This is a genomic window from Shimia sp. (assembly GCF_039969785.1).
Classification (GTDB): domain Bacteria; phylum Pseudomonadota; class Alphaproteobacteria; order Rhodobacterales; family Rhodobacteraceae; genus Shimia.
Genome location: NZ_JBDVNC010000016.1, coordinates 113,433 through 226,087, shown reverse-complemented (window position 1 = coordinate 226,087; position 112,655 = coordinate 113,433). Strand labels below are relative to the sequence as shown.

109 protein-coding genes and 6 pseudogenes (2 of these 115 cut by a window edge) are annotated in these 112,655 nt (G+C 56.1%); 71 read left to right on the top strand and 44 right to left on the bottom strand.

Annotated features, from left to right (window positions below):
- From ABJI08_RS07755 to ABJI08_RS07710, 10 genes and pseudogenes are all read left to right on the top strand, one after another.
- Positions 1-891, top strand: the 3' portion of a protein-coding gene (locus ABJI08_RS07755; RefSeq protein ID WP_348401241.1) for an ROK family transcriptional regulator. The gene continues 294 nt to the left of window position 1, outside the view; only the last 891 of its 1,185 coding nucleotides appear in the window; its start codon lies beyond the left edge, outside the window; the stop codon is at positions 889-891.
- Positions 891-3,251 carry a PIG-L family deacetylase gene (locus tag ABJI08_RS07750; protein ID WP_348401240.1) on the top strand — a complete coding sequence of 787 codons (2,361 nt, stop codon included), beginning with the start codon at positions 891-893 and terminating at the stop codon, positions 3,249-3,251. Before ABJI08_RS07755 ends, ABJI08_RS07750 begins: the two co-directional genes overlap by 1 nt.
- 114 nt (positions 3,252-3,365) lie before the next feature.
- The gene (locus tag ABJI08_RS07745; RefSeq protein WP_348401239.1) at positions 3,366-4,397 is read left to right on the top strand and encodes a LacI family DNA-binding transcriptional regulator; all 1,032 of its coding nucleotides are present in this window, start codon (positions 3,366-3,368) and stop codon (positions 4,395-4,397) included.
- A gap of 118 nt (positions 4,398-4,515) precedes the next feature.
- Positions 4,516-4,791, top strand: a pseudogene (locus tag ABJI08_RS07740) (sugar ABC transporter substrate-binding protein); the annotation flags it as partial.
- Positions 4,792-4,856: 65 nt separating this feature from the next.
- Positions 4,857-5,101: pseudogene (locus tag ABJI08_RS07735) on the top strand (transposase); the annotation flags it as partial.
- Between the two features lie 228 nt (positions 5,102-5,329).
- Positions 5,330-5,653 carry a transposase gene (locus ABJI08_RS07730; protein ID WP_348401238.1) on the top strand — a complete coding sequence of 108 codons (324 nt, stop codon included), beginning with the start codon at positions 5,330-5,332 and terminating at the stop codon, positions 5,651-5,653.
- Between the two features lie 142 nt (positions 5,654-5,795).
- Positions 5,796-6,209, top strand: a complete 414-nt coding sequence (locus ABJI08_RS07725; RefSeq protein ID WP_348401237.1) for a hypothetical protein — start codon at positions 5,796-5,798, stop codon at positions 6,207-6,209.
- A 46-nt stretch (positions 6,210-6,255) separates the two neighbouring features.
- Positions 6,256-6,687 (top strand): transposase, encoded by a 432-nt coding sequence (locus tag ABJI08_RS07720; RefSeq protein WP_348401323.1) that lies wholly within the window; start codon positions 6,256-6,258, stop codon positions 6,685-6,687.
- Positions 6,688-7,577: pseudogene (locus ABJI08_RS07715) on the top strand (IS3 family transposase); the annotation flags it as partial. It lies immediately after the preceding gene.
- A gap of 65 nt (positions 7,578-7,642) precedes the next feature.
- Positions 7,643-7,887, top strand: a pseudogene (locus ABJI08_RS07710) (integrase core domain-containing protein); the annotation flags it as partial.
- 178 nt (positions 7,888-8,065) lie between these two features.
- On the opposite strand, the gene ABJI08_RS07705 reads toward ABJI08_RS07710, so the two are convergent.
- The 9 genes and pseudogenes from ABJI08_RS07705 to ABJI08_RS07665 form a co-directional block, all read right to left on the bottom strand.
- Positions 8,066-9,547, bottom strand: coding sequence for a mannitol dehydrogenase family protein (locus tag ABJI08_RS07705; RefSeq protein ID WP_348401236.1), 1,482 nt, complete (start codon positions 9,545-9,547; stop codon positions 8,066-8,068).
- Positions 9,535-10,308 carry an L-iditol 2-dehydrogenase gene (locus ABJI08_RS07700; protein ID WP_348401322.1) on the bottom strand — a complete coding sequence of 258 codons (774 nt, stop codon included), beginning with the start codon at positions 10,306-10,308 and terminating at the stop codon, positions 9,535-9,537. The genes ABJI08_RS07705 and ABJI08_RS07700 overlap by 13 nt, the downstream gene beginning before the upstream one ends.
- Positions 10,305-11,309, bottom strand: coding sequence for an ABC transporter ATP-binding protein (locus ABJI08_RS07695; protein WP_348401235.1), 1,005 nt, complete (start codon positions 11,307-11,309; stop codon positions 10,305-10,307). Before ABJI08_RS07695 ends, ABJI08_RS07700 begins: the two co-directional genes overlap by 4 nt.
- A 21-nt stretch (positions 11,310-11,330) precedes the next feature.
- The gene (locus tag ABJI08_RS07690) at positions 11,331-12,164 is read right to left on the bottom strand and encodes a carbohydrate ABC transporter permease (RefSeq protein ID WP_348401234.1); all 834 of its coding nucleotides are present in this window, start codon (positions 12,162-12,164) and stop codon (positions 11,331-11,333) included.
- Between the two features lie 11 nt (positions 12,165-12,175).
- Positions 12,176-13,114: a sugar ABC transporter permease gene (locus ABJI08_RS07685; RefSeq protein WP_348401233.1), complete on the bottom strand. Its 939-nt coding sequence runs from the start codon at positions 13,112-13,114 to the stop codon at positions 12,176-12,178.
- Positions 13,115-13,274: 160 nt separating this feature from the next.
- On the bottom strand, positions 13,275-14,567 hold the full coding sequence (locus tag ABJI08_RS07680) for a sugar ABC transporter substrate-binding protein (protein WP_348401232.1): 1,293 nt from the start codon (positions 14,565-14,567) through the stop codon (positions 13,275-13,277).
- Between the two features lie 115 nt (positions 14,568-14,682).
- Positions 14,683-15,714, bottom strand: a complete 1,032-nt coding sequence (locus ABJI08_RS07675) for a LacI family DNA-binding transcriptional regulator (RefSeq protein WP_348401231.1) — start codon at positions 15,712-15,714, stop codon at positions 14,683-14,685.
- A gap of 1,027 nt (positions 15,715-16,741) precedes the next feature.
- Positions 16,742-17,179 (bottom strand): annotated as a pseudogene (locus ABJI08_RS07670) (transposase); the annotation flags it as partial.
- A 118-nt stretch (positions 17,180-17,297) separates the two neighbouring features.
- The gene (locus tag ABJI08_RS07665) at positions 17,298-17,453 is read right to left on the bottom strand and encodes a hypothetical protein (RefSeq protein ID WP_348401230.1); all 156 of its coding nucleotides are present in this window, start codon (positions 17,451-17,453) and stop codon (positions 17,298-17,300) included.
- Between the two features lie 266 nt (positions 17,454-17,719).
- Here ABJI08_RS07665 and ABJI08_RS07660 point away from each other — a divergent pair.
- The 7 genes and pseudogenes from ABJI08_RS07660 to dctP form a co-directional block, all read left to right on the top strand.
- Positions 17,720-17,938: pseudogene (locus tag ABJI08_RS07660) on the top strand (hypothetical protein); the annotation flags it as partial.
- 472 nt (positions 17,939-18,410) lie between these two features.
- A complete protein-coding gene (locus ABJI08_RS07655) occupies positions 18,411-19,337 on the top strand; it encodes a carbohydrate kinase (protein ID WP_348401229.1) in 927 nt (308 codons plus the stop codon).
- A 184-nt stretch (positions 19,338-19,521) separates the two neighbouring features.
- Complete coding sequence (locus ABJI08_RS07650; RefSeq protein WP_348401228.1) at positions 19,522-20,730, top strand: aminopeptidase P family protein; 1,209 nt, start codon at positions 19,522-19,524, stop codon at positions 20,728-20,730.
- Between the two features lie 311 nt (positions 20,731-21,041).
- The gene (locus tag ABJI08_RS07645) at positions 21,042-21,812 is read left to right on the top strand and encodes a DeoR/GlpR family DNA-binding transcription regulator (RefSeq protein WP_348401227.1); all 771 of its coding nucleotides are present in this window, start codon (positions 21,042-21,044) and stop codon (positions 21,810-21,812) included.
- A gap of 125 nt (positions 21,813-21,937) precedes the next feature.
- The gene (locus ABJI08_RS07640) at positions 21,938-22,519 is read left to right on the top strand and encodes a TRAP transporter small permease subunit (protein WP_348401226.1); all 582 of its coding nucleotides are present in this window, start codon (positions 21,938-21,940) and stop codon (positions 22,517-22,519) included.
- Positions 22,519-24,015: a TRAP transporter large permease gene (locus ABJI08_RS07635; protein WP_348401225.1), complete on the top strand. Its 1,497-nt coding sequence runs from the start codon at positions 22,519-22,521 to the stop codon at positions 24,013-24,015. Before ABJI08_RS07640 ends, ABJI08_RS07635 begins: the two co-directional genes overlap by 1 nt.
- Positions 24,016-24,044: 29 nt before the next feature.
- Positions 24,045-25,103, top strand: coding sequence for a TRAP transporter substrate-binding protein DctP (dctP, locus tag ABJI08_RS07630; RefSeq protein ID WP_348401224.1), 1,059 nt, complete (start codon positions 24,045-24,047; stop codon positions 25,101-25,103).
- A 51-nt stretch (positions 25,104-25,154) separates the two neighbouring features.
- Here dctP and ABJI08_RS07625 read toward each other — a convergent pair whose 3' ends face one another.
- Positions 25,155-25,625: a tetratricopeptide repeat protein gene (locus ABJI08_RS07625; protein WP_348401223.1), complete on the bottom strand. Its 471-nt coding sequence runs from the start codon at positions 25,623-25,625 to the stop codon at positions 25,155-25,157.
- A 75-nt stretch (positions 25,626-25,700) separates the two neighbouring features.
- Here ABJI08_RS07625 and ABJI08_RS07620 point away from each other — a divergent pair, with 75 nt between their 5' ends.
- The 10 genes from ABJI08_RS07620 to comE are packed head-to-tail and all read left to right on the top strand — an operon-like array spanning position 25,701 to position 35,767.
- Positions 25,701-26,945 (top strand): cytochrome c peroxidase, encoded by a 1,245-nt coding sequence (locus tag ABJI08_RS07620; RefSeq protein WP_348401222.1) that lies wholly within the window; start codon positions 25,701-25,703, stop codon positions 26,943-26,945.
- Positions 26,945-27,832, top strand: coding sequence for a PfkB family carbohydrate kinase (locus ABJI08_RS07615; protein WP_348401221.1), 888 nt, complete (start codon positions 26,945-26,947; stop codon positions 27,830-27,832). Before ABJI08_RS07620 ends, ABJI08_RS07615 begins: the two co-directional genes overlap by 1 nt.
- Complete coding sequence (locus ABJI08_RS07610) at positions 27,829-28,863, top strand: tagatose 1,6-diphosphate aldolase (protein ID WP_348401220.1); 1,035 nt, start codon at positions 27,829-27,831, stop codon at positions 28,861-28,863. Before ABJI08_RS07615 ends, ABJI08_RS07610 begins: the two co-directional genes overlap by 4 nt.
- Entirely contained in the window at positions 28,864-30,249 is a 1,386-nt protein-coding gene (locus ABJI08_RS07605; RefSeq protein ID WP_348401219.1) for a hypothetical protein, read from the top strand. It begins immediately after the preceding gene.
- Position 30,250: 1 nt separating this feature from the next.
- Complete coding sequence (locus tag ABJI08_RS07600) at positions 30,251-31,339, top strand: Gfo/Idh/MocA family oxidoreductase (protein ID WP_348401218.1); 1,089 nt, start codon at positions 30,251-30,253, stop codon at positions 31,337-31,339.
- A complete protein-coding gene (locus tag ABJI08_RS07595) occupies positions 31,336-32,334 on the top strand; it encodes an aldose epimerase family protein (protein ID WP_348401217.1) in 999 nt (332 codons plus the stop codon). Before ABJI08_RS07600 ends, ABJI08_RS07595 begins: the two co-directional genes overlap by 4 nt.
- Complete coding sequence (locus ABJI08_RS07590; RefSeq protein WP_348401216.1) at positions 32,331-33,785, top strand: NAD-dependent succinate-semialdehyde dehydrogenase; 1,455 nt, start codon at positions 32,331-32,333, stop codon at positions 33,783-33,785. The genes ABJI08_RS07595 and ABJI08_RS07590 overlap by 4 nt, the downstream gene beginning before the upstream one ends.
- Complete coding sequence (locus ABJI08_RS07585) at positions 33,782-34,705, top strand: hydroxyacid dehydrogenase (RefSeq protein ID WP_348401215.1); 924 nt, start codon at positions 33,782-33,784, stop codon at positions 34,703-34,705. Before ABJI08_RS07590 ends, ABJI08_RS07585 begins: the two co-directional genes overlap by 4 nt.
- Before the next feature lie 2 nt (positions 34,706-34,707).
- Complete coding sequence (comD, locus tag ABJI08_RS07580; RefSeq protein ID WP_348401214.1) at positions 34,708-35,211, top strand: sulfopyruvate decarboxylase subunit alpha; 504 nt, start codon at positions 34,708-34,710, stop codon at positions 35,209-35,211.
- 1 nt (position 35,212) lies between these two features.
- Entirely contained in the window at positions 35,213-35,767 is a 555-nt protein-coding gene (gene comE, locus ABJI08_RS07575; RefSeq protein ID WP_348401213.1) for a sulfopyruvate decarboxylase subunit beta, read from the top strand.
- Positions 35,768-35,810: 43 nt separating this feature from the next.
- Here comE and ABJI08_RS07570 read toward each other — a convergent pair whose 3' ends face one another.
- Entirely contained in the window at positions 35,811-37,706 is a 1,896-nt protein-coding gene (locus ABJI08_RS07570; RefSeq protein ID WP_348401212.1) for an FAD-binding monooxygenase, read from the bottom strand.
- Between the two features lie 128 nt (positions 37,707-37,834).
- Between ABJI08_RS07570 and ABJI08_RS07565 the strand changes: the two genes are divergently transcribed.
- Positions 37,835-38,287, top strand: coding sequence for a MarR family winged helix-turn-helix transcriptional regulator (locus tag ABJI08_RS07565; protein ID WP_348401211.1), 453 nt, complete (start codon positions 37,835-37,837; stop codon positions 38,285-38,287).
- Between the two features lie 73 nt (positions 38,288-38,360).
- Here the strand turns inward: ABJI08_RS07565 and iolG are convergent, their stop codons facing one another.
- The 6 genes from iolG to ABJI08_RS07535 all read right to left on the bottom strand — a co-directional run bounded on the left by iolG (position 38,361) and on the right by ABJI08_RS07535 (position 46,748).
- A complete protein-coding gene (iolG, locus tag ABJI08_RS07560) occupies positions 38,361-39,350 on the bottom strand; it encodes an inositol 2-dehydrogenase (protein WP_348401210.1) in 990 nt (329 codons plus the stop codon).
- A 1-nt stretch (position 39,351) separates the two neighbouring features.
- Positions 39,352-40,182 (bottom strand): class II fructose-bisphosphate aldolase, encoded by an 831-nt coding sequence (locus ABJI08_RS07555; protein WP_348401209.1) that lies wholly within the window; start codon positions 40,180-40,182, stop codon positions 39,352-39,354.
- Positions 40,179-41,021 (bottom strand): 5-deoxy-glucuronate isomerase, encoded by an 843-nt coding sequence (locus ABJI08_RS07550; RefSeq protein WP_348401208.1) that lies wholly within the window; start codon positions 41,019-41,021, stop codon positions 40,179-40,181. The genes ABJI08_RS07555 and ABJI08_RS07550 overlap by 4 nt, the downstream gene beginning before the upstream one ends.
- Before the next feature lie 15 nt (positions 41,022-41,036).
- Positions 41,037-42,020, bottom strand: coding sequence for a 5-dehydro-2-deoxygluconokinase (iolC, locus tag ABJI08_RS07545; protein ID WP_348401207.1), 984 nt, complete (start codon positions 42,018-42,020; stop codon positions 41,037-41,039).
- Entirely contained in the window at positions 42,020-43,888 is a 1,869-nt protein-coding gene (gene iolD, locus ABJI08_RS07540) for a 3D-(3,5/4)-trihydroxycyclohexane-1,2-dione acylhydrolase (decyclizing) (RefSeq protein ID WP_348401206.1), read from the bottom strand. The genes iolC and iolD overlap by 1 nt, the downstream gene beginning before the upstream one ends.
- Before the next feature lie 1,834 nt (positions 43,889-45,722).
- Positions 45,723-46,748 carry a LacI family DNA-binding transcriptional regulator gene (locus tag ABJI08_RS07535; RefSeq protein ID WP_348401205.1) on the bottom strand — a complete coding sequence of 342 codons (1,026 nt, stop codon included), beginning with the start codon at positions 46,746-46,748 and terminating at the stop codon, positions 45,723-45,725.
- Between the two features lie 890 nt (positions 46,749-47,638).
- Here ABJI08_RS07535 and ABJI08_RS07530 point away from each other — a divergent pair.
- On the top strand, positions 47,639-47,818 hold the full coding sequence (locus ABJI08_RS07530; RefSeq protein ID WP_348401204.1) for a hypothetical protein: 180 nt from the start codon (positions 47,639-47,641) through the stop codon (positions 47,816-47,818).
- Between the two features lie 151 nt (positions 47,819-47,969).
- Here ABJI08_RS07530 and ABJI08_RS07525 read toward each other — a convergent pair whose 3' ends face one another.
- Positions 47,970-48,536 carry a UbiX family flavin prenyltransferase gene (locus ABJI08_RS07525; RefSeq protein WP_348401203.1) on the bottom strand — a complete coding sequence of 189 codons (567 nt, stop codon included), beginning with the start codon at positions 48,534-48,536 and terminating at the stop codon, positions 47,970-47,972.
- Positions 48,533-50,083 carry a UbiD family decarboxylase gene (locus ABJI08_RS07520; protein WP_348401202.1) on the bottom strand — a complete coding sequence of 517 codons (1,551 nt, stop codon included), beginning with the start codon at positions 50,081-50,083 and terminating at the stop codon, positions 48,533-48,535. Before ABJI08_RS07520 ends, ABJI08_RS07525 begins: the two co-directional genes overlap by 4 nt.
- Positions 50,084-50,177: 94 nt before the next feature.
- Here ABJI08_RS07520 and ABJI08_RS07515 point away from each other — a divergent pair, with 94 nt between their 5' ends.
- The 4 genes from ABJI08_RS07515 to ABJI08_RS07500 are packed head-to-tail and all read left to right on the top strand — an operon-like array spanning position 50,178 to position 53,131.
- Complete coding sequence (locus tag ABJI08_RS07515) at positions 50,178-50,720, top strand: SCP2 sterol-binding domain-containing protein (RefSeq protein ID WP_348401201.1); 543 nt, start codon at positions 50,178-50,180, stop codon at positions 50,718-50,720.
- Entirely contained in the window at positions 50,720-51,697 is a 978-nt protein-coding gene (locus tag ABJI08_RS07510; RefSeq protein ID WP_348401321.1) for a peptidase U32 family protein, read from the top strand. The genes ABJI08_RS07515 and ABJI08_RS07510 overlap by 1 nt, the downstream gene beginning before the upstream one ends.
- A 3-nt stretch (positions 51,698-51,700) precedes the next feature.
- Positions 51,701-52,606 (top strand): U32 family peptidase, encoded by a 906-nt coding sequence (locus ABJI08_RS07505; protein ID WP_348401200.1) that lies wholly within the window; start codon positions 51,701-51,703, stop codon positions 52,604-52,606.
- A gap of 12 nt (positions 52,607-52,618) precedes the next feature.
- Entirely contained in the window at positions 52,619-53,131 is a 513-nt protein-coding gene (locus ABJI08_RS07500) for a DUF2478 domain-containing protein (protein WP_348401199.1), read from the top strand.
- Positions 53,132-53,257: 126 nt separating this feature from the next.
- On the opposite strand, the gene ugpC is transcribed toward ABJI08_RS07500, so the two are convergent.
- Positions 53,258-54,316: a sn-glycerol-3-phosphate ABC transporter ATP-binding protein UgpC gene (gene ugpC / locus ABJI08_RS07495; protein ID WP_348401198.1), complete on the bottom strand. Its 1,059-nt coding sequence runs from the start codon at positions 54,314-54,316 to the stop codon at positions 53,258-53,260.
- Positions 54,313-55,107 (bottom strand): IclR family transcriptional regulator, encoded by a 795-nt coding sequence (locus ABJI08_RS07490; protein WP_348401197.1) that lies wholly within the window; start codon positions 55,105-55,107, stop codon positions 54,313-54,315. Before ABJI08_RS07490 ends, ugpC begins: the two co-directional genes overlap by 4 nt.
- 142 nt (positions 55,108-55,249) lie before the next feature.
- Between ABJI08_RS07490 and ABJI08_RS07485 the strand changes: the two genes are divergently transcribed.
- The 12 genes from ABJI08_RS07485 (at position 55,250) to ABJI08_RS07430 (ending at position 69,827) form a co-directional block, all read left to right on the top strand.
- Complete coding sequence (locus ABJI08_RS07485) at positions 55,250-56,506, top strand: ABC transporter substrate-binding protein (RefSeq protein ID WP_348401196.1); 1,257 nt, start codon at positions 55,250-55,252, stop codon at positions 56,504-56,506.
- 92 nt (positions 56,507-56,598) lie between these two features.
- Positions 56,599-57,525 (top strand): sugar ABC transporter permease, encoded by a 927-nt coding sequence (locus ABJI08_RS07480; protein ID WP_348401195.1) that lies wholly within the window; start codon positions 56,599-56,601, stop codon positions 57,523-57,525.
- A gap of 1 nt (position 57,526) precedes the next feature.
- On the top strand, positions 57,527-58,375 hold the full coding sequence (locus ABJI08_RS07475) for a carbohydrate ABC transporter permease (protein WP_348401194.1): 849 nt from the start codon (positions 57,527-57,529) through the stop codon (positions 58,373-58,375).
- Positions 58,376-58,397: 22 nt separating this feature from the next.
- Positions 58,398-59,738 carry an alpha-glucosidase/alpha-galactosidase gene (locus ABJI08_RS07470; RefSeq protein ID WP_348401193.1) on the top strand — a complete coding sequence of 447 codons (1,341 nt, stop codon included), beginning with the start codon at positions 58,398-58,400 and terminating at the stop codon, positions 59,736-59,738.
- A 98-nt stretch (positions 59,739-59,836) separates the two neighbouring features.
- Positions 59,837-60,601 (top strand): SDR family oxidoreductase, encoded by a 765-nt coding sequence (locus ABJI08_RS07465; protein ID WP_348401192.1) that lies wholly within the window; start codon positions 59,837-59,839, stop codon positions 60,599-60,601.
- Positions 60,602-60,604: 3 nt separating this feature from the next.
- Positions 60,605-61,504, top strand: coding sequence for a 2-dehydro-3-deoxygalactonokinase (locus ABJI08_RS07460; RefSeq protein WP_348401191.1), 900 nt, complete (start codon positions 60,605-60,607; stop codon positions 61,502-61,504).
- Positions 61,501-62,106, top strand: a complete 606-nt coding sequence (locus tag ABJI08_RS07455) for a 2-dehydro-3-deoxy-6-phosphogalactonate aldolase (protein ID WP_348401190.1) — start codon at positions 61,501-61,503, stop codon at positions 62,104-62,106. The genes ABJI08_RS07460 and ABJI08_RS07455 overlap by 4 nt, the downstream gene beginning before the upstream one ends.
- Positions 62,103-62,963: an SMP-30/gluconolactonase/LRE family protein gene (locus tag ABJI08_RS07450; RefSeq protein WP_348401189.1), complete on the top strand. Its 861-nt coding sequence runs from the start codon at positions 62,103-62,105 to the stop codon at positions 62,961-62,963. The genes ABJI08_RS07455 and ABJI08_RS07450 overlap by 4 nt, the downstream gene beginning before the upstream one ends.
- Positions 62,960-64,891, top strand: coding sequence for a beta-galactosidase (locus tag ABJI08_RS07445; protein WP_348401188.1), 1,932 nt, complete (start codon positions 62,960-62,962; stop codon positions 64,889-64,891). The genes ABJI08_RS07450 and ABJI08_RS07445 overlap by 4 nt, the downstream gene beginning before the upstream one ends.
- 198 nt (positions 64,892-65,089) lie before the next feature.
- The gene (locus ABJI08_RS07440; RefSeq protein ID WP_348401187.1) at positions 65,090-66,901 is read left to right on the top strand and encodes an FAD-dependent oxidoreductase; all 1,812 of its coding nucleotides are present in this window, start codon (positions 65,090-65,092) and stop codon (positions 66,899-66,901) included.
- Positions 66,898-68,778, top strand: a complete 1,881-nt coding sequence (locus ABJI08_RS07435; protein ID WP_348401186.1) for a 2-oxoacid:acceptor oxidoreductase subunit alpha — start codon at positions 66,898-66,900, stop codon at positions 68,776-68,778. Before ABJI08_RS07440 ends, ABJI08_RS07435 begins: the two co-directional genes overlap by 4 nt.
- A complete protein-coding gene (locus ABJI08_RS07430) occupies positions 68,778-69,827 on the top strand; it encodes a 2-oxoacid:ferredoxin oxidoreductase subunit beta (protein ID WP_348401185.1) in 1,050 nt (349 codons plus the stop codon). Before ABJI08_RS07435 ends, ABJI08_RS07430 begins: the two co-directional genes overlap by 1 nt.
- Before the next feature lie 4 nt (positions 69,828-69,831).
- Here the strand turns inward: ABJI08_RS07430 and ABJI08_RS07425 are convergent, their stop codons facing one another.
- A complete protein-coding gene (locus tag ABJI08_RS07425; RefSeq protein ID WP_348401184.1) occupies positions 69,832-70,197 on the bottom strand; it encodes a hypothetical protein in 366 nt (121 codons plus the stop codon).
- A gap of 189 nt (positions 70,198-70,386) precedes the next feature.
- Between ABJI08_RS07425 and ABJI08_RS07420 the strand changes: the two genes are divergently transcribed.
- On the top strand, positions 70,387-71,373 hold the full coding sequence (locus ABJI08_RS07420) for a lipid-binding SYLF domain-containing protein (protein ID WP_348401183.1): 987 nt from the start codon (positions 70,387-70,389) through the stop codon (positions 71,371-71,373).
- A gap of 126 nt (positions 71,374-71,499) precedes the next feature.
- Positions 71,500-71,676: a hypothetical protein gene (locus ABJI08_RS07415; protein WP_348401182.1), complete on the top strand. Its 177-nt coding sequence runs from the start codon at positions 71,500-71,502 to the stop codon at positions 71,674-71,676.
- A 62-nt stretch (positions 71,677-71,738) separates the two neighbouring features.
- Here ABJI08_RS07415 and ABJI08_RS07410 read toward each other — a convergent pair whose 3' ends face one another.
- The 7 genes from ABJI08_RS07410 to ABJI08_RS07380 form a co-directional block, all read right to left on the bottom strand.
- Positions 71,739-72,182: a hypothetical protein gene (locus tag ABJI08_RS07410; RefSeq protein WP_348401181.1), complete on the bottom strand. Its 444-nt coding sequence runs from the start codon at positions 72,180-72,182 to the stop codon at positions 71,739-71,741.
- A gap of 284 nt (positions 72,183-72,466) precedes the next feature.
- Positions 72,467-73,123 (bottom strand): hypothetical protein, encoded by a 657-nt coding sequence (locus ABJI08_RS07405; protein WP_348401180.1) that lies wholly within the window; start codon positions 73,121-73,123, stop codon positions 72,467-72,469.
- 508 nt (positions 73,124-73,631) lie between these two features.
- The gene (locus ABJI08_RS07400; RefSeq protein ID WP_348401179.1) at positions 73,632-73,847 is read right to left on the bottom strand and encodes a hypothetical protein; all 216 of its coding nucleotides are present in this window, start codon (positions 73,845-73,847) and stop codon (positions 73,632-73,634) included.
- A 36-nt stretch (positions 73,848-73,883) separates the two neighbouring features.
- The gene (gene ettA, locus ABJI08_RS07395; RefSeq protein ID WP_348401178.1) at positions 73,884-75,539 is read right to left on the bottom strand and encodes an energy-dependent translational throttle protein EttA; all 1,656 of its coding nucleotides are present in this window, start codon (positions 75,537-75,539) and stop codon (positions 73,884-73,886) included.
- 147 nt (positions 75,540-75,686) lie between these two features.
- Positions 75,687-76,217, bottom strand: coding sequence for a DUF1775 domain-containing protein (locus ABJI08_RS07390; protein ID WP_348401177.1), 531 nt, complete (start codon positions 76,215-76,217; stop codon positions 75,687-75,689).
- A gap of 54 nt (positions 76,218-76,271) precedes the next feature.
- Complete coding sequence (locus ABJI08_RS07385; protein ID WP_348401176.1) at positions 76,272-76,628, bottom strand: hypothetical protein; 357 nt, start codon at positions 76,626-76,628, stop codon at positions 76,272-76,274.
- Between the two features lie 127 nt (positions 76,629-76,755).
- Positions 76,756-77,631: a helix-turn-helix domain-containing GNAT family N-acetyltransferase gene (locus ABJI08_RS07380; RefSeq protein ID WP_348401175.1), complete on the bottom strand. Its 876-nt coding sequence runs from the start codon at positions 77,629-77,631 to the stop codon at positions 76,756-76,758.
- Between the two features lie 106 nt (positions 77,632-77,737).
- Between ABJI08_RS07380 and ABJI08_RS07375 the strand changes: the two genes are divergently transcribed.
- Complete coding sequence (locus ABJI08_RS07375; RefSeq protein WP_348401174.1) at positions 77,738-78,337, top strand: nicotinate-nucleotide adenylyltransferase; 600 nt, start codon at positions 77,738-77,740, stop codon at positions 78,335-78,337.
- Here ABJI08_RS07375 and ABJI08_RS07370 read toward each other — a convergent pair.
- A complete protein-coding gene (locus tag ABJI08_RS07370; protein WP_348401173.1) occupies positions 78,334-79,173 on the bottom strand; it encodes a DMT family transporter in 840 nt (279 codons plus the stop codon). The two genes, ABJI08_RS07375 and ABJI08_RS07370, sit on opposite strands and share 4 nt — an antisense overlap.
- Before the next feature lie 124 nt (positions 79,174-79,297).
- Here ABJI08_RS07370 and dacB point away from each other — a divergent pair, with 124 nt between their 5' ends.
- Both dacB and ABJI08_RS07360 read left to right on the top strand, forming a co-directional pair.
- Positions 79,298-80,749, top strand: coding sequence for a D-alanyl-D-alanine carboxypeptidase/D-alanyl-D-alanine-endopeptidase (gene dacB, locus ABJI08_RS07365; RefSeq protein ID WP_348401172.1), 1,452 nt, complete (start codon positions 79,298-79,300; stop codon positions 80,747-80,749).
- Entirely contained in the window at positions 80,739-81,785 is a 1,047-nt protein-coding gene (locus tag ABJI08_RS07360) for a hypothetical protein (protein ID WP_348401171.1), read from the top strand. Before dacB ends, ABJI08_RS07360 begins: the two co-directional genes overlap by 11 nt.
- Before the next feature lie 49 nt (positions 81,786-81,834).
- On the opposite strand, the gene ABJI08_RS07355 is transcribed toward ABJI08_RS07360, so the two are convergent.
- Positions 81,835-82,203 carry a tellurite resistance TerB family protein gene (locus ABJI08_RS07355; RefSeq protein ID WP_348401320.1) on the bottom strand — a complete coding sequence of 123 codons (369 nt, stop codon included), beginning with the start codon at positions 82,201-82,203 and terminating at the stop codon, positions 81,835-81,837.
- 185 nt (positions 82,204-82,388) lie between these two features.
- Between ABJI08_RS07355 and ABJI08_RS07350 the strand changes: the two genes are divergently transcribed.
- Together ABJI08_RS07350 and ABJI08_RS07345 are read left to right on the top strand one after the other, a co-directional pair.
- A complete protein-coding gene (locus ABJI08_RS07350) occupies positions 82,389-83,963 on the top strand; it encodes a lysine--tRNA ligase (RefSeq protein WP_348401170.1) in 1,575 nt (524 codons plus the stop codon).
- A gap of 381 nt (positions 83,964-84,344) precedes the next feature.
- Positions 84,345-86,627 (top strand): glycosyl hydrolase family 28-related protein, encoded by a 2,283-nt coding sequence (locus ABJI08_RS07345; protein WP_348401169.1) that lies wholly within the window; start codon positions 84,345-84,347, stop codon positions 86,625-86,627.
- A gap of 60 nt (positions 86,628-86,687) precedes the next feature.
- Here ABJI08_RS07345 and ABJI08_RS07340 read toward each other — a convergent pair whose 3' ends face one another.
- Complete coding sequence (locus ABJI08_RS07340; protein WP_348401168.1) at positions 86,688-87,593, bottom strand: DMT family transporter; 906 nt, start codon at positions 87,591-87,593, stop codon at positions 86,688-86,690.
- Positions 87,594-87,856: 263 nt separating this feature from the next.
- Here ABJI08_RS07340 and ABJI08_RS07335 point away from each other — a divergent pair, with 263 nt between their 5' ends.
- The 3 genes from ABJI08_RS07335 to ABJI08_RS07325 all read left to right on the top strand — a co-directional run bounded on the left by ABJI08_RS07335 (position 87,857) and on the right by ABJI08_RS07325 (position 91,157).
- Positions 87,857-89,041, top strand: a complete 1,185-nt coding sequence (locus ABJI08_RS07335) for an aspartate aminotransferase family protein (protein WP_348401167.1) — start codon at positions 87,857-87,859, stop codon at positions 89,039-89,041.
- A 4-nt stretch (positions 89,042-89,045) separates the two neighbouring features.
- Positions 89,046-89,972: an ornithine carbamoyltransferase gene (argF, locus tag ABJI08_RS07330; protein WP_348401166.1), complete on the top strand. Its 927-nt coding sequence runs from the start codon at positions 89,046-89,048 to the stop codon at positions 89,970-89,972.
- A 153-nt stretch (positions 89,973-90,125) separates the two neighbouring features.
- The gene (locus ABJI08_RS07325; RefSeq protein WP_348401165.1) at positions 90,126-91,157 is read left to right on the top strand and encodes a 2-dehydropantoate 2-reductase; all 1,032 of its coding nucleotides are present in this window, start codon (positions 90,126-90,128) and stop codon (positions 91,155-91,157) included.
- A 16-nt stretch (positions 91,158-91,173) separates the two neighbouring features.
- Here the strand turns inward: ABJI08_RS07325 and ABJI08_RS07320 are convergent, their stop codons facing one another.
- From ABJI08_RS07320 to ABJI08_RS07305, 4 genes are all read right to left on the bottom strand, one after another.
- Entirely contained in the window at positions 91,174-92,655 is a 1,482-nt protein-coding gene (locus tag ABJI08_RS07320; protein WP_348401164.1) for an inorganic phosphate transporter, read from the bottom strand.
- 85 nt (positions 92,656-92,740) lie between these two features.
- Positions 92,741-93,199 carry an NUDIX hydrolase gene (locus ABJI08_RS07315; protein ID WP_348401163.1) on the bottom strand — a complete coding sequence of 153 codons (459 nt, stop codon included), beginning with the start codon at positions 93,197-93,199 and terminating at the stop codon, positions 92,741-92,743.
- Positions 93,200-93,311: 112 nt separating this feature from the next.
- Positions 93,312-95,756, bottom strand: coding sequence for an ATP-dependent helicase HrpB (gene hrpB, locus ABJI08_RS07310; RefSeq protein ID WP_348401162.1), 2,445 nt, complete (start codon positions 95,754-95,756; stop codon positions 93,312-93,314).
- Positions 95,757-95,792: 36 nt separating this feature from the next.
- Positions 95,793-96,542 carry a DUF3108 domain-containing protein gene (locus ABJI08_RS07305; protein WP_348401161.1) on the bottom strand — a complete coding sequence of 250 codons (750 nt, stop codon included), beginning with the start codon at positions 96,540-96,542 and terminating at the stop codon, positions 95,793-95,795.
- Positions 96,543-96,577: 35 nt separating this feature from the next.
- Between ABJI08_RS07305 and meaB the strand changes: the two genes are divergently transcribed.
- The 4 genes from meaB (at position 96,578) to ABJI08_RS07285 (ending at position 99,016) form a co-directional block, all read left to right on the top strand.
- A complete protein-coding gene (meaB, locus tag ABJI08_RS07300) occupies positions 96,578-97,561 on the top strand; it encodes a methylmalonyl Co-A mutase-associated GTPase MeaB (protein WP_348401160.1) in 984 nt (327 codons plus the stop codon).
- Positions 97,562-97,738: 177 nt separating this feature from the next.
- Entirely contained in the window at positions 97,739-98,029 is a 291-nt protein-coding gene (rpmB, locus tag ABJI08_RS07295) for a 50S ribosomal protein L28 (protein WP_348401159.1), read from the top strand.
- A gap of 96 nt (positions 98,030-98,125) precedes the next feature.
- Positions 98,126-98,482: a hypothetical protein gene (locus tag ABJI08_RS07290; protein WP_348401158.1), complete on the top strand. Its 357-nt coding sequence runs from the start codon at positions 98,126-98,128 to the stop codon at positions 98,480-98,482.
- A gap of 48 nt (positions 98,483-98,530) precedes the next feature.
- A complete protein-coding gene (locus ABJI08_RS07285; RefSeq protein ID WP_348401157.1) occupies positions 98,531-99,016 on the top strand; it encodes a copper chaperone PCu(A)C in 486 nt (161 codons plus the stop codon).
- Between the two features lie 135 nt (positions 99,017-99,151).
- Here the strand turns inward: ABJI08_RS07285 and ABJI08_RS07280 are convergent, their stop codons facing one another.
- The gene (locus ABJI08_RS07280) at positions 99,152-99,853 is read right to left on the bottom strand and encodes an NAD-dependent deacylase (protein WP_348401156.1); all 702 of its coding nucleotides are present in this window, start codon (positions 99,851-99,853) and stop codon (positions 99,152-99,154) included.
- Positions 99,854-99,970: 117 nt separating this feature from the next.
- Between ABJI08_RS07280 and ABJI08_RS07275 the strand changes: the two genes are divergently transcribed.
- Entirely contained in the window at positions 99,971-100,414 is a 444-nt protein-coding gene (locus ABJI08_RS07275; RefSeq protein ID WP_348401155.1) for a low molecular weight protein-tyrosine-phosphatase, read from the top strand.
- A 16-nt stretch (positions 100,415-100,430) separates the two neighbouring features.
- On the opposite strand, the gene ABJI08_RS07270 is transcribed toward ABJI08_RS07275, so the two are convergent.
- From ABJI08_RS07270 to ABJI08_RS07260, 3 genes are all read right to left on the bottom strand, one after another.
- Entirely contained in the window at positions 100,431-101,402 is a 972-nt protein-coding gene (locus tag ABJI08_RS07270; protein ID WP_348401154.1) for a LysR family transcriptional regulator, read from the bottom strand.
- Between the two features lie 82 nt (positions 101,403-101,484).
- Positions 101,485-101,805 carry a hypothetical protein gene (locus tag ABJI08_RS07265; protein WP_348401153.1) on the bottom strand — a complete coding sequence of 107 codons (321 nt, stop codon included), beginning with the start codon at positions 101,803-101,805 and terminating at the stop codon, positions 101,485-101,487.
- A 103-nt stretch (positions 101,806-101,908) separates the two neighbouring features.
- Positions 101,909-102,283 carry a hypothetical protein gene (locus ABJI08_RS07260; protein ID WP_348401152.1) on the bottom strand — a complete coding sequence of 125 codons (375 nt, stop codon included), beginning with the start codon at positions 102,281-102,283 and terminating at the stop codon, positions 101,909-101,911.
- A 417-nt stretch (positions 102,284-102,700) separates the two neighbouring features.
- Between ABJI08_RS07260 and ABJI08_RS07255 the strand changes: the two genes are divergently transcribed.
- The 7 genes from ABJI08_RS07255 to ABJI08_RS07225 all read left to right on the top strand — a co-directional run bounded on the left by ABJI08_RS07255 (position 102,701) and on the right by ABJI08_RS07225 (position 105,804).
- Positions 102,701-103,021, top strand: a complete 321-nt coding sequence (locus ABJI08_RS07255) for an antibiotic biosynthesis monooxygenase family protein (RefSeq protein ID WP_348401151.1) — start codon at positions 102,701-102,703, stop codon at positions 103,019-103,021.
- A gap of 79 nt (positions 103,022-103,100) precedes the next feature.
- Positions 103,101-103,508, top strand: a complete 408-nt coding sequence (locus tag ABJI08_RS07250) for a universal stress protein (RefSeq protein WP_348401150.1) — start codon at positions 103,101-103,103, stop codon at positions 103,506-103,508.
- 30 nt (positions 103,509-103,538) lie between these two features.
- Positions 103,539-103,946: a universal stress protein gene (locus tag ABJI08_RS07245; RefSeq protein ID WP_348401149.1), complete on the top strand. Its 408-nt coding sequence runs from the start codon at positions 103,539-103,541 to the stop codon at positions 103,944-103,946.
- A gap of 15 nt (positions 103,947-103,961) precedes the next feature.
- Positions 103,962-104,459, top strand: coding sequence for a hypothetical protein (locus tag ABJI08_RS07240; RefSeq protein ID WP_348401148.1), 498 nt, complete (start codon positions 103,962-103,964; stop codon positions 104,457-104,459).
- A gap of 27 nt (positions 104,460-104,486) precedes the next feature.
- On the top strand, positions 104,487-105,302 hold the full coding sequence (locus tag ABJI08_RS07235; RefSeq protein ID WP_348401147.1) for a sugar phosphate isomerase/epimerase family protein: 816 nt from the start codon (positions 104,487-104,489) through the stop codon (positions 105,300-105,302).
- 11 nt (positions 105,303-105,313) lie between these two features.
- On the top strand, positions 105,314-105,475 hold the full coding sequence (locus ABJI08_RS07230; RefSeq protein ID WP_348401146.1) for a hypothetical protein: 162 nt from the start codon (positions 105,314-105,316) through the stop codon (positions 105,473-105,475).
- Positions 105,476-105,516: 41 nt separating this feature from the next.
- The gene (locus ABJI08_RS07225) at positions 105,517-105,804 is read left to right on the top strand and encodes a hypothetical protein (protein ID WP_348401145.1); all 288 of its coding nucleotides are present in this window, start codon (positions 105,517-105,519) and stop codon (positions 105,802-105,804) included.
- A gap of 125 nt (positions 105,805-105,929) precedes the next feature.
- Here ABJI08_RS07225 and ABJI08_RS07220 read toward each other — a convergent pair whose 3' ends face one another.
- From ABJI08_RS07220 to uvrB, 4 genes are all read right to left on the bottom strand, one after another.
- Positions 105,930-106,358 (bottom strand): hypothetical protein, encoded by a 429-nt coding sequence (locus tag ABJI08_RS07220; RefSeq protein WP_348401144.1) that lies wholly within the window; start codon positions 106,356-106,358, stop codon positions 105,930-105,932.
- Complete coding sequence (locus ABJI08_RS07215) at positions 106,358-106,621, bottom strand: hypothetical protein (RefSeq protein WP_348401143.1); 264 nt, start codon at positions 106,619-106,621, stop codon at positions 106,358-106,360. The genes ABJI08_RS07220 and ABJI08_RS07215 overlap by 1 nt, the downstream gene beginning before the upstream one ends.
- Positions 106,622-106,767: 146 nt before the next feature.
- The gene (locus ABJI08_RS07210) at positions 106,768-107,463 is read right to left on the bottom strand and encodes a hypothetical protein (RefSeq protein WP_348401142.1); all 696 of its coding nucleotides are present in this window, start codon (positions 107,461-107,463) and stop codon (positions 106,768-106,770) included.
- A gap of 127 nt (positions 107,464-107,590) precedes the next feature.
- Complete coding sequence (uvrB, locus tag ABJI08_RS07205) at positions 107,591-109,777, bottom strand: excinuclease ABC subunit UvrB (protein ID WP_348401319.1); 2,187 nt, start codon at positions 109,775-109,777, stop codon at positions 107,591-107,593.
- Between the two features lie 605 nt (positions 109,778-110,382).
- Here uvrB and ABJI08_RS07200 point away from each other — a divergent pair.
- From ABJI08_RS07200 to hpaE, 4 genes are all read left to right on the top strand, one after another.
- Positions 110,383-110,694 (top strand): ETC complex I subunit, encoded by a 312-nt coding sequence (locus tag ABJI08_RS07200; RefSeq protein WP_348401141.1) that lies wholly within the window; start codon positions 110,383-110,385, stop codon positions 110,692-110,694.
- Between the two features lie 130 nt (positions 110,695-110,824).
- Positions 110,825-111,325: a toxin-activating lysine-acyltransferase gene (locus ABJI08_RS07195; RefSeq protein ID WP_348401140.1), complete on the top strand. Its 501-nt coding sequence runs from the start codon at positions 110,825-110,827 to the stop codon at positions 111,323-111,325.
- Entirely contained in the window at positions 111,325-112,278 is a 954-nt protein-coding gene (locus ABJI08_RS07190; protein WP_348401139.1) for a Hint domain-containing protein, read from the top strand. The genes ABJI08_RS07195 and ABJI08_RS07190 overlap by 1 nt, the downstream gene beginning before the upstream one ends.
- A gap of 191 nt (positions 112,279-112,469) precedes the next feature.
- Positions 112,470-112,655, top strand: partial view of a 5-carboxymethyl-2-hydroxymuconate semialdehyde dehydrogenase gene (gene hpaE / locus ABJI08_RS07185; RefSeq protein ID WP_348401138.1) — the beginning only. It continues 1,323 nt past the right edge of the window; 186 of the gene's 1,509 nt are visible here — the first part of the coding sequence; the start codon lies at positions 112,470-112,472; its stop codon lies beyond the right edge, outside the window.

Sequence of the window (112,655 nt, the reverse complement as noted above, 5' to 3'; positions counted from 1 at the left end):
ATCTCTGCCGCGTTGCTTAATCTGTGTGGCGAGCCGGTTGCGCTGAAGCGCAAGAAGATGGCGATCCGAAATCGTGCTGATGTGGCGCGGGCTGTCGGGGACATGAAAACGGCTGTGGTGGAAAGCGCAGGTGTGTCTGAAAGCGCGTTGTTGGGTGTGGGTGTCGTGATGCCCGGACCCTTTGGAAAAACCGGGTTGCGCGGCGGTGCCACTGAGCTGGCGATCTGGGACGACACGTCGCCGCAATCCTGGTTGTCAGATGTGCTGGAGCTGCCGGTGGTTGTCGAAAATGATGCCAATGCGGCGGCCATATCGGAAAAAGTTTCCGGGGTCGCGCAAGGTCTGGAAAGCTATGCCTATATCTATTTCGGAGCCGGGCTTGGGCTGGGTGTTGTTCACAAGGGGCGGCTGATGGCCGGTGCCTTTGGCAACGCGGGTGAGATTGGACATCTTAGGGTGCCGTCGGACAATGGGCTGGTTGCGTTGCAGGATGCGGTCAGTCGGTTGTCGCTGACCCGGGCGCTTAGGGCGGATGGGTTTGAGGCCACAAGTGTCGAAGATTTGTCGCAGCTGTTCCGGCGCGAAAACCCGTCTTTGGTTTCATGGCTTGAACGTGCGGTTGAACCTTTGTCGGCGGCGGTGTCCACGGTGGAATGCCTTTTCGATCCGCAGACAATTATTCTGGGCGGCGCGATGCCGGATAATATTCTGGACCATCTGGTGTGCACCACGCCGTTGTTGGACAGTTCTGTTTCGAACCGACCCGACCGCAGCTTTCCGCGCCTGAGTCGGGGCACATCGGGGCGCATGACTGCGACCCTTGGGGCTGCGGCACTTGTGGTTAATCAGGCGTTCACTCCCAAAATTGTGCAACAGCCGCAGGAGGTTTGATGCCGACGCCCGATCAGATGAGACTTGAGCAATTGCGTGCGCGTCCCCGCATTATGGAGTTGTGGTGGGCCTTGCGACCGCTGACATCGGTGGTGCGCTTTATGCAAACCGGCGCACATCCGGATGATGAGATTACCGGCATGTTGGCGGCGCTGGCGTTTCGTGATGGGGTCAACCTGTCTTATGCCTGTTCGACCCGGGGCGAGGGCGGGCAGAATGACATCGGAACCGAGTCTGGTGCGGCGCTGGGGGCGTTGCGCACGCGCGAGATGGAGCGAGCCTGCGATGTGTTGGGCATGCGGATGTACTGGCATTCCGAGACTGCGCGGGACACGATCACGGATTTCGGGTTCTCCAAGAGCGGTACCGAGACTTTGGGGCGATGGGGGCATGAACGCACCTTGGCGCGGTTTGTCGACATTGTCCGTGTTGAACGGCCAGACATTATCTGCCCGACCTTTCTGGACGTGCCGGGGCAGCATGGGCACCACCGTGCCATGACCGAGGTCGCACATGAGGTGATGGCAGCTGCGGCTGATCCTGAGTTTCCGTCCAACCGCCCGCTCTGGCAGGTGAAAAAAATGTATCTGCCCGCGTGGTCCGGGGCGGGGCAATCTTATGATGATGACTTGCCCCCGCCGCCTGCGACCCTCACGATTGACGGTTCGGGGTGCGATGAGGTCAGCGGATGGAGCTGGGAGCGTATCGGGCAACAGTCGCGCGGCTTTCATCGCACGCAAGGCATGGGGCGCTGGCAAAGCGCCACGCATTCGCGGGATTGGCCGCTGCATCTGGCGCAAAGCCATGTTGATGGACCGGATCACGATCTGTCTTCTGGGCTTTGTGTGACGGTCGGAGATTTGGCAGCGCTGCCCGGGGCCGAGGTCGTGGCGAATGATTTGCGCGCTGCGCAGGGCCAGATCGATATCGCCGTGGCAGCCTATCCGAACTTTGAAGCGGTGGCCGAGGCGGCGATTGCCGCACTTTCGCTGATCGGCAGGGTTCGGTTGGCGTGCCCTGCAGCGGTTAGGGACGAGGTCGATCACAGACTGGATGCCAAAGAGGTGCAGCTTGCTCGCGTTGTGCAACTGGCGCTGGGCGTGGATGTGACGTGTTTTGCCGAGGATGCATTTGTCTCACCGGGATCAGAAACCGCGATCACATTGGACGTGGGCAAAGGGTTGGCCGAGGATGTGCGCGCCTCGCTTGAGTTGCCGGATGGCTGGTCAGAAGCCAGTGGCGTGCTGCGCATCTCTGAAAATGCGTTTGAAAGCGACGGGTGTCGCGCAATTTATGATCCGATGGTTCCGGATGCGCCGGCGTGTCGGGTCTGGATTACGTGGCGTGGCGCGAACGTGTCTTTGCGCATGCCAATGGACAATCCGCCCGTTGTGCTGCCTGCGTGCCGTGCGCATGTCAGCCCCGCAGCGCGGTTGGTCAATTTAAGCCAGCCCGGCCAGACGCTCACCACTCGGGTTGATGGCGTCTATCCCAAACCGGCCGATGCCACAATTTTGACGCCGGAGGGCTGGCGTGTCGCTGGAGCGGACGGGGATTTCTCGATCGACTTCCCAAAGCAATTATCAGCCGGGCTTTATGAATTGCCGGTGCTGTCAGGGGGAGTCCCTGCGCAAACTGTCGATACGGTTGCGTATGCGCATGTTGCGCCGACGGCGGTGTCATCGGCAGCTCAATTGAGGGTTCTGGCGCTTGAGGCGCAATTGCCGGATGTGCGGGTTGGGTATGTCGGGGCGGGAAATGACCGCGTCGATTATTGGCTGAGCGCGCTGGGCATGGATGTGACAGGCGTGACTGATGAGATGTTGACAAGTGACGCCGCACTGAGCGCGTTTGACACCATTGTCATTGGGATTTTTGCCCTGCGGTTCCGGCCCGGCCTGTCCGAAGCGATGCCCGCACTACATCGCTGGGTCGAGACGGGAGGTACGCTTGTGACTTTGTATCACCGCCCGTGGGACAACTGGGATCCCGTCACGACCCCACCACGACATATCGAGATCGGACAGCCGTCTTTGCGCTGGCGGGTCACGGACGAGACGGCAGAGGTGCGCCATCTTGCCGAACATTCGATTTTTCAGACGCCCAATCAGATCGGACCTCAGGACTGGGCCGGGTGGGTTAAGGAGAGAGGTTTGTATTTTGCTAAGAGCTGGGACGCGGCATACATACCGTTGATTGAAATGGCCGACCCTGAGGAGGCATCGCAGCGCGGCGCGTTGTTGGTGGGAGACGTCGGGCGGGGACGTCATGTGCACACTTCGCTTATCCTGCATCACCAGATGGAAAATCTGGTACCAGGCGCTTTTCGATTGATGGCCAACTTGTTAAGTAAACGGTAACTTGTTCCGCAGCGTCTGCATTTGAAATTACACTGGAAAAGTTTGCGCGCGTAAACTATTGATAGATGAGACGACTGCATTTTCGGCTCACCAATCCTGAAAGACCCCCAGTTTATGGACGATCAGAAGATTAAGAATATGGAAGAGTTCGCAGCCGTCAGCGGACTGTCCCGTCCGACGATATCAAAATTTTTCAACGATCCGAGCAGCGTGCGCAAAACCACACGCAGGCGTATAGAAGAGGCGCTGGAGCGGTTTGATTATCGCCCGAACATGTATGCGATTAACCAGAACCGCAGGCTGACCAAGAATATTGGTATTGTCGTGCCTTATCTGGCTGACCCTTTCTTTGCCGAAATCGCCCGTGTTATCGAGACGTTGGTTTTAGAGGCTGGGTTTCGCCCGGTGTTGCTGGGTTCGCATGGTGACCCTGAGCAGGAAATCGACAATCTTGAAAACTTGCGGTTGATCAAACCAGCGGGTGTGTTGCTGGCGCCACTGGGGCGTTTGTCAGACGCGGACAGGATCGCAGCGTTTTGCGAAGAGGTGCCGACAGTTCTGTTTGACTCCAGCATTGATGGCGTGGGCGAAGCGTTTGTCGGATTGGATAGCTTTCAGGGCATTGGACTGATCGTTGATTATCTGTGCCGCACGGGCGAGCCGCCTGCATTTTTTGAAATGGAGAAACCGACCAACCCAAACGCATATAAACGCCGGTCGGCCTATTTGGCGGCGATGGATGAACTGGGACATACACCGCAATTGATTCAGGCGCCTGGCGAAGGGTGGGAGTTCGAGGAAATCGGCTTTCGCGAAGGGTCGCGGATCATTCGGGACGGCAACCTGACAACCGATACCATCCTTTGCAGTAATGACCGGCTTGCAATCGGGTTTTTATCGGCTGCGTATCAGGCGGGCAAAAAAGTTGGCATCGGGGCAGGGTGCGCATTGCGGGTTGCCGGACATGATGACCACCCGTTTTCGCGATATACCTGCCCGACTTTGACCACGGTGGCACAGGATTATTCCGCCATCGCCACAAAAAGCGCAGAGACGCTTTTTGGTGTGATTGAGGCCGGAACAAGGCTTGATTCGCGTGAGGTTACGTTCTTTGACGGCAAGTTGATCATGAGAGGGTCAGCTTAATAGTTTGTTTTTGAACGATTAAAAAACAAAACTTTACACGCGTAAAAGAAATTGTTGACGGCAAGCAAGGCTGGACGCTATCGTTATCTTGCAACATCCAAATACAGGGAGGTAACGGATGCTTATTAAGAACGCACTTCGTGCGGCAACAGCCATATCGGTTGTTATGGCCGGAACGGCTTATGCAGAAACACTCACTATTGCGACAGTGAACAACGGCGACATGGTCCGCATGCAGGGTCTGACTGACGATTTCACTGCAAAAACCGGTCACGACGTTGACTGGGTAGTTTTGGAAGAGAATGTGTTGCGCCAGCGCGTAACAACAGACATCTCGACCAAAGGTGGTGCTTTCGACATCATGACCATTGGTATGTATGAGACCCCAATCTGGGCTGGACCTGTCGCGGTTTGATGCCGCTCCTTTGATAGCATTTACTGCAACAAGGGAGACATACTATGGGACTGAAACGTATGGACGAATTCCGCCAAGATGCGGTGCGCATAGCGCTGATCTGACAAGCGGGCTAACGCGTAAGCAGGTGGCCGGTGACCTTGGCGTTGGGATGTCGACGCTGAACAAATGGGACGCGGCGCACAGAGACACAGACGTGGTGTCGAAGGAGGATTTAAGCCTCGCCCAAGAGAAGGATCAGCTTCGACGTGAGAACCGCATTCTCAAGGAGGAGAGGGAAGTGTTAAAAAACCGTTCCGGGCCGTTGCCCGCCTTTGCGCGGCATAAACAGCTTATGCTATGTTGGATGCGAAGGGCAGTTGCCGATGGCTTATTGGTGGTTCTGACCCTGTTAAAAAACGTGGCACATGGGCTGATGCGCACTTCAGAGTGGTGACGCTGCCATTGCGGTGATCCCGGTTAGGAAGATGACGAACTTGCATGGCCCACGCCGTTCGATCAAAGCGGAGGAGACGCCATGACAAAGCGTAAGACCGGCGGCCACCCGGATTCGAAGTTGGTCAATCCAACTGCGGCAGCCGTCGATATTTGCTCCACAATGCATATGGCAGCGGTGATCGCTGATGTCGCTGCGACAACTGTACGCGCGTTCGGGACATTTACCCAAGACCTGCATGATCTTGCCGACTGGTTCCAGTCTTGCGGTGTCACGACAGTAGCTATGGAATCGACAGGTGTTTACTGGATCCCGGCTTTTGATATTTTGGAAGCGCATGGATTTGAGGTCATCCTTGTGAACACCGGTATCCCAAAAATGAACCGGGGCGCAAAATCAATGTGAGCGATGCGAGTTGGCTACGACAGTTGCATTCCTATGGCCTGTTGCACGGAAGCTTCCGCCCTGAGGCAGAGATTGCCACCTTACGTGCGTACATGCGCCAACGCGAAGGCCTGACCGAGTATTCGGCTGCCACATTCAGCACATGCAGAAGGCACTGATGGAGATGAACTTGCAATTGCATCATGTTGTCTCCGACATTACTGGCGCTACAGGGATGAAGATCATCCGTGCCATCGTTGCAGGGGAACGTGACGCTGAAGTCTTGGCCACGTACCGCGATATCCGATGCAAAACCTCAGTCAAGACGATCAAGACCGCCCTGGTCGGCAACGACCGTGACGAACATGTTTTCACGCTGACACAGTCCCTTGAACTCTACGATTTTTACAAAGCCCAGATTGCGGCCGGCGACAGCAAGCTTGAAGCGGCGGTCAACACTTTGACAGTAAGGGGGACGGAAAGCAGGATCCCCTCCCCAAAGCGCGGATCAAGGGCAGGCAGCACAACGCTCCGGCATTTGATGTTCGAGCTGCTCTCTACGGCGTACTTGGGTTAGATTGACGCAAATCCATGGCATTGGTCCGTCACTGGCATTGAAGTTGATGGCCGAATACGGTACGAACCTGCGAGCATGGAAGAGCGCTAAGCACTTCACATCATGGCTTTGCCTCGCGCCGGGCAATAAAATCTCCGGAGGCAAGTTGTTGTCCTCAAAGACACGCCGATCTTCAAGCCGTGCCGCACCCCTTTTGCGATTGGCAGCCGTGACGATTGGCCGAAGTGGCACGGCCTTGGGTGCGTTCTATCGGCGCCTCTCAGCACGGATCGGTAAACAGAAAGCGGTGACGGCAACGGCCCGCAAGATCGCAGTCCTCTTCTACAACGCAATCCGCGAAGGCATGACCTATCAAGATCAAGGCGCAGCTGCATACGATGAACGACACAGACGGCGTGTTTTGAGCAATTTACAACGTCGGGCCAAATCGTTGGGATTTGCGTTGGAACCTGTCCCATCCGAAGTGGCTGATTCTTAGGAAGGCCACGGTGTTCTTCGCGAGCCAAAAGCCGTGAGGTTTAAGTTCATCGAGGAGCACCAATCTACGTTTTCCATTGGCCGGATGTGTCGTGTCATGAACGTCAGTTCTCGTAGCTTGCGAGCATTCCGCAGCCGTCCTGCCAGTCGCCGACAACGATCTGATTTGGTCACATTAGCGCATATCAAAGAACAGTAGCGTCTCAGCCTGGGCAGTTATGGTCTGCCTCGGATGACAGAAGAGTTGAAGGAGATCGGCCTGAACGTTGGTCACCGCCGTTTGGGGCGTTTGATGCGCCAGAACGGCATATCGGTCGTCAGAACGCGCAAACATAAGGCTACGACGGATAGCGGCCACAAGTTTAACATCGCGCTAAACCTTTTGGATCGGAACTTCACAGCGGATCAGCCAAATCAGAAGTGGGCTGGTGACATTACCTACATCTGGACGCGTGGAGGCTGGCTATATCTTGCCGACATTCTCGACCTGCATTCTCGGCGCGTGATCGGTTGGGCCGTCAGCAACCGCATGAAGCGCGACCTCGCGATCCGGGCGTTGAAGATGGCTATCGCTTTCCGGCAACCGCCCAAAGGCTGCATTCATCACACGGAACGTGGGTCACAATATTGTTCGCACGACTATCAGAAAATCTTACGCCAGCCCGATTCAACATATCGAGGTCTGGGAAGGGTAATTGTTATGACAACGCCGCTGTCGAAACGTTCTTCAAGACGATCAAGGCTGAACTGATCTGGCGCGAAACTTGGGAAACCCGCAGGCAAGCTGAGATGGCGATCTTTGAGTACATCAATGGGTTCTACAATCCGCGACGCCGCCACTCAGCACTGAGCTGGAAAAACCCTGTCGCCTTCGAAAGGAAGGTGGCTTAAACGAGCGCTTGGGCCGGCGCGAAGCCGTGTCAGATCCACAGTTCACCATCTGGGGCTGAATCGACGTGCTGACCGACGCAAATATCAAGATCACCATGGATGGGAAAGGCGCGTGGCGTGACAACCGCATAATAGAGCGGCTCTGGCGGTCTCTGAAGTATGAATGCGTCTATCTGCATGCCTTTAAAAGGGCTCAGAAGAGAAAGTGGGCATCGGAATATGGCTGACTTATTACGACGCCGAACGTTCGCACTCGACCCAAGGAATCTTGACCCCTGACGAAGCATATGCGAGCAAAAAGAACCAATGAGATTAGCAGCCTGGTGTGAAATCCTGATCCATCTTAACAAAGCTGCAAACTGGTCGAAAATGTTGGACCACCTATTACCACTTCAAAAGCGGGAGGCTCACCTCTATTGCCTATCAAATCGGAAATTTTGCGACACAGCCGTCGATAGTATTCAGCTAAAAGTAATTCAGAAGGACGCTTATACTCGCGAAGACACGATGTACTCAGACAAACAAGCTTCGCAACCTTGACTCCAGATTAACGGAAGCCATTTGCAAAATGCGTCTGAGAAAGATTGAGAATCGCACAGATCGCCATAGATCTTGCTCTGCTCCAGCCACGCAGCCGGTCGGGCCTTCGCATCTTGCGCAATTCTAGTCAAATCCTCCCAGATTGGATCGTTCGCTTCAATCACGCTGCCATTTTCTCGGTTGCCAGCACACATGCGTGCCCATAGTGCTTCCACAAGAGCAAGACCCTCCACGGAGCGCCCGGCTGAAAGCCGATCGCGCACAATAGGTAGGACAAAGCCCGTGTGACGCGCGGAACCGTCGAATGCTACCCGCTTTGTCGTATCGACAATCCGTGGGTTCGAGAACCGTTCTTCGATAAGGTTCACATAGTCTACTGATGTCTTGCCGGGGACTGAGGAGACCGTTGGTGCGATTTCGGTTCTTTGAACTTTGCCGAAGAAAGCCAAAATGCCGGGGTTTTCCATGCATTCGGCAATGGTTTCGATACCGAGGATCTCGCCTACATTGGCTATAATCTGGTGACCAGCATTGAGGATTCGGATCTTCATGGTCTCGTAAGCATGGACATCGTTCGAGAAGGTTGCGCCCACCCGATCCCATTCTGGGCGTCCGCTACAGAATTTGTCTTCGATGACCCATTGGCGGTAGGCTTCGTGGGTTACCACTGCGGCGTCTTTGATCCCGAAATTCGCAGCCAAGTCTAGTTCGTTTGGGCCAGTCGCTGGGGCGATGCAATCGACCATTGAGTTTGGGAAGGTTGCATTGGTGTCGATCCATTCAGCAAGTTCGGGATCAGACATCCGTGCAAGAGACACGACGGTCTGACGCATGATATCACCGTTGCCCTGCAGGTTGTCACAACTGAGGCCGGTAAACGGCAAATAACCAGCGTCGCGGCGCAGGCGCATGGCTGCAACGATCGCACCGAAAGCGGTACGGGGCGTATCCGGGTGGGCTGCGTCAAAGACCAGATCAGGATGAGCAACGTCAAAGCTTTTCTTGACGGGGTCAACGTAATAACCGCTTTCGGTAACGGTCATGGCGACTATGCGTATGGCCGGGTCTGTCATCTGGCGGATTAGTGGAGCGTTGCCTTCCTCAATGGGCAGGTAGTTGATCATCGACCCTACCACTTCGGCTGACACGTTCTTCGGATCAAGTTCGATCAGCGTGGTCAGGCAGTCTTGCACCAGCAGTTTTTCCCGCATCGCGGCGTCGTAGGGGCGCACGCCTGCGCCGATAATCGCCCAATCCTGTGCTTGGCCTGCCTGCATCAGGCGATGCAGGTACCATGCTTGATGGGCGCGGTGGAAATTTCCAACTCCGATATGCACGATACCGGGGGTGAGCAAAGCACGGTCGTAGCGGGGACGCTCGACGGTCAATTGCTCAAGTGTCGAGTTCGATAGAGAGATCAGCTCATCCATTGTCCACCATCCACATTGTAGGTTTGCGCAACGATGTAGTTCGCCGCGTCGCTTGCAAGAAAGACGGCCATGCCCGTCAGGTCATCCGGTGTGCCCATGCGCCCAAAGGGCACGGCGGCACCAACTTCTTGTTTCTTTTGGCCTGGCGCCTTGTCTTCATATTTGGCAAAGAACGCATCGACGCCGTCCCAATGTTCTCCGTCCACCACACCTGGTGAGATCGCATTGACGTTGATGCCGTGTTTGATCAGGTCCAACCCCGCAGATTGCGTGAGGCTGATCACCGCGGCCTTGGTCGCACAGTAAACCGCCACCAGTGGTTCGCCGCGCCGTCCAGCCTGAGAGGCCATATTGATGATTTTGCCACCCTGACCGCGTTCTATCATGTGACGAGCGACGGCCTGCATGGTAAAGAGGGTGCCTGAGACGTTGATGTCAAAAACGCGGTCAAAATCTGCGCGCTCGATCTCAACAACAGGTGCGGCGGTAAAGAGGGCTGCATTGTTGATCAGAATGTCGATGCCACCAAGGGCGCCAATTGCTGCGTTGATGGCAGCGTCGATGCTGGCCTGATCGGTAACATCCATCATCACGCCCAGCGCCATGTCACTAAGCTCGCCCGCGGTCTCAAGAGCGCGCGCCGCGTCGATATCCGCGATGACGACACGGGCGCCTTCACGGATATAAGCTTCCGCAAAGGCCCGCCCGATTCCTCGGGCGGCCCCTGTGATTAGGGCTGTTTTGCCAGCCAGCTGCATCAGTCGATCCTCAGACCTTTGTCATCGAATTTGTGAATCTGCGTGGCATCGGGTGTCAGATAAACGATGTCGCCGTGCTTGACGTCGATATCGCCTGCCGCGCGCACTGTCATCGGGTCACAGCCTTCAATCCCATGAATGTGGATGAAAGTGTCTGAACCTAGATGTTCCGCCACACCAACGGTGCCCTTCCACAAGCCGTCGGTTTTCGAAACTTCGACATGCTCGGGGCGGATGCCAATGGTTTCTGCGTCGTGCTTTTTGGCCTCAGTCCCTTCAATCAGGTTCATCTTCGGGCTGCCGATAAAGCCAGCCACAAATTTGTTGCAGGGGCGGTGATAAAGCTCCAGCGGACTGCCAACCTGCTCGATCACACCAGCTCGCAACACAACGATCTTGTTGGCCATAGTCATCGCTTCCACCTGATCGTGTGTCACGTAGATCATCGTGGTCTTCATGCGCTCGTGCATCTCGGTGATCTCAAGACGCATGCCAACCCGAAGGGCGGCATCAAGGTTCGACAATGGTTCGTCAAACAAAAAGGCTGATGGATCGCGCACAATGGCACGCCCAATGGCGACACGTTGGCGCTGGCCACCGGATAGTTGGCCCGGTTTGCGGTCCAAATAATCGGTCAAGTTCAGCGATTCAGCTGCGGCTTCAATGCGCTTGTTCTGCTCTTCTTCGCTCATACCCGCCATCCGCATTGGGAAGGCAATGTTCTTTCGCACGGTCATATGCGGGTAAAGCGCATAGGATTGAAACACCATAGCCAGCCCGCGTTTTGAAGGGGAGACCTCAGTGACATCTTCATTGTCGATGAGGACTTTGCCCGAGGTGGCGTCTTCCAACCCTGCAATGACACGCAACAACGTGGATTTACCACACCCAGAGGGGCCAACAAAAACGGCAAACTCACCGTCTTCGATAGTCAGGTCCAAGGGCGGGATCACCTGTGTGTCTCCAAAGCTCTTGGTTACTTTTTCAAGTACAATACGTCCCATGATCTTTTCCTATTTCCCGAGTTATTTGACCGCGCCAAAGGTGAGACCTTGGACCAGTTGTTTTTGACAGAACCAGCCCAATACGATGATCGGACCTACGGCAGCTGCGGAGACAGCGGAGAGGCGTCCAAAGAACAAGCCTTCCGGTGCGCGGTTGCCTTCGATGAGTTTAGAGAGCGTTGCCGCTTCTGTAGTGGTCAACCGAACGGTCCAATAGGCCTCGTTCCAGCAAAAGATGAAACACAGCAGCGCGGTTGAGACGATACCCCCCCATGCCAGTGGGATCAGGATTTCGCGAATCTCACCCCATGTATTCACACCGTCCATTTGACCTGCTTCGATGATGTCTTTCGGAATTTCCTTAAAGTAGGTGAAAAGCATCCAGATCACGATTGGTAGGTTGATTAGGCACAGGACCAAAATAACCATAAAATGCGTATCAAACAAACCGAGGCTTTTGGTGAGGAAGGTCATCGGATACAGTACTGCAGCGGCAGGCAACATCTTGGTCGAAAGCATCCACATCAGCACGTCTTTGGTCGCTCGCGTTGGATTGAATGCCATGGCATAGGCACTCGGAATGCCCACAGCGAGCGCAAATACGGTTGCGAACACGGAAGTGATGACCGAGTTGGCCGCAAAGCGCCAGTAGTCATAGTTCTCCGTCATGTTCGTGTAGTTTTCGAGCGTCGGAGTGAACCAGATCAGGTATTCAGGTTTCACGGCATCTGCGTCCGTCTTGAAGCTGGTCAGGACCAGCCAGAAAATGGGGAAGAAGAATATGAGCCCGACAGCCCAGGCCAGAATGGTCCGACCGGTTTTTCCGTATTTCGAGGATTGTGCAACGATAGCCATGTGATTTCCTCCTATTCCATCAATGTCTTGCCAACCGCGCGCAGCAAGAAGATCGCTACAATGTTGGCTAGGATTACTGCGAAGATGCCGGTGGCGCTGGCTGCACCAATGTTGTTATTGGCAAATTCACCGATCAAATAGGGCAAGTTCTTGTTACCGTTGCCCCGGCTTACAATTTCGATTTCGGCGTATAGCGACAGGTGGAAGATCGCCTGGATCATCACCACAATCGCGATGGGCCGTCCCAGATGCGGCAGTGTCAGGAAGCGGAACTGCGACCATGTGCTAGCCCCATCCAAAATTGCGGCTTCTTTCTGCTGCTGATCCTCTGACTGCAGAGACGTCATCAAGATCAGAACCGCGAAGGGTGTCCATTGCCAGGTTACCATCATGATCACGGCATAGGCGGATGTCTGCGTGGCACGGAACGAAATCGGATTGATTTCAGGCCATAAGTTGAAGAATCCTCCGATAAGGGGTGCGGTCCGAAGCCCGTCGATCATTTCGTTGAGTCCGGCCACCGCGATACCTTGCAGTCCCAGAACCGGGTCAAGGATCATGTTGATCCACAATACCGCGTTCACCGCAGGCATCACAAAGAACGGGGAAATCAGAAGAACCCGGACTATCCCTTGTCCCGGGAAGGACTTGTTAATCAGCACGGCGATCAAGACGCCTAGGATCACTGTCAGGAATAGAATGCTGCAAACAATGAGCAGGCTGTTCTGAATTGCGAAAAGGAAATCTTTGGACTTTAGAACAAACTCATAGTTACCAAAACCGCGCCAGTTGCTTAGCGCCGGTGATGTCCATTCGGGACGGCGCAGGCTGTTCAGCACGTATCGAATAAACGAAAAGTAGAGAGTCATCGACAACGGGACCAGCATCCAGATCAGTAGCAGTATAACTGCTGGTGATTGAAGCAGGCGTGGAAGCGTTCTGTTAGACATGACTTATAGCCCCCTTGCAAAGCAAAATGCTTGCAATGTTTTTAATCTTCTAGGAATGTTCGGGTTTTGCGGTGCTGGCAGGCTGGCTATTAACAACAGCCGCGATGTCAGCAAGGTTAGTGGGGTGGAAGGCCCAGACCGGCCGGGCCTTCCGAATGTTTTAGTAACCTGCTTCGGTCATGATTGCTTCAGCTGCTGCTTGCGAAGCCGCCAGAGCGTCGTCAACCGATTTGGCACCGGACAGAGCCGCAGCGATTTCTTGTGCGACGGCAGAACCCACTTCTGGGAATTCCGGGATCGCTGCGAACTGAACACCAACGTATGGCTTCAGGTCTGTCGCTTGAGGCGCGGCAGAGTCGATCGCTGCCATCTCGGCGGCGGCAAAGCCAGCTACAGCCTGGAACTCAGGCAGAGCGTATGTGGAGGCACGCTGACCAGTTGGGACTTTTGCCCAGCCGAAATCAGGGTGGTTACCAACGGCTTGGACGTACTCTTTCGAAGTTGCCCACTCGATGAACGCTTTTGCTTCGTCAGCGTTTTCGGTGCCCGCAGGTACGGCCATTGCCCATGCCCACAGCCAGTTTGCACCAACTGGGTTACCGGCGTTTGGCGACTGAGCGTATGCTACGCCGTCAACTGTCAGGAATGATGCCGCGATTGTGGCGTCAATCCACATGCCGCACTTGCCTTCGTTGTAGAGAGCAAGGATTTCGTTGAAGGAGTTACCTTCGGAGCCGGGAGGGCCGTAGTTGCCCAGCAGATCAACGTAGAAGTTGATAGCTGCTTTCCACTCGTCAGAGTTGATGGTTGGTTTGTAGTCTTTGTCGAACCAAGCACCACCGAAGGAGTTAACCATCGTTGTGACGAACGCCATGTTGTCACCCCAACCTGGCTTACCGCGCAAGCATGCACCGTAAACACCGTTGTCAGGGTCGTGCATCGCAGCCGCGGCTGCTTTCACGTTGTCCCAGCTGTCGTTGTCAGCAATGGATACGCCAGCTGCGTCGGTCAAGTCCTTGCGGTACATAACCATCGAGCTTTCGCCATAGAAAGGTGCCGCATACATGGTGCCTTCGTGGGACAGACCAGCACGGATTGCAGGCAAAATGTCGTCGGCGTCATAATCAGCGCCGAAGTTCAGCGGCTCGATCCAGCCAGCAGCGCCCCAGATAGGTGCTTCCTGCATACCGATGTTGATGACGTCGTACTGGCCACCACCGGTTGCTGTGTCGGACTGTACTTGCTCGCGCAGAACGCCTTCTTCCAGCGAAACCCATTTCAAAGCAACACCGGTTTCCTCGGTATACGCTTCTGCAACTTTCTGCATGTTAATCATGTGACCGTTGTTCACGATCGCGATTGTCAGCTCTTTCGTATGGCCGTCAGCGACTGCGCCGCCCGCCATGAAAAGCGAAACTGCCGTGGCAGCATAAAGTGCTTTCTTGATAGACATCCCAAATCTCCTCCTAGTTGGGTGATGTTGGTAGGTTACTCAAAATGATGACGCGTAGTCAATTAAAAATTGTCTCGCGTAAAGAAAAATCTATAATTCATTTAAATACAATATGTTAGGCTGAATTTCTCATAATTAGACGCCCTTCAAATGTAGTCTCTGTGCGTTCAGAGAGGCGTTCTTGATGCTCTAACAATTCAAAAAGTTCGCTAACGGCACGATTCGCGATCGACTCGTAGTCTTGCGCAATTGTCGTCAGCGATGGGCAGGTAAATCTGGAAAACGGGTGATCGTCATGGCCTGCAATCCGAAGGTCGCAGTTTTTGCCACGCCCAACGCGCAGGCCAAGACTATAGGCTGCCGATAGCAATCCAATTGCAAGGCGATCATTACTGCACAGAATTGTGTTGGTTGTAAAAGCATTGGAAGATAGCAGTCGCCCGCCTTCGATGCTGCCAATTTCTTCTATACTCCAGCCTTCGCCGTCAGCCTGAAAAACGCGTGGCCCAAGTCCTCGACGTTCCATGCTTTCAATATAGGCTTGGTGGCGCTTGTGGGCATTCGGGTTTGACGGGGACTTCATCTCGAAGAAGCAGGGCGCGTCGCCACTGCGGCACAAGTACTCCACCATGAGATCGATGCTCTGGAAATTGTTTGTTCCAAAAAAAGCCTGACCGATATCACTCATGTTGGCGTCAAACAGAACGAGAGGAAAATCTTGGTCGAACGCCTGAACCGCCTCTTTGTCTGACATCCGTCCGAACGGCGCGAGCAGGACGCCCGCTGGTTTGAGGGCTCTCAGAGAATGCAAGTTGTCCCGTTCCATTGCCGCACTGCCGTGCGAACTGAGCACAATGGGGCTATACCCCGCATCTATGCAAGCCAGCTCAATACGCCTTGCAATTTCTGTAAAAAACGGGTCGGCGAGATTTGGGACCACGACACCTATGTTCTTTGTCGTGCGTCTATTCTGGTTCATTGCGAACACGTTGGGCTGGTAGTCATGTTTTTTAAGCGCGGCTTCGATTTTCGCCCGCGTCGAACTGCGAACGCTCTCCGGGTCGTTGAAGTACTTGGACACTGTCGGACGGGAAATTCCGCTTATTGCAGCAAATTCTTCCATATTTCGAATCTTCGAGTGACCCATCTTGACTCCTGTTGACTATAAAAGTCTCGCGCGATAATATTTAACAAATGTAAGAGGGGGATCTGGAAAACGTCAAGAAGTAATCATGTTTCTATCCTGCACTCCTGACTGGATGTAAGATGTGCGAACACTTCGCGCCTATATTACGTTACAACCACATACACTCATTACGGGTCTGTTTCGATAATTTGCAGAAACACGCAGCTTTGTAGCCAAGTCCGTTTTGGGGACGCCAGCGATGGTGCGCAGTCTTTTCAATCGCCATCGGTTTCCGACAGCGGTAATCCAGTGCGCAGTACCTTGATCTTGCCGCCTTGGGCTGTCTTGTCGAGATGTATAGGAATTTCTGGCAGAGCGTAGCATCGATGTGGGCAAGTAGACTACTCACCATGCTGGATTGCCATTATTCGAGCATTTAGAGTGGACTAGTACGAACTCTCAGGACAATTTCTGGATTTCCCTGAATTGGGATGGAGGAAGTATTCATGACGACGAAGAACGCGACATTCACCGCAAACTGTCAAATAGGACCACTCAAGTGGAGCCGCTCAGCGAGTCAAACCTGCCTCATATCTTTAACCCTGACTACAAGTGCTTCACAGCAAGAACGACATGTGGCGATGCCCGCCTTGGGATGGCAGGTATGAAGGATTTTTCGAGTAATGGTGTGGTCGCGGACCAGGCGTGGATCAAAATGTCATCAGTGCAGTTGCTGTCTTTACGCGCGCACAGCTTCGTACATTTGCCGTTGCTGATATCGATTCCGCCAAAATTTGGTTAAATGAAGCATAGAGGCCCATATTTTCTCTAGGTGTTTGGTCCCATGGTTCGATGGTGCGATCTATTCTTTGGAACGGAAGGAAGCATTATGGGACAAGTTCGTCATGGGAACGCGACGACAAGCACGCCGTCAGAGCAGCAATACAGCGATCGCAAGCTACGAACGTGGCGCCAAGCCGGGAACTTGGGATCAATGTCAACACTGTTGCCAAGTGGCGTAAGCGCGAGACGCTAAAGCACCCCGCCTTTAACTTGAGACATATCCGGCGGCGTTGAAGTAGTTCCAGCACTCTTCGGGTGCGTACAGATCGCAAATCTCAGCGATTGCCGCGAACATTTCAGTGAAACTGCGTGCCCCAATGCGGCGCAGGCGAGACTTGAGTTTGGAGAAGGCCAATTCAATCGGGTTGAGGTCCGGGCTGTACGGCGGCAAGAATAGGAACCAGCACCCGGCTTCGCGCATGGCTTTGGCTGCCTCGGCGTTTTTGTGAGTGGCGAGGTTGTCGAGAATGACGACTGTTCCGGGGGTGAGTTCAGGCACCAGCACCTTTTCGACGTAGGCCGCGATTGCCGGGCCGTCCATCGCTCCTTTGATCATCCAAGGTGCGATCATGGCATCCGCCGTTAGCCCGGCAATGAAGGTTTGCGTACCCCAAGCCCCGAACGGCGCATCCATCACCAGCCGGTCGCCGCACGGTGCTCACCCCCGCTGTCGCGTCAGGTTCGTCTTCACCGAAGTTTCGTCAGTGAACACAAGTCGTTCTGGGGCTGCGCGCATCGGGGGCATGCGCCGCTGTTCCCAATCAGCGCGCCGTTTCCTTACCCGCGCACGCAGGCGTTCGGTGGCGACCAATGTCTTTTTTATACGTGTACCCAAGCTTACGGAGGAACTTGCCGATGGAATTGGGATGCGCCTGCTCACCGGTTGTCTCAAACAGAGCCGCGTCCAGCTCGGGCATCGTGATATCCGCATCCTAGTCAATGATCTCAGTAAGGAAGGCACGATGCGGATCGAGTTTCCCCTTGCCCGTTGGTCGGCCCTGGGGTGCAGCCCGCGCTTGACCAGTGCGACGAATCGCAAGCAACCATCGTGCCCCTGTCGAAGGCGAAAGCTTCAGGCGCAACGCCGCGGCCCGCCCGCTTAACCCTTCTTCAATATATCGCTGAAATCGCCCTCGAAGTTCATTCGGCAAAGGTGCTGACATGATCCGTCCTCCTGAAAAGGATGAATCACAATCTCAGCCTCAAGGGAATCCCCAATGATTCAGGTTTTGGGCGGGGCCCTTTAGAAGATCGCAAGACTGGGCCAACTGAACCCAGTTCCACGGTTTTGAGTGCGGGTGAGGAAGCGATGGTGGTGGCCTTCAGGCGTCATACGCTGCTTCCGCTCGATGATTGCCTATTTGCCTTGCAACCGTCGATCCCACATCTGACGCGCTCTGCCTCCTCCCGAAGCAAGTGGTTCTCATTCCGCAGTTCGGCGACCTCGCGCTCAAGATCGGACTGGGCGGCTGGCTTCCAAGGATTGCGCCGATTCTGCTGGATCCAACGTCTCAGTGTCGAGAAGCACCCTCACGGTAGATTGCTTCGCAATCGTCTGCCGGGCAATGGACGCCAAAATCCGCCGCCACCTGCATTCGCGGCAGGCCGCTGGTCAACGCTACTCGCACTGCTTCCGCGCGGAATTCTGGGGTTGGTTGCTGTGCCATGATATTTTTCCGTTGTGGCAAAATACCAAATCAAAGGCGCGAAACAATTCCGGGACAGGTCCAAAAACCCTTGGCATTTGAACGAATGGCCGCATAAATGAGTTGAGAGACCGGGTCTTGAACAGGACAATGTCACGCAGTTTGCGGATGCCTCGTGATACAAGTGAACCCGAATTGACAATTTAAGAACTGAGAAAGCGAATACTTATGATCCTATGCTGCGGTGAAGCCCTGATCGATATGATCCCGGCTGCAACAGATACCGGGCGCGACGGGTTCGTTCCCCATTCCGGCGGGGCCGTATTCAACACGGCCATCGCTTTGGGGCGCCTTGGCGTTCCGGCAGGTATGCTGACCGGGCTGTCCGAGGACACGTTTGGGCATCAGCTGACCGAGTCATTGCGCGCCAGTCACGTGAACACGTCGCTGGTGATCCGTTCGCAACGGCCCACAACGCTTGCGTTTGTGCATCTTCTGAACGGTCATGCGACTTACACGTTCTTTGACGAAAACTCGGCCGGGCGCATGCTGTCGGTAGAGGATCTGCCTGAGATCACTGACGAAGTGTCGACGTTGTATTTTGGTGGAATCAGTCTGGCTTGTGAGCCCGGCGCAGACACATATGCGGCGTTGTTGGAACGCGAGGGTGCGAACCGTGTGGTCATGATAGACCCAAATATCCGGCCAGGTTTTGTGAATGATCTGGGCCGCTATCGGGATCGGCTAGACCGCATGATCGCGCGCGCCGACATTGTCAAAGTGTCAGACGAAGACGTGAACTGGATCATCGCCGAGCCGCTTTCGTTGGACGAAAAGGTGGCCCTGATCCTTGAAAAGGGACCCGCGGTCGTCATTCTGACGCGTGGCAGCGAAGGATCTATGGCGTTTTTGCCCGGTGGCAGAAGCGTGTCCGCCCCGGCCAATATGGTCGAAGTTGTAGACACCGTTGGGGCCGGGGATACGTTCAATGCAGGTGTGTTAGCGCAATTGTTCAAAACCGGCGGCTTGTCCAAGTCGGGAATTCGGGAACTGTCACCCGAAGCCTTTCAGGAGGCTCTTGTGAATGGTGCCAAAGTGTCTTCGGTGACAGTGTCGCGCGCCGGGGCCAATCCGCCCTGGGCTGATGAAATCTGATTACCTGTGAAAAAATGGGTCAGGCGGCGGTCGTCGGTGCCTGACATCGACCTTTGACGTTGTTTTGCTGAAAGCCTGGCCCTATACCGATTGCAGCACCGGCGATGGCGTCGCCACATTCCACATTGGAATGCGCTACTTTCAACAGTCCTGAACGCCGGGACCTCTTTCACGGGAGGTCAAAATGACTGCACGTCCAGAATTCTATCGTTTTCACAATGGCGAAAAAGCGTCTCTGCAGTTTGCAGATGACGAATATGCGGCCCGAATTGCGGGTCTGCGCCAAATCCTTGCCGATACAGGCGTCGACGCTGCCGTTTTCACGTCGATGCACAATATCTCGTATTATTCGGGGTTTACCTATTGTTCCTTTGGTCGTCCCTACGGTTTGGTTGTGACGCCAACCGAGTGTGTGACAATTTCGGCCGGGATTGACGCGGGTCAGCCTTGGCGGCGCTGTTATGGCGATAACATCACCTATACCGACTGGCAGCGCGACAATTACTGGCGTGCGATTTTGTCGGTGACCGGGGCGAATAAGGTGATTGGGTTCGAAGGCGACCACCTGACCCTATTGCAGCAAAGCAAGCTGACCGGGTTTTTGACCCCATCGACGATGGTGGATCTGTACGAACCAACGATGCGCCAGCGGATGCACAAATCGGCTGCCGAAATCGTGCTGATCCGGGCAGGCGCGGCGGTGGCTGATGTGGGTGGATATGCCATTCGCGACGCGATCAAAGAAGGTGTGCGTGAGATTGACGTGGCTATGGCCGGTCGCGATGCGATGGAGCTTGAGATTGCCAAGCGGTTTCCAGAAGCCGAGTACCGGGATACGTGGGTTTGGTTTCAATCCGGTATCAATACCGATGGCGCACATAACCCGGTCACGGGGCGGCAGTTGCAGCGCGGAGATATTCTGTCCCTGAACACATTTCCAATGATTTCAGGTTATTACACCGCTTTGGAGCGCACTCTTTTTGTGGGCGAAGTGGACGAGGCCAGCCTTAAGCTGTGGCAGGCCAATGTCGGGGCGCATGAACTGGGCATTTCTCTTTTGAAACCCGGCGCGTCCTGTGCGGACATCACTCAGGAGATCAATGCCTTCTTTGCGGAACGGGATTTGTTGCAGTACCGGACGTTTGGATATGGCCATTCCTTTGGGGTGTTGTCGCATTATTATGGTCGCGAGGCCGGGTTGGAGCTGCGTGAAGATATCGAAACGGTGCTGGAGCCGGGCATGGTGATCTCGATGGAGCCGATGTTGACCGTTGGCGCCGACGCGGCTGGTGCGGGTGGATATCGTGAACATGATATTCTTGTCATCACCGAAGACGGGAATGACAACATCACGGGCTATCCATATGGACCGGAGTTCAACGTCGTCGGCTAACCGCTCTGTCGTGTTTCCGTCGAACTTTGAAACTCTGTAGGTGGAAATAAGCTGGCAGAGCGAAGAAAAACCGCTCTGCCGCAACCGAAACACGTGCGATCGGCTGTGGCGCGGTTCTGATCTGATTTAGCGAACAGGGGAGTCCTGTGCTTTCAATGGGATAGCAGGGCATCGCCGCGATATGTGAGCAGTGCTGTCATGCGCGCGGGTGGCCATTTCATATGAATGTTGGGCTAAAAACCCGCAAAATCCTTGTCCTTAGCTTTCGTTTGCCGTTAGATACGAAAGTGAATTTTGCAGGAACGAAAGCAATGAGGACGTCAAAGAACACGCAAACGCGCCATGCTTCGATCTTGAAACACCTGAAGCAAAACGGTCGCGCGACGGTGGACGAGTTCGCCGCGCTGCTGGCAACAACGCCACAAACGATCCGCAAAGACCTGAGCCAGCTGGCGACTGAGGGTCAGGTCATGCGGTTTCATGGCGGCGCGTCTCTTTTGGCAGGAACAGAATATACGCAGTTTTCCGTGCGACAGGAGATTGCGCGCGAAGAAAAAGAGATGATCGGGCGTGCAGTGGCTGACATGGTGCCAGACAATACCGCCGTCATGATCAACTCGGGCACCACCACGGCAGCTGTGGCGCGCCATTTGCAACATCACACCGGGTTGAGGATTGTCACGGATTCCGTGTCAGTTGCCAATGAAATAAGGGGTTTTCCGGGTGTTGAGGTTGTCGTGCCCGGAGGTGTGGTACGCGCGTCAGACGGGGCGATACTGGGCGAACAGGCGGTGGATTTCATACGCCAGTTCCGTACAGATATAGCGGTGATCGGCGCCGCAGCGCTTGGGCCGGACGGAGCGTTGCTGGATTACGACCTGCGCGAAGCGTCGGTCGCGCGGACCATAATAGACAATGCGCGCCACGTGATTCTTGCTGTGGACAGTTCCAAGTTCGACAGAATGGCGGCGGTTTGTATCGGTCATTTGTCACAGGTGCGCACTTTGGTGACAGACAGCCGATGCCCGGACGCCTTGCGTGCCTTGTGCAAAACGCATGGGGTAGGTCTGGTCGAGGCCTGAACGACCGCCGTGCTGTTTTTCTTGACAGGTTGCTTCGGATTGTGATCTTAATCGAAAATAACGAAATAAAAACGAACCGTCTTTGCGCAAGCTAATCTGGGACCTTCGGGGAGGAAGGTAATAGAATGGCAGTTTTGAATTTACTTGCATGGGTAAATACGTGGCTTCTGCGTGTCGGCAGGACCATTGGCTGGATGGCGTTGGCTTTGATGGTCATCGTGATTCTGACACAGGTCTTTTGTCGCTATGTATTGAACAGCGCCTTGCCCTGGCCCGATGAGGCCGCCCGTTTTCTGATGTTGTGGATGACCGGTCTGGTGGCGCCGTCGGCGTATCGCTGGGGTGGGTTTGTGTCGATTGATATGCTGGCGTCCGCGTTGCCAAAGGCCGTGGCCGCCGCGTTGACTATTGTGCTTTTGCTGATGTCGCTGGCGGTTTTGTTGGTGGCTGTCGAGCATGGTCACAAACACACGGTGGGATTTGGCGGAAATTTTGACAGCTCTTCCCTGAAAATTCCGGCCGATTGGATCGGGCTGGAATCGATCAAGGTAAAGCTGCGCTATATGTATGGGTCGCTGTACCTGTGTGTTCTGTTGCTAGTCTCGGTCAATGTCGAACTGTTGCTGCGTTCGGTGTTTATGTTGGTGTCGCCCAACGCGTCCTTGCCGGATGACGATGGGTCCGGATTTGAAATGGAGGCCGATTGATGCTTGCGCTGTTTCTGCCAGTTTTCCTCGTCTTCCTGATGATCGGGTTGCCGGTTGTTTTTGCCCTGTTGTTCGCGCCCGGATTGTTGTTGATGCTGAACGGGCAAGAGCGCGACATCGCGCTTTTGTACCGCAATGTTTACAATGGCATGGACAGTTTCCCGCTAATGGCATTGCCGTTCTTTGTCCTTGCGGGCGAACTGATGAACCGGGGTGGTATCACCACCCGTCTGGTTGAGTTCAGTCAGGCGCTGATGGGGCATATGCGGGGCGGGTTGGCCCATGTGAATATTCTGAGTTCGATCTTGTTTGCCGGGCTTTCCGGCTCGGCCGTGGCCGACACCTCTGCGTTGGGGTCCACGCTGATCCCGGCGATGGAAAAGAACGGTTATACGCGTACATTCGCGGCGGCTGTGACGGCGGCGAGTTCGGTGATCGGGCCGATCATTCCGCCCTCTGGGATCATGATTATCTATGCCTATGTGATGGGGGAAAGCGTTGCGGCGCTGTTCCTGGCCGGGATTGTTCCGGGCATCATGGTGGGCGTCGGTTTGATGTTGGTGGTGCGCCTGATGGCGGACAAATATGACCTGCCCAAAGCCGAACGGATTGTGCATACGGGGCAGACGATCACACGCTTGGAATCCTATGTCAGCTTTGTCCTGCTGCGCCTGAACTTTGCCGGTGTTCTGGCCGGGTTGTTCTTTGGCGTATCCGCGTTGTTGCGTCTGGCGGGTGTGCATATCACGGCCAACGGTTGGCTCGTGTTTCTGGTGTTCCTGCCGATTGCGCATTTGCTGCTGATGCGGCTGCGTACAAAGGTGCAGCCCGATTTCCGCATTATCTGCAAAAAGGCCGTGGCGCCGTTGCAGACGCCGATTATCATTCTGGGCGGTATTCTGGTAGGTGTGTTCACCCCAACAGAGGCCAGCGCGGTGGCGGTGGCTTATGCTTTGGTGGTGTCATTCTTTATTCTGCGGTCCATGAAGGTTGGCGATTTGCCAGCGGCGTTGTTGCGCGCAGCGCTGAGCTCGTCGACAGTGTTGTTGTTGGTGGGTGCAGCAGTGGCGTTCAAGACGGTTGTCAGCCTGTCGCATGCGCCTGAAACCATGGCGCATTTCATTCTGAACCTGTCCAATAACCCGTTGATATTGCTGTTCCTGATCAACATTCTGTTGTTCGTTGTTGGCATGTTTCTGGATGCGGGCCCGGCGATCATCATCCTTGGGCCGATTTTGGGACCGATCTTTGTGGATCTGGGCGTACACCCGGTTCATTTCGCTATCATCATGAGCGTGAACCTGACCGTTGGTTTGGCGACGCCGCCGATGGGATTGGTTCTGTTTGTGGCCAGCTCTGTGTCTGGCGAAAAAGTGGAAGCGATTTCACGTGCAATACTGCCCTTTTTGCTGGTCGAGGTGGCGGTGATATTCCTGATCACTTACGTGCCGGCAATTTGCATGACGATCCCTAGGCTAACGGGTTTCGTTCAATAAAAAACTGAAAGTTCACAAGGAGGAAGTGAATGATTAAATCGACCCTAAAGGTGCTGACAACAGCGGCGATGCTCGCCGGGTCAGCCATTGCGGCACAAGCCGCGGATTACACGATCCGTGCGACCGCAAACTCAAACGAAAACGACGAAGATTATGATGGTCTGGTTGTGTTCAAGAACTTCGTAGAAGCCGCGTCTAACGGGGCCATCGAAGTCGAATTGTTCATCGGGACCCAGCTTTGCGCCAAAGGTGCTGAGTGTTTGCAGGGCGTCGCAGATGGCACGATTGACGTGTACATTTCGACCTCGGGTGGTGCATCGGGCATCTTCCCATATGTGCAGGTTCTTGATCTGCCCTATCTGATGGCGAATGATCGGATTGCAGAAACTGTGCTTGCGGGTGATTTCACACGTAAGATGCGTGAAATGGCGCTGAATGACAGCGGTGGTGCGATCCGTTTGATGACGATTGGTAACACCGGCGGCTGGCGCAACTTTGCCAACACAAAACGTCGTGTGCAGTCACCCGCTGACATGGAAGGGTTGAAAATCCGGACCGTGGTTGCCGACCTGCCGCAAGAGCTGGTGCGTTCGTTGGGTGCATCGCCGACACCAATTCCATGGCCTGAGCTGTTCACCAGCTTTCAGACCGGTGTGGTTGAAGGTTCCAAAAACGGCATCACCGACATCATGGGCATGAAGTTCCCCGATGCGGGGCTGCAGTATGTGACGCTTGATGGGCACGCTTATATGGGTGCGCTGTGGTGGATGAACAACGCCAAGTTCATGGACATGCCAGAAGACATGCGCCGTGTTGTGGTTGACGGGTTCTCGGCACTTCAGCAGGCGACGTTTGCCTCGCCCAAGCGCAAGTCGATCCAGGCCTATGAGGACTTTGTTGCCGGTGGTGGTGATCTCTACGTGCCAACTCCGGACGAAAAAGCAGCCTTCAAAGAGGCCGCTGCGCCGGTTCATGACTGGTTCAAGGCCAACATCGATGGCGGCGAAGAAATCTTTGACGCGCTGGTTGGTGCGGTTGCCGAAGCAGAAGCAGACATTGACGCCGGGATGATGAAAGATCTGAACTGATCTTCATTCTCAACATTCAGGGGCCGCCAGCACGGTGGCCCCTCTACTGGCCTACCGGAACGGGTAGAGCCACACACGATAGTCGTCCACCAAAACATGAGCCTTTTCAATTTGTTCTTTGGTCATCTTCTTCACCACTTCCTCAAGGGAAATGGCAGCGTCCGGGTCGCCCCCGATGGCGGAAAGCGTGTACCACATGTAGGCTCTGACAAGGTCTGGAGCGGGCATGCCGCGTCCAACCTCGTAATACCATCCAATGCCAGATTGCGCCCCGGCATGTCCCTTGAGCGAGGCGCGCAGATACCATTCAAAGGCGCGGACATCGTCGCGCGCAACCCCCAGTCCCAGTGCGTACATGACACCGATCAGCTCTTCGGCTTCGGCATTGCCGGACCGCGCGGCTGGCAAAAGTTCCTGCATCGCGGCGGGGTAATCCTTGGCATCCATCAGGTCACGCGCGGTTTCAATCTCGGCCAGCGCGGGGGTCGAGGTCAGCAAGAACGCAAGGGCAAGGTGTTTCATATCGGCTCCGGTCTGGTTGTTTTTTTTGGCGCGCTTGCATGCGCGCCCGCGTATGGGAACCCGCTTCCGGCGCCAATGCAACCCTCTGATTTTGTGCAGTTCGATAGCGATCAGGCCAGGCTTGGCCAGTTGTTGTTCTTTGATCCGATCCTGTCAGGAAACCGCAATATCGCCTGTGCAACCTGTCATCATCCTGAACATGGGTCTGGCGACGGCCTGTCCTTGGGGATTGGCGAAGGCGGCACCGGGTTGGGTCCCGATCGATTGCCCGGTGAAGGGGATACACGGATCATCAAGCGTATTCCCAGAAATGCGCCCGCGCTGTGGAACCTTGGGGCGCGGGACGTCGACGTCATGTTTCATGATGGGCGCGTTTCTGTATCCGATATTTATGACAACGGTTTTGATACCCCGGCGCAGGAATGGTTGCCCGAGGGGCTGAATTCGATCCTCGCGGTGCAGGCATTGTTTCCGATGACCTCGCAATTTGAGATGGCCGGCAACCCTAAGGAAAATCAGGTGGCCGGGGCTGCCCATGATCGGATTGACGCGGTTTGGCCCATTCTGGCCAAGCGGGTGCGGGTGATCCCGGAATATGCCGAGATGTTTGAAGCGGCGTTTGATGATGTGAATGAACCGCTGGACATCACGATTACCCATGTCGCCAATGCGCTGGCCGCCTTTGAGGGGACAGAGTTTCAGAGCTATGACAGCCCGTTTGACGCCTATCTGGCCGGAGATCCGGCGGCGCTGGACAATACGCAGCAAGCCGGGATGGCGTTGTTTTATGGCAAGGCCAATTGCAGTGCATGTCATTCGGGGCCGTTGCTGACGGATCAGGATTTCCACGCGTTGATGTTGCCGCATTTTGGTCCGGGTAAAACGCGCCAGTGGGATCCGATAGTGCGGGATGTGGGGCGGATGGGTGCGTCTGACCGTCTTGAGGATGCGTATCGCTTTCGCACACCTTCGTTGAGAAATATCGCATTAACAGCGCCTTACGGGCATAATGGTGCTTATGCCACACTAGAGGGTATCGTCCGGCATCACCTGGACGCGCGCGCGGGATTTGAAGCGTGGCGTGCAGACATGGCGCAACTGCCAGACGTCCCATGGCTCGCGTCTGGTGACATGCTGCCCATGCAGGATTTGCGCGAACGGGCGCGGTTGGCGTCGCAACTGGATTTGCCGTCGCAGGATTTGAGTGACCCGGAAATCGCACAGATCGTGGCCTTTCTGAACGCCTTGACCGGCACAAAGTCAGTCATGGGCCGTCTCGGGCGTCCGGATGCAGTGCCCAGCGGGTTAGAGGTGCCATAATGAACAAAGTTCTGTGTGTTGGTGCGGCCGTTGTGGATTTTGTGTTCCATCTGGAGACGCTGCCGGACAAGGCCGAGAAATACGGTACAGAAAGTGCGGCGATTGTTGGTGGGGGGTGTGCCGCGAACTCTGCAGTTGCGGTTTCGCGGCTAGGCGGAGAGGCCATTTTAGGGGCGCGCCTAGGCGACGATCCAATTGGTGATCTGGTGATTGCCGGGTTGGCAGGGGACAATGTTGATACGTCCAATGTGACGCGCACGCCGGGCGCGCGCAGTTCGTATTCTTCGGTCTTTATTGATCAGCGTGGCGAACGTCAGATTGTAAACTTTCGCGGGCAGGGGCTTGTGTTGGACACAAGCTGGTTTGACAGCGTTCAAAACCTGGGGGCTGTTTTGACCGATACGCGCCGCGTTTCCGCGGCCAGGGATGCCTTGATGCTGGCGCAGCAGCGCGGCATTCCGGGCATTCTGGACGGTGAGGCGCCGGTTGATCCCAACCTTGTCGCGCTGGCCAGTCACGCCGCGTTTTCGTTGCAGGGTTTGCGCGATCTGGTGCCGGGCACCACGCCCCAAGAGGCGCTGACCAAGCTGCGGGCAGAGCATGGTTGTTGGGTCTGTGTGACCGACGGCGAAAACGGTGTCTGGTTTACCGATCAGGACAATATGCGGCACGTGCCAGCCTTTGAGGTCGACCCGGTCGATACGTTGGGGGCTGGCGATGTTTGGCACGGCGCGTTTGCGCTGGCGCTGTGTGAAGGCCAATCCGAATTGAATGCGATCCGTTTTGCCAATGCGGCGGCGGCACTGAAATGCACGAAATCAGGCGGTCGGGAGGGAGCACCTACCCGATCTGAGACAGAACAATTCCTTAAGGAGAAGACCACATGACCCTTACCCCTGGAAAACTTTGGGGACTACGCCGTATGGCAGATGCCAATGGCATCTTCAAAATGACGGCCGTGGATCAAAGACCCCCGATCAAGGGACCAATCGCCGCCCATCTGGGCGTTGATGCCGCCCCCTGGGAACAGGTCGCGCGGTTTAAGGGGTTGCTGGTGGAGACCCTGCAGGATCAAAGCACAGCGATGCTGTTGGACCCGCATTATGCCATTCCCTACAGCGTTGATGTGTTGTCTCCACAAAAGGGGCTTATCGTGACGCTGGAGGATTCGTTGTTTGAGGAGACCCCCGAAGGTCGTTTGTCGTCTGACATCGATGACTGGACCGTCGCCAAGATCAAGCGCATGGGCGGCGACGCGGTCAAAGTTCTGGCGTGGTACCGGCCCGATGCGGGGGATGCGGTAAATAAGGCTCAACAGGACTACGTCAAACGGATTGGCGAGGAATGCGCGCGCTATGACATTCCGTTCCTGTTTGAACTGCTGGTTTATCCGCTGGCGGCGGATGCGCATCAGACAAAAGAATATGTTGAGATGAAGGGCAAAAAAGCGGACGACGTTCTGGCGTCGGTCGAAGAATTTGCCAAGCCGGAATACGGCGTAGATGTTTTCAAGCTGGAAAGCCCGGTCAATGCTGCTGATGCAGATGGGTCCGCCGACGTTCAGGCGGTGTTTGACGAGATGGGCCGGATTGCAGGTCGCCCATGGGTGATGCTGAGCGCGGGGGCAGGCAAGCCGGAGTTCCGCAAGGTTTTGGAACACGCATTTTCTGCCGGGGCCTCGGGCTTTTTGGCGGGTCGGGCGATCTGGCTGGATGCGTTTCAGGCTTACCCGGATTGGGATGCCATTCGGGCGGGTCTTGAAGGTGGGGCTGCAGACTATATGGCCGATATTTCGGCGCTGGCGGATGCCAAAGCGGCCAATTGGTCAAAACACGCTTGTTTTGGCGCGGATGGTGCGAAATTTTCGCCCGGTGACGCGAGTTTCCGCAGTGGATATTCGGATTTTGGAGTGGCCTGAATGAAACTGGGAATTCTCCCACTGGGGCGTCCGACGTTTGACGTGCCTTACGCCGAAACCAAGTTGGCAGCGATGCTGACGGCCCTGGATGCGACCGGTCATGAGATTTGCGGGCCGCGGGATTTGCTGTTTGATGCAGATGCAACGCGGGCAGGGATTGCCACGTTGCAAGCTGCCGGGGTGGATCACGTGATGCTTTTGCAGGTCACGTTTACGGATGCGTCGATGACGGTGGCGGTGGCCAATGCGTTTGAGCAACCATTGTCGATTTGGGCCGTACCCGAGCCGCGCAATGGTGGCCGTCTGCGGTTGAATGCGTTTTGCGGTCTTAATCTGGCCAGTCATGCGTTGCGCCGCAATGGGCGTGATTTTGGCTGGTTGTATGCGGACCCGGGCGCGGATGTCGCATCTGATCTGGAGGACGTGCTAAGTGGTCAGCGTCAGGCCGGAAAGCTGGTCGCCAGTGATCGGCCGCCTGCGACCGAGGACGGAACCCGGATTGCAGACGCGATCCGCGGACGTCGGATTGCCCGGATTGGTGAACATCCAGAGGGGTTTGACACCTGTGCTTATGATGGCGACGCAATGCGGGCGCTTGCTGGGGTGACGGTCGATGCGCTGGCCTTGGAGGACTTGTTTTCCAGGGCGCGCGCGGTGCCGGACTTGACCGCAAAAGTGTTGCGCAACGAGGCGGATCAGGTTCTGGCCGGGTTGGACGAAGTTGATCAGCCGCAACTGGATCGGTCTTTGCGGCTTAAGGCTGGGTTGGACGCGTTGCGCGGGGCGGGGCAGTATGATGCCTTTGCCATTCGGTGTTGGCCCGAGACCTTTACTGAATATGGCGGGGCGGTTTGTGGCCCGGCGGGCATGTTGGGCGAGGCAAAAGTGCCGTGCGCATGCGAGGCGGATGTCTATGGTGCGTTGACCCAGTTGATCCTGATGGAAGCCGCGCAGGCGCCAGTGTTTTTGACCGATCTTGTGGATATGGACAGCGACGATGATACCGGCGTTGTCTGGCATTGTGGGCAGGCGCCCATGTCAATGCGTGATCCCAACGTGGCGGCCGAAGCGACGGTACACACCAATCGCCGTCAGCCGCTGTTATTTCAGTTTCCGCTGAAGCCGGGCACGGTCACGTTGATGCGGATCAGTCAGGCCGATAGGGTGCCGCATATGGTGTTGAGCACGGCAGAAATGCTGGAGCGGCCCATGGCCTTTACCGGCACATCCGGTGTGATGCAGTTTTCCAGCCCCGCCAGGACGGTTCTGGATCGCATGATCGCCAGCGGATTAGAGCATCATATGGCTTTGGCTTATGGAGATCATGTTGAAACGCTGAAAGGTGTGGCCGGGGCCATGAACCTTCCTGTTCTGGAGCTTTGCTGACATGACACTTCGCTACGGTCTTATCGGATCAGGCATGATGGGACAGGAGCATATCCGCAACCTGTCGCTGCTTGAGGGATGTGAAGTCACGGCAATTGCCGACCCGGATGCCGGAATGCAGGCGTTGTCGTCGGACACGGCAGGCGGCGTGGCGACCTATGCCGATTACAAGGACATGCTGTCGGCAGGCGTGTGTGACGCGTTGTTAATTGCGGCGCCCAATGACACGCATCACGGCATTTTGCTGGACGTGCTGGACACAAACCTGCCCATTCTCTGCGAAAAACCTTTGTGTACGACGTCGGCCCATTGTCGCGAGGTGCTGCGGCTGGCCGAAAACCGGGCCGCGCCGGTTTGGGTAGCGATGGAATATCGCTATATGCCGCCTGTGCAACGCATGTTGCAGGAACTGGCAAAAGGCAGCGTTGGCACACCGCGCATGATGTCCATTCGCGAACATCGCTTTCCGTTTCTGGAAAAGATTGGTGACTGGAACAGGTTCTCCAAGCGCACTGGCGGCACGCTGGTGGAAAAATGCTGTCATTTCTGGGACTTGATGCGCCTTACATTGGAAAGCGATCCGGTGCGGGTGTTTGCGTCAGCTGGTGTGGATGTAAATCATCTGGACGAGACCTATGGCGGGCGACAGCCCGATATTGTGGACAATGCCTATGTGGTTGTTGATTTCGCCAATGGCGCGCGGGCGATGCTGGATCTGTGCATGTTTGCCGAGGGGTCGTATTGGCAGGAAGTGATTTCGGTCACGGGAGAAAAGGCGCGGATCGATGCCAAGGTGCCCGGACCATCAAGATTTTCCGCAGATGGTAAGGAACGCGCATCTGAAATCGAGATTTCGGATCGGAGCAGTAAGACAGTGACCCGGGAAGAGGTGGAGGTGGACGAAGCCATTCTGGCCGCCGGGGATCACCATGGGTCAACCTTCTTTCAGCATCAGCGGTTTCGTGATCTTGTGCGCAATGGCACAGGTCAGCCCGAGGTGACCTTGCTGGACGGACTTTGGTCAGTGATCGTTGGGGAGGCTGCGGAAGAAAGCGCCAAAACCGGTCAGGCAATTGAGGTGTATCTATGAACGACATATTTGGCACGATGCCCAACGGAGATCCGGTCGAGCGGGTTAAGCTGACAGGCGGTGGACTGACCGCCCATGTAATGACATATGGCGCCGTGCTGCAGGACTTACGCCTTGATGGGCATGACCCATCGCTTGTGTTGGGGTTTTCCGAATTTGCGCCCTATCTTGATCAATCCCCCTATTTCGGTGCCATGGCCGGGCGGTGTGCCAACCGTATTCGTGACGGACATTTTGAGATTGATGGAGAGACTTTTCAGCTGGACCGCAACTATCTGGGCAAGCACAGCTTGCACGGCGGTGCGGACGGTACGGGAAAGAAAGTTTGGCAGATCGAAGCGCAGACAACAAACAGCGTGACCCTTTCGATAGAGTTGAAAGACGGTCATATGGGCTTTCCCGGCGACCTTCGGGCAAGCGTGATCTTCTCGCTTTTACCTGATGGAGTGCTTGATGTTGTGATGCAGGCGGTGACCTCCAAGCCGACGTTGTGCAATCTGGCGCATCACGGGTATTGGGCGCTGGACGGCGGTGCGTCCGTTGAGGATCATCTGATGCAGATTTCGGCGGATGGGTATCTTGTGGTTGACGACGAGCTGATCCCGACCGGCGAGATTGCACCCACGGCGGGGACTCGGTTTGATTATCGGACACCCGCGCCAATCCGTCAGGGTGCACCGCTTGATCACAACTTCTGCCTTTCCAGCGCCCCTGAGGCGCTGCGCGATGTGGCATCCGTAAAGTCAACAGTCTCGGGCGTTCGGCTGGACATTCGAACCACAGAGCCGGGGCTGCAAATTTATGACGGTGCAAGAGTGAACCCGACAGCCTTAGGGCTGGATAATCAGAACATGGGGGCACATGCGGGGATTGCGATTGAACCGCAACGGTGGCCAGATGCCAATCATCACGCTGGGTTTCCGGGGGCAGTCTTGCGTCCGGGCGAAACGTATCGCCAGCATACACAATTCAAAGTTTCAAAGGACACGAAATGACCAGCTTCAATGATTTTCTGCTCGAATCCAATCTGATTGGCGACAGCTGGAGTGCTGCTGACAGCAAAGAAACAATCGATGTCACCAACCCGGCCACCGGCGAGGTGATTGGCACGGTGCCAAACTGCGGCACCGATGAAACAAACCGCGCGATTGATGCCGCAAGCGAGGCGTTCAAAAGCTGGTCGCGCACGGATCTGATGGTGCGGGTCAAGCTGATGCAGGACCTGCACGACGCGCTGATGGACAATCAGGAACCGCTGGCACAGTTGCTGACCGCAGAACAGGGCAAGCCGTTGTTTGAAGCCCGCGGCGAGATCGCCATTGGCGCGGCCTATATCCGCTGGTTTGCCGAAGAAATCCGCCGTGCCAAGGGTGAGATTGTCCCGGCACCAATGGGCGGGCGTCGTCTTTTGGTGACACGCCATCCGGTGGGTGTTGTGGGCGCGATCACGCCGTGGAATTTCCCGTCATCGATGCTGGCGCGTAAGCTTGGGCCAGCTTTGGCGGCGGGTTGCACAGTTGTGGCGAAACCCGCGACGGCAACGCCCTATTCCGGATTGGTCTGGGGCAAGCTGGCACAGGATGTTGGTTTCCCGGCAGGTGTGGTGAACATCGTGACCGGAAGCTCGCGCCATATTGGCGGTGCCATCATGGACAGCCCGGAGGTGCGCAAAGTGACCTTTACCGGGTCGACGGAAGTGGGCAAAACGCTGATCCGTCAATCTGCAGACACGGTCAAGAAAGTGTCGATGGAGCTGGGCGGCAACGCGCCGTTTATCGTGTTTGACGACGCCGATCTGGATGCCGCGATTGAAGGCGCGATGATCGCGAAGTTCCGCAATATGGGGCAGACCTGTGTCTGTACCAACCGGTTTTATGTGCAGGCGGGCATTCACGACGCTTTTGTCGAAAAGCTGAAAGCCGCCACCGCAGCGTTGGTGGTTGGCAACGGTGCGGATGACGGTGTTGCCCAAGGACCGCTGATTGACGACGGCGCGGTGGCCAAGGTCGAAGCGATGATTGCAGATGCGACCTCAAAAGGCGCGCAGATCGAGCAGGGCGGTCAGCGCCATGCGCACGGTGGTTCGTTCTTTGAGCCAACCGTGATCACCGGCGCCACAAGTGAGATGCAGGTTGCGGGCGATGAGATTTTCGGCCCGCTTGCGGCTGTGTTTAAATTCGACACCGAAGAGGAAGCTGTGGCCGCAGCCAATGACACTGAGTTTGGATTGGCCGCTTATGCCTATACCCGTGATCTGGGGCGGGCTTTTCGGTTGAATGAAGGGTTGGAATACGGGTTGATTGGCATCAATTCGGGCCTGATCACCACCGTCGAAGCGCCATTTGGTGGCCTGAAAGAAAGCGGAATGGGTAAGGAGGGCGGCTCTCAGGGGTTGGATGATTATCTGGAGAGCAAGTATCTCTGCCTTGCGGGGCTGGACGCGTGATCCTGATAACTGAATTCATGGACGAGGATGCTGTGGCCAGATTAAAGGCTGCACATCCAACGACTTATGCGCCTGAACTGGCCGACCAACAAGACGACATTCCGGCGCTGATGGCGGGTGTGCAGGTGCTGATCGTGCGCAACCGGACGCAAGTGACAGAGGCTTTGGTGCAAAGCGCCCCGGACCTGAAAATGGTCGGACGTTTGGGCGTTGGGCTGGACAATATCGACCTTGTGGCCTGTAAGGCGCAGGATGTCATAGTTTGCCCCGCAGTCGGTGCCAATACGCTTTCAGTGGCGGAATATGTGCTGACCAACGCGGCCATTTTGTTGCGGGATGCCTATCAGGCCAGGGCGCGCATGTTGGCCGGGGAATGGCCGCGCGGTGACTGTTCCGGGCGCGAAGTGGCCGGGCGATGCCTTGGGTTGGTCGGATTTGGGGAGATTGCGCGGGTGACGGCGCAACTGGCGCAGGCGATGGGCATGAAAACCTGTGCGTATGATCCGTTTCTGCCGTCTGACAGCCCGCTTTGGAAAGGCACCGAGCAGCGTGATCTTGAGGGGGTTCTGGGCGGGTCAGATGTGATTAGCTTGCATGTGCCGCTGACTGATGCGACGCGCCACATCATCAACGCAGATCGGCTGGCGATGATGCAGTCTGGTGCGGTGTTGATCAACGCGGCGCGTGGCGGCACGGTTGATGAAGCCGCACTGGCTGCAGCGTTGCAGGGTGGTCAAATCGCTGGCGCGGCGCTGGACGTTTTTGAGACCGAGCCGCTGACACAAGAGGCCGCCCGCATTTTTGACGGGCTGCAAAATCTTATCCTCACGCCTCACATTGCCGGTGTGACCGTAGACAGCAACATACGCGTCAGCGCGATGATCGCAGATCTGGCGCTTGAACAGTTATCTCAGGAGTAGACATGGCCACAGACATAGACAAACGGATCGTTTCTGACCTGACGGACAGAGGCATAAACTTTATCACCACGGTGCCCTGTAAGCAGCTGGCCGGTGTGATCGAAGTGCTTGAAGCGTCGCCTGATGTGCATCACGTGCCGTCCAACAAGGAAGACGAGGGCATGGGGTTGTGTGCCGGGGCATTCATGGGCGGCAAGAAGCCTGCGATCATCATGCAGAACACCGCGCTCGGCGTGACGATCAACACGCTGGCAACGCTGATCCAGTATTACCGGATGCCGCTGCCCATGCTGATTTCCTATCGTGGCGAGCTGGGGGAACCGGTGGCGTGTCAGGTGGAAATGGCTGTACATACCAAAGCGTTGCTGGCCCAACTGAATATCCCGACCTACCATTTTCACAAACGCGGTGACGTCGAGGAATTGGGCAAAATCATCGACTATACGTTCATGTGCAACAAGCCGGTGGCGATCCTGACAGATGCGTCGTTCTGGGGAGGATATTGATATGATCCGTTCTGAAATCCTGAAAGAGATTGCACCAATTTTGCGGGACGAACTGGTGGTCTGTAACATCGGCATTCCCAGTCAGGAATTGCACGCGATTGATGATCAGCCGACCAATTTTTATATGCTGGGCACGATGGGGCTGGCCTCGTCCATTGGGCTTGGGTTGGCTTTATCGCAGCCCAAAAAGGTTATTGCCATTGATGGCGACGGGTCGGTTCTGACCAATCTGGGCACCTTGCCGACAATTGCCAATAATGTAGCAGACAACTATGTGCTGCTGATTATCGACAACGGGTCCTATGGCTCGACCGGGGATCAGCCGACCTATGCGGGCATGAAAACGTCGCTGGCCAAAGTGGCCGAGGCGTGTGGGTGTGACAACGTGATTGAGTGTCAGGCAGAAGACACCGGACGCGTTTTGCAGGCAGCGCTGGACGGTGATCAGATGACCATCATCGTGTGCAAATGTGAGAGCGGCAATGCCAAGATGCCGGTGATCACTATGGATCCTGTGGTGATACGTGATCGGTTCATGAAGTCGGTCGCCGTGTGAATTCATACGCAGGCCGGGCTAATCCGGCCTGCGTTTTTGGGGCCTAAGTCGCGATCATGAAGCCTGAAAAGAATGCGGACAATTCCGCGTATCCGTCCAACGGCAGGATATGTCCGACATATTGATCGGGTCGGACAATCACGATGCATCCCTGTTCCCGGTCGATACCGCGCAGATTGTAGATGTCGCCATTGCGCTGATCCGCGCAGAACATCTTTTCGTAGTCCGTCAACCCATGCTTGCCGGTGGCGGGTAACAGCAATTGAGGCATCGCGGCGATATTCAGGTCGCGGTGATGTTGCTGATATATAGCCCTGACATCGATGACGGCATCCATATCGCCATCATGTGGCGTGAACATGTTGATGGGAGATGTTGGGTCATTTTTCAGATAGGCACAAAGTCTGGCGACGGCCGAATTCGGGGACATCGGGTCTTCCGAGTCCGCAAAAGCAAACAGGCGCCAGCGGGCGTCGACCTCAATCACGTGGCCGAGCTGCATTGGTTTTGCATCGGCAAACCGGATTACCGGTGCTGAGTGTAGTCGGGTGCCAATTTCAAACCCGGTCGCCAAATGTTGCCATTGGGGTGTGCCTGTTAAGCGGGATGGTTCGTATTTGACCGAAACCCCCGCTGTGTATCGGCCATGTTCGACAAAGTAGCGCTGGAACAAGGGGGCTTGAGCTGACGATGTGTCTGACGTCGACGGAGCCCCCATGATGCGGGCCCATTCGTGATCAAATTCAATCAGGTCCTTGGCCACCTTTTGGCGTTCATCTGAATAGCTGTGCAACAATTCGGGCGGGCAGCGCCCCTGAAGCACCGAGATCAGCTTCCACCCCAAATTGAACGTGTCCCCCATCGAGACATTCATACCTTGCCCTGCCTTAGCCGAGTGCGTGTGGCAGGCGTCGCCCGCGATAAAAACATGCGGAAGCCGGGTTTCGATCCTGTCTGTCGGGACTTCGTCAAATTTGTCTGTCAGGCGATGGCCCACCTCGTAAACCGACCACCACACGACCTCTTTCACGTCGATGCTGTAAGGGTAGAAAATGCGGTTGGCGGCGTCGATCAGAGTGGCTTCGGTCAGGTCGTTCGTGGAAATGCGTTGCCCTTCGGAAAGTTCGTCAAGTTCCACATACAGGCGCACCAAATGGCCGCCTTCGCGTGGAATGAGGAGGATATTTCCTTCACCTGCGGATTTGATCAGTGCTTTCAGGCGAAAGTCGGGGAAATCAGAAACGGCCAGCACGTCCAGGACGCCCCAGGCCTGATTGGCGCGGTCGCCTTTGAGAGTTCTGCCTATTTTCTGGCGGACAACGCTGCGCGCACCGTCGCAGCCGACAACATAACGCGCTTTGATCGTCTCTTGCTGAGGCTGCGTGCCGGGAGAGTGCCATTCCAGCGTTGCGGTAACCGGGTGGGTTTGATCGTCAGAGGTGACGGTCAGGTCTATCAATGTGCGGTCATAATCGGGGGCGAGACGGGCTGGTGCGTTTTGCATGATTTCCAGAAAACGATCATGCACGCGGGCTTGGTTCAGGATGACATGGGGCATTTCCGACAAGCCGTCCTCGACATCCTGAATGCGGCCCGAGCGGTGGATGTTGGTTAGGTTTTCGGGGTCTGGCGACCAGAATGACGTTTCATTGACCCAATAGGCCTCTCTTATGATTTTCTCCGCAAATCCAAAGGCCTGAAACATCTCCATTGACCTGCAGGAGATGCCGTCAGCCTGTCCTTTTTCCATCGGACCCGATTTTTGCTCAACAATCCGGGTGGTGATATCGGGAAACGCGGCCAGTTGTGCCGCGAGCGCAAGGCCTGCGGGGCCACAGCCGATGATCAGAACATCAACCGCTGAAGGGTTTTGAACCTGATTAGCAGCGGGCTTGATGTCAGGATCACCGGCGTGAAAGCCGTTTTGATGGAATTGCATGGGGCACCCCTGGGTCGAGTCGGTTGGATATATAGTATGTATACATATTAGTTGTGGTCAATGAATAAGATATGTATACTTATTAAGTTGCTGACGTGTTGCGACGACTGTGTTGCGGAGAGAGCCAAATGTTGGAAATGTACCAAATGCCCGCGCATTTGATCCGCCGATTGCATCAGGTGTCGACACAGGTGTTTCTGGCCCGTGTTCAGAGCACCGGGCATGACGTGACACCGGTTCAGTTCGCGACGATGCAGGCGCTGGCGGCTTTTCCGGGGGTCGAACAGGCGCAGGTGGCGACGCTGATCGGATATGATCGGGCCACGATTGGTGGTGTGATTGATCGGCTTGAAAATAAAGGGTTTATTCGTCGAAACGTTAGCCGACGAGACCGGCGCGCCCGCGAGGTAAGTCTAACTGAAGAGGGCGCGCGGGTTTTGCAGGTGCTAACGCCGATGATCCGCGAAGTTCAGGACGATATTTTCTGCGGTCTTGATCAGGATGAAGCCGAGCAATTTTTGACGTTGCTGGGCAAAGCATTGGCCTCACACGCGGCTGCACCTGATGCGCCGAAAGACTGAGGCGGGCGAAGAATGGCGGACAATACGCCGCCATTCCTGGATTAGTATTCGGTCTTAAGCTGAGCGTTCCGGCTCAGCGAACAGAAACCGGCTTGCCTGTTTCGTATGATTTGGTTGCCGCATCTGCCAGAACTTGCGCACGCAACCCGTCGTGAATGCTTGGGTTAGCCTGCGAACCGGCATTCAGAGCTGTCACGAATTCGGCGATTTCAGCCCGATATGCTGCCTCGTAACGTTCCAGAAAGAAGTGCTGTGCAGGAGCCCGGCGGAAACCGGATTCGGTGGCGGACTCGACGGTGTTTTCCAGCATGTTTTCGGCGCGCAACATACCATTGGCACCATGCACCTCGATGCGTTGGTCATAGCCATATGTGGCCCGGCGTGAGTTGGAGATCTGGCAGATCTTTCCGGACGCGGTGGTCAGGGTCACGGCTGCAGTGTCGACATCGCCAGCCTCACCGATGGCTGGATCCACCAAAGACGATCCGACCGCGTAGACGCTGACAGGTTCTTCGCCCAAGAGGAAACGAGCCATATCCAGATCGTGGATCATCATGTCCCGGAACAAACCACCAGAGGATTTGATATAGCTGATCGGGGGTGGGGAGGGATCGCGCGACTGGATTGTCACCAGCTCAACATTGCCAATTTCACCAGCGGTGATACGGGCGCGCACATTGGCGAAATTCGGATCGAACCGTCGGTTAAACGCGGTCATAAATGCGACACCCGACGTTTCGACGGCCTTGATGCAATCGCGAATGCGATCTGCAGACATGTCGACAGGTTTTTCGCAGAAGATCGCCTTGCCAGCCTTGGCGGCTGCGTGGATCAGATCGTAATGTGTGTCGGTCGGCGTGCCGATGATCACCGCGTCAACGTCGGCGCTTTGGATCAGCGCGTCTGCGTCCAACACCTGACACCCGATCCGGGCAGCCAGCTCTGCAGCGGGGGCTTCAAACGCGTCTGCGACGACTGTGACGACCGCGCCTTCGGATTGTGCGACCGATCTCGCGTGGACCTGACCGATGCGGCCACATCCCAGAATACCAATATTAACCATTTCAGGCTCCCTTGAACGCTTTTAGAACTTCGCGTGTTGCCACAACCAGCGGGTCGTGTGTTTCCTTGAGGATCTGGACACGGTCGAAACGTTCTGGATTAGAGTTAACAGCCGTACGGAGCGCCTGGCCAAAGACCATGCGCAGTTCTGTACCAATGTTGAATTTACAAACCTTCGACGTTTGAGCCAACAGGGTGCGCTGCGCGACAGGGACGCCGGAACCACCATGGATTACCAAGGGAACCTCTGTAACTGCTTCGATCGCGCGAATGCGGTCTTCGTCCAGTCCACCTTCTTTGTCCTGTTGCAAATGCACGTTGCCCACCGAGATAGCCATGGCGTCTACGCCGGACTCGCGGGCAAATTGCGCGGCTTCCTGAGGGTCTGTACCGTCTGAGCCTTCGCCACCAGAATAGCCCACAAAGCCGATCTCGCCTTCGCAGGAAACGCCGGCAGCATGGGCCATTTCGGCAATGGCAGCGGTTTCGTCGATGTTTTGAGCCAGCGGTTTGCGCGACCCGTCAAACATCACCGACGTGAACCCGCTTTCGATCGCTTCGCGGCATTCATCAAACGTATAGCCGTGGTCCAGATGGGCCACGACCGGCACGGATGCGCCTTCGGCCAGATGGCGAAACATTTTGCCCAGAACGGGCAGGGGCGTATGTTCGCGGCAAGATGGGCCTGACTGAAGAATGACGGGTGTGTTTTCGGCTTCGGCAGCGGCTACAAAGGCGCGCATGTCTTCCCAGCCAAGGGTCACAAGACCTGCTACAGCATGTCCGTTGTGCAACGCGGGTTGCAGGACGTCTTTCAATGTCACCAATGTCATTTGAACTTTGCCACCATATCTAGGATGCCGGGGATTGTGTGCAATTGCTCGGCATGGGTTGGTTGGAAATACTGTTTCAGGCCGCGCTGGCTGAGCCCGCCCAAGATAGTGAAATAGTACATTTCATATCCCGGCAGTGCGGCGCAGGGGTGATACCCTTTGTCGATGCAGATCGTTGACCCATCCATGATGTGATAGGCATCGCCGGGCTTGTTGTCTTCGCGCTGAAGCATCTGAAGACCAGATCCGTAATCAGGGCGAAACCGGAAGTTATACGTCTCGTCATGACGTGTTTCATCCGGCAGACGGTCCGTGTCATGCTTGTGGCTGGGAAAGCCGGACCAGCCGCCCTGACCAACTGTGTACAGTTCGCTGACCAGCAGACGCCCGACTTTGTCGTGATAATTCGCACCCAGAATATGCTTGATCTTGCGATGCGTTTTGGTGTCGTCCGAGCCGTATTGAACCACGTCCAGCTGATCGGCGCGCACGTCGAAAGGTTCCAGAACCTTGTCGTATTTTGCGCCGGCAATAAAGGTTTCGGTGGCATCCGTTTTGCACGTGATGCGCACCTTGGCACCCACTGGCACATAGACGCCTTCGGGTTCACCATCCCATACGTTTTCGGTTCTGTTGCCCAGATCCGGATAGGTCGCGCCGTCGACATCGACATCGACTGTCCCGGTCGCAGGCACCACACAGGTTTCATACCCCGGTACGCGATATTCGAATGTTTCGCCCTTTTGCAGTTTGACGATATTGAAGTAGTTCAGGGGCACCAGAGCGTCGTCCGCATCAACGATGGGGCTGTTCTGGTTGTCATGTGGGGCGATGTGCAAGCGAAAGCTCCTTATTCAGCACTCAGTCGGGCCGGGGTGCGAGGCCAGAAAGGCTTCGAGCTCCGCAGTTGTTGGCATGGCACCGGCACAGCCGGGTTGGGACACGACGATAGACGCACAGGCCGATCCGCGCAGCACAGATGTGCGCAGGTCATGACCGTCTGCAATCGAAGCCAGAAGCCCAGCCATAAAGCTGTCGCCTGCACCGTTGGGTTTCACTGCGGTGACAGGAAAGATGCCAGTGCGGATTTCGGCCCCATCGGCAAACGTGACCGCGCCTTCCTGACCCATCTTGTAGACCACCATGCGTCCGGGTTTGGCTGCCAGTTCGCGCGCCTTATCCATGCCTTTGTCTATGCCGCCAGCCATAAAGCCGAACTCTTCGTCGTTGCCAACGATCAGGTCGCTTTCATCGCCCGCTCGTGACAGGACATCGGCAGCAATCTGGGGGGAAGGCCATGAATACGGGCGGTAATCCACGTCGAAGATAACCGGCAATCCCGCCTTGCGTGCGTTTTCAAACGCCCGGAACGTGGCGCTGCGCGATGGTTCTGCGGCAAAGACTGTTCCAGCCGTGATCAGGGCGCCAAAATCGCCATAGTCGACCGCGTCCATTTCAGCTTCGGTCACCTGAAAATCAGCAGCGCCATTGCGGTAAATCACGTTCTGAAAGTCTTCGATGCAGCTTTCATATACCGCGAGCGATGTGCGGCTTTCGCCGCCCACGTCACGAACATAGCGCGTGTCGACGCCGTAATGGGCCAGCTTGTTTTTGCAAAACCGCCCCACCGCATCGTCTGAAACCGAGGTGACGAGTGCTGACTCGCCCCCCAGTTTGCACAGACCTGCGCAGATATTCGCAGACGAGCCGCCCAGATCGGCGCGGAACGTATCTGCATGTTCGCTTTTTACGCCAGCAGGGTCGGCATACATATCCATGCCCGCCCGTCCAAATACGGCAAAGCGGTTGCGCCGAATTCCGTCAATCAAAGTGTTCATTATACGCCCTTGCGTTGTTTGGCGCGGCTGGATTCCCAGTCGATATGCGCGTTGCGGACGTTTTCATCTTCGGTGATGTGCGGCGTTCCGACTTCCCACCATGTGTGACCCTGTTTGGTCCATCCTTCGTAGGGATCGACATCCATGATAATCACATAGGTTTTGTCCGATGCCTTGGCGCGTTTAAAGGCGTCTTCCATTTCTGCCGGATTGGAAACCCGTTCCGCAGTGGCACCCATCGCGGCGGTGTGTGCTTCGAAATCCACAGCAAATGGTTCCGGAATGGTCGGGCAGTCTTCCAGCAGGTTGTTGAAGCTTTCGTTGCCGGTGTTGTTCTGCAGCTTGTTGATGACAGCATACCCGCCATTGTCGAGCAGCATGACGATCAGTTTCTTCTGGCTCAGCACCGAAGAATAGATGTCGCTGTTCATCAACATATAGGCGCCGTCACCGCAGAATGTGATCGTGTCCTGATCTGGTTCCTGCTCGGCCTGCGCAATGCGGGCGCCCCAGGCACCAGCGATTTCATAACCCATGCATGAGAACCCAAATTCCACGTCCACGGTCCCGATGTCGAGCGTGCGCCAGTTCGCGGTCAACTCAGCAGGCAACCCGCCGGCCGCTGCAACCACGCGGTCACGTTTGTCACAGAGTTTGTTAACGACGCCGATTGACTGAGCATAAGAGTTCGGTCCGTTGCCCTGACCTGTGTTCTGTTCGACATAGGCCTGCCAGGTGTTGCGTTCGGTCTGTGCGAAATCGACCCAGTCTTGTGGCGTTTGGTAATCCAGTGCCTGACCAAGTGCCGTGAGGCTCAGCTTTGCGTCGCCCACAATTGGCAGTGACATGTGCTTGCCCGCATCGTGGCGCGCGGCATTGATCGCGACCAGTTTTGCGTCCTTGGCAAAAGCTGTCCAGGACCCTGTTGTGAAATCCTGCAGTCGTGTGCCAACGGCCAGAATGACATCAGCTTTTTCGGCGACCGCATTGGCCGAATCCGAACCTGTCACACCAATCGGACCGATGTTCAGCGGATGTGTATCCAGCAGGTTCGCCCGCCCCGCGATGGTTTCGACCACCGGAATATTGTGGGTTTCGGCAAATGTTGTCAGCTCTGCAACCGCGCGCGAATATTGCACACCACCACCGGCGATGATCATCGGGCGTTCTGCGGCTTTCAGGGCTGCAACTGCGTCTGCAATTTCCAGCGCGTCTGGAGTTTGACGGCGAATGCGGTGCACTTTCTTCTCAAAAAAGACGGCCGGATAATCATAGACCCAACCTTGCACGTCTTGAGGCAGGCCAAGAAACGCAGGTCCGCAATCGGCGGGGTCAAGCATCGTCGCCAAGGCGTTGGGCAGCGATTGAATGATCTGCGCGGGGTGCATGATCCGGTCCCAGTAACGCACAACAGGTTTAAACGCGTCGTTCACACCAAATGTGGGATCGTTAAAGTTTTCCATCTGCTGCAAGACCGGGTCGGGCAGGCGGGTCAGGAAAGTATCACCACACAAAAGCAGCATCGGCAAACGGTTGGCATGCGCCAGCGCGGCGCTGGTGAGCAGGTTAGAGGTGCCGGGGCCTGCGCTGGCCGTACAGAACATAAAACGCTGTCTGAGCCATTGCTTGGTATAACCAGCTGCGGCGAAACCCATGCTTTGTTCGTTCTGGCCACGGTACAGTGGCAATTCTTCACGCACATTGTTCAGGGCCTCTCCGAGACAGGTGACGTTACCGTGTCCAAAGATGCCAAAGCCGCCGCCGCAAACGCGCATTTCGACGCCATCGATTTCAATATACTGGTTGGAAAGCCAGCGGATAATGGCCTGAGCCGTGGTGAGCTGAAGTGTGTCGTTATTGAGTGTCATATCTGCCTGAGCCTTTGAGGAAAGAGCGCCTGTGCGCCGAATGCAGCTTGGATGTGTTCGATTCTCACGATACAAGTTTTGCAACCGGTTGCAAACTGAAATTCGCTCACGAGCGCACGAAGATGAAAAAAAGTTGATGCCGGAAGAGGAATCGCTGTTCGAAACTGAGGAATTGGGGCGCGACTCACTCCAACACAAATCCTGATTTTTGTGAAAAATGCCCAAGTAGTCGTTCTTTGCGTTCGTGGAGTTGCCGGATATCGGGGGGGGGGCAATCTTCGACAGCACATGAGGCAGCGTAAAACATAGACAAGATGAGCAGGTGTAGCAATTTGCAAAAGCGACATGGGCACACGTTATATGCGCTTGTGTAGGCCAAAAGTTGACGGCGAGAAGCTCCCAAAGAGTGCCGCGGGAGTAAGCCTAATTGATCGGCATTCCGCGAGCGTTCGCCGGGATATCGTTCACATGGCATGGTTCGAGGATCGGATGAGCTTAAGCTGGGTCAATCAATGCTGTGCTTAAGAAGTTGAAGCTCCTCGGGTTTGGTCGGGTCCGCCCGGTTTGACAAAATGGGATTTGGGTTTTCGAAAAGTGGTCCTGAAAGGTTCTGCGAGCGTCCAAAAATTGCATTGTGTGGGTGTGGCAGACATGGCCGGTCTCTGAATGAAGGTCCGACTTCGGGAATCTGTTTCAGCGGATCGTCGGGGTGCAATGCTCACTTTGCACGTGCCCCAGAAAATGGACTATCCGCGCAACCTTAAAGGGCATGATGTATGCTTCAAGATTAAGGCGCGCATAGAGCTACCCGGCGCGAAAACCCGGCCAATCTGCAGTGCCGCCCGAATGACTGGCCATTTTTGCCTTTGATAGACAGTTAAGGTCGCCGGACGTGCAGCGAATACATCTTGAGCGGTAAGTGTTGCATGTAGCTTGCGTTGGGAATTGGTTTGAAGGGTGTGTGCATTGACCTTGCTTTTAGGAGATCGCCTCCGATCTGGTCGCGATGAACTAAGAGTAACACGTCGCAAGGAAGTCTGGTTGAAATCAGTTTTAGAGCAAGTTCTGGCGTGGCCTTTCGATTCCGGCAGCAAGAGTGACTGCGGGATAATCGGTTCGGATTGAGGACGAAATTGCGATTGGAGTGTGCAGGGATGGCAATAGATCCTGACAAGTTGCCTTGGAGTAGCGGATTGCCCGGAGAGCGAGCTTCAGATTGTTGCGGTCATGGATGCTCGCATGGAAAAAATTATTTTAAATGAATGTGTTATACACCTTCCAGAGAGATGCTCATGCGCTGTGCGCATCACGTGTCATGCATTGGTTTAATTGAATTGTCTTTTTCGGTGTGATGTCAAAACAGGGACCTAAAACAAGGCACCCAATGTCCGTGAGTGCTTGGGCAGCTGGTCGGTTCAAATGATCGCGAGGTGTCGGCGAGGCCTCGGAAATTGGCTTGAACAGTGGTCAACCTGGTTGGTGAGGGGCGATGCCCGTCCGACCTGTAACCGTTCACGGGAGCAACGAAGGCAATAGGAGTGGGTAATAATGATTTTGATAGGTCCCGGTGGAACCAAATCTCTGGCGGGTGGTTCCGGGCCTTGCCGTTTCACGTGCTTTGCTTTGGATTGCTGCTGGACGCCAAGTGCTGCTCAATAATTGTACAATTGGTCCAATGTCGAGAAGTGGAGTTTGCGAATGAGACTATTGATCTGACCAACTGATGGCGGGTCCAACTCCTACATCAAGAGCCAACGATATCGGCGATCTGCGGCTTTGGGTTGAATCGCAGGCGGTACCAAGGTCACCAATTCGAGCGCTTTAAGGATGGCAATTAACCGGTCTTGGTTTCCAATTGAGACACGGGAAATTCACGCAAAGTGCCGCGCTCCACAATGGAACATGGAAAAAGTCGCGCTTCCGGATAGCGATCCGGCTCGTCCAGCATCGCAACGACCAATTCAATCGACGAGTTCACAATCTGTTGGATGGGTTGCCTGATCGTGGTCAGGTCAATGTTTTCCCAGCGGGCCATTTCCATGTCGTTTAACCCGATGATGCCTATATCATCGGGCACGTTCAGACCGCTTTCTTCCACAGCAGATAGCGCGCCAATCGACAATACATCGTCGCCGCAAAAATAGGCCTGTGCCGGTCCTGAAGCAATCAGTTTGGACATTTCTTTTCGCCCGGCCTCAAAGGAATAAGCGGTGGCAAATGTATAAGAAACCTGGATGTCTGGGCGTGTTTCCATCTCGGATACAAACCCTCTGAGGCGGTCCTGCGTCGAGGTTGCATCTTGCGGGCCACCCATAAACGCGACGTTTTTGTATCCACGTGCGATCAACGTTCGCGCGGCCATGCGCCCACATTCCACGTTATCGATACCAACGACATGAACCTGCGGGTTTGAAGTGTGTCGCCCAAACGAATGCACAACCGGCACGCCCGCGTCTCGAAATGACTTGGAAAACCCTGGCGGCAAAGTTGAAGAGGCGACAACTACCCCGTCAACTGAGTACTGGCGTAACATGCGTACCGAATTGGCCGGGTCAGTTTCGTCTGTAAGGTTTACCAGCAACGGGCGTAAGCCGCGGTCTTGAAGTGCGCGCGTAAATAGGTCAAAGACTTCGAGAAAGATTGGGTTGTGAAAGTTGTTGGACACGAGTCCGATTAGTTTTGTACGCCCGGTTGTGAGTGAAGAAGCCAGTGCGTTTGGGCTGTAACCAAGATCACGCGCTGCCTTTTCGACCTTGCGTCTCATCTTGCCCGACACAGACGCGCCATCGGTGAAGGTTCGCGAAACAGCGGATCGCGAAACTCCCGCGCGTTCTGCAACCTCTTTCAATGTTACGGCCATGTCTAATTCGCTCCCAAATTCAACACCTGTTCATTTATCGGGAATTTCCAACCGCTGCAGCAAAAAAAATGTGCGTGATTTACTGCAACCGGTTGCAAAAAGGTTTTTCTTAATGATTTGAAATGCCTCGAAGAACTGGGTTCACAGCTCATTCACCATTTATAGTGAAATTTGGGAAGACACTATGAAATCTGGTCAAAAGAAACGTGCCTTAGCGTCTGTCGTTGCCAATTAGCCTGTGATCGTCGCTCCGGCGGCCTGTTCGAAAAGCGAGAAATGTACTCTGGTGAGTCATGCGCCTGACGGCGACAGATGGTGGAACACTTTCAAATAAGGTATCGCTCTTGCTGGTGAGCAAGCGAAGGTGGAAATTGACAACCCGAACCAACCTACCGACGTTTTGCCGAAAGGCGCGTAACATTGGCCAAGCAGCAGCGTCTGGCCCGAACGGTATCATCAACACTCTGACAATTTATGACGTGTTGAGCGGCCAAATGAGAATGCCGTGGCACCGGGTGTTGACGTGATCATCATGAACACGGGCCCTACCGAGCAAGCATGTGATTTTGGCGCGCATATGAAGGTCGTTTAGCCTGAATGAAATACGGGTGTTGTCACTGAATTGCTGGCAAAGGGTGGCGGTTTCATATCGCTCCTTTGAGTAGGCCATTCTATTCAGCAGCCTACACTGGCGCAGAGCTACCAAAGCTTCGCAGATGGCCTAGCAGCTGAACTTAGCGTCACGGTGCTGGATAGCGGCGCCGATCTATCGGAAGTCAAAAATCGGGTTCAGGCCTATTTGTCGATCAGGTCAGATATAGTCGCTGTTCTGACGCGGGTGCGATATATTCTGATCCAACGCTTTTTGACTCAAGACGAAATCGATTGGTTTGGCCGAAATTTATTTCGGCACCTTCGAACTGGGTGAAAAATTCTTCAAAGGCATCACGGCTTACGACCACCGGTACGGTGTGCTGTCCGGCAACAACATCAACTCTGGCCAGGATTTGCGGCGGCAGAAAGTCTGTCGCGGGTCGAGCAATTTCCTTGGTAAGACGACAATTATTTAGACCATGTCAATGGTGCACCAGCCTAGGTACGGTTGCATTGAATTCAAAGGCACGCAGTTGTAATCAGCAGACCGACGTGATGCGATCGCTTTGGGTATCGCTGGTGCGACCATCACGCATAACGTGCGTCACTCCATGGCGTTTTCTGCGCTCAGCCGTACCAGGCCTGTGATATCGGCGTTGCTATTCTGAGTTGGTCAATGGCCCGCGCCGCGATCTGATCAACGACATCTGAAATGCCAGATGGTTTGAGGTAAAACGCCGGGGCAGGGGGCATAACGGTGGCGCCCATTTCTGTCACAGCGATCATATTGCGAAGATGCGCCAGCGTCAGAGGCGTTTCGCGCGCCAGAAGGATCAGTTTGCGTCGTTCTTTGAGCTGCACACTGGCGGCGCGTGTCAGCAGATTGTCGTCTAGCCCGTGTGCAATGGTCGCCAGGGATCGCATGGAACACGGGGCAACGATCATCCCGGCAACCGGAACAGACCCGGATGCGATGCTGGCCCCGATATTGTTGATGTCATGTGACCGGATCGCCAACGCCTGTAACCATTGATAGGCGTCGGCGCCGCATTCCTGTGTGAGCGTGAGTCTTGCCGCGCGGCTGACCACAAGGTCGATTTCTGCACCGATACCGGCAAGCTGGCGCGCTGCAGACAGAGCCAGTGCAGCGCCAGACGCACCAGAGACCCCCAGAATCACGCGTGGACAGGTCATTTGTTCAATCCCGGCAGGTTTCGCGCGACAATATCCATCGCAAAGGCGATGTCATCCGGCGCGCTGTGCATGACTTTGCCCCAGTCCCTGTGTGTTTCGCTGTCGATCTTCGTGGTGGCGTCCAGCCCGATTTTCCCTGCAAGACCCGGTTCGGGGGACGCAAAATCCAGATAATCCATTGGGGTATTGTCTAGCAGCATGACATCCCGTCCCGGATCCATACGGGTCGCCAGCACCCATGCCACGTCATCCCAGTTACGCGGGTTGATGTCGTCATCAACGACAACAATCATCTTGGTATAGCTGAACTGAGGCAGCATACCCCAGAGAGCCATCATCACCCGCCGTGCCTGACCGGGGTAGCGTTTCCTGATGCTGATCACAGCCATACGGTACGAGCACGCGGCCGGGGGCAGCCAGATGTCGTGAATTTCCGGTATCTGATCTTGAATCGTGGGCAGCGCCAGCTTGTTGAAAACCTCTCCGATGATGGCGGGTTCGTCAGGCGGGCGACCGGTATAGGTTGACAGGTAAATCGGGTTCTCACGATGTGTGATCGCGGTGACATGCATCACGGGAAAGGGTTCGGCTTTGTTGTAATAGCCGGTGTGATCGCCAAAGGGTCCCTCTGGCGCGGTTTCTGTGGGGCTTACCCATCCTTCCAGAATGATCTCGGCATCTGCGGGCACTTGCATCGGAATGGATTTAGCCTGCACCAGCCGGGGTCGGGTCGCGTTCAGGGCCCCGGCAAAGGTCAGCTCAGAGACGTTTTCGGGCAAGGGCAAAGCGGCAGACAATAGCATGGTGGGGTCTGCACCCAGCACAACCGCCACCGGTGTTTTTTCGCCCGCTTTTGCCCAGTTTTGATGGTGTTTTGCCCCGCCGCGATGTGGCAGCCAGCGCATGATCAGCTTGGTCTTGTCCAATACCTGCATGCGGTAAACGCCCGCATTATAAGCACTGACGTCTGAGGCAGAGCTGTCATGGGGCCGGGTCAGCACAATTGGCCATGTGATCAAGGGGGCTGCATCGCCGGGCCAGTGGGTCTGAACAGGCAGCGATGTCAGATCGACATCACTGTCCAGCTGTGTGGCCTGTTGAACCGGGGCCTTTTTGACTAGCTTTGGGCGCGTCGCGAGCGCCGCCTTAAGCATGGGCCATTTTGAAAGGCCGTCACGCAATCCGCTGGGTGGGGTTGGTGATTTGAGCGCCGCGAGGAATTGGCCAAGGTCGTCAAGCTGATCTGGTTGCACGCCCAAGCCTGCAGCGACGCGGGACGTTGTGCCAAACAGGTTGGTGACAACCGGAATAGGCGATACGGCGCCATTTTTCAGAATCGGACGATTAAACCGCAAGACCGGTCCGCCCGCTTCCAGCACGACCCGGTGCACTGCGGTCATCTGATGAAGGACCGACACCTTGTCAGAAATCTCGCGCACTTCACCAGAGGCGTCCAAGTGATCAAGGAAGCTGCGCAGGCTGGGATATGGGGGCAGGGTACGTACGGTCTTTCTCCCGATGGCATCGGGGAAAGCGCCTAACAGCAATTTGGCAGACCAGAATTGACCATCGTCAATTCCCAAGCCGCAACAGAGGCGTAGGCAGAAACGCACATAATGTTCATCGACAAAGGAAATGTGAGTGTCCGACACTTCCCCGTTGATCCCAACAGTCCCAAAAGCCGCCGCGATGGCGCTTCGGGTGCTGCCGCTTGCGCCGATCTCTGTTTCACTGACAGCCTACAGTCGCCGCGTGGCCAAATCTCATCCCGGTTTGTTCCGACGTTTAGGAGAGTATGACCACACGCCGTTTGTGCTTGATCCGACTGACCTGCCAATTGTGGTTTGCCTGAACCCAAATGGCGGTAAACCGCGTGTCAGGGTGTCACGCGGACAGGGCGACGGGGCGGCACGTATTGCCGGACCGCTGGCGGCCTTGTTGGGGCTGGTGCATGGCGCGTTTGATGGTGATGCGCTGTTCTTTTCACGTGATCTGGTGATCGAAGGCGACACGGCTGCGGCGCTTGCGCTGCGCAATGCTGTGGATGACGCCGAACTTGACCTGTCAGAAGAGGTTGCGCAGCTTTCCGGGCCGTTTGCGGCGCCGTTGCGTTGGGCGATGAATTTTGCGGAACGGCGTACAGGTGTGTGCCTGACACGACCCGAGGAGGCCGGATTATGGTGATGGAAATCGTTTGCCCGGCTGGTACGCCGGCATCCTTGCGGGCCGCCGTTAAGGCCGGGGCGCACACGGTGTATTGCGGGTTCAACGATGAAACCAATGCGCGCAATTTCCCGGGGCTGAACTTTGACCGTACCGAAATGCGTGAGGGCATTCAGTTTGCCCACAAACATGGGTCCAGGGTGCTTTTGGCAATCAACACGTTTCCGCGTGCCGGGGATGAAGCAATCTGGCATCGCGCTATTTCGGACGCCGAAAGATGTGGTGCGGATGCGGTGATTCTGGCTGATATCGGCCTGCTGGATTATGCCGCCAGACACCATCCGGGCCTGCGCCGCCATCTGTCGGTTCAGGCGGCTGCAGCCAATGCTGACGTCATCAATTTTTATGCGGAAACATTTGATGTAAAGCGGGTTGTTTTGCCTCGTGTGCTTTCAGTGCCAGAAATCGCCGCCATCAATGCGGAAACCTCGGCGGAAACCGAAGTGTTTGTCTTTGGGGGTCTGTGCGTGATGGCTGAGGGGCGTTGTTCTTTGTCTTCTTATGCCACGGGCCTGTCCCCCAATATGAACGGGGTGTGTTCACCCGCGAGCCATGTTGCATACAGCGAGCAGAATGGCGTGCTGGATGCACAATTGGGGGGGTATACAATCCACCGTACCAAAAGCGGCGAGAGCGCGCCGTACCCCACGTTGTGCAAAGGGTGTTTTGGCGCAGGCGACAAGGCCGGATATCTGTTTGAAGATCCTGTCAGCCTGAACGCGGAACAACTGATACCGCAATTGCAAAAGGCTGGTGTCACGGCGCTCAAGATCGAGGGGCGGCAGCGGTCACGGTCTTATGTGGCGCAAGTTGTGCGTAATTTCCGCGCCGCCGTGGACGCGTTAGAGGCCGGACGGGATATGCCGTCGGGGATGCTGGCGCAATTGTCCGAGGGTCAGGCGATGACCACCGGCGCCTATAAGAAAACCTGGAGATAAGTCATGGAATTGACCGTTGGACCCAACCAGTTTTTCTGGTCTGCCGACCGCTGGAGCACCTCTTATGCAGAGCTGGTGCAATCCCCGGTGGACCGCGTGGTGCTTGGCGAAGTTGTGTGTTCAAAACGCCTGCCATTTTATCAGGACCGCATACCCGAAGCCGTGTCCATTTTGGCGGAGGCCGGAAAGCAAGTGGCGCTGAGCAGCCTTGCGCTTGTGACCTTGAAACGGGAACGCAAGCAGACCGCTGATCTGGCAGAAATGGGCGTAGAGGTTGAAATTAACGACCTGACCGCGCTGAGTTATCTGCCTGAAAATACGCCGTTTTTTGTAGGTCCGTTGGTGAATGTTTATAATGAGGGCACGCTTGGCTGGCTCGCGGCGCGCGGCGCGACCCGGGTGTGTTTACCGCCCGAGCTTCCGTTGGACTCTGTGACGACGCTGGCGCGGAGGGGCAACGAACTTGGGGTGGTGATTGAAGTCTGGGGGCATGGGCGTTTGCCGTTGGCGATTTCGGGGCGTTGTTATCATGCGCGGATGCATGGGCGGACCAAAGACAATTGCCAGTTTGCCTGCGAAGACGATGTTGATGGACTGGACGTGCGCACGATGGAGGACCAACCGTTTCTCGCCATGAACGGCGTGCAGACGTTGTCTGACAGCTATGCCTGCGCGGCTTATCAGGTCGAAGACTTGCGCAATGCCGGGGTTAAGGCACTGAGGCTTTCACCGCAGTCTCAAGGTTTTTCGCAGCTTTGCGCAATGTACCGTCAACTGCTGGACGGGCAGATTAAACCTGCCGATATTGCGACGTTCAGCAAGCAGGGTGACGCCCCTGTGCGCTTGTCTGACGGGTTCCTGACCGGGGCGCGCGGGGTTGACTGGTCCGGTGAAGATGCGGGTCAGTAAGGAGGGTAAATCATGAGAATTGGCTATGTTTCGTCGCAAATCCCGGGTGAAACGGATGCGCTTTTATCCGGGCTTGCCAACAGGTTAAAGAGCGATGGTCGTAATTTGGCAGGTATTGTCAAAGACACGACATTTGACAGCCGGTTTGAAAACGGATGCGACATGAAAGTGCGGGTTTTGCCTGCGGGGCCGAGCGTCAAGATCACGCAGGATCTTGGGGATGGATCGGGTGCGTGCCGGTTGGATCCGGGTGCGATTGCAACGTCCGTCGCGCGCGTGGAAGCCAGTGCTTTGGATCAGGCGGATCTGTTTATCCTGAACAAATTCGGCCCGGAAGAGGCCGCAGGGCGGGGGTTTTGCGATGTGATTGGGACGGCGTTGGAGCTGGGCGTGCCTGTGCTGGTTGGGGTTGGTCAGGGGCTTATCCCTGAGTTTGAAACCTTTGCGGCGGGGCTTGCAACGCGGGTCGCTGCCGAAGAAGCAGCGTTGTTTGAATGGTGCGCAAGCTCGGATATCGAGGCGTGAGAGATCGTTCGATTTTCGGGATCGGCAACGCGTCGGTATAACGTCGGTATTGCATCGGTTTGGTTTCGCCGGAATTCAAGAGCGACCAGCTGGCGCAAAAAAGGGGCCAGTGGCCCGTTAGTCGCGTCAGCGGATGCGCAGGCCTGTATCCGGGTCAAACAAAAGCGCCCGGTTTGGGGGGACGTTCAGGCCGACTTTCTCGCCCTCAATGCTGCGCGCGTCACCGCGTTCTTCGACAATCAGTTTTTCACCCTGCGCCGTCGACAGATAGCAATAGGATACGCCGCCCAATGCCTCGGTCAGTTCAATTGACAACTGCTCACCGCTCTTGTCGATTTCCAGATGTTCAGGGCGAATGCCCAGCGTGACCTTGGTGGCGCCGGCAGGGATGGGAATGTCGACAGTCAGGGGGGCTGACAAAGCAGGATGCACGAGCGCGCCGTCGACCACGTCGCATTCCAGAAAGTTCATGGATGGCGAGCCGATGAAACCTGCGACAAACCGATTGTCGGGATTGCGGTAAAGTTCCAGAGGCGCGCCGACCTGTTCGATACGGCCATCGCGCAGCACCACGATTTTGTCGGCCATCGTCATGGCTTCGACCTGATCATGGGTCACATAGATCATGGTTGCGCCAATTTCCTGATGCAGGCGGGCGATTTCCACGCGCATGTCGACGCGCAATTCTGCGTCGAGGTTGGACAGTGGTTCGTCAAAAAGGAACACCTCGGGGCCACGCACAATGGCGCGCCCGATGGCGACGCGTTGGCGTTGACCACCCGAAAGCGCCTTGGGTTTGCGTTTGAGATACTGGTCAAGCTTCAGAATGGCCGACGCTTTGCTGACTTTCTCGTTGATCTCTGCTTTGGGCACACCGTTCATGCGCAGGCCAAAGCCCATGTTTTCGGCCACGCTCATATGCGGGTAAAGCGCGTAGGTCTGAAACACCATCGCAACACCGCGCTTGGCCGGGTCAAGATGTGTGACGTCACGGGCCCCAATACTGATAACGCCTTCTGAGGTTTCTTCGAGCCCTGCGATCATTCGCAATAGGGTGGACTTGCCGCATCCCGAAGGGCCGACAAAAACGCAAAACTCCCCATCTTCGATATCAAGGTCGATACCGTGAATGACCTGAATTTCGCCGTAGCGCTTGACCGCACCCTGAAGAGTTACGCCTGTCATGATGCTGCCTTTTCGTTTGATTGGGATTCGGGGAATCGCCAGTTCTGGGCTTCTCGTCCGATTTGGGCGGCGGTCATTGTGACGTTGGGCGCCCATTCTGTGAGTTGGTCATAGTTTGTCCGGTTGGTGGGGCCGGTGATCGACAATGCACCCAGCATGCGCCCGTTTTCGGTCAGGATGGGCGCGGCAATGCAAATAATTCCGGGCTCGTGTTCTTCGCGGTCAAAGGCATAGCCGCGGTCCCGAATTGCGGACAGTTCGGCGCGCAAATCCGCTTCGCTGCACAAAGTCTGGTCGGTGAAACGATGAAAGCTTTGTTGCGAGATGGTGCGTGCTAACGCGTCTTCGGGCAGATAAGCCATCATCGCCTTGCCGACGCCTGTGCAATAGGCCGGGCCGACTTTGCCAGCTTGTGAGAACATTTCCACCGGTTCGTGTGCGTTGCGTTTGTCGACATAAAGCACCTGAGAGCTGTCGAGTTGGGCAAGGTGCACGGTTTCACCCAGTTGATGGGACAGTGTGTCGATATATGGGCGGGCAACGGGGGCCAGCGAGCTGTGGGTCCATGCGGAATGGGCCAGTCGCACGAGCCGCATTCCCAGAGAATAGGTTTGCCGTTCGGCGTCGTAAGATAGCATGCCCTGATTGGTCAGGGTTTGTAGGAATCGATAGAGCGTGGCCTTGGGGAAATTGCTGCTGTCGAGCAATTCGCCAAAGCGGACCGGGCGATTAAAGGCCGCAACCTGATCCAGCACTTCACATGCTTTTCCGACTGTTCCGTCTCCAGACATGTCTTGTCCGTACCCTCCCTTATTCCCGCCTCCCCGCAGGAATCTGTTGACAACTCTAGCCGATTCGATGTGTAGTTTTCAATATGTAAAACAAGGTTTCATTATTTGGAACTTTGAATGTGGGAGCTAAAGGGAGGAAACCATGCATTCCATAATGAAACGGACGGTGGCCGCATTTGCGGTTGCGGCGGCGTTTGCAGTTCCGGCAAAAGCCGACCTGAGTGGAGATCTGACGATTTTCCTGGATACATCGAACCCGGCGCCGCGTGCGACGATGGAAGCGATGATCGCGCGTTTTGGGGAAAAGCATCCCGGCCTGAACATCGAAACCACGGTGATCGACCGCGAGGCGTACAAAACCCAGATCCGCAACTTTCTGACCGCGAACGCGCCGGATGTTGCCACCTGGTATGCCGCCAATCGCATGCGCCCTTATGTCGAGGCGGGTTTGTTTGAGGATGTTTCCGACCTGTATGCCGAGCCGGAAATCGGAGCGGCGCTGGCGTCGACCAAGGGTGCGCTGACCATTGATGATAAGCAGTGGGGCGTTGCCTATACCTATTATCAGTGGGGTGTTTATTACCGCAAAGATATCTTTGACGAGCTGGGTTTGAGCGAGCCGAGCACATGGGGCGAAGAAAAGGCCAACTGTGCCAAGATCGTTGAGTCCGGCCGTGCCTGTTACACCATCGGCACCAAGTATCTGTGGACCGCTGGCGGTTGGTTTGACTATCTGAACATGCGTACCAACGGGTTTGACTTCCACATGGATCTGGCCGCGGGCAATGTCAGCTGGGAAGATGATCGCGTGAAAGCGACCTTTGGCAACTGGGCTGAGCTGATTGAAATGGGTGCGTTTATTGATAACCACCAGACCTATAGCTGGCAGGAAGCGTTGCCGTTCATGGTCAAGGGTGAGGCCGCCGCATATCTGATGGGTAACTTTGCTGTGGCACCGCTGCGCGAAGCGGGTTTGACGGATGATCAGCTGGATTTCTACCAGTTTGTAAAGATCAACCCGGATGTAGAATTGTCGGAAGATGCCCCGACGGATACGTTCCATATCCCGGCCAATGCCAAGAACAAAGAAGCGGCACGTGAGTTCCTGCGGTTTGCGACGTCGGCGGATGAGCAGACGATCATCAACAATGGCGCAAATCTGGGTCAGTTGCCTGTGAATGCGAGCTCTGGCGTGGATGATGATAAGTTCCTGAACCAGGGCTTTGAAATGCTGAGCACAAACAGCACCGGTGGTGTGGCCCAGTTCTGGGACCGCGATGCACCGGCTGAAATGGCCAAAGTATCGATGGAAGGTTTCCAGGAATTCATGGTCAAGCCCGGCAATGTCGACAAGATTTTGGCCAAGCTGGAACGCGCACGCGGCCGCATCTACAAGTGATGATTTTCGGGTGGGTCTGATCCCGCCCGGTATTCACCATCCTGAGAGGGCGGGTTTGTCCTGCCCTCTCGCCTCAGACGACGGGACGGGTCATGACGGTATCTTCTGACATTGCAAAAGACGAAAGCTGGTTTCGCCGCAATCAGCAAACTATTGCGCCCTGGCTGTTCCTGACGCCGGGCATTTTGTTCTTTGCGGTATATGTGATCGCCCCGGTGTTTCAGTCGTTTAACCTGTCGCTTTATGAATGGGACGGGTTGGGGCAGGCCGAATATGTGGGCCTGCGCAATTATGAAGATCTGTATTGGGAATTCTCTGATCGTGACGCGTTCTACATCGCGATGAAGAACAATGTGATTTGGTTGGCGATGTACTTGCTGGCGATTCCGGCGGGATTGTTCATTGCGTTGTTTCTGAACCAGACCGTGCGGGGCATCCGCATTTACAAGTCCTTGTTCTTTTTCCCTTTTGTCATTTCGCAAGTTGTGGTCGGTCTGGTCTTTTCGTGGTTTTACGATCCGACGTTTGGCTTGCTTAACAAGTTTCTGGGCATATTCGGCATGGGGCCGGTGAATGTTCTGGGGGATGAAAATCTGGTCACGTTTGGCATTATCTTTGCCGGATTGTGGCCGCAGACGGCCTATTGCATGATCCTGTATCTGACCGGATTGAACGCGGTTGACCCCGAGCAAATCGAAGCGGGCCGGCTGGACGGCGCCAAGGGCCGCAAAATGTTGTGGTTTATCATTTTGCCGCAATTGCGTCCGGCCACATTCATTGCATTCGTCGTGACAATCATTGGCGCGCTGCGGTCGTTTGATCTGATTTCGATCATGACCGAAGGCGGACCGTTCGGGACGTCCCGCGTGCTGGCCTATTACATGTTCGAAGTGGCGCTGTCGGAATATGGCTTCCGCATGGGCTATGGTGCGGCCATCGCGGTGGTGCTGTTCCTGATCATGATGTGTTTCATCGCCTACTTCCTGTGGTCGATGTATCGCGACGAAAAGGGGCACTGAGATGTTTCCGACACCCATCGAAAAACAGTCGTCCGGCGCGCAGATCGCTTATAAAACCATGCTGCCGATTGCGTTGCTGATGTGGCTGGGGCCGCTGTTGGCCGTGGCTTTGTTTTCGGTCAAACCGGACACGGATTTTACCAATGCCAATTATTGGGGGCTGCCGTCTTCGTTTGAGTTTACCCGGAATTATGGGCAGGTGTTTTTCAACAGCGACATGCCGCGATATTTGCTTAATTCATTCCTGATCACCATCCCAACCGTGATCGGGGCTGTTGCGCTGAGTTGCATGACCGGCTTTGCGCTGGGTGTGTACAAATTTCGCGCCAATCTGTGGATATTCTTCATGTTCGTGGCGGGCAACTTTGTGCCATTTCAGATTTTGATGGTGCCGGTGCGTGACCTGACGCTTGATCTGGGGTTGTACAATACCAAGACCGGGCTGGTCTTGTTCCATATCGCGTTTCAAACCGGGTTTTGCACGCTGTTCATGCGCAATTTCATCCGGGCTTTGCCGTTTGAGCTGATCGAAGCGGCGCGGGTCGAAGGTGTGAGCGAAATCCGCATCTTCTGGTTTGTGGTCTTGCCACTGATGAAACCGGCGCTGGCTGCGTTGAGCGTGCTGATATTTACCTTTATCTGGAACGATTATTTCTGGGCTGTCGTGCTGACTCAAGGGGCTGAAAGCCAGCCTGTTACGGCCGGGATCACCAGCTTTAACGCACAGTTCCGCGCTGCCTATCATCTGATGAGCGCGGGCAGCATTGTGGCGGCATTGCCACCGGTGGCGATGTTCTTTCTGATGCAGAAACACTTTATCGCAGGTCTGACACTTGGCGCCGTTAAGTAGCGCCGAACCGGAGAAACGACAAATGACCAAAATCGCCTTTATTGGTGCCGGTTCCACGATATTCATGAAAAATATCGTGGGAGATGCGTTGCTGACGCAAGCTCTTGCGGACAGTCATTTTGCGCTGATGGATATTGATCCGGCGCGGCTGGCCGAAAGCGAAACAGTGGCCAAGGCGATGATCGAAACCGTTGGAACCGGGGCCAGCGTGACAACCCACACGGATCGGCGCGCTGCATTGGACGGGGCGGATTTTGTTGTGACGGCGTTTCAGGTTGGTGGGTATGAGCCCTGTACCGTGACGGATTTTGAGATCCCCAAGCAATATGGATTGCGTCAGACCATTGCCGATACGTTGGGCATTGGCGGCATCATGCGCGGGCTGCGCACTGTGCCGGTCTTGTGGAGCATTGCGCAGGACATGGCCGAGCTGTGCCCGGATGCGACGTTGTTGCAATATGTGAATCCGATGGCGATCAACACATGGGCGCTGGCTGAGCGGTTTGCGAAGCTGAAACAGGTTGGATTGTGTCATTCGGTGCAGAACACCGTCGAAGAGTTGGCGCATGATCTGGACCTGTCCAAAGACGGATTCCGGTATCGGGTGGCAGGCGTGAACCACGTGGCGTTTTTTCTGCGGTTAGAGCACGAAGGGCGTGATCTTTATCAGGCTTTGCGACAGGGTTATCGCGAGGGGCGTCTGCCCAAGCCGCCGTTGTTGATGCCGCGTTGCCCCAACAAGGTGCGCTATGAGGTGATGGAACAGTTTGGGTATTTCTGCACGGAAAGCTCGGAACATCTGGCTGAATATGTACCGTGGTTCATCAAGGACGGGCGCGAAGATCTGATCCAAGAGTTCGGCATTCCGTTGGATGAATACCCGTCGCGGTGCGTGGAACAGGTCGCCGGTTGGAAGGAGCAAGCCAGGGCCTTGCAAGCAGCCGGGCGAATTGACGTAACCAAGAGCCACGAGTTTGCAGCAGAGTTGATGAACGCGGTGGTCACGGACACGCCGTATGTGGCCTATGGCAATCTGCCCAACACCGGCCAAATTCCGCAATTGCCGATAGGCGCGGCGGTGGAAACACCGTGTCTGGTGGATGGCAACGGGGTTCAGCCCAGCGTTGTGAATGACATTCCACCGCAGCTGGTTGCGGTGATGCGCAGTCAGATCAACGTTCAGGAATTAACGGTGCGGGCTTTGGTTGAAGAGAACCGAGAGCACATTTATCACGCGGCAATGATGGATCCGCACACGGCCGCCGAGCTGGACCTGCGCCAGATCCGCAGCATGGTGGATGATTTGTTGATCGCGCATGGCGATTGGATGCCTGCGTGGTGTCGCATGTCCCGGGCAGCGTAAGAAATGCATCGTTGCGGTGTCATGGTGGGCCGCAACGGACTATTAACTTGGCCCGAGCCCGTGTGAGAGCGCGGTGAGACCAAGAAGGAGAAGAGTTGATGCAAGCAAATGCAACCTATCGCGATCTGGCTGGAAAGTCGGTCTATATCACCGGCGGAGGGTCTGGCATTGGTGCGTCGTTGACGGATGGGTTTATGGCGCAAGGGGCCAGGGTGGCTTTTATTGGGCGCTCGGATGCCAGTGCTTTTGTCGATGAGATGAAAGACAAGCACGGCGTCGCGCCGTTGTTCATTCAGGGCGATATCTCCAACATCAGCGTTTTGCAGGACAGCATGAAGCAGGCCGCCGCAGCGCATGGGCCCATTGATGTGTTGGTGAACAATGCCGCAAATGATCAGCGCCACAGCCTGGAAGAGGCCACCGAGGAGTTCTGGGACCAGATGCAGGCGATCAACCTGAAGGCTTATTTCTTTGCTTGTCAGGAAGCCGCGCGCCAGATGACACATGGGGGCGCGATCATCAATTTCAGCTCAATCAGCTATATTATGGGCAATGCGGGGTATGCGTCCTATACCACGGCCAATGCGGGTATCACCGGTATGACGCGCAGTCTGGCGCGGGAATTGGGACCGCGGGGCATTCGCATGAATGCGCTCGCTCCGGGGTGGGTTTTGACGCAAAAGCAGCTGGACAAATGGGCCACGCCCGAAGATCTGGCGAGCCATCTTGAGCGTCAGTGTCTTAAAGAGCATCTGGTGCCGTCTGACATTGTTGAGCCAACGCTGTTTCTGGCGTCGCAGGCCAGCAGGATGATGACGGGACAATGTATGGCCGTGGATGGTGGCGTGGTCGTTTCGGGGTAAGTCATGAATATTAAGGCGGAATGGATAGCGGTTGACTGGGGCACGTCCCGGTTACGGGTCTGGGCGATGCAGGGCCACAAGGTGTTGGCGCAGGCGCAGTCTGACAAAGGCATGGGTCATGTGAACAAGGGCGCGTTTGAGGCCGCTTTTCTGGAACTGGTCGAGGATTGGTTAGGGGCTGCTCCGATTGACGTGATTGCCTGTGGCATGGTTGGTGCGCGTCAGGGCTGGGCCGAGGCGCCATATGCCACCGTGCCTGCAACGCCTTTGCCTGAAATGCCTGTGCGGGTGCCGGGCACCGACGCGCGGATGCGAGTTTATATCGTGCCGGGATTGCGCCAGTTGAAACCGGCTGATGTGATGCGGGGTGAAGAAACGCAGATCGCAGGATTTTTGGCGCAGAATCCAAATTGGGATGGCGTGATCTGTCTGCCCGGAACGCATACGAAATGGGCGCAGATCAGCGCCAACGAAGTTGTCAGCTACCAAACCTTTATGACTGGGGAAATGTACGCGCTGTTGTCCAGTCAGTCGGTGTTGCGCCATTCCATTGGCCAGGGCTGGGACGAGGCCGCGTTTCAGGACAGTCTGGCCGAAACCCTGTCGCGTCCAGAGAGCCTTGCGGCGCGGTTGTTCGGGCTGAGAGCCAAAGATTTGCTGGAAGGGCAGGCGGGTGACACGGCGCGCGCAAGGCTGTCGGGGTTGTTGATCGGCGCAGAGTTGGCCGCGTCGCGCCCATATTGGCTTGGTCAGCGGGTGGCGGTCATAGGGGCCGACACAATTGCAAAAGTGTATGCCAGTGCACTGCAGCCCCAAGGTGCGCCCGTGACGATATTGGATTGTAACGAAATGACGATTGCCGGGTTGATTGCGGCCCGCAAACACGTGAGGGCAATGGCATGAGCCGTGCAATTATTGCAATTTTGAGAGGCCTGACCCCGGACGAAGCGGTACCGGTTTGCGAGGCCCTGATCGGCGCCGGGCTCGACAAGATCGAAGTGCCGCTGAATTCGCCGGACCCCTACAAAAGCATTGCAGCGATTGCGCAGGCATGCGGGGATCGCGCACTGATCGGCGCCGGAACGGTGTTGTCTGTGAGCCAGGTGGATACTGTGGCCGACGCGGGCGGCAAGCTGATCGTGTCGCCCAATGCGGATGTGAATGTGATTGCCCGGACGGTTGAGCTGGGGCTGGAAAGCTGGCCGGGGGTGTTCACACCGACCGAGGCGTTTGCAGCCCTAAATGCTGGCGCAACCGGGCTGAAGCTGTTTCCGGGGAATATGGCAGGGCCGGGCGGGCTAAAAGCCTTGCGGGCTGTTTTGCCTGTGGGCACTCAGGTTTATGCCGTGGGCGGCGCCGGGCCAGAGAATTTCGCAGAATGGCTGGCGGCCAGTGCCGATGGGTTTGGGCTTGGCTCGGCTTTGTATAAGCCGGGCATGAGCGTCGGGGACGTGGCCAGTCGCGCTGTTCAGATCGTGCAGGCCTATGATGAGGCTGTGGCATGAGCGTTGTATTTGATGATCGGACGTGCGCGCTGGGCGAGGGGCCGCTGTGGCATCCGCGCCGCAGCCAGTTTTTCTGGTTTGATATTCTGGGCAAGCGATTGATGAGCCAGAAAGGCGGGGCGCAGGTCAGCTGGCAGTTTGACGAATATGTTTCAGCGGCAGGCTGGGTCGATGAAGATACGTTGATTGTGGCCTCTGAAACCGGGCTGTGGCGCTTTGACCTAGCGACGGGCGACAAGGCATTGTTGGTCGCACTGGAAGCGGACAATCCCGTCACGCGCAGCAATGATGGGCGTGCCGACCCGCAAGGTGGGTTTTGGATTGGCACGATGGGATTTGACGCCGAGCCGGGCGCGGGGGCCATCTATCGTCTCTACAAAGGTGAGTTGCGCACCGTGGTGCCGAACGTGACCATTTCGAACAGCATCTGTTTCGCACTGGATGGCAAGACCGCCTATTACTCTGACACGCCGACCCGCCAGATTATGCAGTTGGCGCTGGACCCCGAGACCGGATGGCCAGTTGGCACGGCGTCGGTGTTTGTGGACCTGACCGAAGATGCGTTGAACCCGGACGGTGCCGTTGTCGATGCACAAGGTGTGATGTGGTGCGCGCAATGGGGCGCTGGCCGGGTGGCGGCGTATGGTCAGGATGGCCGTTTAATGCGCGCTGTTGCATTTCCCGCGACGCAGACCACTTGTCCGGCCTTTGGCGGTGACGATCTGACGACGTTGTTCTGCACCTCTGCGAATGTCGGTATCACGCCAGAGGATCAGGCCAGCACGCCGGAACACGGCATGACATTTATGTCCCAAGGCGTGGCCAAAGGGCAGGAAGAACACCGGGTTTTGCTATGACGGCTGAATTGGGGGTTTGTTATTACCCGGAACACTGGCCGGAACAGGGCTGGGCAGAAGATGCCCGCCGGATGGTTGCAGCAGGCATATCGTGGGTACGGATTGGCGAATTTGCGTGGTCCCGGATGGAGCCAAAGCCAGACATCTGGACGCTGGACTGGCTGGACCGGGCGATTGATGTGCTGGGGCAGGCAGGTCTGAAGGTGGTTTTGGGAACCCCTACGGCGACGCCGCCGCGCTGGATGCTGGACCGCCACCCCGACATGTTGGCCGTGGATGCAGACGGGCGTGCGCGCAAGTTTGGGTCGCGGCGGCATTATTGCTTTAGCCATTCGGGATACCGCGCGGAATGTGCGCGCATTGTTGAGGTTTTGGCCAAGCGTTACGGGGCAAACTCGCATGTTCTGGCGTGGCAGACCGACAATGAATATGGCTGTCATGATACGGTTTTGAGCTATTCCGATGCAGCGACGACGGCATTTCGGAGGTGGTTGCAGGAGCGGTACGAGACGGTTGAGGCGCTAAACGCCGCGTGGGGCAATGTATTCTGGGCGATGGAGTATGACAGCTTTGATCAGATTGATCTGCCCAACCTGACCGTGACTGAACCGAACCCGGCGCATGTGCTGGCATATCGGCGGTTTTCATCGGACGAAGTTGTGGCGTTCAATCAGATTCAAACCGAAATTTTACGCCAGTATTCGGATGCGCCGCTGATCCACAATTACATGGGGCGCATACTGGAGTTTGACCATTTCGACGTGGGTGCCGATTTGGATATTGCCAGTTGGGACAGTTATCCGATGGGATTTCTGTGGGACCGGCTGGAAGGGACGGACGAATATCGACAAACTTATTTGAGGCAGGGTGATCCGGATATGCAGGCGTTCCATCACGACCTGTACCGCGCTGTGGGGCGTGGCCGTTGGTGGGTCATGGAGCAACAGCCCGGGCCGGTGAACTGGGCGCCCTACAATCCGGCGCCTTTGCCGGGCATGGTGGCATTGTGGTCGCTTGAGGCGATTGCGCACGGGGCCGAGGTGGTCAGCTATTTCCGTTGGCGACAGGCACCGTTTGCACAGGAACAAAACCACGCCGGATTGTTGCAGCCAGACGGGATAGAGGCCCCCGGTTTGGGCGAGGCGCGCGTGGTAGCGGACATTCTGGAAAAGCTTGACCCAGAGGTGACGCGTCAGTCGCCTGTGGCGATTGTGTTTGACTACCCGTCAGACTGGGCTTGGGCGACGCAGCCGCAGGGGGCGGATTTCAATTACTTCCGGCTGGTCTTTTCGGCCTATCGCGCGTTGCGGCGGGCCGGGGTGTCGATTGATATCGTGCCGGCCTCATGTATCGATTTGAGCGGCTACAAGCTTGCCCTAGCGCCTGGGCTTGCCACTGTACCGCCCGCGCTGGTTGATGCCGCCAGGGCGTCGGGGACGCAGCTTGTTCTGGGGCCGCGCTCCGGGGCGATCACGGCGGAATTTTGGATACCGGCTGCGGGGCGCCCTGATGTCGCAAACCTGAACGTGCGGGTTGACCAGATCGAGAGCCTGCCCCCCAGTGCTGTCGAACCTGTCGCGGGCGGTGGTGGCGTATGTCACTGGCGTGATCATTTGAGCGGCTCAGCCGAGGTAGTTATGGCGTTGGAGAGCGGTGATCCGGTGCTGATGCGTCAGGGCGAGCTGTGGTATCTGGGTGGTTTTCCGGATGAAGATTTGTGGGATCGGCTGGTGACCACGCTGGCCGGGCATGTCGATTTGCAGATTGACCCCTTGCCCGCAGGACTGCGCAAACGCAGATTGGGCAATCTGGAATTCCTGATCAATTATAACGCACATCCGGTCGCGTTTCGTGGACACAACATTGCGCCTGCAGGGGTGGTTGTGGTGCAAGGCGCAGAAACCGTGGCGCAAAGCGCAGCGACGTAAGATTCGCAATCCAAAAAGATGTTAGCGCACCAACTTAGGCCTTCGGGTTGGTGCGTGGGTCATAATGTGTCGCAAATGCGCAGTTTTTTGGCGATTTGCGAAATCTTTACTTTACACTTTTGACATAACAGCGCTTTTTTACGTGTGTACAATTGTGTACCGACTGAAAAGCACAGCCAGACCAGAAATGGTCCAGCGATGGAGGCCCCGTTGAAGCCAACCGATACCAACGACCCGGAATACTTTCATAAGGTTGTTGACTGCCAGTATGCCTGTCCGGCCCACACTCCCGTACCGGAATACATTCGCCTGATTGCTCATAAACGCTATACGGACGCCTATATGGTGAACTGGGAGAGCAATGTCTTTCCCGGTGTTCTGGGGCGGACCTGTGATCGTCCTTGTGAACCAGCTTGCCGACGCGGACGTGTCGAAGAGGAGCCGGTTGCGATTTGCCGCCTGAAACGGGTGGCCGCAGATTTCAAGGGTGACGTCAAAGGGCTGATGCCCAAGGCGGGGCCAAAGAACGGCAAGAAAATCGCCCTGATCGGCGGCGGACCTGCTTCGTTAACTGTGGCCCGTGATCTGGCACCGCTGGGATATGAGTTGCATCTGTTTGATGCGCAGGTCAAAGGCGGCGGTTTCATGCGCTCTGAGATACCTTCGTTCCGGCTGCCTGAAGAGGTGTTGGACGAAGAGGTTGGCTATGTTTTGGATATGGGCATCGATGCACATTTCGACACCTATATAGACAGCATGGCCGCGCTGCTTGAGAAGAATTACGACGCGGTTTTTGTCGGTTGTGGCGCGCCACGTGGTCGCGATCTGCCGAATTTGCCGGGACGTAAAGAGGCTGAGGCCAATATCCATATTGGTTTGGATTGGTTGGCCAATGTTGCCTTTGACCACACGCAGAAGATCGGTAAGAAAGTGATTGTTCTGGGTGGTGGTAACACCGCGATGGATTGTTGCCGTACTTCTCGCCGTCTTGGTGGTGAAGAGGTGAAGGTGATTGTGCGTTCGCCGTTTGAAGATATGAAGGCCAGCCCGTGGGAAAAAGAAGACGCGATCCACGAAGGTATTCCGATTATCGACAACCATGTGCCCAAGGAATTTGTTCTGAAAAAGGGCAAGCTGGTTGGCATGTCCTTTGAAAAGGTTGAGGCGGTTTACGACAAAGACGGTGGTCGTAAGCTTGTCGCAACCGGAGAAGAGCCGGTCTTTGTGGAATGTGACGATGTGCTGATTGCCATCGGCCAGGAAAACGCGTTTCCGTGGATTGAGAAGTCCACAGGCATTCGATTTACCAGCTGGGGCACGCCGATCATCAATGACGACGAAACGTTCCAGTCTACCCGCAAGGAGGTTTTCTTTGGCGGGGATGCGGCCTTTGGCCCGTCCAATATCATTACCGCAGTGGCCCATGGTCACAAAGCGGCGGTGTCGATTGATCTTTTCTGTCAGGGCAAAGACTTGTCGGTGCGTCCCGCGCCGCATGTCACGCTGGTCAGCCAAAAGATGGGCATTCACGAATGGAGCTATGACAGCATTCCTGTGGATGACAAGCGCGAGGCGGTCCCGCTGGTTGACCTGAAAGAGGCGTTGCAAAGCAAGACGCTGGAGGTCGAGCTGGGATTTGATGCGGATATGGCATTTGTTCAGGCGGAACGCTGTCTGAACTGTGATGCGCAAACCGTGTTCACCGAAGGCGATTGCATCGAATGTGATGCCTGTACAGATATTTGTCCGACCAGTTGCATCAGCTTTATCGAAAACGGCGACGAGGACGATCTGAGAGCGCGGATAATAGTGCCTGCGGAAAATCCCGAACAGGATCTTTATGTGTCCGATACTTTGCCCACGGGTAAGGTCATGGTCAAAGACGAAGATGTTTGTTTGCATTGCGGATTGTGCGCTGAGCGATGCCCGACGGCGGCTTGGGATATGCAGAAATTTTACTACTCGGTGGCCAAGGCTGCCCCGGTTCTGTTGACGGAGGCTGCGGAATGAAACAGATCAAGGGTATTAACGACTTTGTCGTCAAGTTTGCCAACGTAAACGGCACCGGGTCGGCATCGGCCAACCATTTGTTTGCCAAGGCAATTTTCCGCATGGGTATTCCGGTTTCACCGCGCAATATTTTCCCATCCAACATTCAGGGCCTGCCGACGTGGTACGAAGTGCGCGTCAGCAAAAACGGCTATCTGGGGCGGCGCGGTGGTGTCGATATGATGGTGTGCGTGAACCCGCAGAGCATGGAAAAAGATGTCGCCAGCGTCGAGCCGGGCGGATATTTCATGTATGATTCCACCAAGCCTCTGGCGAGCCATCTCAAGCGTGACGACATCAGCTATATCGGTGTGCCGCTGACTGAAATGTGCATGCGGGAGTATTCGGTGCCACGCTTGCAGCAATTGCTGAAAAACGTCGTGTATGTGGGCGCGATGGCCGCGCTTTTGGATATCGATTTCCGGATTTTGAAAGACCTTTTGAATGATCAGTTCAAGGGTAAGGAAAAACTGATCAGCTCGAACGTGCATGCGTTGGAAATGGGCTATCAATATATCAAGGAAAACTATGCCTGCCCGCTGCCGATCCGTCTGGAAAAAGGTGGCAATGTTGCGCCGCATATTCTGGAGACGCCGCATATCCTGATGAACGGCAACACGGCGGCGGCGCTGGGTGCGATTTATGGCGGCGCCACTGTGGCCGCATGGTATCCGATCACGCCGTCCACGTCGGTTGTTGATGCGTTTGCAAAATACGCCGAGCGCATGCGGATTGATCCGGGCAGCGGCAAAAGAAACTTTGCCATTGTGCAGGCCGAAGACGAGCTGGCGGCGATGGGTATGGTTGTCGGGGCCAGCTGGAACGGGGCGCGGTCGTTTACCGCGACATCCGGGCCGGGGCTGTCGCTGATGAGCGAATTCCTTGGGCTGGCCTATTTTGCCGAGGTGCCGGTGGTTCTGATTGATGTACAGCGATCTGGCCCGTCAACAGGGATGCCGACGCGCAGTCAACAATCGGATATCCTTGCCGGGGCCTATGCCAGCCATGGGGATACCAAACAGGTGTTGCTGTTCCCGGCGACGCCGCGCGAATGTTTTGACATGACTGTGCAGGCGTTTGATCTGGCGGAGCAATTGCAAACGCCGGTGATCATGATGACCGATCTTGATCTGGGCATGAATGACTGGATGTCGCCACCGTTAGAATGGGACGACAATTATGAAATGGATCGCGGCAAGGTTCTGGACGCCGAAGGGCTGGACAATGTCGAGGTCTGGGGGCGGTATCTGGACGTAGACGGTGATGGCATCTGCTATCGCACATTGCCCGGTACGCATCCTGATAAAGGGGCCTATTTCACCCGCGGATCGTCCAAAGATGAGATGGCGGTCTATTCCGAGAGCGGCGAAGACTATGTGCAGAACGTCGACCGTTTGCTGCGCAAGTTTGAAACCGCCAAAAGCTATGTGCCCAAACCCAAGACACATCCGCCAATTGCGGTGAAAAAGCCCAAGACGGATCTGAAACTGGGGGCGCTGTTCTTTGGCACGTCAGCTTCGCCCGCCTATGAGGCGGTCGAGATGCTGGCACCCGAAGGGTACCCGATTGATACCATGCGCATTCGGGCGTTCCCGTTCCATGAAAGTCTGGATCAGTTCATTCACGACCATGACATGGTGTTTGTCATTGAACAGAACCGGGATGGGCAAATGCGCCAGTTGATTATGAATGAGTGTCAGATCGCGCCCAGCCAGCTGACGTCGGTGCTGAATTATTCCGGCACGCCGATCACTGCGCGCGATATTGCCAACCAGATCCGTCAGGCGCTGAAGACAAAGAGCGCCGATATTGTGCCCCTGAAGCGGGAGACTGCCTGATGTCTTATATCAAACCAAAGTTCCGTCACCCGCGTCTGCCGACAAACCGGCTGGGGTTTACTGTTGCTGATTATGACGGGGCGATTTCGACCCTGTGTGCAGGGTGTGGTCATGACAGTATCTCGGCGTCGATCCGAAATGCCTGTTTTGAGTCGTCGATCCCACCGCACCGGATTGGCAAAATTTCGGGTATTGGGTGTTCGTCCAAGATGCCGACCTATTTCCTGGGTAAATCGCACGGGTTCAATTCGGTGCATGGGCGGATGCCGTCCGTGGCGACAGGCGCAAGTCTGGGCAACCGGGATCTGACCTATATCGGCGTGTCCGGCGACGGGGATACCGCGTCGATTGGCATGGGGCAGTTTGTACACCTGATCCGGCGCAACGTGAACATGACCTATATCGTGGCCAATAACGGTTGTTACGGCCTGACCAAAGGGCAGGACAGCGCGACGGCTGATCTGGGATCGGTGGCCAAAGGTGGCGCAGTGAACCCGTTTGACGGGATTGATCTGGCGACGCTGGCACTGATGCAAGGCGCGAGCTTTGTGGGGCGCAGTTTTTCGGGTGACAAAACTCAGTTGGAGCCGCTGATCCGTGCTGCGATGGCGCATAAGGGATTTGCCTTTATCGACGTGGTCAGCCCTTGTGTGACGTTCAACAATCACAATGGGTCAACCAAAAGCTATAGCGAAACACGCGAGCATCTGGACGCGATGCCGGTGGATTTTGTTCCCATGCGCGAAGAGATCAAGACACAGTATGATGAGGGCACAACACAGACTGTGACCTTGCATGACGGGTCTGCCATTCATCTTCACAAGGCGGACGCGAGCTATAAAGCCAACGACCGCCGCGCGGCGATGGATGCGGTGCAAAACGCGCGCGAAGAAGGGCGGATTTTGACCGGGCTTATGTTCCTTGATCCGGATTCTCAAGACCTGAACCAGAACTTGAACCTGGCAACCCGGCCTCTGAATGAACTGGGCAAAGACGAGCTTTGCCCGGGCAGCAAAGTACTGGTGTCAATCAACGAAGGTCTGCGCTAACCCGCTATTTTCGCAAGAAAACCTGAGCAGCGGCTGTGATGGCCGCTGCCAGTGCGGCGCCGGTTTCGATCCATCCATAATACCACATCTTACCGGCCAATGCGTCTTCGGCGTAAGAGGCCGCGAATTGTGTCTGGCCATATTTGGCGAGCCCAAAAGCCAGGACCGTAATCAGCGCAAAGGCCATAAGACGTTTCATGGGCGTCGACATACGGGTGGCAAGCGTGGCGACAATTGCGCCGATGACTGTTCCAATCATCAGCGTTTGCTGAGACCACCAAGGGTGCGCGCCCAGTGGTTTTGCGACGTCCAGAACGATAAGCACCGCCATTATCAACACGGCGATGAGGGCGGGAAGTAGCGTGCGCATGGGATCTCCTGTCAACTTTGCAAAACACTTAGTCATAAAATGAGATGTGTTCAGCCTTGTTTCAGCGGACTCTCAGAGACGTGAAAATTTCCGAAATGTCGAGTTCACGCTTTTGTGAGAAAACGGTTGCTGCTGTCCTGCACACCTGCGTACACTTTGGCGGTGAATACATTTACAGCGAGGCAATTCATGATTGAATTTAGTATGAGAAAAGCGGCATTGGCCGCGTTTTGCGCAACCTTTGCGTCAGCATCAAATGCACAGGGCAACACAGTCGAAGGGTGGACGATTTTGCGCCACAATGAATCGGGTGCTTGTGTCATGGAGAAGGTGAACGAGGACGGATATCTGTTCCGCATCGGCAAAACCGAGGCCGGTGGCCGGTTTGAATATGTGGCCGTCTACACCAAGGACAAAGACGTCAAACTTTACGGAAATGTCGCCAAAAAGGTCGAGATCGACATGGACGGTTTGCGTTTTCCGGCCAAGGCCACAGGTGATCTGCGTGACGATGGCTATCGCGGCGCTTATGTGAAGACAGACGATCCCGCATTTTCAGAAGCGCTGGCGCGGAAATACGTGCTGACTGTGGACCCGGATAGCAAGACGCCATTTGCGATCAGCCTTGACGGGACGTTCAAGGCGATGGCTGCGACCAGCGACTGTGAGGCCGAAAGCATGGCTGCCAGTACGGTGTCAGACGACAGCAAGCGTGGCGAACTGGAAGCCGCAGCGCAGGCGTCATGGGCGTCACTTTTGGGTCAGAACGAACGCGCCAAGGAAATGTCTGAAAGCGCAACGGCGGCCCTGGTCTTTCCTAAGGTGACCAAAGCGGGTCTGGGCATTGGTGCCGAAACCGGTAATGGGGTGCTGTACGAAGGCGATGTCTCCACCGGGTATTATCGCACGTCATCCGTCGCGGTTGGTGCCTTGGCCGGGGTGCAGACCTATGGCTATGCCATCATGTTCATGAGCGACGACGCATTGGCAAAGTTCAAATCCAAAAAAGGGTATGAGCTGGGCGTGGACGGATCGATTGCCGTGATCGAGGCAGGCGCGACCGCCAAGGTAGACACGACGAACATCAAGGCCGACACCGTGGCGTTTGTGTTTGACGAAAAAGGTCTGATGGCCAGCGCGGCCGTGGAAGGATCACGAATCAAACCGATTAACTAGGATCGAAGTGATTGGTTAGGGACGGCGGGGCATAGCCTCGCCGTTTTTCTGTGGGGCATGACTAAACGTCGGCAATTGGTGGGATGGCGCGTGACAAGCAGGGCCTGGACAGGGTAGGCATGAGATATGAAACATGTTCCCAAAGAAACCACCGATGACGCCCTTATTCAGGAATTCTTGAACAAAGGTGGCAAAGTGAGCGTTGGCAAAACCAAACCGCCCCGTCCCGAGCTGGGGCTGAGCAAAAATGTATGGAACGCCAAGCTGACCAAAGAAGAAAAAGCCGCGCGCGACGGCAAGTAACGCGTTGCGTTATTGAACCCGGGTCGCTGCTTGACAGGGTTGCCCTGCGCAAGTCGTGCGGGTCACGGGCAGACGTAGTCGATGCGTTCCTGATTTTCCGTCAAGGCAATGACGCCGCCCTGAACAATCGCGAAATTGGCATAGGTCGCCCGGTGTGCCGCGCCATTGATCACGATGCTGCCAGTGCCCTGTCCGCCGGTCATGTTTGGCGCCTCGATGTGCACAAGCGCGCCGCCGCCCTGAAACTCACCAATCATATAAAGCGTGCCCGGAATTTCATGCGCCCGCCCGGTTTTGATCATCGTATTCATCTGACTGCGCTCTCCGGCAGAGCCTAGCCCGGTTGCGCCGGCATATTGGAACAGCTGAATTTCGATGACCCCGGTAAAGGGGATATTGCGATAGCTGGACTGACACTGCATGCGCGACAGCAGCATGCCCTGCGCGATTGTCGTGGTCGCCGTGGTGAAAAGAAACAGAAGTGCTGAAAAGAGCCGGATGAGCATGACATGTCCTCTCGAAAGGGCAAGTATAGCACATTTTGGGTGGGTTTTGGGGAAGGGACGCCGAGGCCGTTAAGCGAGGGAAGCTTTGCGGGGCGGCTGACGATCGTGCCGGGCGTCGACTGGCCGTGGGAGGGCGATGATACGGTATTGGCTGGACATTTTATCGTTTGGTCCACATCCGAAGATTGGACATGATGCGGCGTTTCCAAATCGCCCGCCCATGGGGCGGTCGGGCGATGCCCGGCGGCTTGCGGAGCAAGCCTTTATTCCGGGCTAGCAATGCCTCACTCTCTGATTTGCGCGTATGCAAGCAATCTAGCAAACGTGTCAAAGCTTTCAAAGCATTCTCTGCTGGTTCCTTGCATCTCTAGCGACTTGTACTCAGCAACGGCCCTAGCCTGACAGTTTATGGATTTTTGAGGATTAAATTCGATGTCCGAATATCCATAAAAATCTAGATTCCGATATACCCAGTCTCTGTGTGGATAGATCGCCCGAATGTACAGCCAGTCGTAGAATGCGTTCTTTGGTTCAGTTGGAAAATCACGACCGAAACAACGGAACGCGATTATTTCGCCTTTGCCCAGTTCTCGCACCCTCTTCTTTGCTGCATAAGGGTCCAACGAAATGATTTCGGGAAGCTGCCCAGACTCCGAAAAAACCTTTGAACTTTGATACACGGATTCAAGAAAAAACATTTGCCCCTCGACTTCTACTTTTAAGCTAAAGGCGCTCAGTCGCCTTCCTAACTCAATAGGAGACTTTGTTGAGACCTCCAACACTGGATGAATTCCCATATTGCGCGCCTCGGCGTGCAGTGCCGCAATTGAATTTTGTTTTTGGCTAACACTAAATCCCGGATGCCATTGGAATTCGACCGGGACCCACTCGTAGAGTGAGCCCCGCTTGATGGATGGGACAAATACTGGACGTGTGACCACAATTGGCGCTCGCTTCTAGGATTTTCCTTTGATCAAGCTTACAGGAACGCACACTGGAACCAAGACTTCGATTTTCTCGGCGGCTGAGATACGCCGTTTGAATTCGTCTACATCCTCAAGCCACTTGGGATTGTAGAGAATTTCTACATCAATTGACTCTGCAACTGCGGAAACCCGTTGAAATCTAGCACCAATTGAGTTCGCCAAACCAAACGAAATTCTAACGTTGGGAAGCCGAAGTACGTTAGGATCGATTTGCAAGAATACCTGATCTGGATGTCGACCATCGTGTTTACATCGATAGGCCATGGCGTTGTTGGTGGTCAAACACAGACTAACGTCATTGTAAATTCCGTTAATTCTGTCGCTAATTTTGCTTTGCTCGTCTCCCCCAGAATGCTCTGGCTCGATACCTAGCTCTTCTTGTCTTTGTTTTGACAGAATTCCGTGCTTTCTGATGCATGGCAAATTTGTTGCGTCAGTGAAGTGATAGACAAACGGATTTCATTTACTTGCACGAATCAAACGCACCAAATTTTTTAGTTTCATCTGCCCCATTCCGATTGTTATTTAACAATATGAGAATAGGGAGATATTTTTGCAACCCCTGCGCGAATGTCACTGCGTAAAATTCTTGCGCTTCAACCGCCTTGGCATCAGGGGCACCGAGCCTTTTCGCCGGGGTGCGCACGCGTGTTTTCTTTGAAAACAAGCTTTCGCGCACGCCTTGAACCCAAACGGCAATCCCAACAAGCTCACCCTATCGGGTGAACTTTTTGTGCTTGAGGCGTTTGGGCTCGAGGGCATCCGCGCCCAGACGACGTTTTTTGTCTTCTTCGTAATCCTCGAAGTTGCCTTCGAACCATTCCGCGTGGGCTTCGCCTTCGAAGGCCAAGATATGCGTGCAGATACGGTCGAGGAAAAAGCGGTCGTGTGAGATGACCACGGCGCAGCCTGCGAAATCGACAAGCGCGTCTTCCAGTGCGCGCAGGGTTTCGACGTCCAGATCGTTGGTCGGTTCGTCGAGCAGGAGGACATTGCCGCCTTCTTTGAGCAAACGCGCCATGTGCACACGGTTGCGTTCACCGCCCGACAGCAGGTTCAGCGGTTTTTGCTGGTCGCCGCCTTTGAAGTTGAACGACGAGCAATAAGCGCGGCTGTTCACCTGAGCGTCGCCCAGTTCAATAATTTCGGACCCGCCAGAGATCGATTCCCACACGGTTTCTTTGTCATTCAGGTCATCGCGGGACTGGTCAACATAAGAGAGTTTGACCGTGTCGCCATATTCGACAGATCCCTCGTCAGGTTGTTCCTGACCTGTGAGCATGCGGAACAGTGTCGATTTACCCGCGCCGTTGGGGCCGATCACGCCGACAATGCCGCCCGGGGGCAGGCTGAACGACAGACCTTCGATCAGTTGCTTGTCGCCGTAGTGTTTGGCGAGGTTTTCCACCTCGATCACCTTGGATCCCAAACGAGGGCCATTCGGGATGACAATCTGGGCACGCGCCAGTTTCTCGCGCTCGGACTGGTTGGCCAGATCGTTATAGGCGTTGATCCGGGCCTTGGATTTGGCCTGACGCGCCTTGGCGCCCTGACGCATCCATTCCAGTTCGCGTTCCAGCGTTTTCTGTTTGGATTTATCTTCGCGGGCTTCCTGCTCCAGACGTTTGGCTTTTTGTTCCAGCCATGCGGAATAGTTGCCCTCGTAAGGGATGCCTTTGCCGCGGTCGAGTTCCAGAATCCATCCGGTGATGTCATCCAGGAAATAGCGGTCGTGGGTGACGATCAGGATTGTGCCTTTGTAGTCGATCAGGTGCTGTTGCAGCCACGCGATGGTTTCCGCGTCAAGGTGGTTGGTCGGCTCATCCAGCAGCAGCATTTCGGGCGCTTCGAGCAGCAGTTTGCATAGCGCGACCCGGCGTTTTTCACCACCCGACAGGTTGGCGATGTCAGCGTCATCGGGGGGGCAGCGCAGCGCCTCCATCGAGACGTCAATCTGGCTGTCGAGATCCCAGAGGTTTTCTGCGTCGATCTGATCCTGCAGCTCGGCCATTTCCTCGGCGGTTTCGTCCGAGTAGTTCATGGCGAGTTCGTTGTAGCGGTCGAGAATGGCCTTTTTAGGGGCCACGCCCAGCATCACGTTTTCACGCACGCTCAGGCTTTCGTCCAGCTGTGGTTCCTGTGGCAGATAGCCAACTTTGGCACCTTCGGCGCACCATGCTTCGCCGGTGAAATCCTTGTCCAGACCGGCCATGATTTTCATCAGGGTCGATTTACCCGCGCCGTTGACGCCGACCACACCGATTTTCACGCCGGGCAGGAATGAAAGGTGGATGTTCTCAAAGCACTTCTTGCCGCCGGGATAGGTCTTGGAGACACCCTGCATGTGATAGACGTACTGATAAGATGCCATTCTAGCCGACTCCGATGAAAAACTGGTTCAGGCGGGTCTAGCTAAGACAGAGCGAAAGGGCAATTGTCCAGATCATGTGGGGCGAGATTTTGCGTGTCTTGCTAGCAAATGCCGGGGGCAACCAAGGCTGCCCCCGAACGATTTGGATCAGTGGTTGTGTTTATGAGGCGTTGACAGCATCAAACCCGGCGCAGGTTTGTCGAGATCATGCGCGTTTTGCCCTTTGGCGGGGATTTCGACCCATGCGTTATCTTCGTTTGCACATTCTTGCACAGTTGGGAAAAACAGCATCTCGTCAGGGGTCAGCGAGCCATCCAGTTTGGCGCGGAAAACAAACTCGTCATAGTGCGCGTCTGCGAGTTCGCCGGTCCAGACCACTTCTTTGACGCCTTCTGAGACGTCGGTGCCGTGCAGGTCATAGGTGTGTTCATACGCGCCTGTGACGGTTTCCAGGCCCCAGCCGGGTTTTGGCATTGGCTTTACGGATACGACGCCTTCGGGAATTGTGACCCGGACTTTGAGCGTGGCTTCGCCGGAACAACCATGCCCAATGCGAAACACGGCCTTGTAGTATGAGCCGGTTTCGGCCTCTTGTTGTTCCAGTGTGGCGTGCGCAATTGCGGACGTTGCGAGGAGTGCGGCGCCGAAGGCTGCCGACAGAACTGATGTCAGTTTCATTTTTTCATTCCTATTTCACATAAAGAAGTGCCCGAATGGGGTCGGGCGCGGTCGTCATGTGAATACAGGCGGTGCGCGAGCTTTGTAGGCCAGTGGCCGCGATGCGTGATGCAGAGCAGTGCAGTAGGGGCAGGATTCCAGCCCGGAAACCGCCGGTGTCCAGTCGAGCAGGTCTGAGCTGGCAAGCAGAACGAGGTTTTCAACAAGTGTGCAGTTTGGGCAGGACGAGGAATTGCCACCGTTTTCGCCGTAGCCACAGATGTCATCGACCGTAAATCCGAAACTGGCCAGTTCGGACGGTACAACTGTGATAGGCGTGAGCGGGCGCGCAATATGCAACCCGGACAGGATCGCAAAGCAAAGCGCTGCGATCAGCGCTGGAAAGGCCTTGTGTCCGGTTTGAATATGCATGGTGTTCCGATGAACGACTCGATCAATGAGACCGCAATTACCGGTCAGCTGGCGAGAAACAAATGCATTCAGTTTTCGGAATTCTTATGTCTTTTCGGAGGGTTGTCGGGCGTGTCGTGTTTTGGTTTCACAAGTGCTTTTCAAAAAAGAAATCCGGGTAGGGGTCGTCGTTGAAGCGCTCAATTTCGTGCCAGCCGGTGGTTTCATAAAGGCGGATCGCCTCGGGCAGGGCGGAGTTGGTGTCGAGCCGCAAGGTGGTCATGCCCAGTGTGCGGGCGGTGTTTTCAACGCTGTCCATCAGGCGTTTGGCGAGGCCTAACCCGCGAGTGGCGGGGGATATCCAGAGGCGTTTGATTTCGCCGTACCCTTTGTCGGTGCCTTTCAGGCCAACGCAGCCCAGCGGCAACCCGTCGGACATCGCCAGAACAAAGCTGCCGCGCGGGGGGAACATGTCTGCGGCGTCGGGATCTGCCGAAAGGTTCACGTCAAAGCCTGTGTCCAGACGGCGGGCGAGTTCGGCGTAGTATTCTTCGAGACAATAGATCGCGTCGGGCGTGCGTGGATCGACTTGGGTCAGCTCGATCGTGTCTTGGGCAAGTGCGGATGCAATGAGGTCCATCGCGTCCAGCAGCGCTTTGGGTTTGGGGTGTTGTGACAAGAGCGACTGGGCGCGTTCATCAGACAGCGCGTCATAGGCGGCGAGTTCTGCGCGGCCAGCTTCGGTCAGGTGCGCGATGCGTCGTCGTCCATCATTGGGGTCGCGGTCCAGTGTGACGAGGGAGTCATCCTGAAGCGTTTTCAGAAACCGGCTGAGCAGGGTTTTGTCGAGGCCAAGATAGGTGCGCACGGTTTCCAGATCAGCATCCTTGCGCCCAATCGCATGCAGGACACGGGCCGGGCCAAGCGGGCGGCCGCGTCCGAGAAAGGACTGATCCAACGCGCCGGTTTCGCGGGTCACGGCACGGTTGAAACGGCGGATGCGGGTGATGGCATTGAGGGTCATGGTTTACTCTGGTCAACTATTTATAGTTTACTTAGGTCAATCATTTCGCCCGGTCAAGGAGGTTTGCTGTTGACACATTTGCCGCGTGAGGTGAGGTAATCAGCCGATGAGCTATGGACTTCCATATGTTGAGCGCGGTCAGGTGATTGGCCTGTTGGGCGGGTCGTTTGATCCCGCGCATGACGGGCACGTGCATATCACCCGAGAGGCGCTCAAGCGGTTTGGGCTTGATCGCGTGTGGTGGCTGGTGTCGCCCGGAAATCCGCTAAAGGCACGCGGGCCTGCGTCGTTGGATCGGCGGATGGCCGTGGCGCGTGATCTGATGCGCCATCCGCGGGTTCACATTTCGGATTTTGAGGCCCGGATTGGCACGCGCTATACGGCGCAAACGGTGGCCGCCCTTCAGGAAGCCTGTCCGCAGGCCCAGTTTGTGTGGTTGATGGGCGCGGATAATCTGGCGCAGTTTCATTTGTGGAAAGACTGGCAGGAAATCATGTTGCGTTTGCCTGTGGGTGTGCTGGCACGTCCCGGTGATCGGGTGGATGCCCGCACGGCCAAGGCAGCGCAGGTGTTTCGCGCAGCGCGCATTGCGTCGCGCAACAGTGCATCGCTTGGAACCATGCGGGCCCCGGCGTGGTGTTTTGTGAACATGCCGATGGTGGATGCCAGCTCAACCCGAATTCGCGCCAACGGTGGTTGGAGTTAATCGGAGGTGCGTCGGCTCAGGCTGGCGCTGATGATGCCCGCGCTCAGGATCAGGGCAAGCCCGGCCCATGTGTAGGCATCCGGCAGATCGTTGAACACGGCCCAGCCCAGAATAACCGCGCCGACCAGTTGGAAATACACAAACGGGGCCAGAGTGGCCGCTGGTGCGCGCGCATAGGCGAACAGCAACAGAAAATTGCCACCCATGGAAAATATCGCGCTTGTGACCGTCAGGCCCGCGATCGTTGGTGTCATGGGCGGGATCAGATGCCAGCAAAACGGTGTCATGACAATCAGACTGAGAAACAGTTGCGAAAACAACAGGCTGGTTGGGCGGGCCACAGGCGCCAGCCAGCGTGACGCGGTCAGGAATGATCCATAGAACAGGCCAGCAAGGACGGCATAGCCCATACCGGGGCCCATATTGGTGCCGGGGCGTACAACCAGCACGACGCCGAGAAAGCCCACGATCATCAAAGCAGTCCGAAGGGGTGTGACGCGTTCGCCCAACAGCAATACCGACAGGCCGTAGCTGACGATTGGGCCGATAAAGAACGCGGCAAAGACATCGGCGACAGGGGCCTGAGTCAGCGCGGTCTGAATAAACGAAATGCCAGCCGCCAGCAAAAGCGCCCGTACCCAGATGCGCCAGTCGCGCAAAATGCGCAGCGTATCCGGGCGAATGAAAGGGAGTGTGATCAGGCTGCCCAGTAAGAAACGGGACCAGGCGACAAACAACGGGCTGGCCCCATATTCGGAGGTTAGCAGTTTGCCAGCCGTGTCTCCGGCTGGGATCATCGACATGGCAATGAACATGAGGGCGGGGAGCTTCCACATGATTGCGCCATAACATGCTGAGAGGGCGCTCAAAAGTGTGTTCTTGCGCTTGTAAGCCTGCGGAGGACAGGGTTAGAGTCGGGCTATGTCAAAGTGCTTTTCCAGACGTGCTTTTTTAAGTGTATTGCTAAGCGGTGCCGCGCTTCCGGCGTGGGCGAACCCACCGGCGGTTTCGCTGCGCCCGGTTTTGCGCCCGGCGTCGGTTCCCAAATTGTCGGCGCCGGACGTGGGCAAGCTTATTCAGTCAGAAGGGTTGGGCGGCAAAGTCAGCTTTGCTGTGGCGGATGCAGGCACCGGCAGCCTGTTGGAAGGGCACAACGCGGATACGGGCCAGCCCCCGGCCAGCGTGACCAAAGCTTTGACGGCGCTTTATGCGCTGGAATATCTGGGACCGGCCCATCGGTTTAATACGAGCGTGGTGGCGACCGGCACGGTCGAGAATGGCGTTCTAAAGGGCGATCTTGTATTGCGCGGCGGCGGCGATCCGACGCTGGACACCAATGCGCTTGCCGAGTTGGCGCGCCAGCTTAAGGCGGCGGGTGTTCGTGAAGTGAAGGGCAGGTTTTCGGTATGGGGCGGGGCGTTGCCCAGGATTGACCGAATTGACAATTTGCAGCCCGAACCAGCGGGATACAATCCGTCGGTGTCCGGGCTGTCGCTGAACTATAACCGGGTGCATTTTGAGTGGAAACGTGGTGCCAAAGGCTATCAGATTTCCATGGATGCACGATCTAACAAGTATCGTCCCGAGGTCAGTGTTGCGCGCATGAAAATCGCCAATCGGAACCTGCCAGTGTACACGTATAAGCAGGCCAATGGGGTTGATCATTGGACTGTCGCAAAATCAGCTTTGGGTCAGGGCGGTGCGCGCTGGCTGCCGGTGCGCCAGCCAGAAATCTATGCCGGACAAGTTTTTCAAACGATGGCGCGCGCGCATGGCATCGTTTTGAAAACGCCGGTTTTACAGACATCCGCGCCGCGTGGCACGATCGTGGCCACCGTCAAAAGCGCGCCTTTGCGTGACATCCTTAAGGGCATGTTGAAGTACTCGACAAACCTGACCGCTGAGATGGTGGGCATGGCGGCAAGTCAGGCGCGCGGGGCGAATGTAACTTCGCTCAAAGCCTCTGCAGCCGCAATGAACGCGTGGGCGGGTGAGGCGCTGGGGATGCAACATGCGGCTTTGGTCGATCATTCAGGGCTGGGCGAGAGATCGCGCATGCGGGCGGATGAGCTGGTGCGCGTGCTGGGTGCAGCTGCCAGCCATCAGGGTTTGAAACCCATCCTGAAAGAGGTGCTGCTGCGTGGCAGAAATGGCAAGATTGACAAGGCGCATCCGCTGAAAGTGCGTGCCAAGACCGGGACGCTGCATTTCGTGAGTGGGCTGGCGGGGTATGTGACGGCGCAGGACGGCACAGAGCTGGCGTTTGCGATATTTGTTGCTGATACGGGCGCGCGTGATCGGTTGATCGGACCGGATCGCGAGCGACCCAAAGGTGCGCGAACATGGAATCGCAAGGCCAAAAACCTGCAACAAAAGCTGCTCGAGCGCTGGGGAATAGTTTATGGATCATAGTGGCACGGCGGGGCGTTTGGTCAGACAGGCCGGCGCGATGCTGAAGCTGTGGGTGGGTGTTGCCTTGCTTTGGGGAACTGCGGCGGCAATGCAATGGATCGGGACGCGCGAAAAGCCGGTGCCCGCGCTGGAGTCGCCCTCGGATACCGTGATCCTGTTCACCATGGACGGCATTCGCATGCTGGAATTGATGGACGGACCTGACCCGGAATTGACCGATCAGGTGGGGGGCGGCACGCTGATGCCATTCCTGATGCAGGAGGTTGTCCCCAAAGGTGGTTTTTTGGGGGTGCCGAAACTTGGCAGCCAGTTTGGGTTGGGCAATCCGATGGGATTGAGCATGCCCGGCTATCAATCGATTTTCAGTGGGCGGGTCACAGCCTGTTTCACAAATGAATGTCTGCCGCTCAAATTTGGAAATCTGATCCACAGCGTTTCTGACACGTTTGGTGCGGAAACCGTTGGGTTCTATTCAAGTTACGGCCAGCTGTGTGACACGGTGGCTTTGCCGGACGGATGTACCAGCGTTTGTATGCGGTGGAGCGATGAGAACGCCGCGTGGAAAGGCAAGCCACACGGCACCAGAGACGGCATGGTGTTTGACGCGGCTATGGCGCGGTTCCGCGAAGATCCGCCCAAACTGCTATATATCGGGTTGGAAGAGACAGATCTGGTTGGGCATCTGGACAAATACGAGTCCTATATGCGGTTGTTGCGAGAGTATGACGCCTATCTGCGCACCCTTGTGGATGAAGTCGATCGGCTGAATGCGCAAGGGCATCGCACGACGCTGATCGTGACCACGGATCATGCGCGCGGCAATGGCGACGAATGGGGTGAACATAGCTGGGATGTGGCAGGCACCGAGCACCTGTGGTTGATGGCCTATGGGCACGGTGTGACAGCGCAGGGGATGCTTTCAGGTGGGCCGAAACGGTCGTCATTGAATATCCGGCCGACAATACAGCATTTGTTGGGGCTGAAACCCGGATGGCAGCCGGTGCTGAGCGAGTTGCTTGAAAACAAGGCGCGCTAAAGGACATGCGTTCCGCCAGCGATGTCTGGCGAAACGTGGGAAGTCCGGGTCAGGTCATGTGGCGCGCGCGGGCGCCGCGTTCAATACCCGCCGCGTGCAGGCGATCAATGCTCAGCTCATAACGTATTTCTTCGAGCAGGCGCAGTTCTGGTTCTGCAAGTGAACCGTCAGCGGCGGCCACGTCGCACGCCAGCGCATAAGCGGTTTCAAACATGCGTTCAGGAAGATTGTCGCGCACCAAACCAAATAACGCGGCCAGACCGTCTTCTTGTTCAAACAGATCGAACACAACCTGGCTGACGGTTTTCATGCGATCAATGTCATATTCGGCAAAAATCGGCAGGTTGTTCACCGCCGACTGGATTTTGACCAGCTCTGCGGTGCGGATGTTTTCGTCGCTTGCAGAAACGGCGATCATCACGGCAACAAGACAATCCTGAGGCGTGAGAGGCGTGAAAGTGTTTTGGGGCACGAATGGTTTCCTCGTAAATACGGTGTTGCGGTGCAGAATATTGACTGCCACCGTCAGGGGCAATAGGAAGCGTCGGATTGCCTGTGCATTGGTGTGCAGGCAGCAAAATACCGCCTGAACCGGAGATGGACATGTCTGACCTGCGTGACGCAGCCCTCGTATCAAAAGCCTGGCCCTTTGAAGAAGCGCGCCGTCTGCTCAAACGGTACAAGGACAAGGCTCCGGAGAAGGGCTATGTTTTGTTTCAGACTGGTTACGGCCCGTCGGGTTTGCCCCATATCGGGACGTTTGGCGAAGTGGCCCGGACATCGATGGTGCGTCATGCGTTTGAGATGATCAGCGACATTCCAACCAGGCTGATCTGTTTTTCCGACGACATGGATGGATTTCGCAAAGTGCCGACCAACCTGCCCATGCAGGACGAGTTGAAACAAGATCTGAACCTGCCTTTGACGAAAGTGCGCGACCCATTTGGCACGCATGAAGGGTTTGCCCAGCATAACAATGCGCGCTTGTGTACGTTTTTGGACAGTTTCGGGTTTGAATACGAATTTGCGTCAGCCACAGATTATTACCAGCAGGGTAAGTTTGACGGCATGTTGCAAGTGGCGCTGGAGCGGTTCGACAAGATCATGGAGATCATGTTGCCCACGTTGGGTGCCGAGCGGCAGGAAACCTATTCGCCGTTTTTGCCAGTTTCGCCAAAGACAGGGCATGTTTTGCAGGTGCCGACCCTGGAGCGCAATGTCGACACGGGCACAATCGTTTATGAAGAGCCCGATGGAGAGCGCATCGAAGTGCCCGTGACCGGTGGTCATGTCAAAATGCAGTGGAAGCCGGACTGGGCGTTGCGCTGGGCTGCGTTGGGTGTGGATTATGAAATGTCAGGCAAAGACCTGATCGACTCGGTGACGCAATCGAGCAAGATTTGCCGTGCGTTGGGGCAGCGCCCGCCGGAAAGTCTGTCTTATGAGTTGTTCAACGACGAGCAGGGGCAGAAGATTTCCAAGTCGAAAGGCAATGGTCTGTCGATGGAAGAGTGGCTGACCTATGCGGCCCCGGCATCGCTTCAGTATTTTATGTATCTGAAACCCAAGACCGCCAAGCGGTTGTATTTCGATGTAATCCCAAAAGCGGTGGACGAATATCATCAGCAGTTGCGCGCGTATCCGGGTCAGGAGCTGAAGGCACAGTTGAACAATCCTGTGTATCATATTCACGGTGGCAACGTGCCCGAGAGCAATATGGTTGTTCCGTTCGCGATGTTGCTGAACCTTGCGTCGGTGGCGGGTGCAGAGGAAAAAGACCAGCTTTGGGGCTTTATCCAGCGCTATGCGCCAGAGGCGGGCGCAGACAGCCATCCTGATCTTGACGCGGCGGCCGGATTTGCGGTGCGGTATTACAATGATTTTGTGAAGCCTGCCAAAGTGTACCGCGCGGCAAGTGATCAGGAGCGCGCGGCGTTGGAAGAGTTGCGGGACAAGCTGCGTGACTGGGATGGTGGTCTGGACGCAGAAGAGCTGCAGTCGCTGGTGTTCTCGGTGGGACGTGAGCGGTTTGATCCGATGCGCGACTGGTTCAAGGCGCTGTATGAAGTGTTGTTGGGGGCGTCGCAGGGACCTCGGTTCGGCGGGTTCATTGCCCTTTACGGTGTGGATGAGACCATTGCGCTGATCGATAAAGGTCTGGCTGGCGAACTTCTTTGAACGCTGCTCAACGGAGCGCGCCAGAGGCGCGCGCTTGATAAGCTTTGTCCTGCCTTTGGCGGGTCAAAGCGAATGGCATTGTATTTCGACTGGTCCGCAATAACCTTGGTCGCTGGACAGGCACAGGATGTACCACGCCTGGATTTTTTCGCGGAAAGTCCCCCAATTTCTGGCAGACGAAACGCAACGCTCAAGGCATTGACGGATAACGGCTAAGTTTGGTTTCTGCTGTGAATTGGCAAGAGCACCGTCACGGTGTTCAAAGGCCACGCTAACCTGAGCTCTGATATTCCCTCGCTGCGCCGGCATGTGTGCCGGGCTTTGATACAAGCAGCGCAGTGACGACACTGAACATGTGTTTCGAGTGCGGAAAGGGATTTGATGAACAAGGCGATTACGGATGGGGTGCTGTTTATGCCACCCCGCTTTGAAAATGGTCTGGATGTCTGGTCGAGCGGCAATGGCACGCCCGGATCGGACACCTATGAGAACAATGCAAATGCCGCATTTGTACCGGCGGATCAGGATTTTGGCGGGTGTCTGGAAATTCTGAAAACCAGCAGCACACAAAAGCTGCGTTATATGGGTGAAACACCGATTTTGCCGGGATGCTATTTGCGTGTGACCGCGCAGGTAAAGGCAATCAGCGGAAACCTGCCATCGGTGCGTATCGCCGCCTGGGCAGGGGATGGCAGCAACGATCATGTGTCCGGATTAACAGAAATTGGCCAGAGTGATGCCCTGTCCAGCTATGGCGAGATTGTCGAAGTGTCGGCAATCATCGGCACCGGCGCGCGTGGAGGCGTGGACATGGTCTGGGGCGACCAGCCGGTTTACGGGCATTTTGGATTGGACCTGACCGGTTCCAACGGTGGTGTGGTGCGGATCGACGACATTGTCATTGAAGACATCACGAGCGCGTATTTGCGCGACATGATGAGCCAGGTTGATGTGAAAGACTTTGGTGCGATTGGCGATGGGACGACGGATGACAGCGCGGCGTTTGAAGCTGCGGATGCGGCCGCAAACGGGCGACGGGTTCTGGTGTCAGAAGGTAACTTCTTTCTGGGCAGCAGCGTGACGTTTGACAATCCGGTGGATTTTGAAGGCACTGTCACAATGGGCACGGCCAGCATTTTTTCGCTGACAAAGAATTTTGACCTGCCCAGTTATATTGAGGCTTTCGGCAATGAAGAGCTGGCGTTTAAGAAGGCGTTTCAGTCATTGCTGAACAACTCGGATCACGAAAGTCTTGATCTTGGTGGGCGCAGAATCACGATTTCAGAACCGATAGACATGCAGGCCATTGTGCCCAACAGAACTGAATATGCGCAGCGGCGACACATCGCCAATGGTCAGTTTTATGTGACGGGTGACAGCGCATGGGACCCGGATGTTGTGACCAGTCAGGCGTCGTACAGTTCTGATGACGGTCGGGTTTTGAGCAATGTGACCAATGTTGCCAATATCCAGATTGGCTCGCTGGTGACCGGTAACGGCGTCGGACGTGAAATCTATGTGCGGGCTAAGAACGTTTCCACTCAGGAAGTCACGCTCACGCAGCCGCTTTATGACGCGGAAGGAACGCAGAATTACACGTTCACACGATTTAAGTATCTATTGGATTTCAGTGGGTTCTCCAAGCTGACGTCGATGTCTATTTCTGACGTGGAATTCCTGTGCAACGAATTGTCCAGCGGTATCCTGTTGTCACCCAGCGGCGTGATTTTTCATTTGCGCGATTGCTTTATCACGCGGCCGCGCGATCGTGGGATTACATCGCCCGGCGAAGGCTGTCAGGGCATGCTGATTGACCGCTGTCAGTTTTTGACACGTGAAGGTGGCACGCGCGCTCAGGATCGTGTCACAGTTGCAATCAATACCAACGCCAATGACGTGAAACTGCGTAACAACCGTGCCAGCCAATTCCGCCATTTTGCGGTTATTGGCGGGGCCAACTCGACCATCACAGGCAATCATTTCTTTCAGGGGGATGCAGAGTCTGACGGGGTGCGCACCGCCGGAATTCTGTTGGCCCAAGGCTATACATCGACAACAATTGACGGCAATTATGTCGACAATTGCTCGATTGAGTGGAGTAACGAATACACAAACAGCCCGGACTTTACCGGCGGGTTTTCGTTTGGCGCGCTGTCAGTGACTGACAATGTGTTCTTGTCTGGCGATGTTGCACCATGGTTCGCCTATGTTGTGATCAAACCTTATGGCACGGGCAATTATATCACCGGCCTGAATATGACCGGGAACAAGTTCCGTTCAATCAATGGTTCGATTGATCGTGTGGACCGTGTGGACACCAGTTTTTCCGATCTGGATATGTCCAAGGGTAAGAACATTCATGTGTCAGGGAACACGTTCCACAATATCGGCACGTCGATCTTTAACCCTTTGAAGATCGACCACGATCAGAACACTGTCAGCGCGGATTGGGTCATTGATACGGAAGGCAAGCTGCCGTTTGGTGGACGTTGTCGCGGTGTGGACTCAGTTGTGGCCACGTCGAAGCTGAAGAACAGCAATAATGTCACTGTCTACGCGACACCCTATGTCGATCTGGAAGATGGATCAGATGGGGATCAGGTGCGACTGAACTGGGAAACAGCCCTGAGCGGCGATGTTAGCGTGGTCGTGCGGGTCGACTAAAACCGGCTTTGACGGCAGACACAGAAGGGGTGACGCCTATGGCGTTGCCCCAGATGGGATTCAAAGACGTTGGCGTCTGCGTGGGTGGGCCTCTCGCCAGACCAGAATTGCCGCCGCCAGAAGGATGAGCCCGGCGCCGATCCATGAAATCACATCCGGAAAGACCGCGAAAACCAGTGCGTCATAAAATGCCGCAAACGCCAGGGCCATGTAGAAAAACGGTGAGACAAAGCTGGCATCCGCGCGCGCCATGGCATTTACAAAACAAGCCTGTGCGGCGGCCATTAGAAATCCGATTGCGGCCAAAGCGGCCCATTGTAGGGCGGTGGGGGGGTGCCAGACGAACAACACGGCAACGGTCGCAATGGTCAGGCCAATGGCGTTGTTGGCCAGCAAAATCTGAAAAGGGCGTTCCCGACCAGACAACAATTTGATGAATATCAGCTCGCTGCCCATGCAGAGCGCCGCACCCAACGCCAATAGCGCGCCAAATTCAAGAGCGCCAGCGCCCGGCCGCACCAGAACCATTGCGCCACTAAAGGCTATGACGGCCGACCCCCAGCGCCACCGGCCGATGCGCTCTCCCAGAAATGGGATTGCCAGCAGCATGCCGACCACAGGGTTCAGAAAGCTGATCGCAGTGGCGTCTGACAGGGGAATGTAAGCGGCGGCTGCGAACATCAGCGTGACGCCGCCCCATCCCAGCGTTGAGCGCCCGATGTGTAGACCCCAGTTCGGCTTTGCGATCTTGGGGCGCATGAACGCCGCTACGGATGAGATGGCGAGCAATGCAAAGAGAAACCTGCCATGACTGATCTGGAGCGGATGCAACGCAGGGCCAAGCGCGCCGGTTCCCAAAGCTTTGGCGAGCAAGGTTGTGCCCGCAGCAAAGGCAGACGCGGCCAGCGTGAGAAACGCGGCCAATGCCGGATTTGATTGGGTTTCAGGAGTTTGCAGGCGCGTCATTTGCGCATCTATGAGCCGCCTGTGGATGCAGAGCAAGAGCGTTCGAGACAATTTCGCTTTCTTTCGGAGCAAGATAGGGCTATGTCCCGCGTTATGAACACACACGCACATATCCTGTTTTTGCGACGCCGACGCCACAACGCGTAACCGGCCCCGTTTGTTCTATGCGCCACACATTGGCGCGCTCTTAACCTAAATCGTTGACCTTATCGCCCTAAGTGTTGCAGTCACTGGGGTTCAGATATTTTAGAAGGATGATCCTGATGATCCCCTCCGTACTACCGACCTATTCGCGCGCACCGCTGACCTTTGTCAAAGGCGAAGGCAGCTGGATGATCGAAGCGGATGGCCGACGTTTTCTGGACCTCGGGGCCGGGATCGCAGTGAATGTGCTTGGCCATGCCAATCCTGTTTTGGTCGATGCTCTGACCACGCAGGCCGGGAAACTGTGGCATGTGTCAAACCTCTATAACATCGAACAACAGCAGGGTTTGGCTGACAAGCTGGTCGCGGCGACCTTTGCTGACACTGCTTTTTTCACGAATTCAGGCACCGAAGCCTGTGAGCTGGCTGTAAAGATGGTGCGCAAATACTGGTACGAAAAGGAACAGCCAGAGCGCACAGAAATCATCGCATTTGAAGGCGCATTTCATGGGCGCAGCTCGGCCGGGATTGCCGCCGCCGGCAGTGAGAAAATGACCAAAGGGTTTGGTCCGCTTTTGCCCGGCTTTGCGCAAGTGCCCTGGGGGGATCTGGACGCTGTCTCGGCCAGTATCACCGATCAAACGGCAGCCGTTATTGTAGAGCCGGTTCAGGGCGAGGGCGGCATTCGCCCGATGGAAGACGCCACGCTGAAAGATTTGCGCACGATTTGTGATGACGCGGGCATTCTGTTGATTCTGGATGAGGTCCAATGTGGCATGGGGCGGACCGGACGTTTGTTTGCCCATGAATGGGCGGGCATCGCGCCGGATGTGATGATGGTGGCCAAGGGCATTGGCGGAGGGTTTCCGCTGGGCGCCGTACTGGCAAACGAAAAGGCCGCCAGCGGAATGATCGCAGGCACACATGGGTCGACCTATGGTGGCAACCCGTTGGCCTGTGCCGTGGGCTGCGCAGTCGTTGATACGGTTGCCGATCCGGCCTTTCTGGAAGAGGTGAACCGCAAGGCCGGGTTGTTGCGCCAAAAGCTGGAAGGCTTGGTGGCCGCGTATCCTGACGTGTTTGAAACGGTGCGCGGGGCTGGTTTGATGCTGGGCCTGAAATGCAAACCTGCCTGCACAGATGTGGTATCAGCTGGCTATGATAACGAAGTGATTACGGTTCCGGCGGCGGACAATGTCGTGCGGTTGTTGCCCCCTCTGAACATAGAAGACGACGACATAAGCGAAGCGGTAAAGCGTCTGGAAGCGGCTGCCGCACAAGTTGCCGCCGCGGCAAAGGAATAAAGACATGACTCATTTTCTGGATATCAACAAAACCAGCGTTGACGATTTGCGCGGCATGATTGATGCCGCCAAGGCGATGAAGACAGCCCGCAACGGGCGCCCCAAGGGCGCGCTGGACGACGACCAGCCGCTTAAGGATCACATGGTTGCACTGATCTTTGAAAAGCCGTCAACCCGGACACGTGTCAGCTTTGACGTTGGTGTGCGCCAAATGGGCGGGCAGACGATGGTGTTGTCGGGCAGCGAAATGCAGCTGGGTCATGGGGAAACCGTGGCGGACACCGCGCGTGTGCTGAGCCGTTATGTTGATTTGATCATGATCCGCACGTTTGAAGAGGCCACATTGCTGGAGATGGCAGAACATGCCAGCGTTCCTGTGATCAATGGTCTGACTAACCGGACGCACCCATGTCAGATTATGGCGGACATTTTGACGTTTGAGGAACATGCTGGCCCGATCGCAGGCAAAAAGGTTGTCTGGTGCGGCGATGGCAACAACGTGTTTGCCAGCTTTGCCCATGCTGCCGGGAAATTCGGGTTTGATCTGACCTTCTCGGGGCCGGAACCATTGGACCCTGAGATGGGGTTTGTCGAAGAGGCCCGCGCGTGTGGTGTCAAAGTCGAGATCGAACGCGACCCGGCCAAGGCCGTTCAGGGGGCTGATCTTGTTGTGACCGACACGTGGGTCAGCATGCATGATGTGCCTTCTGCCCGGGAACGCCGCCACAATCAGTTGCGCCCCTATCAGGTGAATAAAGAGTTGATGAGCCATGCTAGCGATGATGCGCTTTTCATGCATTGTTTGCCTGCGCATCGAAATGAAGAAGCCACGAATTTTGTGATGGATGGCCCCAATTCGGTGATCTTTGACGAGGCCGAAAACCGTCTGCATGCGCAAAAAGCGATCATGCGCTGGAGTTTGGGGAAGTAACCCGCTCAGAAGTTTTGATTTTCAGAGGCGCTGCACGAAAGTGTGGCGCCTTTTTCATATTTCGCGCTAGAGTTGATTTGCCAAAGATTTGCCTCAAATGGTGCCTAGAGCAGATGTGGATTGGGGAATCGAGTTGAATACAAAGAGGTACGGATGGCCAGCGGCGCGGAAAAGCACAGAGCAAGCCCAGGGATTGTCGTTGCCGGTGCAGGCAGTGTCGGGTGTTTTGTAGGCGGTATGCTGGCCCGGGGCGTACACAACGTCACGTTGCTATTGCGCCCCTACATGAGCGAAGAAATTTCGCGTCAGGGGCTGACCCTGAGCGATTTTGGAGAGCTGGACGAAGAATTGTCGCCTGACATGTTCAGCCTTGCGACTGATCCTGTCTGCCTGGCTGAGGCGGATATTATTCTTGTCACGGTCAAAAGCGGGGCGACATCAGAGATTGCCAAACAGATTGCCAGACACGCGTCAAAATCGGCGATAATTGTCAGCTTACAAAACGGTGTGCAAAACGCCGGTATTCTGCGCGAGGCGCTGCCGGGGCGGGATGTGCGTGCAGGCATTGTTGTCTTTAACGTGATTGGCATGGGCGGCGGGCATTTCCATCGCGGGACCAGCGGTGACATTCTGATCGAGAAGGGGCCGGGACATCTGGCGCGTACCTTGTCTGTTGGCGGGCTGCAGTTTCACGAGCGTAAACGGATGCCTCAGCTGCAGTGGGGCAAATTGCTGATCAACCTGACAAACGGTCTGAATGCACTGTCTGGATTGCCAATCAAGAAACAAATCGGGGATATGCGGTGGCGTCGGTTGATGGCGGACCAGATGTCAGAGGCGTTGAAGGTTCTGGATGCGGCTGGCATTGAAACTGCCAATCCGGTGCCCGGACCGCTCGCGATGCGTCATGTTCCGGTTGTTCTGCGCCTGCCAACGGCTGTTTTCCGGGTGGTGGCGCGGGCGATGTTGTCCATCGATCCAAATGCGCGCAGTTCGATGTGGTTTGACCTTGAGAAAGGGCGCGACACGGAAATCGGGGAACTGCAGGGGCAGATAGTAAAAATGGCCCATGAGCATGGCATCCCGGTCCCGATCAACGAACGGGTTGCCGAATTGGTTCGGCAATACCAGGCGGTGGGGACAGGGTCCCCAAAACTGTCGTTGAAAGAGGTGCGCGGCCTTTAAACGGCGGAACGCGACCTTACGAAATCAGGCTGTTAAGCAGCACAAAAATAATCGCCGACATGAGCGCGGCGGCAGGCACCGTAATCACCCAGGCGGCGACAATTGTCATAAAGTGTGACCGGCGGACCAGCTTGCGACGGCGGCGTTCTTCGGGGGCGATACGTTTTGTGTTCGGGCGGGTGGCCGCAGATTTGCGTAACCGCCGCTCGTGATGCCATTCGCGGAAAAAGCCAACGCCAAATACGCCGCCAACGGCGATATGGGTCGAGGATACCGGCAGGCCCAGCCAGGAGGCGACAATGACCGTGATCGCCGCCGACAAGGCCACGCAATAGGCGCGCATCGGGTTCAGTTTGGTGATCTGTTCACCGACCATGCGGATCAGTTTTGGACCAAACAGGAACAGCCCAAAGGAAATCCCCAACGCGCCAATCACCATGACCCATGTCGGGATGGCAACCTTGGCGGCAAAATCTCCAAATTCAGACGCGTGCACAATCGCCGCCAGTGGCCCAACGGCATTGGCCACGTCATTGGCGCCATGCGCAAAAGACAGCAACGCGGCAGAGAAAACCAACGGCATGCCGAACAGAACTTTGAGCGACTTGTTGCGGTTTTCCAACCCTTCGGATTGTTTGCGGATCAGCGGCGCGGTGATCACATAGGTGAGGGCACCAGCGATAAGCCCGATCAACAGCGCCGTTGGCAGGTCGATTTTCACAATCCGCTTAAGACCTTTCAGGGCGAGATAGGAGGCGAAGGCAGCCGCCATGATCCCAACCAGAACCGGCACCCAGCGGCGCGCGGCGGCAATCTTGTCTTCCTGATAGATGATCTTGGCCTTGATAAAGGCCAGAAAGCCGGCGGCGACTATGCCTCCGAGCAGTGGCGAAATTACCCAACTGGCGGCGATTGTGCCCATGGTCGGCCAGCTGACGGCCCCAAACCCGGCCGCAGCGATCCCGGCGCCCATGACCCCACCCACAACAGAATGGGTGGTCGAAACGGGTGCGCCAACAAACGTGGCCAGGTTGACCCAGAGCGCCGAAGAGATCAGCGCTGCCATCATTGCCCACATAAATACACGGGGGTCAGAAAACCCGGCTGGATCAATAATGCCTTTGGAAATGGTTGAAACCACGTCGCCGCCCGCCAGCAAAGCTCCGGCGCTTTCACATAGTGCGGCGATCACAATGGCCCCGCCCATGGTCAGAGCATTGGCGCCAACCGCCGGGCCCATGTTGTTGGCCACGTCATTGGCGCCGATATTGATCGCCATATAGGCGCCAAAACCAGCCGCCGCGACGACAACAAGATTTGAGGGGAAGGCTCCGAAGAAGAGAGACGCGACAAGTGTTGCCAGCACAATAAACGCCAACGCGATACCCAGCCCGACAAGCGGGCGCGATACGTAGTTGGTCGCATATTCGATATGGGAGATGCGATTAAGGTCTTTGTCTAGCGTGGACCAGTTCTTGTCGCGTCCGGAATTAGCCATTCTATCCCCCAAGCTTTTCGAGCGGGGGGCTATCCGGGAATCACGTAGAAATCAATGCAGTTGCTGAGCAGGCTAAACTAAGCTGTCATATTTGTCGCAGAAGTTGCTGCAAACCGGGCTCTTCGACCATGTCAGCGGCGGCTGTCGGGGACACCCATTTGCGATTGCGTTCTTCCATTTCGGGAAACACATCGACCAGCTTGTCGACTTCTGTGGCGTACACCTGAACTTCGACTTTCACTTCGGCACCGCCGTCCAGCCGTTTGTCATAGTCATAAGTGCCCAGAATTTCCGGATCGATGGTGGCTTTTTTGACACCCGCCTCTTCCCACGCTTCCTGAAGGGCGCTGCCCGGTGCGTCCAGACCGTCGATTGGCCAGCCTTTTGGCAAAACCCAACGTCGCGAGTCACGTGACGTGATCAGCAATATTTTTCGGGTTGCGCCGTCGCCACGAAAACAAAGGGCTGCGACCTGCAACCGTTTTGGGCGACGCAACAAGGGTACCACCACGCTCGAAAGCGCATTTTTGAGGGCGTCAGTCATGAGATTATTTTCTGCTCGCGTATTTTTGTCTGTGCATTGTATATACGTTTTGCGCGCGCAATGCAAGGGCGTGTTTGAAAATGAGTGTTTCGTGTGTGTAAACGCCCGTTTTTCAGGGCGACCTGCGTTTGGTCCGGGTTGTCGGCGCTGCGTCTGTGGGGTCGTCAGGCCAGGGGTGTTTGGGGTAACGGCCCCGCATGTCTTTTCGTACGTCTTCATAGGAGCTTGCCCAGAAGCCCGGCAAGTCCATTGTGGTCTGAACCGGCCGTTTCGCGGGCGACAACAGGGTGACACGCAGCGGGGTATTGCCAATGGTTGGATGCGTGGTCTGGCCGAATAGTTCCTGCAAGCGTAGCTCAATTGCCGGGTTTTCACCGGAGTAATCAATTGGCACCTTGCGCCCCAGCGGGGTGGTGAAACTGGCGGGGGCTTCGCGGTCCAGAACCTGCATTTGCGACCAGTCCAGCCGCGCGCGCAAAGCGTCCAGCAGATCGAATTTTTTCCAATGCTCCGCAGACTTAACGCCGGATATATGTGGCAACAGCCAATCTTCCAGCGTGCCCAACAGCGCCTCTGAGCCAAAGTCAGGAAGGCTGTGCCCGGCCTGTCGCAGCAGGGCAACGCGGGCGATGAAGCGGTTGGCGGCGGCAGAGAATACCAACCCCAGATCGCGCACGCCGTCCAGCATGGCCACTGCGACATCATCGGCGGGCGCGTCTTTCCAAATGCGGTCGTCCAGAGTGATAGCGCCCAACAATTCCTGTTTGCGGGCCACAACGCGCCGCTCTCGTTTCGACCACGCGCAGATCTCGCTCCATGTGATCTGATCACCAAACAGGCCGCGCAGTTCCGGTTCGGTGATTTGGATAGCCTGTCGAATTCGGGCTTCACGCGGATTGCCATCCGTGTCGGTGACAACGATCAGCCGGGCGCTGGCCATTGGGTCCGTGTCGTCCATGATCGCGCCTTTGCCACCGGACTGGATAAACCTCGGCGCGTCGCCTTTGCGGTGCAGGCCGATACGATCTGGATAGGCCAAAGCCGCCATTTCTGCGGGGCTGAGCATGTTGTTTTTTGTTGACTTTACAACGGTTCGCAGGCGTTTTGCCTCGTCGCGAATGCTGTTCAATGCCGCGCGATTGACCTGCCAGGGGCGCCGGTCTGTGAAACGTTTGAGATCATTTACAGCCTCAAGTCGCAGCGCCAGATCGATAGGCGCCCCGCGCGTCAGCGGATCGCGGGCCGCCAGCAAGGCAGCCATCGGCGCGGCCTGTGGCCCAGCCATTGTCAGCATATGCGCCAGCCGGGGGTGCAGCGGAATACGGGCAAGGTTCCGGCCGTGATCAGTCAGGCGATTTTGGCTGTCGAGCGCCCGTAGCATGCGCAGCACGGATTGCGCCTCGGCAAAGGTGCCGGAATTGGGGGGCGACAGAAACGCAAGTTCCTGGGGCTTTGCGCCCCAAAGCGCGAGTTCCAACGCCAGTCCTGTCAAATCGGCGGAGTCGATTTCGGCAGGGGGATAGGGCAGCAGCGCGCCTTCTTCGCCTTTGGTCCACAAACGATAACACGTGCCTGCGGCCACACGTCCGGCGCGCCCCTGTCGCTGGGTGGCTTCGGCACGGGTGACGCGTTCGGTCACAAGCCGGGACATGCCCGAGCCGGGATCAAAGCGCGCGCGCCGGGAACGTCCTGCATCCACCACCACGCGGATGTCCTGAATGGTCAGCGACGTCTCTGCGATGGAGGTGGCCAACACAATTTTGCGGCCTTGCTTGGCGGGCCGGATGGCGGCTTGTTGGTCCTTGAAGGGCATGGCGCCGAACAGCGGGTATATCTGACACTCGGCTGGCAGGTTTAGCAGCGAATGGGTGCGGCGGATTTCGCCTTCGCCGGGCAGGAAAACCAGAACACCGCCTTCGGTTTCCGAGACTGCGTGAGTGATCAGTTGTGCGGTGGCCGTTTCCAGCCGGTCATTCTTGTGCAGCGGCGCGTCGCGCCAGCGGGTTTCAACCGGGAAAGCCTGTCCGCGCGAGGTGATAACAGGCACCTCGCCCATCAGCGCCGCCACCGGTTCTGCGTCAAGAGTGGCGGACATGGCGAGCAGCACCAGGTCGTCGCGCAAAGCGTCCGCGATTTCCAGACACAGCGCGAGCCCGAGATCGGCGTTCAGAGAGCGTTCGTGAAATTCGTCAAAAATGACCGCGCCGATGCCGGACAATTCAGCGTCAGACTGGATCATGCGGGTCAGAATGCCTTCAGTCACAACCTCGATCCGGGTGGTTTTGGACACACGGCTTTCGCCGCGCACCCGGTAGCCAACCGTTTCACCGGGGCGTTCGCCCAGCGTTTCGGCCATGCGTTCTGCCGCTGCGCGCGCCGCCAGCCGTCGCGGTTCCAGCATGAGAATTTTGCCGCGTGTGACACCGGCCTTAAGCATGGCAAGCGGCACAATGGTGGTTTTCCCGGCGCCCGGCGGGGCCTGCAAAACCGCACGGCCGCGCGTTCTCAGGGCGTCCAGCAGGGGATCAAGCGCATCATGTATCGGCAGCGGTGTCATAGGGCCTTTATCTGGCAACGCCGCTTTGAGGTCCAGTCAGTCCTGACGATAGAGGCTGGCCTTGCCGTGCCGGGTTTCGACCCGGATCGTCGTCGCGCGCCAGCCGGTTTCGCTGCGATCATAGCTGACCGAGATCGGTGAGGTTTTCATTTCGGCCAGCTCGTCGGCAGTATACCCTCCGATCCGGTCATATGTGCCGCTGCATGTCACGGCATCCTGGTCGCCGGTTCGGTTGGTCAGCGTGATGCGCACCAGCCGGGTGCCGTCAAACTGGGTTTGGTTCAGTCTGCACAGAGTGGCATCGGTTTTGTCCTTAAGGGACTGCCACATGACAGTCATGGGATCATGCGCGCCACGCAGAGCCTTTTCTGCAATCGGCACGGCGGGCGACTGGGCACCAGATGTTTTGACAGGTGCACGCCCTGAAAAATCCAGCCGGGTTTCCGAGACACGGCGTCCGGTATCAATTTCGCCTTCATAGGCAAGCGGGCGATACCCGGAAGACGTCACGCGCCCGCGCGACGACACGGTGAACCGAATACGACGCAATACCCCGGCAAGGCCGGTGGTGCGAAAGCTGCCTGTGCCGGTGTATTGATCCGGGCTTTCTGATACGCTGAGCTTTAACTCACCAACTTTGATGCCAAATGCATGCACCGACCACGACTGGCCCTCGGCCCACACTGGCGTGGCGCTGCTCAGGGCTGCGGCACAGGGAAGCGAAAAACACAGAAAAATCCGAATGGCGGCCCGGCGGGCTGGACAAAGGTAATCGTGACGCGGCATGAACACTTTCCAACGGGATTGGACGGGGGACGGAAATGGACATCGCAGACTTACGCGACAGGATATTGAAACAGGACCGTCGCGCACTGGCAAGAGCGATCACGCTGGTCGAAAGCGCGCGCCCGGATCACCGCGCCATGGCGGCGGAGCTTTTGGAATTGCTGCGGGGCGCGGGGCGTCAGGCGCAGCGCATTGGGCTTTCCGGGACGCCCGGAGTTGGAAAATCCACATTCATCGAGAGCTTTGGCATGATGCTGACCGGGCAGGGGCTTAGGGTCGCTGTTTTGGCAGTTGATCCGTCTTCGGCCCGCTCGGGCGGGTCAATTCTGGGCGACAAGACCCGCATGGAGCGGCTGAGTCGCGACCCCAACGCGTTTATCCGCCCGTCGCCAAGCCAGACCCATCTGGGCGGCGTTGCCCGGCGCACACGCGAGGCTGTGGCACTGTGCGAGGCATTTGGCTTTGACGTGGTGCTGATCGAGACGGTTGGGGTCGGGCAGTCAGAAACCGTCGTGGCAGAGATGTCGGACCTGTTTTTGTTGTTGCTGGCACCGGCGGGCGGGGACGAGTTGCAGGGTGTCAAACGCGGCATTATGGAAATGGCGGACATTATCCTGATCAATAAGGCAGATGGCGACCTGAAACCGACCGCCATTCGGACCTGTGCGGACTATGCCGGTGCATTGCGCTTGTTGCGCAAGCGGCCACAGGACCCGACCGGTTTTCCCAAAGCGATGACGGTGTCTGCCGTCGAGCAGGACGGGCTGGACACGGCCTGGGCGGAAATGGGCGCGCTGACCACGTGGCGACGGGACAATGGTCATTGGGATGCACGCCGTGTGGCGCAATCGGAGTATTGGTTTCACCAGGAGGTGCGGCAAGGCGTTCTGGCGTTGCTGGAAAAAGGCGCGGCCAAAGATGCAATCGACCGGTTGGGGCGCGATGTGAGTTCTGGCTCAATCACGCCTTCGGCTGCGGCTGACAAGGTTCTGGCACTGTTGAATGTGGATGCAACCTGAGGAAATTGTGGCCCGGGTCAAATATCGACCTGCCGGGGTGGAAAGCTTGGCTGAATCACTTGACGCCCCCCGCAATTCGGCCTAATGACGCCAAACGAAATTCCGGGCGCGGTCCAGACGGCGCCCATTTGCTTTGACGGGGCCGATCCCCGCTGACCGTAGAACGAGGATGTACCCATGTCACGCCGTTGCGAACTGACCGGAAAAGGCCCGATGACTGGCAACAATGTCAGCCACGCCAAAAACAGAACCAAGCGTCGTTTCCTGCCGAACCTGAACGATGTGACCCTGCAGTCCGAAGCTCTGGGACGTGGCGTTAAGCTGCGCATCTCGGCAGCGGCGCTGCGCTCGGTGGATCACCGGGGTGGCCTGGACGCGTTCATGGCCAAAGCCAAGGACACAGAACTGTCGTCCAACGCGTTGAAAGTTAAGAAAGAGATTGCCAAGGCACAGGCCGTAACTGCCTGATCTTGTTGATCTGACGATCTGATTGAACAGCCCGGCCCGCTTGCGGACCGGGCTGTTTCCATTTGCCGCGAGACATTGGTCTGGGCCTGTGTCTATATGCGGATGATGACGGTTCTGCGTAGATATTTTGCCGGTATTCTGGTGCTTGCGCTGGTCCTGACAGGGCACAGCATGGCCATTGCACGTGGCATGCCCGGATCTGCGGGATACGCCGAATATTGCATCGGCGAGACAGCAGTGATGGTGCCGGTCGACGGTCAGGGAAATCCCACCGGTCCGGCGCATATTTGCCCTGACTTTGGCCTGTCGCTTTTAGATTGGGTGGCTGAGGCGACGATCACGGCCCGCCCGGTTTCTGACGCCGCATCCCGAATCGAGATGTGGCACGATGTTTCAGCGCATGTTGTGCGCGCCGTTACCGCGTCTGCCCGCGCACCGCCGGTTCATTTGTAAGTTCCTAAAACCAAACAAAACTTACAAATATCTGAACTGGAAATACAAATGTCCCTGAAAACTTTCTCATTGGCGGCTGTGACCGCTATGGCTTTTGCTTTGCCTGCCGTTGCAGACAGCATTATCGCGGTAGATGACCCTTATGCGCGTGTCTCGACCAGCATGTCGAAATCCGGCGCTGCTTTTATGGTGATCGAAAACACCGGCGACGAAGCCGATCGTTTGATCGATGTAAAATCCGACATTGCCAAACGTGTGGAGTTGCACACGCACAAGGACGACGGCCACGGCAATATGTCCATGATCCATGTCGAAGAAGGATTTGAAATTCCGGCTGGCGGCAAGCACATGCTGATGCGTGGCAGTGATCACGTGATGTTCATGGGGCTGGCGCATGGTCTGGAACATGGCGATGTGGTCAATGTGACGCTGGTGTTTGAAAAGGCAGGCGAAGTTGCGCTGGAGATTCCGGTGGATCTGGAACGCAAGGCCGACCACAGCATGAAGCATGGCGAGATGAAGGTCAGCGAATAATCGGATTCGGGACGCTCCTGACGCGTCCTGAGCTGAGCGTTTCGTCTTGGGCCACCCCTAAAAGTTGGGGTGGCCGTCGCCGAAGCCGCGAAAAAGACGGGCCTTGAGGGCCCGTTTTTTCATGGGCGCCTCTGGCTAGGTGTGGCGATCAAGTTCAGAGCGTACCCAGTCTGGCACAGTCTGTGTTGCGGCCCCAAAACGCGTTTCGGCAAAATCTGAGACAGTCGCCGAGGGCGCGAGATTTATTTCGATGGTATGAGCGCCGTGTTGCGCGGCCTCCTGAACAAACGCCGCTGCCGGGTAGACTTCGCCCGATGTGCCGATGGCCGCAAACAGATCTGCGTCGGTCAGATGGCCCCAGATTGTGTCCATGTGATAAGGGATTTCGCCAAACCAGACCACGTCAGGGCGTGTGGCAAGGGCCTGACAGGTGGGGCAGGCATCTGACGTGTGCATAACGTCCGGCGCCCGCCAGCGTGCGCCACAGCCGCCACAAAGCGCCCCGGCCAGCGCGCCGTGCATGTGGATCACGTTGCGCGATCCTGCCATCTCATGCAGCCCATCCACGTTCTGGGTGACAATGACCACTTCGCCTTGATGCGCGTCCTCAAGTTGGGCCAAGGCAGTATGCGCCGCGTTGGGGCGGGCTTGAGCCGCATGCGTGCGGCGGGCATTATAAAACTCGTGAACAAGGTCGGGGTTGCGCGCGAACCCTTCGGGTGTTGCCACATCTTCGAGCCTGTGACGTGTCCAAAGACCATCCGTATCACGAAACGTCCCAAGCCCGCTTTCGGCGCTGATACCCGCGCCTGTGAGGATAACGATTTTATCAGTCATGCAGGGGCCTGTGTTTGAGAGTGGGCAGTGTTGCAGGGCCAGGTGTTGCGAGCAAGAGAGGGTTGACCCGAGCGATATGCGCGCCAAGAAAGGGCGCGACGGGGAAGGGAACGCGCGATGAAGGTTTTGTTTGTTTGTCTGGGGAACATATGCCGGTCACCAACGGCAGAAGGCGTGTTTCGCGATCTGGCGCCTGAGGCAAAGACAGACAGCGCAGGGACCAGCAACTGGCACGCAGGCGATCCGCCTTATGGGCCGATGCAGGCCGCCGCCAGCGCGCGCGGATATGATCTGTCGGATTTGCGGGCACGTCAGTTTGTGCGGGCGGATTTTGAGCGGTTTGATCTGATAGTGGCGATGGACGAAAATAACCGACGCGACATTGAGCATCTGCGTCCGGCAGGCAATTCAACGCCTGTGCGCGTGTTCACGGACTTTGCACCACAGACCGGTGCAACAGAGGTGCCTGATCCATATTACACCCGCGAATTTGATGGGGCGCTTGATCTGGTAGAGGCATGTGCTGCAGGGTTGGTCATCGCGCTGAAGGACAGACGCTGATTTCAATAACTGAAAATCAATGCTCGTCTTCCAGGACGCGAAACTCTCCTTCCAGCCATGGAAACCGGTCTATGGCAGGAGAAATCATAAGCTGCTGAAGCAGGCTGCGCACGGTCTGGGCGACATCGCGGGGCACCGAGTCGGCCCAGTCTGCATTGGCGAACAGCGAAATGTTGCGACTGAAAGGCTGAATGGGCAGTGGGTGTACATTGACCCGCTCATGAAAGCGGGCGGCCCTGAGATAGCTGAGCGGTGTGGTAATGGCCCATCCGATGCCGCGCGATACCATGGCCAGCAAGGTCGGATTGGACCCGATTTCGAATCGGTTTTCAAAAGTCAGGTTCAGGCGGCTCAGATGGGCTTCGATCTGGCGCGAAATCAGCTGTTCCTGATCGTATCTCAGCATCGGCAAGGCATTAAGATCATCCAGTTGCAACGTGCCGTTGGTTGTCATTTCCGCAGGCGTCACCAGAATGAAAGGGTCCCGCGCCAGAGGGTATTCGACCACACCGGGCAAGACTTCACCGGTCGAAGCCGCGACGCCCAAATGCAGGCTGCGATCCTGCAGGGCGCGGGTTACTTCGTGACTGGGGGCAGTCACCAGCTTGAACTGGCAGCGCGACATTGACTTGGCCAGGGTGGTGACAAGTCGTGGTGTCAGGTCATTGTCAAAATCGTCGATGATACCCATGCTCATTTGCGTCAGGTGGGTCAGATCCATCACGCTGAGTTCGGATTGGGCGAGGCGCAGTTGCGACAGAACGGCAGTCGCCCTTGCGAGATAGGAACGTCCGGCTGAGGTGAGTTGCATGGGGCGTTTGCCATGATCCAAAAGTTGGGTACCGAGTGCTGTTTCCAGATTTTTTATCTGCTGTGACACAGCCGGTTGAGACAAGCCTGTTGCCTCGGCCGCCCGCGCAACGGACCCGGACGCGGCCAGAGCTTCGAAAACCTCAAGGCCGCGGATTGTGACACCCTTAATCATCATGAATTATTCCCGCCAGATTTACCTTTTGTGAATTTGAGGCGCGTTCGGGTCAAGGGAATTATGTTTCGATACGGTTAACAAGTCACCGCAGGTGACCACAGGACGCCGCCACTACTGACCCGAATTCCTTGTAGCGCAGCCAGAATTTTTCATGGCTGGAGCGATCAGACTGGCGAATTACCTGAGCTTTGTGGGGTTCCGAGAAAAATGTTGCTGCCATCTTTTGATCAGTGCGGGACAGGTTTTGATTTGCGACCTGTTGAATGCACCGGCACATGCTGCGGGTCGCGGCAGGGCGGTCAGATCGCAGGCATGCCCGCGACATCGTGCTGGCCTCGGCCATTGTCGAAAAGAGTGGAATCGTCACAACGCCGATCAGCGCCGCGCAAATTAGTTTGGTCATGGTCTGCCTCATATTGCGGCGGTGGCGCCCGTGTTTTCACGGTGTCATCCATCGTCGATCGTGGGGTGTTTATGCCCAATGCGGCGGTGAATTTCAATCCGGTTCAGAATAGCAGCCATATGCCCAGCTTGAATTTCGCGGGATTGTTACCGGCGTGAATAACTTCTGCCGTCAAAAACACCTGTTCGATAATCTGGAAAGCGTAGCCCGCTGAGATTGTGAACAACGCAGACGAATCGGATTCTTTTTCGGCCGTCGCTTTGAGCGTAATTTTGCCTTTGGGCGGAATTGTCAGGCCAACAGTTGTTTCCAGTTTCGAGATCGAACGGCTCAGGCTGGGCACATAGGTCAGCGTTGCATCGACCGACGCCCAGCCATCAAGATCGCTGAGTTTGAAATTTCGTCCCCAGCTTAGCCTGGGCCGGATGGCAAAGGCTGTTCCTACACCTGTGATCTGGGAGCCAATGCCGATTTCCACGACGCCCCTGTTGCGTTCGCTTTGCCAAAGCCTGGTGCGCCAGAACCCAAAAGCCTTGGAATACCCGAGCGAATTGGCGCCGACATCAAGCCCGAGCGTCCATTGCGGATGTGCGCCATATTCATAGTAAAGCTAGCTGTAAGCTTGCGAGCGCAAGTCAGGATCAAATGGGGGTTCCACAGCAAACGCAAGGAACTGGTCACCAATTGGGTGCAACCAGGGGTCCTGCAAATGCATGAGTTGATAAATGAATTAAGGAAAATCGCGTAAGAGGTCGAATGTACCATAGCATGCCTCGGTTCAAGCATTTGGCACATATGGTAAATAAGAGGTTAATACCGGGAGAAAGTCATTATGCGAAACCAGTAGCCAGTGTCACCGGGCGTGGTCTAAGCTGAGCAGAGCAAGGAGGACACAATGCCTAGAATTTCCGATGACACGCAACTTCAGACAGTGATTACAACCTTTGAAATGAGCCCCGGAACTTGTCAGGATTTACTGGATGCCCTGGCCGATGCGTATGAGGTCTTCATTTCAAAACAACCGGGCTTCATTGGTTCCGGATTGCATGTGAATGATGCACAAACACGCATCGCAAACTATTCCCAATGGGAACGCCGAGAAGATTTCCAAGCCATGTTGCGCACAGAAGAAATGCGCAAACGCAATCGCCAGTTTAACCAGCTTTGTCGTAGTTTTGAGCCGGTGATGTACGACGTTGCGGCGTCGTTCAACTGAAACGGCTCAGACTGACCTGAATCAAGGCCAATCCCCGATGGAACACGTAATGTAAGCATACCCGATAAGGAGCGGTCGCATGTACAGACACATTCTCATCCCTGTGTCATTTGACGATGACAGGAATGCCGAAATGTCAGTGGCGGTGGCACGTCGTCTGGCGGATCCAGAGACCCGTGTCACGATGATTCACGTTATGGAACAGGTTCCAAAATACGTGATCAACTATATCCCCGAAGGGTTTCACGACGAAGCCAAGACGGCGATTGTCGACAGCCTTGTTACGTTGGGGGCAGATTTGCCCAATGCACAAGGGGTCGTGATCGAGGGACATGCAGGACGGTCCATTTTGGAGTGGGCCGAAGACAACGAAGTAGAATGTGTTGTCATCGCGTCGCATCGACCGGGTATGCAAGACTATTTTCTGGGCAGCACAGCCTCGCAGGTTGTGCGCCACGCACGGTGCGCGGTGCACGTTGTGAGGTGACGCGTCCAAAACAGGTAAGGAGACCTTGAGATGTACAAGACATTGTTGGTGCCAGTGGCGTCTGATCACGATCCGAAAACTGAAAATGCCATGAAAGTGGCGCGTTTGCTGTGTGATGAAGGGGGCAAAATCACTGTTTTGACCGTGTTAGAGGCCGTGCCGGAGTTTATTTTGACCCAGCTGCCAGAGGGGCAGATGGAGCATAATCGCAAAGAATTGCAAACCGGGCTTGCCGAGGACTTTGCAGGCGCGCAGGATGTCGATATCGTTGTGATTTCAGGTCACGCGGGCCGTACGATTGTTGACTATGCCGAAGAACAGGGGATTGACTGTATCGTCATGAACTCGCATCGTCCTGACTTGTCAGACTATTTTCTGGGAAGCACTGCTGCGAGAGTTGTTCGCCATGCACAATGTGCGGTGCATGTGCTGAGGTAAAGTTAGGAGAAAATCATGCGAGCCGCGATCTTGAGTACGTTTTTGGGATTGGGGCTTGCGGTCATGATTGGCCCGGCGATGGCCGAGGATGACGGTAGCTTGTCTGAAATTCAAGTGCAGCGGGCGGTTAAAATTTTCACCGAGGGTGCCAGGGCGTGTGATGCAGCCCCAAAAGTTTACCGGGTTGATTGTTATCAGGTTGTATTTGGAAAGACGGCGCGCATTTTTGGAAAAGCGTCGGCTTACTGGGAGGCCGAAGTTGCATTGACACGTGTAAGCCGAAGCCTGTTCACATTCGTGCGTGGCCACACCGACAAAAACCTCGGCAAGGAAAAGATAAACGGTTCACGGATCAAAGCCGTGACCGAGGCTTCGCTGCCTGAGGCGCAGACACTTTATGTTGCCGCGGTTGATAAGGCGGCGGGTGTGTTGCGGGGCGGGACGGCTGTGGAAAACAGATATTTTGAGCCGATGGCCGATGCGGTCGAAGCTGTGCGAGACAAATTGAATTAACGACCAGTTTATTAAACAGAGGTACGCATGAGTGATCTTCCTGTCATCGGGGCTCAGCTGACTGTGCTGGATCTCGACAAGCACCGGGATTGGGTGTTTGAAAAAAACCGCGATCTGGAATTGCCGGAATTTTGCATGGCCGACATCCTGCGCGCGCCGGATGTGTTTATAGATATGGCCAAGTCGCGGCTGGATGGATGGACCGGGCGGCTGGGCATTCACGGGCCATTTACCGGCTTTGAAATTGATACCAAAGATCGCGACATGCGCGCCGTGGTGCAGGCCCGTCTGGATCAGGCGCTGAATGTATGCGAGTCGCTTGGCGCGGTGCAGATGGTCATTCATTCCCCGTTTGATCTGTGGGACAAACACAATTTTGGCAATGGCCCCAAAGACCTGGACAAGCGCATCGCGCAAATCTTGGAAACGCTGGGACCTGCACTCAGACGGGCCGAAGGGTGCGGTGTCGTGATGGTGTTGGAAAACATCAAGGACATTGACCCGGCACATCGCGCGGCGGTGATTGACGCGGCAGGCAGCCCGGCGTTGCAATTGTCGGTGGATACAGGGCACGCGAACTGGGCGCATGTGATGGCGGGTGGCCCGCCACCGGACCGTTTTATCAGCGAAGCTGGGAACAGTCTGGCGCATGTGCATCTGCAGGATACGGACGGATATGCTGACCGGCATTGGCCTTTGGGCTGTGGCACAATTTCCTGGCATGCGGTTTTTGAAGCGCTCAAAGGCTGCAAATCTGATCCACATCTGATCGTCGAAATTAACGATTTTGACCGGGTCCAAGAGAGTGTCGCGCATCTGGAAAAGCTGGGTTTGGCACAATAACCGAGGCCAAAATGCACGTCGGCAGCGCGTCGGTATTGCGTCGGTATGGCATCGTTCAGGGGGTCTCTCAGAATTTGCTGACGCATACGCCAAACGTTGCAAAGGTCAGCTTTTGCGACACGTTAACGGGGCGCAGCAAATATGGTACAGTGTCATCGGCGCCAATTGAATAGGGCGCACATCGGCGCGTTTGCGCGACATTGGAGGAAAAGACATGTTTGCAAGGATTACTCAGTACAAAATGAAACCCGGCTCGCGCGAGGCCGCCACGGCCAAGCTGGAAACGGTGCGCGATCAGATTATGGGCATGCCAGGAATTATCAGCTTTACGAATGTGATGAACGAAGATGGCAGCGGCTGTGTGGTCTCGGTTGTGGACAGTCAGGAAAGCTCGGACGCAAATGCGCCGCGCGTTGCCGAGATATGGGGCGCGTTTGCGGAATACCTTGAAGGGCCGCCAACGCCCGTGGGCTATGACGTGATCGCGCATTGGAGTAACTGATTAGGGTCAAACATATCGACCGGGTGGGGGCGGCTGTTGGTCGCCCTTTTTCATGGGCTGCTGCCGATCTGACCTGTCGCAACGAGCGAAAACGCGGTGGGGTTTCAGAGGCGTCTGAGATCGTTTCAGGACAGTTGCGCCGGGGCGCATGCGCGGAATGTGCGTACCTCGGGCGCGGCGCCGTCGAGCGGGAATTGCAGAATGCGGTTTTGGGTCAGGGCGACGGCGGTGTCGTTAAATTCCAACCCGTCAAGCACATTGCCAAATCCGGTATCTGCGGTGCTGAGCGCGGTGGCGTCGCCTGAGAGCGTGTGACGCGAAGTGGCAATTTCAATCGGGGTCGGGCCGTCAAACCGCATGGCAAACCACAGTGACGGCGCCCAAGAGTCCTGCGCCAATGTGATGGTGAGGCTGTAGAGTGGTTTGGCCGGATCGTAGGTCAGGAAAATATTGGCCGCTTCCGTGTCATGAGACAGCGTACAAATCGCACCCACCGTGGCCTGCCATGCCTGCGCAGGTGTGGCGAGCATGAGGGCCAGCAACAGCGCGCGCATCAGACCAAACCGGGCAATGTGAGAAACGCCAGCAGGATGGCCGGTGCCAGCACTAGCGCAAGCGCCCATTTGGGGGCCTTGTTCCGATAGGTGAGGATCAGGGCCGGGATCACAAAGATCGACGTGACGAGTATGCCAACAGTAAGAAACCCCAGCGCCATGCCCCGCCCGGCGGCATCCATCGACCCGGTGGCTGTGTCAAACCACGCCCAAGCGAAGAAGAAGGCATAGGCGAGGGAGAGGATGTAGACGGGGCGTTTCATGGCGGTGAGGGTAAGGGAATTGGGGATATGTGTCGACCGCTTGCCTCACACACCCTACGAGACGCAGAGCATTTCGCGCGCACCCGACCCGCTCCGAGGGGCAGGCGATCCGATTGGTGTCTTTGCGGCGATTTCTATTGAAGCGGTCACGAATCAGAACAAACGTAATACGCTCCGCCGACCGCGACCGCAGCGATCGCGGCGGCGGTAACTGTGACCGGCGCCGTTAGAACAGAGAGGCCGGTCGCCCCAACGGTTCCCAATGTGCCTGCAATATATCCGCTGGAACCGGTCAAGATTACGGCGCCAGAACTATGCGCCACCGCGGTTACGCCAATTCCGCTGGTGCCAAGGGCAGCCGCCCCTGTCGCACCAGCAGCGAGTCCTGTCGCGCTCATGACAACACCCTTCGCTTCCTTGAAGTTTTCGCAGAAGGTTTTGTTGCTCTTGCAAGTCAGGAATGCGTCGCGTTTGTCTTTCGCAAATCCGACATAGGTCTCGGACTTCGAGTCGAACACCAAACAGTAGTCCTCTCGGTCGTCGGCAGCGAGATGTGGCGTGAAGTGTTTCAATACTACTGCGGAAGGACACGTCTGATTGCCAATCAACCAATCTCGCGCATCATCAGCTTTTTCCCATGACTCAAAATCTACACCTCGGATTGTTATGAGGAAGTCCTCACGCCATGTGTATTCCGAGTAATACAGCTCTGATGGGGTGTAGTGAAATTGCTGTTCGACGTCTGCAACCGAAGCGATACATTCAACTTTTTCCGCTGAAGATGGCGTAGAAAGCAGCGCAACTGATATGAGTGCTACAGTTCCGATAATGAGGTTTTTCATGCTAATTTACCTACTTTGGGTGAATCTAGGTCTAGTCAGGAAAATAAGCATTGTCGGATGATCACGCTTTGGAATTTGCGCCAGTTTCTTAGGAAAATGCGCCTTTGGCGGCGAGCTCAAGAAACGACTACCGCCCCCGCCGCCGCACATTCCCCCCACGCTGCCCCGGTCGGCCTGCTGTTGAGCGGCCCTTGCCTTTCACGGCTTTTTCGGCGGCGGCTTCGACCGCGTATTGCCGCGCCATGGGGTCATCCGCGATGGCCAGATCAACCGCTTCCAGCCGCTTGACTTCGTCGCGCAGGCGGGCGGCTTCTTCGAATTCGAGGTTCTCTGCCGCTTTGCGCATGTCGCTGCGCAGACCGTCCAGAACAGCCTCAAGATTGCCGCCATGCAGCGGTTTGTCGATTTTGGCGGTCACACGGGACATGTCCGTGTCGCCTTTGTAGAGACCGGACAGCACGTCCTCGACGTTTTTCTTGACCGTGGCGGGTGTGATGCCGTGTTCTTCGTTATAGGCGACCTGTTTGGCGCGGCGGCGGTCGGTTTCACCAAGCGCGCGCTCCATCGAGCCGGTGATGCGGTCGGCATACATGATCACGCGGCCTTCGGCGTTGCGCGCGGCGCGGCCAATGGTTTGCACCAGCGAGGTTTCCGAGCGCAGGAAGCCTTCTTTATCAGCGTCCAGAATGGCGACGAGGCCGCATTCGGGAATATCCAGACCTTCGCGCAACAGGTTGATGCCGATCAGCACGTCAAACGCGCCAAGGCGCAGATCGCGCAGGATCTCGATGCGTTCCAGCGTGTCGATGTCGGAATGCATGTAGCGCACCCTGATGCCCTGTTCGTGCATGTATTCGGTCAGATCCTCGGCCATGCGTTTGGTGAGTGTGGTGACAAGGGTGCGGAAACCATCCGCCGTGACTTTGCGCACTTCGTCCAGCAGATCGTCGACCTGCATTTCAACCGGACGGATTTCAACCTGAGGGTCAATCAGGCCGGTGGGGCGGATCACCTGTTCCACAAAGACACCGCCGGTCTGTTCAATCTCCCATTTGGCGGGGGTGGCCGAGACAAACACGGATTGCGGGCGCATGGCGTCCCATTCCTCGAATTTGAGCGGGCGGTTGTCCATACAAGAGGGCAGGCGGAAGCCGTGTTCGGCCAGCGTGAATTTGCGCCGGTAGTCGCCTTTGTACATGCCGCCGATCTGGGGCACGGAGACGTGGGATTCATCGGCAAAGACAATGGCGTTGTCGGGGATGAATTCGAACAGGGTGGGGGGCGGTTCGCCGGGGGCGCGGCCTGTCAGGTAGCGGGAATAGTTTTCGATGCCGTTGCAGACGCCGGTCGCCTCAAGCATTTCCACATCAAAGTTGGTGCGCTGTTCAAGGCGCTGGGCTTCGAGCAGTTTGCCTTCGTCCACCAGTTGATCAAGACGGGTGCGCAGCTCTTTCTTGATGCTGATAATCGCCTGCTGCATCGTTGGCTTGGGCGTCACATAGTGCGAGTTTGCATAGACGCGGACCTGTTCGAACGTGTCGGTCTTTTCGCCGGTCAGGGGGTCAAATTCGGTGATGCCTTCCAGCTCTTCGCCAAAGAAGGACAGACGCCATGCGCGGTCTTCAAGGTGGGCCGGGAAGATTTCAAGGCTGTCCCCACGCACCCGGAACGAGCCGCGCTGAAACGCCTGATCGTTGCGTTTGTATTGCTGGGCAACGAGATCGGCCATGACCTTGCGCTGATCATATTCCTGACCCGCCTTGAGATCGAGCGTCATGGCACCGTAGGTTTCGACCGACCCAATGCCGTAGATACAGGACACAGAGGCCACGATGATGACGTCATCCCGTTCCAGCAGGGCGCGTGTGGCCGAGTGGCGCATGCGGTCGATCTGTTCGTTGATCTGGGATTCTTTTTCTATGTAGGTGTCAGAGCGCGCAACATAGGCCTCGGGTTGGTAGTAGTCATAAAAGCTGACGAAATATTCGACCGAGTTTTCCGGAAAGAACCCCTTCATTTCGCCATAAAGCTGCGCCGCTAGGGTTTTGTTGGGGGCAAGGATGATGGCCGGGCGCTGGGTTTCTTCGATCACCTTGGCCATGGTGAAGGTTTTGCCGGTGCCCGTGGCACCCAGCAACACCTGATCACGTTCGCCGTCATTGACGCCCTGGGTCAGTTCCCGGATCGCAGTGGGCTGGTCGCCTGCGGGATCAAATTCCGTGTGCATGACAATTCTGCGCCCACCTTCGAGTTTGGGGCGTGTCTTTACGTCTGGTGCGGGCGTATTCAGGATCGGCGCGTGAGCAGCATCCATCATGGGTGAGTCCTTTCAGTTGCACCTAGATTTGATCTCTTTTTGTTCTTGTTCAAGTCTGATTGTGCCAACTCAGCGTCGGAAAATGCTGACATCGCGTGCGAAAGTGTCAAACCGCGTCTTACTCAGATCGTTTGCATACATCGATTCGGCAAAATCTGGCGGCAATCCGCCTAAAAATTGTGCGGTGAATGCTGCAGAGCGGAAAGTTGATCGTGCAGTTGCGGCAAAAGTGCAACAACAATGTTCGCAAAAATGCCAAAAATCGGGAAGTTTACCCAGGGGAAGCTGGCTGGTAGTCTGAATTGGTAAGTGTAGCTGTCCGGTTTCGCAATTTTCACAAAATTCTCGTGGTTATCTCGCAATTAAGAAATACCATACTTGATTAAAGTGTCAGCCAGTCTGTATCTTTGGTGTGCAAGCAGCAGACTTGGTCGCCGAGGCGAACCGCATTTTACACCCCTCGCTCCCCGTGGTTTGATTGGCGGCCAAGGCTGCTTGCAAGCGCTCCCAAAAAGTTAACAGGCGACATTCCCTTGCGGCAAAGAGCCTCTTGCTCAGGCCGCGAGAATCCGGGATAAAGCACCAGAGCCAAGGAGAGTGCGATGATTGCCCGTATCTATCAGCCCGCCCGCACAGCGATGTCGTCTGGTGCCGCCAAGACCAAAATCTGGATTTTGGAGTATGGCCCGTCGCAAGCGCGCAACATTGACCCTTTGATGGGCTGGACCGGGTCCGGCGATACACAAAGTCAGGTTAAATTGCGTTTTGAGACCAAAGACGCCGCGTTAGATTTTGCGCGCGAAAAGGGTATTGATGCGCAAGTCGTAGAGCCCAACAAACGCAAGCCCAACATTCGCGCGGGTGGTTATGGTGAGAACTTTGCCACCAATCGCAAAGGTGCTTGGACACACTGACCCCGTCACGGGAGCTGGTTTGGCCTGTCCTTTGGGCGGGCCATTTGCCTTTTTGACATCTTAAGGTTGATCGCTTAACCTGTTGCCACGAGACCCCGGATAAACCGGGGCTGGCAAATATATTGAGCAGATGTCGCAAATCGACACCAAAAGAGACGTTGGCCCGACCGACGCTGAGCTGCTTTCCATTGGGAAGCTGCATTTCCTTGCGAGTTTTTGCCCTTTGCACCGCCGCATGCCTGCACTGGGCCTGGCGCGCGTGTTTTATCCAGCATTGAACAACAGCTGCGTGCGGTTTTTCGAAAACGAGGCAGGCAAAACAGCGGCTGCGTTGATCTGGGCGCGGTTGTCCGACGACGTGTCCGGGGATTTGACGCAAGCGGGCCGCATTCCAACTGAGGATGAGTGGGTCAGCGGGTCGCGGCTTTGGTTTCTGGATTTGATTGCGCCATTTGGGCATGGCCAGATGGTGGCGCGCAGTATCGCGCGTAATCCGCCAAAGGAACCGTTTTGGTTTGCGCGGCTGGATGGCAACGGCAAGCTGCGCAAAGTTGTCCGCGGGGATGCCTCGGCACCAATGGGGCAGCGTGTCGCAACGCAGTTTGGGTCAGATCCGGGCAGGGCGGTCTGATGGGCATACCTATTGCAGATACCGGCGAAGTCACCGAGGACAGCGGTGTCGTTGGTGGGTTTCTGAGCGCTAGCGGAGATGTGGATTATTTAATCGGCGATGATTCCGGCGAGTGGACAGCCGAGACCATAGCCGGGGCGTATGGGGGCGAGTTGATCATCGATGACGATGGCGTCTGGATCTATACCGCTCTGAATGACCATCCGGCGATTGCGGCGCTGAACACAGGTGACACGTTGACTGAGGTGTTCACCGTTACCTCCGATAATGGCACAACGACGATCACGATTACGATAAACGGCAACACGGACCCACCTTGTTTTGTGCGTGGAACGCTGATCGACACCCCCACCGGGGCGCGGGCGGTCGAAACGCTAAAGGCCGGCGATTTGGTTTTAACCCGGGATCAGGGCGCACAGCGCATCCGCTGGGTTGGTGCCAGCGCGGTCGACACACGCGACCCGGACCGCGCCCGACAACTGCGCCCCGTGCGCATTAAGGCAGGGGCGTTTGGGCCGGGAATACCCGCGCGTGATTTGTTGGTTTCACCGCAGCATCGCATTCTGATTGACATGCCGGATATGGCGTTGCTGTTCGGGCAATCAGAGGTGCTTTGTGCCGCGCAACATCTGGTGAATGATTTCACCATTGTTCAGGACCCCGGCGACCTTGTGATTTATCACCACCTTTTGTTCGATACGCATCAAATTCTTATGTCCTCTGGCTGTGCCAGTGAAAGCTTTTTCCCCGGGCAGGTGGGAATGGATCAGTTTCATCTGGACACCCGCGAAGAGCTGTTCACGCTTTTCCCGGAATTGCGCGTATTGCCCGAGAGTTATGGCCCATCCGTGCGCCAGGTTCTGCGTGGGTACGAGGCGCAGTTGGTGCGGGATCGGTTGTTGCCCGACATTGACGCCGTCGATGTCAATCCAGCCAGTACGCGTAGCTTCTGAGAATAATTCGCCCGACTTAAAGGCAATGATCTTTGAGTGTGTCCCTTTGGCCGCATTCCCGAAACTGGCCCGAATTCGCAGACATATTCAGGGATGTTGACAGGGGGGAAAGAAAATGCTTAACATGACAAGTAATATTGTGCTGGCTTGAAGGCGGGAAAACGCCGGATTGCCCACTGGGAGGATGGTTCATGACCGCACTTGAACAGAATATCGCGAAGCTAACTGGATTTCTGGGCCGCTTTCAGGACACTGGTATCAGAAACCGTATTGCCGGAAAAGACCGGCCCGGCGCGGGGGGCGTGTTTCAGACAGTTTCTCCGGTGGATAAATCGGTGATCTGTGATGTCGCCCGTGGCACCGAGGCAGATATCGAT

What these genes read in the sequence shown, in the direction of transcription:
- ABJI08_RS07325 (WP_348401165.1), top strand. Translation starts at nt 90,126, where the DNA reads ATGGCCAGCGGCGCGGAAAAGCACAGAGCAAGCCCAGGGATTGTCGTT.
- ABJI08_RS07665 (WP_348401230.1), bottom strand. Translation starts at nt 17,453, where the DNA reads ATGCCCGAGCTGGACGCGGCTCTGTTTGAGACAACCGGTGAGCAGGCG.
- ABJI08_RS07435 (WP_348401186.1), top strand. Translation starts at nt 66,898, where the DNA reads ATGAAACAGATCAAGGGTATTAACGACTTTGTCGTCAAGTTTGCCAAC.
- ABJI08_RS07705 (WP_348401236.1), bottom strand. Translation starts at nt 9,547, where the DNA reads ATGGATGAGCTGATCTCTCTATCGAACTCGACACTTGAGCAATTGACC.
- ABJI08_RS07240 (WP_348401148.1), top strand. Translation starts at nt 103,962, where the DNA reads ATGCGAGCCGCGATCTTGAGTACGTTTTTGGGATTGGGGCTTGCGGTC.
- ABJI08_RS07565 (WP_348401211.1), top strand. Translation starts at nt 37,835, where the DNA reads ATGTTGGAAATGTACCAAATGCCCGCGCATTTGATCCGCCGATTGCAT.
- ABJI08_RS07225 (WP_348401145.1), top strand. Translation starts at nt 105,517, where the DNA reads ATGTTTGCAAGGATTACTCAGTACAAAATGAAACCCGGCTCGCGCGAG.
- ABJI08_RS07280 (WP_348401156.1), bottom strand. Translation starts at nt 99,853, where the DNA reads ATGACTGATAAAATCGTTATCCTCACAGGCGCGGGTATCAGCGCCGAA.
- ABJI08_RS07675 (WP_348401231.1), bottom strand. Translation starts at nt 15,714, where the DNA reads ATGGGTCACTCGAAGATTCGAAATATGGAAGAATTTGCTGCAATAAGC.
- ABJI08_RS07625 (WP_348401223.1), bottom strand. Translation starts at nt 25,625, where the DNA reads ATGAAACACCTTGCCCTTGCGTTCTTGCTGACCTCGACCCCCGCGCTG.
- ABJI08_RS07340 (WP_348401168.1), bottom strand. Translation starts at nt 87,593, where the DNA reads ATGACGCGCCTGCAAACTCCTGAAACCCAATCAAATCCGGCATTGGCC.
- ABJI08_RS07250 (WP_348401150.1), top strand. Translation starts at nt 103,101, where the DNA reads ATGTACAGACACATTCTCATCCCTGTGTCATTTGACGATGACAGGAAT.
- iolG (WP_348401210.1), bottom strand. Translation starts at nt 39,350, where the DNA reads ATGGTTAATATTGGTATTCTGGGATGTGGCCGCATCGGTCAGGTCCAC.
- ABJI08_RS07315 (WP_348401163.1), bottom strand. Translation starts at nt 93,199, where the DNA reads ATGACTGACGCCCTCAAAAATGCGCTTTCGAGCGTGGTGGTACCCTTG.
- ABJI08_RS07235 (WP_348401147.1), top strand. Translation starts at nt 104,487, where the DNA reads ATGAGTGATCTTCCTGTCATCGGGGCTCAGCTGACTGTGCTGGATCTC.
- ABJI08_RS07385 (WP_348401176.1), bottom strand. Translation starts at nt 76,628, where the DNA reads ATGCATATTCAAACCGGACACAAGGCCTTTCCAGCGCTGATCGCAGCG.
- ABJI08_RS07730 (WP_348401238.1), top strand. Translation starts at nt 5,330, where the DNA reads ATGACAAAGCGTAAGACCGGCGGCCACCCGGATTCGAAGTTGGTCAAT.
- ABJI08_RS07610 (WP_348401220.1), top strand. Translation starts at nt 27,829, where the DNA reads ATGACCCTTACCCCTGGAAAACTTTGGGGACTACGCCGTATGGCAGAT.
- ABJI08_RS07695 (WP_348401235.1), bottom strand. Translation starts at nt 11,309, where the DNA reads ATGGGACGTATTGTACTTGAAAAAGTAACCAAGAGCTTTGGAGACACA.
- ABJI08_RS07195 (WP_348401140.1), top strand. Translation starts at nt 110,825, where the DNA reads ATGTCGCAAATCGACACCAAAAGAGACGTTGGCCCGACCGACGCTGAG.
- ABJI08_RS07485 (WP_348401196.1), top strand. Translation starts at nt 55,250, where the DNA reads ATGCATTCCATAATGAAACGGACGGTGGCCGCATTTGCGGTTGCGGCG.
- ABJI08_RS07305 (WP_348401161.1), bottom strand. Translation starts at nt 96,542, where the DNA reads ATGCCGCGTCACGATTACCTTTGTCCAGCCCGCCGGGCCGCCATTCGG.
- comD (WP_348401214.1), top strand. Translation starts at nt 34,708, where the DNA reads ATGGCCACAGACATAGACAAACGGATCGTTTCTGACCTGACGGACAGA.
- argF (WP_348401166.1), top strand. Translation starts at nt 89,046, where the DNA reads ATGACTCATTTTCTGGATATCAACAAAACCAGCGTTGACGATTTGCGC.
- ABJI08_RS07605 (WP_348401219.1), top strand. Translation starts at nt 28,864, where the DNA reads ATGAAACTGGGAATTCTCCCACTGGGGCGTCCGACGTTTGACGTGCCT.
- ABJI08_RS07745 (WP_348401239.1), top strand. Translation starts at nt 3,366, where the DNA reads ATGGACGATCAGAAGATTAAGAATATGGAAGAGTTCGCAGCCGTCAGC.
- ABJI08_RS07335 (WP_348401167.1), top strand. Translation starts at nt 87,857, where the DNA reads ATGATCCCCTCCGTACTACCGACCTATTCGCGCGCACCGCTGACCTTT.
- ABJI08_RS07200 (WP_348401141.1), top strand. Translation starts at nt 110,383, where the DNA reads ATGATTGCCCGTATCTATCAGCCCGCCCGCACAGCGATGTCGTCTGGT.
- ABJI08_RS07285 (WP_348401157.1), top strand. Translation starts at nt 98,531, where the DNA reads ATGTCCCTGAAAACTTTCTCATTGGCGGCTGTGACCGCTATGGCTTTT.
- ABJI08_RS07455 (WP_348401190.1), top strand. Translation starts at nt 61,501, where the DNA reads ATGAGCCGTGCAATTATTGCAATTTTGAGAGGCCTGACCCCGGACGAA.
- ABJI08_RS07350 (WP_348401170.1), top strand. Translation starts at nt 82,389, where the DNA reads ATGTCTGACCTGCGTGACGCAGCCCTCGTATCAAAAGCCTGGCCCTTT.
- iolC (WP_348401207.1), bottom strand. Translation starts at nt 42,020, where the DNA reads ATGAACACTTTGATTGACGGAATTCGGCGCAACCGCTTTGCCGTATTT.
- ABJI08_RS07320 (WP_348401164.1), bottom strand. Translation starts at nt 92,655, where the DNA reads ATGGCTAATTCCGGACGCGACAAGAACTGGTCCACGCTAGACAAAGAC.
- ABJI08_RS07640 (WP_348401226.1), top strand. Translation starts at nt 21,938, where the DNA reads ATGGCAGTTTTGAATTTACTTGCATGGGTAAATACGTGGCTTCTGCGT.
- iolD (WP_348401206.1), bottom strand. Translation starts at nt 43,888, where the DNA reads ATGACACTCAATAACGACACACTTCAGCTCACCACGGCTCAGGCCATT.
- ABJI08_RS07410 (WP_348401181.1), bottom strand. Translation starts at nt 72,182, where the DNA reads ATGCTCATCCGGCTCTTTTCAGCACTTCTGTTTCTTTTCACCACGGCG.
- ABJI08_RS07620 (WP_348401222.1), top strand. Translation starts at nt 25,701, where the DNA reads ATGCAACCCTCTGATTTTGTGCAGTTCGATAGCGATCAGGCCAGGCTT.
- ABJI08_RS07600 (WP_348401218.1), top strand. Translation starts at nt 30,251, where the DNA reads ATGACACTTCGCTACGGTCTTATCGGATCAGGCATGATGGGACAGGAG.
- ABJI08_RS07525 (WP_348401203.1), bottom strand. Translation starts at nt 48,536, where the DNA reads ATGACCTGTCCACGCGTGATTCTGGGGGTCTCTGGTGCGTCTGGCGCT.
- ABJI08_RS07215 (WP_348401143.1), bottom strand. Translation starts at nt 106,621, where the DNA reads ATGAAACGCCCCGTCTACATCCTCTCCCTCGCCTATGCCTTCTTCTTC.
- ABJI08_RS07265 (WP_348401153.1), bottom strand. Translation starts at nt 101,805, where the DNA reads ATGACCAAACTAATTTGCGCGGCGCTGATCGGCGTTGTGACGATTCCA.
- ABJI08_RS07220 (WP_348401144.1), bottom strand. Translation starts at nt 106,358, where the DNA reads ATGCGCGCGCTGTTGCTGGCCCTCATGCTCGCCACACCTGCGCAGGCA.
- ABJI08_RS07380 (WP_348401175.1), bottom strand. Translation starts at nt 77,631, where the DNA reads ATGACCCTCAATGCCATCACCCGCATCCGCCGTTTCAACCGTGCCGTG.
- ABJI08_RS07615 (WP_348401221.1), top strand. Translation starts at nt 26,945, where the DNA reads ATGAACAAAGTTCTGTGTGTTGGTGCGGCCGTTGTGGATTTTGTGTTC.
- ABJI08_RS07420 (WP_348401183.1), top strand. Translation starts at nt 70,387, where the DNA reads ATGATTGAATTTAGTATGAGAAAAGCGGCATTGGCCGCGTTTTGCGCA.
- ABJI08_RS07510 (WP_348401321.1), top strand. Translation starts at nt 50,720, where the DNA reads ATGGAAATCGTTTGCCCGGCTGGTACGCCGGCATCCTTGCGGGCCGCC.
- ABJI08_RS07425 (WP_348401184.1), bottom strand. Translation starts at nt 70,197, where the DNA reads ATGCGCACGCTACTTCCCGCCCTCATCGCCGTGTTGATAATGGCGGTG.
- ABJI08_RS07535 (WP_348401205.1), bottom strand. Translation starts at nt 46,748, where the DNA reads ATGGCCGTAACATTGAAAGAGGTTGCAGAACGCGCGGGAGTTTCGCGA.
- ABJI08_RS07655 (WP_348401229.1), top strand. Translation starts at nt 18,411, where the DNA reads ATGATCCTATGCTGCGGTGAAGCCCTGATCGATATGATCCCGGCTGCA.
- ABJI08_RS07360 (WP_348401171.1), top strand. Translation starts at nt 80,739, where the DNA reads ATGGATCATAGTGGCACGGCGGGGCGTTTGGTCAGACAGGCCGGCGCG.
- ABJI08_RS07465 (WP_348401192.1), top strand. Translation starts at nt 59,837, where the DNA reads ATGCAAGCAAATGCAACCTATCGCGATCTGGCTGGAAAGTCGGTCTAT.
- dctP (WP_348401224.1), top strand. Translation starts at nt 24,045, where the DNA reads ATGATTAAATCGACCCTAAAGGTGCTGACAACAGCGGCGATGCTCGCC.
- ABJI08_RS07270 (WP_348401154.1), bottom strand. Translation starts at nt 101,402, where the DNA reads ATGATGATTAAGGGTGTCACAATCCGCGGCCTTGAGGTTTTCGAAGCT.
- ABJI08_RS07415 (WP_348401182.1), top strand. Translation starts at nt 71,500, where the DNA reads ATGAAACATGTTCCCAAAGAAACCACCGATGACGCCCTTATTCAGGAA.
- ABJI08_RS07470 (WP_348401193.1), top strand. Translation starts at nt 58,398, where the DNA reads ATGACCAAAATCGCCTTTATTGGTGCCGGTTCCACGATATTCATGAAA.
- ABJI08_RS07190 (WP_348401139.1), top strand. Translation starts at nt 111,325, where the DNA reads ATGGGCATACCTATTGCAGATACCGGCGAAGTCACCGAGGACAGCGGT.
- ABJI08_RS07720 (WP_348401323.1), top strand. Translation starts at nt 6,256, where the DNA reads ATGGCCGAATACGGTACGAACCTGCGAGCATGGAAGAGCGCTAAGCAC.
- ABJI08_RS07500 (WP_348401199.1), top strand. Translation starts at nt 52,619, where the DNA reads ATGAGAATTGGCTATGTTTCGTCGCAAATCCCGGGTGAAACGGATGCG.
- ABJI08_RS07680 (WP_348401232.1), bottom strand. Translation starts at nt 14,567, where the DNA reads ATGTCTATCAAGAAAGCACTTTATGCTGCCACGGCAGTTTCGCTTTTC.
- ABJI08_RS07440 (WP_348401187.1), top strand. Translation starts at nt 65,090, where the DNA reads ATGGAGGCCCCGTTGAAGCCAACCGATACCAACGACCCGGAATACTTT.
- uvrB (WP_348401319.1), bottom strand. Translation starts at nt 109,777, where the DNA reads ATGGATGCTGCTCACGCGCCGATCCTGAATACGCCCGCACCAGACGTA.
- ABJI08_RS07375 (WP_348401174.1), top strand. Translation starts at nt 77,738, where the DNA reads ATGAGCTATGGACTTCCATATGTTGAGCGCGGTCAGGTGATTGGCCTG.
- ABJI08_RS07445 (WP_348401188.1), top strand. Translation starts at nt 62,960, where the DNA reads ATGACGGCTGAATTGGGGGTTTGTTATTACCCGGAACACTGGCCGGAA.
- ABJI08_RS07430 (WP_348401185.1), top strand. Translation starts at nt 68,778, where the DNA reads ATGTCTTATATCAAACCAAAGTTCCGTCACCCGCGTCTGCCGACAAAC.
- ettA (WP_348401178.1), bottom strand. Translation starts at nt 75,539, where the DNA reads ATGGCATCTTATCAGTACGTCTATCACATGCAGGGTGTCTCCAAGACC.
- ABJI08_RS07450 (WP_348401189.1), top strand. Translation starts at nt 62,103, where the DNA reads ATGAGCGTTGTATTTGATGATCGGACGTGCGCGCTGGGCGAGGGGCCG.
- ABJI08_RS07505 (WP_348401200.1), top strand. Translation starts at nt 51,701, where the DNA reads ATGGAATTGACCGTTGGACCCAACCAGTTTTTCTGGTCTGCCGACCGC.
- ABJI08_RS07750 (WP_348401240.1), top strand. Translation starts at nt 891, where the DNA reads ATGCCGACGCCCGATCAGATGAGACTTGAGCAATTGCGTGCGCGTCCC.
- ABJI08_RS07570 (WP_348401212.1), bottom strand. Translation starts at nt 37,706, where the DNA reads ATGCAATTCCATCAAAACGGCTTTCACGCCGGTGATCCTGACATCAAG.
- rpmB (WP_348401159.1), top strand. Translation starts at nt 97,739, where the DNA reads ATGTCACGCCGTTGCGAACTGACCGGAAAAGGCCCGATGACTGGCAAC.
- ABJI08_RS07345 (WP_348401169.1), top strand. Translation starts at nt 84,345, where the DNA reads ATGAACAAGGCGATTACGGATGGGGTGCTGTTTATGCCACCCCGCTTT.
- ABJI08_RS07460 (WP_348401191.1), top strand. Translation starts at nt 60,605, where the DNA reads ATGAATATTAAGGCGGAATGGATAGCGGTTGACTGGGGCACGTCCCGG.
- ABJI08_RS07590 (WP_348401216.1), top strand. Translation starts at nt 32,331, where the DNA reads ATGACCAGCTTCAATGATTTTCTGCTCGAATCCAATCTGATTGGCGAC.
- ABJI08_RS07645 (WP_348401227.1), top strand. Translation starts at nt 21,042, where the DNA reads ATGAGGACGTCAAAGAACACGCAAACGCGCCATGCTTCGATCTTGAAA.
- ABJI08_RS07690 (WP_348401234.1), bottom strand. Translation starts at nt 12,164, where the DNA reads ATGGCTATCGTTGCACAATCCTCGAAATACGGAAAAACCGGTCGGACC.
- ABJI08_RS07685 (WP_348401233.1), bottom strand. Translation starts at nt 13,114, where the DNA reads ATGTCTAACAGAACGCTTCCACGCCTGCTTCAATCACCAGCAGTTATA.
- ABJI08_RS07245 (WP_348401149.1), top strand. Translation starts at nt 103,539, where the DNA reads ATGTACAAGACATTGTTGGTGCCAGTGGCGTCTGATCACGATCCGAAA.
- hrpB (WP_348401162.1), bottom strand. Translation starts at nt 95,756, where the DNA reads ATGACACCGCTGCCGATACATGATGCGCTTGATCCCCTGCTGGACGCC.
- ABJI08_RS07255 (WP_348401151.1), top strand. Translation starts at nt 102,701, where the DNA reads ATGCCTAGAATTTCCGATGACACGCAACTTCAGACAGTGATTACAACC.
- ABJI08_RS07650 (WP_348401228.1), top strand. Translation starts at nt 19,522, where the DNA reads ATGACTGCACGTCCAGAATTCTATCGTTTTCACAATGGCGAAAAAGCG.
- ABJI08_RS07275 (WP_348401155.1), top strand. Translation starts at nt 99,971, where the DNA reads ATGAAGGTTTTGTTTGTTTGTCTGGGGAACATATGCCGGTCACCAACG.
- ABJI08_RS07475 (WP_348401194.1), top strand. Translation starts at nt 57,527, where the DNA reads ATGTTTCCGACACCCATCGAAAAACAGTCGTCCGGCGCGCAGATCGCT.
- ABJI08_RS07370 (WP_348401173.1), bottom strand. Translation starts at nt 79,173, where the DNA reads ATGTGGAAGCTCCCCGCCCTCATGTTCATTGCCATGTCGATGATCCCA.
- ABJI08_RS07355 (WP_348401320.1), bottom strand. Translation starts at nt 82,203, where the DNA reads ATGATCGCCGTTTCTGCAAGCGACGAAAACATCCGCACCGCAGAGCTG.
- ABJI08_RS07490 (WP_348401197.1), bottom strand. Translation starts at nt 55,107, where the DNA reads ATGTCTGGAGACGGAACAGTCGGAAAAGCATGTGAAGTGCTGGATCAG.
- meaB (WP_348401160.1), top strand. Translation starts at nt 96,578, where the DNA reads ATGGACATCGCAGACTTACGCGACAGGATATTGAAACAGGACCGTCGC.
- ABJI08_RS07595 (WP_348401217.1), top strand. Translation starts at nt 31,336, where the DNA reads ATGAACGACATATTTGGCACGATGCCCAACGGAGATCCGGTCGAGCGG.
- ABJI08_RS07210 (WP_348401142.1), bottom strand. Translation starts at nt 107,463, where the DNA reads ATGAAAAACCTCATTATCGGAACTGTAGCACTCATATCAGTTGCGCTG.
- ABJI08_RS07480 (WP_348401195.1), top strand. Translation starts at nt 56,599, where the DNA reads ATGACGGTATCTTCTGACATTGCAAAAGACGAAAGCTGGTTTCGCCGC.
- ABJI08_RS07390 (WP_348401177.1), bottom strand. Translation starts at nt 76,217, where the DNA reads ATGAAACTGACATCAGTTCTGTCGGCAGCCTTCGGCGCCGCACTCCTC.
- ABJI08_RS07290 (WP_348401158.1), top strand. Translation starts at nt 98,126, where the DNA reads ATGCGGATGATGACGGTTCTGCGTAGATATTTTGCCGGTATTCTGGTG.
- ABJI08_RS07725 (WP_348401237.1), top strand. Translation starts at nt 5,796, where the DNA reads ATGCAGAAGGCACTGATGGAGATGAACTTGCAATTGCATCATGTTGTC.
- comE (WP_348401213.1), top strand. Translation starts at nt 35,213, where the DNA reads ATGATCCGTTCTGAAATCCTGAAAGAGATTGCACCAATTTTGCGGGAC.
- ABJI08_RS07230 (WP_348401146.1), top strand. Translation starts at nt 105,314, where the DNA reads ATGCACGTCGGCAGCGCGTCGGTATTGCGTCGGTATGGCATCGTTCAG.
- ugpC (WP_348401198.1), bottom strand. Translation starts at nt 54,316, where the DNA reads ATGACAGGCGTAACTCTTCAGGGTGCGGTCAAGCGCTACGGCGAAATT.
- ABJI08_RS07555 (WP_348401209.1), bottom strand. Translation starts at nt 40,182, where the DNA reads ATGACATTGGTGACATTGAAAGACGTCCTGCAACCCGCGTTGCACAAC.
- ABJI08_RS07635 (WP_348401225.1), top strand. Translation starts at nt 22,519, where the DNA reads ATGCTTGCGCTGTTTCTGCCAGTTTTCCTCGTCTTCCTGATGATCGGG.